Raw genomic sequence first — 115,343 nt, 5'->3', positions numbered from 1 at the left:
AGCGGTTTTGCTGTTATATATGCAGAAAAAATACAGTTCTTTACGTTAAGTTCAATGCCTACATGGCTAAAAGAGTATGGACTTTATGTTGTAGCCAGTATTTTTCTCATTAGAGCGATAGGAGATTTTAAGTATGTAGGCTTTTTTAAGAAAGTTAAAGCGACAGAGTTTGCCATAAACGATACCAAGTATTTTTCTCCACTATGTTTATTTTTAGGAGTAGTTGGGTTGCTGATAGTTTTTTTGAGGTAGGAGTGAACAAGTGGTTGGTTTATAGCTGTTGTTGGGTGCAGTTATGCGTTTTTCAATTTAGTTTTATTCATTCGATTTACAATATAGAAACCAATTATAGCTAAAGGGATTCCAATTCGGAAATGCTTTCCGCTATAAGTTCCGTTAAACCCCTCGTAAAAAAGGTTAAGCTCAATTCCAATTCCTATTAAAGTTAAAATAGAGTAAACCATAAGCAATGTCTTTCCGTTTTTATTTGTTTTGTTCCATACAACAAAAATGAAAATTAGATAACACAAATACCCGAGAATTGCTGAATTTAGATAGGTTTCCATTGAAGTGTTCAACGCGACATCAATTATGGAAAATTTTAATTGAACATTTAGAAATTCAATTCCGTTTTCAATTCGGAATGTGAGTAAAAAGACTGAAAATATCAATCCTAAAATCAAAAGTATGTTTTCAGCTTTCATTTTTCAAAGTTATAGGCAATGTTCTAGTATGACCGTAAGTTACGGGTTTATATATGTTAATTTTCAGTTTAGTCATAGAAGTTTGCAATTACTAAGGGTTGGGATGTAGTAGAATCCATTCGGAACTGCAATTATACATTGTTGTGCATAGTGTTTTTTATTCAGCTTTGATTTCATATGGTTTTTCAGGAAATCCGAATAAAATAGCTTTATTCTCATCTATTTCCTTTATTCCGATTAGTTTTTCTCGTTTATCGTTGTTAAAAATTGATGCAAAATATGTTCCTTGTAAATTCTCCAAAATTAATTTACGCCCGCTTCTTTTCATTCTTTTGTTCATTTCTTGGATAACTGGACTGTCCAAAATTTCGTTGAATTTTAAAGGTATTTTTTCATTTTTCCACTTTGCTTTGAACTTGAGTGTTTCAATTTTTTTAGATTCAAGTTCCGTTTTTGTCGGTTCGATTCTTTCGTAATCAGTCCAAAATTCAGTGTCCCCTGTTATGGATTCAGTTTCGCTCAACACAGTATGAATTTTACCCATTCTAAATATTCTTATTCGATTTTCGTTTATGAATTCATATTTAGATTCAGAGAGTTTCTCATTCCATTCAGTTTGGACTTTTGATAATTCATTTCCGCTTTTTAATTCAAGTTCAAAATGAATGACTTGGTTGTTATTAAATTCAATAAGTTCTGGTCGACAATAGTCGTCTCCTGTCTTAATCTTTAACCAACTTCCATTCAGATTTTCCATTTATTTTCTGCGGTTTTAGGACATTATACCCAACTTATTTATATACATTATAAAATCACTAATAAACTCCTCCTCAAATAATAAAATAAACAGAAGTCATAGCAATTTCACTCTCTCAAATATAAAAAAATAAACACAAGAAAGAATACAACTTTTATCAGGAAGACTTCCAAGCCTAATGGGAGTAACTTAAAACAAGTAAAAAGATAAAAATAGATGCGTGTGTAGAAAAATGTTTGTTAGCACAGTATACCGTATTCTTTTTAAGGTATTGTATAACAGTTAGTTGTATAGCCTTTTCTTTTATACATGTAATACGTGTATTCGTGATTGATTATCAGTCGTTTACTACCTTTTTTTTAAGCCATGTTTATTAATTTCTCAACTTTATAACAGCAAATAATATGAAATAATAAGAGCAGTAGGGGACTTTAAAAAGCTGCATTCGTACTCAGGTAAAGCCTAAAGGTTTGTTAGATATATAAGGTATTTAATTAGGTTTTTAATCTGCTGTCGAGAACAACTTAGTAAACATTAAATACAGTATATTATGAAAAATTCTCAATTTCCCTACGGCATTAACGCTTGGATCTTTTTAAATGAAGATGAACCACCAAAGACGAATTACAATAGTCCTGATAGCTGTTTTCAATCACTTATTAAATATAAAGTATATGACAGTGTAACATCTCTTGGAATTGCTTTTTTTGAGGTAGTTTCAGCTACTAAAGGTTCTACCATTAAAATTGGTGATTCATCGCACACAGGTGGGCTTACAAATCAAGATTATTTGAATTCTGTATTGAAGGATGCTCGCCAAGTGAATCCGAATATTAAGTTTTTAGCAACGATGGTATATTCGGGAGATAACACACTGGCGTCTATTTTTTCACCTGGCGGAAACGAACAAGAAGAGGCAACTAATTTTGCTAATAATTTGGTAGATTATTTAAAAGAGACTGGAATGAACGGACTGGATGTTGACTGGGAAGGTAATGTGTCTACACGTATGACTCAATCTCAATTTAAAACGTTGTTTTCTACGATTCGCTCAGTGTTTGATAAGCAGCCAGTAAAATATTACTTGTCGTTCACTCCTGCATGGCCAACAAATTCGATTGATTATCCAACTGTAAATAACGCATTTGATTTTGTATCACCTCAGTTTTATGATGGTACACCATTATCTAGCTTTATAAATGCAGGGATATCTCCAGAGAAAATTGGTTATGGAGCGCAATTTGAACCAGGAAATGCAGCACCAAACTCTAGTGCTCAACAAGTTTGGAATCGAGTTTCTGAAGGATTTATCAATAAAGGTGCTACTTATGATTATCAAGATGTTTTTATGTGGCGTTTTAACTCTGGAAACTTCCAGTTTGAGCAAGCCCAATTTATGATTCTTAATCAGTTAGCCAATCCATTACCAAGTAATACATTTGATGATACCCAGATAGTTGGAGCGGCGGGTAACCCAAACATAACTCAAATGACGATTCGTTCGGGTGATGTACTTGATGCCATTCAGACCGTAAATACTGGAACTGGACCTTATAATACGGGTACTCAGGGTAATAATACGGGTGTGTTTACTTTGCTACAGCATGGTGGAGATAGTGGAGTAGCTAAAACGATAGATATTCCGTTAAACGATCCAATTGTGGCTGTTTCTGGTTACACTGGTGTATGGTATGGTTGGAAATGTGTGTTACAAATAACTTTAACAGGTAAAAGCGGAGCTTCTTATGGGCCTTTCGGAACTATGAATGGTTCAGCTATGCAAACACCTTTTAAACAGTCTGCTGAGGCAGGACAAAGTTTAGTAGCATTTAAAGGTTCTACTGTAAGAGTTCCGTTGGCTAATGGTAGTCATACAGAAGTTATTGCTAGTTTAAATGCTGTTTTTGCGAAGCCTTTTGTAGCTCAGAAATTAAACGAAAAGACGCTTTCTCTTTAAGTTTTAGTATAGTAAAGAGTATATAAGATACTTTTGTAATAACATAGGCTATGTGTCATTAAAGCGGCACATAGCCTTACTATTATTTACTCTCTAAAAAATAAGTAAATATTGTTTTGGTTTATAGGCTTCCAGTTTTTTGCATGGAAACTGTTTTCTTTCCAGTAAATTATAAGATTTATATGGTCTATTTTTACAGAATCCTTTGTTTGTGTTAATAGGTTTAAAGTGTCTTTACTTTGAGTAATTCCATTCATTTTAAAATGTCCATTTATTTTAGAAATAAAATCACTTAATTCTTCTATCCTTTTAATTTCAACCTGTTCACTATCAGCTTTAGTAAGTTTATCCCACTTGTTTTCTAATTGCTTTTTTGAATTACAACTTAATAAACTTAAAGAGAAGAATGCGATTAGTAATATGTTTGTTATTCTCATTTTATATCTTCTTATTGCTTATGGATTTTATAAGTACAGTCAGTATATTTTATGTGAGGTATTAGAGAGCGAAGGGTTTTCAAGTATGCATTGAGCCAAATAAACAATTTGGCGATGTTTGTAAATAGTAGTAAATTTCGTAAACCACTAAACTCCCTATTTGCTATATACAGTATTGTAGTCAGTTATTTATTTAATTCAGTTTCTAATATTTGTTGAATTTTCGGTAAATCATTATCAATTAATTCTCTAAATTTCTTCTCGATTTTATCATTAAGGTTTTCATCTTCCGATTCCAAGAATTTATTGTATTCTGAACTTGTGATAATCTTTTTCTGAAATGCTTGATGCCAAGAGGGTCTTAATAGTCCATTCGCTTTAATGACTTTATTAAAAACTTTATTGTTTTTACTAAAAAGTTCGTAAACTTTTTGACGGCAATCAGAATTCAAATATTCTCCAATTTTTAAGTCAAAATAAATATAGTTCCTTGTAATATGGAACTCGAAAAGGAATAACCAATTATTTGTCAAATCATCTTCTTTGGTTATGAACCCTTTTTCTTTTAGTTTCTCAATGTTTTGGTATAGAAACTCAGGTTGAAATCGAACATATGTTTTAGAAGTACTAAATGGTCTTATTGTCGACTCCTTTTCTATTAACTCAACTAAATTATGAGGAACAATAGTTGATTGGCTTGGTTCAGCATATTTAAAAACTAAATCAAATGCAGATTTGTATCGTTTGTATAATTCTTTTGCTGTTTTCTCTATTTTTTCGTTCTCGTTCATTAGTGCTTTCAATGTTTGCAGATATTGTTCAAGAACAAATCTTGTGTTATTAGCAATTGAAATACTTTGATTATCCAAGATTTGAACTATTAATTTTTTTATATGCTGGTAAGTCAGTTGCACATAAAAATCAGTTTCAACTTCTGAAATGTCTTGTTCAAATAGTGATAAGTAAATGTAAATTTTATGTTTGAAATCTGTATACTCATTTTCAACATAATTCCTATATTTTGTTAGTTGTCCTTTACCTTCTTTTGCATAAACTTTGTTTTCAATCATTATGCAAAGTCCATTAGATTTAGAAAGAATTAATATATCGATATTTTTATGCTCTCGTTTAATTTCAAGGTCACTAAAGTCTAGGTTTACAAAATCGAATACAGATAATTTGGCTTCTGTATTTCCTAAATCTTGATATTCATTTTCCTTGTAATAAAGTTTAATAAACTCTTTTATAAAAAAGTCACCAAGTCTATGAGTTTCATTTGGGTCAAATAGCCAAGCAAGTAAATTTGAGTGTTGTAGTTCTTTATGAGCAACTCTTAGAATCGACATTAAATTAATTTCTTCATTAACTAAGCCCTGAATGCTTGTGAAGTCATCATCAAGAATTAATTTCTTTAATTGTGTTTCTATTTCTGTCGTCATTCTTTAATTTTTGGTAGCTTATTCATATCCGTAATAAAATCACTAACACAGTCTTAAAATAGTAGAATAATTAGAGGTCATAATAATTTTATTAACACTCTCAAATATAAAAAAAGTAAGATAAAAAAGTGTAACTTTTTTATCGGGACGACACCCCAAGCCTAATCGGGACGACACCCCAAGCCTAATCGGGACGACACCCCAAGCCTAATCGGGACGACACCCCAAGCCTAATCGGGACGACACCCCAAGCCTAATCGGGACGACACCCCAAGCCTAATCGGGACGACACCCCAAGCCTAATCGGGACGACACCCCAAGCCTAATCGGGACGACACCCCAAGCCTAATCGGGACGACACCCCAAGCCTAATCGGGACGACACCCCAAGCCTAATCGGGACGACACCCCAAGCCTAATCGGGACGACACCCCAAGCCTAATCGGGACGACACCCCAAGCCTAATCGGGACGACACCCCAAGCCTAATCGGGACGACACCCCAAGCCTAATCGGGCGAACCCCAAGCCTAATCGGGACGACACCCCAAGCCTAATCGGGACGACACCCCAAGCCTAATCGGGACGACACCCCAAGCCTAATCGGGACGACACCCCAAGCCTAATCGGGACGACACCCCAAGCCTAATCGGGACGACACCCCAAGCCTAATCGGGACGACACCCCAAGCCTAATCGGGACGACACCCCAAGCCTAATCGGGACGACACCCCAAGCCTAATCGGGTCGAGACCCCAAGCCTAATCGGGACGACACCCCAAGCCTAATCGGGACGACACCCCAAGCCTAATCGGGTCGACACACGAAGCCTAAGGGAAGTGATACCATACACCTAAGGGGAGTAACTTCAAACAAGTAAAAAGATAAAAATAGGCGCGTGTGTAGAAAAATGTTTGTTAGGTGCTGTGGGATATAAAGAGACTATAAAAAAATGCTGTTTAGATAAATGTAAACAGCATTTTGATGGTGGGTTAAATAGCTTCAATTTCTTGATATATCTTCTTTTTAGAGTTTTCAAAAATAGCCCCTCCAAACTCCTCATTATCTAAAGAAATAATGGTAATATCTTTAATACCCATAATTCCAAAAACAAACTTTAAATAGGTAGTTTGGAAGTTCATATGCTCGTTTTTTTCATTTTCACCATAGCCAGTATCACCTCGGCTTGATAGGATAAACATTTTTTTGTTTTTCAAAAGACCTACATAATCACCATCGGGTGTACCTGAGCGGAATTTCCATGTCTCATTAATTCTCATAAGTTGATCTATGTAAGCTTTTAATCCGCTAGGTATAGACCAATTGTACATAGGTGTTCCAAGAACATATACATCGTGCTCTTTAAACTCTTTAATTAGGTCATTGCTCAAAGCGACTCCTGATTGATTTTCTGCTGTTCTTTCTTCAGGCTTAATAAAGGCACTAGCAATCCATTTTTCGTTAATGTGAGGTATTTCTTTTAATCCAATCTCTCGGTACGAAAACGTATCGTTAGGATGCTTTTGTTGCCAGTTATCTACAAAAAGTTGTGTTAGTTTTCTGCTGTGCGATTTTTGGTTTCTTACACTAGCATTGATAATAAGTACTTTGTTCATATCTTGATATAGTTTACATGATATGGCAAAGTTCGTTGTAGAAAAAGTAAAAAAAATTGACCTAGTTTAAGATGACTTGTGTTTTTTACGAACTCTACTTAAAAACTCAGGAGTTACACCTAAGTACGAAGCAATTAAGTATTGAGGAACTTTGTCTGCTATTTTGGGGTAGTCTTTTATAAAATCAAGATACCGTTGTTCTGCATCATACACATTGTTGTGAATTATTCTTCTTTGCAAGCTACCAAGATACTTTTCGAGTATAATTCTAAAAAAACGCTCCAATTTAGGTACTTGTTTCAGCATTTCCTGAAAAGAATCATAACGTATTTGTAACAAGTTGGTTTTTTCTATTGCTTGAATATTGTAAATAGAAGGTTGTTGCTTTTGAAAGCTATCAATATCAGTTGCCCACCAGTTTTCTATAGCAAAGTATAAAACTTCTTCAGTTCCTGTAGCAGCGTTTATATAAAAGGCTTTAAGAGTTCCATTAATTACAAAATTATCGGTTCTACATACATCACCATTTCTTAGAAGATATGCTCCTTTTTCAAGAGTTTTTTCAGTCCAAAAGCTTTTAATGATGCTTTCTTCTTCTGAAGTTAACTTGATGTATTTTGAAATTGATGTGATTAAGGCTTCTTTCATTTAAATGGGTTCAAAAAAAGTGAATTATTCCTTTTTTAATTTGGCTAGGGTATAGGTTCGTTCTACAGAATCACCTGTTTTACTTGTAACTTGTTCAGTTTTATGGATAAGCTCGTCAATTTTTAAGAGAGAAGCACTAACAAGTGTTTCCATTTCTTTTGTGCCAAAAAGCTGAAACTTATCACCTACAAAAGGTAAGTTTTTCATAAACTCTTTATTGGCATAGGTTAAAATGCATACACCATTAGGTTTTAAAACACGTTCAATTTCAGTTATCAGTTTTTTGGGGTTAGACCAAAAGTAAATTGTATTTACACTCATAACACGATTAAAAGAATTGTTTTTAAACGGAATTGTTTCTCCGTCATATAAAGAAAACTCAGCTTGTGTAGCTGTATTAATAGCTTTAGCTTCCTCGTGCATTGTTTTAGAAATTTCTAACCCAAAGTAATCTATATTGTTAGCTGTGGCTAATAACTTTTGTAAATGTCCGCAATTACCATGACCAAGCTCTAATACAGAATCATTGTCTTTCAACTCTAAAGAATCAATAGTACTTAAAGTCATGTTAATATTAGTCTCGTTCATGTTCTTTCCAACTTCAACGCCTAATTTACCATCAGGACAGCTTAATTGTTTTTCTAATTCCTTAATTTCTTCTTGTGTTAATTGCATAGCTTTTTAATTAAGATTAATAGTGGGATATTAAAAAACTAAATTATTGAAAATTGAACTTGAAAACAAGATAAACCGAGAGTATAAAAAATAAGAGCCTAATTCTTTTAAAAAGGATAGAGGAATAAGACTTATATATCTTTTTATTTGTCGTTTAGCCAGTTCAGAAAATCTTTAAAAACAGTGTTCCAATGCTTTTCATATTTTCCATTTTCTAGTTCTTTTCCAAATCCATGGTCTAAACCTGAGTAGGCTTTGAATGTTAAATTGTTCTTTTGTTTTCTAATAAACTCTATTGGAATAAGGTAAGCGGATTCAGGAGCCACAGCCTGATCTTTTGTTCCAATAGCTACAAATAAAGGCTTTGAAATTTTTAATAAATTATCAATAGGAGGCTCTGAAAAAGAACTCCATCTTTTATAACTATTGTTTTTACCTGCCCAAAATTTGTTGGTAGCATTTGGGGTTGCCATTATTTTTTTGAAATCTTCTAATATTGAATTAATCTCTCTTTGTGCTTCTTTTTCACTAATTAAGCCTTTTGCTACTTTTTTTCTAGTAAATGTAATAAAGTCAATAAGCTGCGTGTTTCCTCCACCAGACAAATAACCGAAATGAGTTATACTAGTATTTACGGTTCCTAATTTGGCAACAACATCACTACCTTCAGAATGTCCAAGGGCAATAACTTTTTTGAATTGATTTGGATACTTTTTAGTTACACTGTTAATTACTTGGTTGGCTTGGTACGTTCGGTAGGCTAATGTTTGGTTTTCATAATACGATTTAGGAACAGGAAAATCCTCATCCATTTTTGTTAAGAAAGGAAATCCTTTTTTAGATATGACAACAAACAGATAATTATCGGGTAATAGGTTAAAATCAAGAGGCAATGTCGTACCAACATACGTCTTTCCATTTTCTTTCATTGTTTGATATAGTGACATTGCTTTGGAACCTTGAACGTATAAGAGAAGAACATTGGTAGATTTAATATCTTTCTTAGTGTATGTATGATAGTTAATAGTGTCTTTACTTGTTACTACGGAATGATGCTTAAAAAGTCTTTAAGTCTTTTGTTCTTTGACTGAAGGATGTGGAACAAATGCATAGCGATATAAGTATTATAAATAGTCTCATATTAATTTTTATTTTACACTAAAGACTGAAAAGGAAAAGACATGTTGCAAAATGTATAATTAAAATTGTATTTTACTGGTATTCAGTTGTATAATTCCGTAACTTAGTATTGCTTTAATATAAAAACTAAATAGTTATGCATTATCACGACGGTCATTTTTTGGGAATGCACTTTGTATGGTGGATTGTTTGGATAGTAATAGGAGTATTCTTTTTCTTGTTTTACAGTTCTTTATTCCAAGTAACAAAAAAAGAATCTCCGTTAGAAGTCCTTAAAAGACGTTTTGCAAAAGGAGAAATAACCAAGGAAGAATATAAAGAGGCTAAAAAAGTATTAGACTCTTAAGTGTAATAAAAAAGAAACCCTTTGTAAAAACTACAAAGGGTATATTATATTATTCCACAGGTTTACCCTGAGGTTATTTACTCTAATACTCAATCTTATCTTCTTTTTCAGACCATTTCTGAAAAGGTTCTAAGGCAATATCACGTCCTATTTGCTCAAACGGAATACTTCTCTTTTCGTATGGTAACGGAATTTCTTTGTATATAAATTCATCATCAAAACCAATATTAGCAGCATCTTGTTGGTTACTACCGTAAAAAACTTTATCAGGACGCGCCCAATAAATAGCACCTAAACACATAGGGCAAGGTTCGCAAGAGGTATAAACCACACATCCATCTAATTGAAAAGAACCTATATTTTTACAAGCATCACGAATAGCAGTTACTTCTGCGTGAGCTGTTGGGTCGTTGGTAGAGGTAACTTTGTTGTTTCCGCGTCCAATAACTTCTCCATCTTTTACTACAATACAACCAAAAGGACCTCCTTCGTTGTTCTGCATTCCTTTTAAAGCTGCTTTTACAGCTTCACTCATATATTCTTCGTGTGTATTCATTATTTAATTTTTTATCAAAAAAAGGGAAACAAAATTAAGCCTTTTCTTTGGTTCAATTTAGTAAATAAAACACTTTTTAAGGTTAGTATATAAAGGTAATATACACTTGGTATCAAAAAACAGCTTTTTATAACTGTAATTTATGGGTTTATGACATCTTTTTTAACAGGCTAGTAAAATATTCCCTAATTTGTAACTATTATAAAAAACTAATCAATCATGAAATTAACAACCAAACTTATTTTAAATGCAATGCTTGTAATGGGTGTTGTATTTTTTAATTCTTGTAAAAAGAAGAAAAAAGAAAATGATGCTGTAGAGCAAGTAGAAGAAGTAGCTTACAACAAAACAGCCACCAAAAGTTTATGTGAAAGTGATTGGTTCCCTCACACACAAACCCCAGCGCCTGCAGAAGGAAAAGGAAGTCCGTTTGATGTATCGAGCACAACCAATGCAATTTTTCACCAATGGTCTTGGCAAAAGTTTTTATGGCTTACAAAACCAGAACATGTAATAGAAAAACTAGTAGTAAAACAGGATGGGAAAGAAGTTCCTTTGTATGTGGGAGAAACACTACCATTGTTTTTAAACCCAAAGAAAATGCATCAAGTAACGGCTCATATGCAAGATGTAAAACAAAAAGAAGGAGCTGCTTTAGTTTTAATAGATACCGCTCAGGCAGGATCGGGCGGAACTTTAAAAACAAATCCTGCTTATAACGAAGATGGAGTTTCAGAAACAGTATTTTACTCAATTCACGTAAGCCCTACAATGAAAGAATCATCAAGAAAGTATAGAGATTCTATAGTTAGCGGAACTTTAAGTGGAAATAACCAAGCATCTTTTCCTGTAGGTTCTTTAGAGTTAAAAGTATCATGGACACCAGTAACTGCTATTGCTGAAGAAGAGATAGGTAATTATTATACTACAGTAGCGGCTTTAAGTAGAGATGGAGAAACATATACGAATACTGAGGTAGCTTTATTAGGAATGCATGTTGTAGGTATTGTAGAGAATCATCCAGAATTTATTTGGGCTACGTTTGAACATGACGATTTAGCACCAAACTACGATTGGAAAGATAATAACGCATCTTCATCTACTAATAAATTATTATTTGCTGAAGGTACTACTAAAGGAATTGATGGAATTGTATGGAGTAATGGTAGTGCAAAGTTACCTTACAAAGCGTATGATTTATTTAAGTATGGAGTTCCAAGAGACAGCGTAGGAAACTTTATGAAGACAAGCCAATCAGAACCTATAAATTTTGATAATATTGAAAATCTTAATATTTGTGTAAAAGAAAACTTAACTGATGTATGGAAAAACTATTTTTATAATGGTTCTCTATGGATTGATACTGACGGAATGACTCCTGAACAGCAAACTGCGAAAATAAATAGTTTAGGCGGAAACATAGGAAATGCAACACCAGATACTACTTCGGTAGCAAGAGGATCAGTAAACTGTGCTAATGTTACCATGGAAACATATACGCAAACTTTTAAAAGCAGTTTAAAAGATATTGAAGCAGACAATTTAGCAAACTGTTTTAGCTGCCATAACGCGGTAAACTTTTCAACTAATAATAAATCACCATTGTATATAAGTCACGTGTTCAATGCTTACTTATTAAGAGGAGAAGGAAAAACATTTAATGAAGTTGAAGCTATTAAAGCGAAGCAAGAAGTAGAAGACTTTATGAAAAACAGCTTAAAGTAAAGTTTTTAAGATTGACTTTACAAAAAAGCCTCTCCAGTCTATTGAGTTACTGGGGAGGTTTTATTTTTGTTAGTTGTTAGTTGTTAGTTGTTAGTTGTTAGTTGTTAGTTGTTGGCATGTTTTACCTGAAATCATAGTTACTAATAGGAAGAAGGTAACGATTGGAAACCAAAAGGTGTAGCGGAGCTAAAACCAAACAGCTAAATCTTTGCTCTAACAGCAAAGCGGTCTTTTTTCTTGGTTCTAAAAGCTAGGAAATAATCAGCTAATACCACGTCTTTTCCAAAAAGTAGCCTCTTTCCATCTAGTTTCAGTACTGTAGAAAAAGTTTTTATGCTTTATATAATGATTCCAAATTTGTTGTAGTTGATTTTCATATAATTTATTGAATTGCTCTTCCTTAACGGAATCTAAATCCCTAATGAAATCATAGTTAATAAGTAGCTTTTGAAGCTGCATAGCATTTGCCATAGCGTTAAACATTCCTTGAGAAGAAAGTGGATCAAAACTCATAGCTGCATCACCCAAAGCAACCCATTGTTTACCTGTTACATGTTCTAAACGAGTAGAGTTAGCACTTACCGTACCATGAAAGCTAATGTTAGTTTTGTTACCTTCAACCAAAGAAGCAATTAGTTCGTGTTGTTTGGTAAAAGCTAAAAAAGCATCTAAATGTTTAAACGTATTTTTATCTACTAAATCAGCATCCGTTTGAAAGGCGATGACCCTTTTATTATCGGGAACTACAGCACTATACCACCAACCTAATTCATCAGCAGCAATGGTACTCATGGTATTTTCTTGAGTATTAGGTAAGCTCATCCAGCAAGATATTAACTTATCATACGATGTACGTTGAATACCTAAGCTTTTGGTGAAATGTGACTGTCTACCAGTGGCGTCAATTACGAATTTTGCCTGAATAGTATGTGTGATTCTGTTTTTTAAATCATCAGACTTTGTGGTTACTTTCCAGTAATTACCTTCATAAGAGCTATTAGAAAGTCGTGTTCCCCAAATACAGTTAACACCTCTTTCAGAAGCAATCTTTCTTAGATATACTTCAAAGTTCTTTCTGTCCAAACTTCTAGAGAAGCCATCGGGGTTCCTCATATGGTCAACAAATTGAAGTTGATTACTTCCCCAGTAGGATTGCATTCCTAAATTATTACGAAATATGGTTTGCTTTACAGTATCCGATTCATTTTCTAATAAATCTAACTCTTTTAAAATTCGTTGTGCTGCAGGCGCTAGCGATTCTCCAATTCTATCAACAGGTTCAACTAGTTTATCCAGCAATGTAACATTATAATGATTAACTAAAGAAATGGCGGCAATGCAACCTGCAATGCCACCACCTATAATTAGTATGTCAGTAGTACTATTATATTCTTTCAATTCGTATATTATTTAGGAATATATCTTGAAAAACGAGTCATCTTCTCAGGAATACCAACTTCAACTCTTTTAGGAGTTGCTTCTTGATGTGAATCAGACTGTTTCATATGATGTAACTTAGAAGCAATTAAATGTATGGTTTTAATAACATTTGGTGTTGCTTTAAAGTCTTTTGCTAGTTCATCTTCTGTTAAAGTTAATAAACTACGTTGAGCATCTTCCAATACAAACTGCTCGTTTAATAAATTATCGTGTGATAGTTTATCTACGGCTGCATCTATTGTATTTTGAAGACCTTTCTTTAACGCATGTTTAGCGGTTAAAACACCTTGTAATTCTTGTATGGTAGCTTTTAATAATGTTGCCTCTTGTTCTGGAGTAGGAGTAATACCCACCTGCATTTCTTCAGGAAAATTTGGGTCATGCTGAACTCCTGGACGCTTTTGAACCACAGCTAACTTATCAAAATACTTAATCATACTATTAATTTGATTCGTATAGGTTGGCGCTTCACCATCTAAGGGAAGATTATCTAACCAATCTGAACGGAAATTAAAGGCTTGAATACGGGTTTCTTCAGATAAATTCGAATCCATTGTTTCTTTATAACGTTTTTCATTTAAAACGTTGTTTGGTACTCTAGCAGGCCAAAACGTAGGTAAATACGGATCGTATTCACTTGTATATCCATCTCTACAACTAGCTGTATCAGTTTGCCAAGGAATTGCCATCCAACGAGTAATACCCCCAGCGACTTGTCCGCCCAAAATAGGACCTTTTGCTAATGGTAATATATCGTTATTCATCATTGGACCATAATACGTGGTGTTTACAGGCGGTGTTTTAGGAGCATGTTTAATTCTAAAAGGAGCCATGTACATACCAGAAGAACGCATAGGCCATGTCATTTCACAACCAGGGTGAAAAGCATCAGCTAAACAGAACTCCATAGCTGCTTTAGTTAACATATCTGGTTGTTCTGAAACAGGAAGTTCGTCTATTGTGGGTAGTTTTGGAATGTGAGGACATCCAGTCATGTCTACATAATCAGCTTCAAAATCACCTTGTACCCATTGATCTAAAAATTCTAATTGTAAATCTGATAAGGTAGCATGTTGTCGAACAGAACCCGTAGAAGGAATGCTGATTGCATCACCATACAACCAAGGCCATAACTGTGGAGCTTCTGCTCCCGACACATCAAAACGACGGAAGTTGTTAGAAATCGTTCTTCGCATTTCCATATAGGCAGGCGATGGGTTTCCTAATCGTTTTATCCATTCGTTAGTAGTATAATTAAACTGACCTCCAAAACCAAAGGCTCCAGCAAAACCAGCATTAACCCATTGCAAATCGGTCATACGTTGAAAGATTGGTAAAATATCTTTGGTAAAAGATGGTCTGGTAGGACGCACTAACATTTTAGATTTTACAGCAACGTCGCGCATTAAATCCCACATCGTACGTACCGATTTTTGCATCGGTGCATAATCTGGTGGAGCACAAATAACCCAGGCTGGGTCTACTTTTAATTTTGTTCCTTCGTATTCTACTTCCGCAGTAACAGGACCGTCAGAAATGTCATCGTGCCAACCTTCGTTATTGGCAAATGTAATGGCTATATCACCATTGATATTTTCCGATTTTCCGTGTCCACCTAACATGATTAGACGCCCTTTTTCATCGGTACGCATTTCACCTAAGTATACTTTTTTCGAAAGAAATTCTCCTTCAAAGAAAGGGCCTTCGGTAACATTGGTTCCGGTAATAGACTTTGCGCCACCATCAATTAATAATGAGTTACGATCTTTTACATCAATATTTCGTAGCATAGAAGGAGGCATATCTGCTGCTTCGGGAATGTCTAAGGCAATGTTAAACTGATACCAAGATGATTTTTGATTGGCTAAATGACTATGCCACGTAATTGTTGCATTTTCAGCCGTTAATTCTTTTACCGCTTTTCCTGCGGCATTGAATCCGTAGATTCTAAATTGTGCTGCTTGTCTTTTTAAGGCTCCTGTTTTATCTCGATACGCATACGGGTCTGTTTGTGGTTCAGGATTGTCAACTAATGGACCAATAAAATATTCGTGTTCACTATTTCCTACACGCATGACACCAATAGGAGGGTAGATGCCTGCTTTTACAATACAGTCGCTATTTTCATCAGTATTCCCTTCAAAATGAGGGTTGATTTCTTTAGGTTCTTGTAATTGCTGTCCGTTGGCTTGATGTCGTGCTTCGGCACTTGCTGCATAAACCACTTTTCTTGCTTGTGCAATAGACCCTAAAGGCTCGTGTTGCGGTAGCGTTCTCCAAATATTGAAGGCTAAATTACTTCCAAACTCTGCTTGACCAATACTAGCTACATCTTGTTGAGGTAAGTGTAATTTAGCAATACATATATACGGACTTTCTTCTGTGCTCCAAACTACTTGTGCATCATCTAACGGCATGGTAGCATCGTTAGTACGCAATTGTATTTCGAAACGGAAGGTCGCTTCTTTGGTTAACAAACGTTGCTGTAAATCGATACCTAAGTAATTGTTATCGTTAAAAGGAGTTCCTTTATAAGTGTCTTCAGGAACTAAACGATATTTTACAATTTGTGAATCACCTAATTTAAAAGGAAGAATTGCCCAGTAACTAGCGCTTAATACACTAGCTTCTTCTTTGGTCATTGCTTTTAAAATACTAGCTAATTCAGGGTGTTTTGCTATGTATGAATCATAATCACGGTCAATAACACCAGCAGTGGTAAAGCTACACATCTGTTGTGCATCACGAGCAAAGAAACGGTCGATGTTTTGAAAAATAAAATCGGCATTGGTACCATCACCTAATAGTTTAGGACCTTCCACACCAAAGAGTTTTAAACCGATTCCTAAGGTAGAATGTAAATCGGGAGAAGTTGGCCCAGTATCACTTGAAAAACGAACAGCACATTCGTAAGTATCACCAGCAAAAATTCCGATTTTGAATTTTTCTTCGATGTCTTTGTTTACAATAAAACGACCGTAGGCAATACCGTGTTGTTTTCTAAATACCGCTCTTTCTGCAGGCTGTTGCCCGTTTTCAATGCGTGTTTTTTGACCCATTTCCACAAACATTTCTTTTAAACGTTGTGTAACTTGGGTAATGTCTCCATCGCAGTTCCAGCATGATGAAGATTGATTTTGTGAGGGGTTTGTCATTTTTTGGTTAGTTTAAGTTTGACATTATATACCTTTAAAAATAAGGAATATAAGTTAGACTTGGTTTTAAGAAATTCTTAAGCGTTTGTTTTTCGAGTATTAGTTGTTGGTATTTAGATTTAAGAGGATACTCATAAAAACTCGCTATCGTCAGAAATGATAGTAGTTAAAGGCTTTGTGTATAACCATAGAATAGAAGTTTTTCTATAGAATTAACGTATATCTTTTTGTATTGCTATTTGTTATTTGTACCTTCAAACTTTGAAAAAGCAAAAGTAATCCTTACTACATTCCTTTTATTTTTTTGATTGAATAGAGAATACACTGCGTATATACGTAATGGTGTATTACCTTAACTTATGTGTTTGTAACACGAATGCTAATTGTAAAAAAAGAAACTATTAAAAATTTAAATAAATAATTATGACAAAGACAGAAAAAAATAAGAAAGGAGTAATTGGTATTACCAAACAAGCAAGTTTAATAGATAAGAATATTGGTTCGTATAAAGAGCATTTTATAAATGAACATTTTGGATACACCGTAAAGTTATCTAACGGTGCAATTCATATACCAAGAAAAACTGCTGAAGATTATGAAGTTCAAAAAGGAATTGTTACTCCTGAAAGAATAAAAAAAATAGCTAAAACATATACATATCAAGAGATATAATTTATTTTAAAAGTTCGTTAAATAAAAAACCACAACATTTTGTTGTGGTTTTTTTATCTCTATAAGTAAGTTTATATTATTTTAAACTTCCTGTCATGTCTTCTGGTTTTACCCATTCGTCATATTGTTCTGGAGTAACATATCCTAAACGTACCGCTTCTTCTTTTAAAGTGGTTCCGTTTGCATGTGCTGTATTGGCAATTTCAGCAGCTTTGTAATATCCAATTTTAGTATTTAATGCTGTAACCAACATCAAAGAGTTATTTAATAACTCAGTAATTCTTGTTTGGTTTGGTTCTATACCAGCAGCACAATTTACATCAAACGATACACAAGCATCTCCAATTAATTGAGCTGATTGTAATACGTTAGCAGCCATCATAGGTTTGAAAACGTTTAATTCGTAGTGTCCTTGTGTACCACCTACAGTTACCGCAACATCGTTACCCATTACTTGTGCACAAACCATAGTCATAGCTTCTGCTTGTGTTGGGTTTACTTTTCCTGGCATGATAGAAGATCCTGGTTCGTTAGCAGGAATGATGATTTCTCCAATTCCAGAACGCGGTCCTGATGCCATTAAACGAATATCGTTTGCTATTTTATTTAATGAAACAGCTAATTGTTTTAAAGCTCCGTGTGTTTCCACTAAAGCGTCGTGTGCAGCTAATGCTTCAAATTTATTTTCAGCAGTTACAAATGGTAACCCAGTAAATTCAGCAATGTATTTAGCTACTAACACATCGTAACCAGCAGGAGTGTTTAATCCAGTACCTACGGCAGTTCCTCCTAAAGCTAATTGTGCTAAATGTGCTAAAGTATTCTTTAAGGCTTTTAATCCGAAGTTTAATTGAGCTACATATCCAGAAAACTCTTGACCTAAGGTTAGGGGAGTAGCATCCATTAAGTGTGTACGCCCAATTTTAACTACATCTTTAAAAGCTTCTGCTTTTGCTTGTAAGGTATCGCGTAATTGTTCTACTCCAGGAATAGTTACTTCTACAACTTTTTTGTAAGCTGCAATGTGCATACCAGTAGGGAAGGTATCGTTAGATGATTGCGATTTGTTTACATCGTCGTTTGGTTGGATAGTTTTTTCTCCTTCACCAATTACATTTCCTGCAATTTCGTGAGCACGGTTAGCTATAACCTCATTTACATTCATGTTCGACTGCGTACCAGAACCTGTTTGCCAGATTACTAACGGGAATTGGTCGTCGTGCTTTCCAGCTAAAATTTCATCACATACTTGTGCAATTAAGTCACGTTTTTCAGTTGCTAATACACCTAACTCAGCGTTAGTGAAAGCTGCTGCTTTTTTTAAGTACGCAAATCCGTATACTACTTCTAATGGCATAGAGGCAGCAGGACCAATTTTAAAGTTGTTACGAGAACGCTCGGTTTGTGCTCCCCAATATTTATCAGCAGGAACTTCTACTTGTCCCATCGTATCTTTTTCGATTCTGTATTTTGTCATTTTAAATGATTTAAAAGGCTATAAATTATTGATGTTCAAAATTACAAATTCTAATAGTTTTTAATAGTGATTTTTATCAGATTTTATTGGAGGAAAAGAAAAATAGTTATAATTTTGTGGCATAACAATTATTAATAAGAAACAAATGTTAGATTTTTCAGAATTCTCAGGATTGGTATTATTCATGTTTATTTTTACAGCTGGATTTTGGCTGTTAATTTTCTTATTAACATTTGTAGTTCCTTACTGGATTGGTGGAACTATCTGGGAAAACATGAAGTTAAAAAGAGAAGCTAAGAAAGCTGCTGAGGAAGGTAAGTAGGCTTTTTATATAATATATTTTAATAACCACGCTAATGGCGTGGTTTTTTCATGGCTTTGTCTTAGCATTTGGGAACACTTTAACCTGATTTAATTCTTAGTGCAAATAAAAAAGAGAACTATAATAGTTCTCTTTTTTATTATGTATTATGATGTTTAAGAATTAAAATCCTTCACCACCTCCGTCAAAGTCACCATTACGACCTGAGCGTTCACGCTTTTTCTTTTGATTAAATCTATAAGTAAAGCTTAATGTAATTTGGCGCTCTCTCCACTGAAATTCTTGATAAGACATTACTCTAGCTGTATTCGTATAGCTTTTTCTTTTACGCTCGTTAAATAGGTCACTAACGTTTAACACTAATGAAGCTTTGTCTTTAAATAAATCTTTACTAAATGCTAAATTGGTAACAAAAATACCTTCTCTACTACCTTGCGCATCATCTTGCGGTCCTCGGTACATAATACGTGTTTGCCATTCAATTTTTGCGGGTAAAGTAATTCTTGAGTTAAAGCGAGCAAACCAACTACTACTATTTACTTCAGGTAAAAATTCAGTTTCTGTTACAAGATTACCATTAATAGGGTTAGTATATGAATAAGTGTAGTCAAAAGCATCTGTTCTAAACTTAAAATAGTTAAAGGTTGCTGATAAACGAGCCCACTTTGCAGGGTTATAGTTTGTTGTTAATTCAAAACCGTAACGATCTTCATCATTTAAGTTTAAGAACTGACGTACAAAAACATTTCCTTTATCTCTTGTTTCAATTCTAGAAACAGGTCTTATTAAATCAGTTGAAAATTGGTAGTATAATGAAGAGTTTAAGGTTACTTTACTAACTCTTGTAGTATACCCTAAGTCGAAAGAACTAGTATATGTCGGATTTAAATCTGGATTTCCTTTAAATACGTAGGTGTCAGAACTACGAGTTTCGAATGGGTTTAAAAACCAGTGACGTGGTCTTCGTAATCTACGAGCGTACCCTAAAGTTAGATTGTCTGTTTCACTGAATTCATATCCTAAATTAACGGTAGGGAACCATTCAGTATAGTTTTTATCAGAAAATTCACCAGTATTTAATACTGTTAAATCAACATCAGTATATTCTGCACGTAATCCTAAAAGGTATGAGAATTTATCTATTTTACTACCATATTGGGCGTAATAAGCGTAGATATATTGTTTAAAATCTATAGCATTGGAAGGATCGAAATCAAAAGGTTGCCCATTTTCATCACGAACTCTAAAATCAGAAGTCAAATCTTGTAAATCTGCTTTATGACCTAATTCTAATTGACTTTTCTCTCCTAAAGGAAGTACATAGTCTATTTGTAATAATCTGTTTTTAGATTTAGTAACTTGACTATTTTGTTCAGCTAAAATATTGTTATTAGTAATATTAGCAAGTTCATCTTCTTCATTTTCGCTATACTGTAAGTCAATGATTAATTTTTGTCCCTTGTCATCAATATTGTTGGTGTAGTTTAATGAATATTGAGTGTCTATATCATCTTCATTTTCAGTTTCTACCCTCTTTAAACTTCTGATTGGGTCGTTAGCAGGAGAAAAAACATCTGTATTGTTTGTAGCAATATCTTTACCGTCATTATTTCTATAAAAAATTGTCCCAGTAAGAGAGCTTTTATCGTTTAAGTAATATTCTAAACCAAAAGAACCATTAAAACTTTTGTTTTTTCGGTCATATTCTCTTTTTTCAATACTTAAACTATCAATAACACCGTCGGTTAAGTATGTAAAGTCACTAAAAGCATTTCCTGGTCCTTTTCTGTAAGAGTACCCAAGATTAGAAAAAATATTGAGTTTTTTTGTGCGGTAGTTTAAATTACTGCCTACTCTATATAAATCAGGGTTACCAACTGAAAAATTAAGAGAACCATTAAAACCTCTTACTTTTCCTTTTCTAAGAATAATATTTAAAATACCAGCTGTCCCTTCAGCATCGTAACGAGCAGAAGGAGAAGTGATAACTTCTACTTTTTCTATAGCATCAGCAGGTAAGTTACGTAAAGCATCTGTACCACTTAAGCCTACTAGAGCAGAAGGTTTTCCATCAATTAAAATACGTACGTTATCATTACCGCGTAAGCTTACAGCTCCTTCAGCATCTACATTTACTGATGGTACGTTATCTAAAACATCAGAGGCGTTACCTCCTTTTACTGTCATGTCTTTCCCAACGTTATATATCTTTTTATCCAAGCGTATTTCAACAGTAGACTTCTCTGCAATAACTTCAACTTCTTCCAACGTTTCAGTATCTTCAGACAGCAAAATGGTTCCTAAACTTTTATTTTTAGTTAAATCATGATTTCCTAAACTTTTAGTTTTAAAACCTATAAATTCAATTTTTATGTCATATGTACCAGATGAAGCATCTATAGAGAAGCTTCCGTTAGCATCTGTAACTCCTCCAATAATTTGTTGTGTGCTAGTATTTGTAAGTACTAAAGTAGCATATTCTAAAGGTTGTTTAGAGCTTGTTTCTAAAACCTTACCAGTAAGGGTAACTTTAGATGCATTACGCTGGGCAACAGCTGTAAAACTAATTAGTAAAATAATAAGTAGTGTAATTTTCTTCATTATGTTGATTTATAAAGCCTATTTGACCGCAAATTTCCCCAAAGGTTTAATGGGGTTTAGTTAAAAGAATGTTAAATAAAAAAGGATGCTTTTTAGCATCCTTTTTATTAAAAATATATTGAAAAATTATTTCTTTTTAGTGCGTTGTTGTGCAGCTTGTTGTTCTTGAGCTTGTTTCATGGCAGCATCTAAACGCTCACGGAATTTACTCTTTTTAACAGGCTTCTTTTTGTTTTCTTCAATCTTAGCATGAATCTTCGCTTCATCAATAACATAGTTCTTAATAACAAACATAATTATGATGGTTAGTAAGTTTGAGATAAAGTAGTATAAACTTAATCCACTAGCATAGTTGTTAAAGAAGAATAACATCATAATAGGAGAGAAGTAAATCATCCATTTCATCATCTTACTCATGTCAGGCATTCCTTCTTGAGTAGGAGCTTGCATGTTAGCTTGCTGGCTTTGATTCATTTTCATATAGAAGAAAATGGCTACAGAAGCTAAAATTGGGAATAAACTTACGTGGTCTCCATAGAAAGGAATTTTAAATGGTAATTTAAAAATAGTATCATAAGATGATAAGTCATTTGCCCATAAGAAACTCTTTTGACGGAAATCAATGTTGGTAGGGAAAAACTTAAATAGCGCAAAGAATACAGGCATTTGCATTAATGCGGGTATACAACCAGACATCATACTTACTCCAGCTTTTCGCTGTACTGCCATAATTTCTTGCTGACGCTTCATAGCATTTTCTTTACCAGGATACTTTTTATTGATTTCTTCCATCTCTGGACGAATCACTTTCATTTTAGCACTTGATAAGTACGATTTGTATAATACTGGAGACATGATTATACGTACTACAATTGTCATTAAAATGATAATTAATCCGAAGTTACCAATAAAACCTTTTAACATGTTAAATACAGGGTAGAATATGGTACGGTTTAAGAAACCAAAAATTCCCCAACCTAAATCAGCGATTTCGTCTAAACTAGTTCCTTCGTAAGATTTTAATAAATTATAATCTGTAGGTCCGTAAAACCATTGCATGTTATAGTTTAACTCTCCATTTGTTAAAGCTAACGGAGTTTTTAATCCGTAAGTTTTAGTGTATACACTATCTTTATCTTCACCTGCAAAGTCAACAGATTTCAAAGTAGCATTACTAAATGGTGTATCAGATGTTAAAATAGAAGAAAAGAAGTGTTGTTTATAAGCAACCCAGTCAATATCACTAACAACTTCATCATCGTTCATTTGTAAGTAATCTACTTCATCATCGGCTTTATAATAATAGTAAGAGTACATGTTTTCGGTTTTCAAACTCTTTTCGTGTCTAAAACCTTTTAAACTCCAATCTAAATTTATTTCTTGAGAACTATTAATAGTATTACTCAATCCTTGTGAACGAACGGCAAAACCTACACGGTAATCACCTTTTTTCATTTCGTAGCGGTATTCTAAAAACTTAGCTTCAGAAACTTTTAACTTCAAAGAAAGTATTTGTGTACCTCCATTTTTGGTTAGGGTAGGAGTAAATAATAAATCTTTAGTATTTAAAATTCGATTATCAGTAGTTCCAAAATTAATATTGAAAGAAGCATTATTGTCTTTTACTAAGTATAGTGGTAATGAATCGTAAGTTTTGTAGTTTTTAACCAAGGCCTCGATAATCTGTCCACCTTTATTGTCGATAGTTAACTTTACAAGATCATTTTCAAGTGTAGTATTTCCTTCTTGGCTTTTTGAAGCTCCGTATGCAAAGGCACCAAATTTATTTTGTAAAGCAATTTGTTGTAATGAGTCGTTTACTACTAAATTATCGGTTAAATTGTTTTGAGTGTTGGTTGTAGCATCTGTAGTTTGCTCTGTTTGGGTAGTAGCTTCAGGAGTTTCTTCTGGCTTCTGTGTGTTCATCCACCAAAGCATAATTCCTCCTAATAAAAGCATTCCTATAAAGGAATTTAAATCAAATTTTTTTTGTTCCATTGATATATGTTAAAATGTCAACTTGTCATTTAAAGTTTTTCTTAAAAGCTGAAAAACCCGACAAAGGTAGTAAAACCCTATAGTTTTTTTGAGGTTTTACGGTGAATAATTTTGTTGGTGATTGTAGTTCAAACAGTGTTCCAATTTTTATAAACAATAAAAAATCCTGTAAATTCAATTACAGGATTTTTAATTTATTTCTTTGATTGTTTTAAAGCTGCTTTAATAAAGCTTACAAACAATGGGTGCGGATTTAATACTGTACTTTTATATTCAGGATGATATTGAACTCCAACAAACCATGGGTGAGAGTCGATCTCAACAATCTCGACTAATCCTGTTTTAGGGTTAACACCTGCTGTTTTCATACCAGCATTTTCTAACTGCTCTTTGTAGTCGTTATTGTATTCGTATCTGTGACGGTGACGTTCACTAATTAATTCTTCTTTATACGCTTGAAAAACTTTAGAATCGTGAGTTAATTGACAATCCCAAGCACCTAAACGCATCGTTCCACCTTTTTCAGTAACATCTTTTTGCTCTTCCATTAAGTTAATTACAGGATGCGCTACATCAGGATTCATTTCAGTAGAGTTAGCTTCTTTAAGACCTAACACATTTCTAGCAAATTCAATTACCGCCATTTGCATTCCTAAACAAATACCTAAGAAAGGTATATTGTTTTCGCGTACATATTGTACTGCCGCGATTTTTCCTTCAATACCTCTATCACCAAACCCAGGAGCAACTAATACACCGTTTAACCCTTCTAGTTGTTTAGCAGCATTCTCTGGAGTTAGTTCTTCAGAGTGAATCCAACGAACATTAACCTTTGTTTTATTGGTAGCCGCAGCTCCTGCATGGATAAAAGCTTCAGTAATTGATTTATATGAATCGTGTAACTCGACATATTTTCCTACTAAACCAATTTCAACAGAAGAAGTAGGGTTTTTATGACGTTCTAAAAACTTGTTCCATGTTTTTAGATTAGGTTGTTTACGTGTAGATAAATTTAATTTATCTAATACTACGTAATCTAGTCCCTCTTTAAACATTAAGTTAGGAACATCGTAAATAGTTTCAGCATCTAATGACTGAATTACATTTTGCTTTTTAACATTACAAAATAAGGCTAATTTACGTTTAATGTCATCAGAGATTTCATATTCTGAACGACATACTAAGATATCAGGACTTACACCACTTTGCATTAATGTTTTTACAGAGTGTTGTGTAGGTTTGGTTTTCAATTCACCAGCGGCTGCTAAGTAAGGGACTAAAGTTAGGTGTATAACAATTGCGTTATCTTCTCCTAAATCCCATTGTAATTGACGAACAGCTTCTATATATGGTAATGACTCAATATCACCAACGGTTCCTCCAATTTCAGTTATAACGATATCGTAATCGCCTGTATTCCCTAAAATTTGGATTCTGTTCTTAATTTCATCAGTAATATGAGGAATAACTTGAACTGTTTTTCCTAAAAACTCTCCTTTACGCTCTTTGTTAATTACCGATTGATATATTCTACCAGTGGTAACATTGTTAGCTTGTGAAGTAGGAATGTTTAAATAACGTTCGTAATGTCCTAAATCTAAGTCGGTTTCAGCCCCATCATCAGTTACATAACATTCTCCATGTTCGTATGGGTTTAATGTTCCTGGATCTATATTAATATATGGATCTAACTTTTGAATGGTTACTGAGTATCCTCTTTCTTGTAATAATTTGGCTAAAGAAGCGGCTATAATTCCCTTCCCTAGTGATGAAGTTACGCCTCCGGTTACAAAAACGTATTTTGTGTTGTTCATGGTACTGTTAGGTTTGCGCAAAAGTAAGAAGTCTGACAATTACAACAAATAAAAAAGAGAAAAAACGTACAGAAAAATTACGTATGTTTGCCAAACAGACTTTTTTTTAAAAAAAATAAAATAAGGGTTTGTCAGACTGAAAAACTGTTGTATATTTGCCCACGCTTTTAGCAGACGGAATTTCACAAAAGCAAAACATTTTTAAAGAAGATATTTAAGATATACTGTAATGAGTAAAAGAACGTACCAACCATCGAAGAGAAAAAGAAGAAACAAACACGGTTTCCGCGAAAGAATGGCTTCTGCTAATGGACGTAAAGTATTAGCTAGAAGAAGAGCAAAAGGAAGAAAAAAGTTGTCTGTTTCATCTGAATCTAGACCAAAGAAATAATGATTAACTATTGTTAATATTTTAAAGGCGTTACTATTAAGTATCGCCTTTTTTTATAACCAAACAATTTTTATTTTTACATCACAACACAACACAGACTAAAATGCCTAAAAGACAAGACCTTAAATCGATTTTAATTATTGGATCAGGACCAATTGTTATTGGTCAAGCATGTGAATTTGATTATTCAGGATCTCAAGCGTTAAGATCTTTGAGAGAAGATGGAATAGAAACCATCTTAATTAATTCGAATCCTGCAACAATTATGACAGACCCTTCGATGGCTGATCATGTATATTTGTTGCCGCTTAATACGAAGTCTATTGTTCAAATCTTAAAAGAGCACCCACAAATTGATGCTGTTTTACCTACTATGGGAGGGCAAACCGCATTAAACCTTTGTATTGAAGCTGACGAAAAAGGGATTTGGGAAGACTTTGATGTTGAAATTATAGGAGTAGATATTGATGCTATTAATATTACAGAAGATAGAGATAAGTTTCGTTTATTAATGGAAAAAATTGACGTGCCAATGGCACCTCAAGCTACTGCAACATCATTTTTAAAAGGAAAAGAGATAGCACAAGAATTCGGATTCCCATTATGTATTAGAGCTTCTTTTACTTTAGGAGGAGCAGGAGCATCTATTGTATATGATGAAAAAGAGTTTGAAGAATCATTATCTAGAGGATTAGAAATTTCTCCAATCCACGAAGTAATGATTGATAAAGCAATGATGGGATGGAAAGAATACGAGTTAGAATTATTACGTGATGATAATGATAACGTTGTAATTATCTGTTCTATTGAAAATATGGATCCAATGGGAATCCATACAGGAGACTCTATAACAGTAGCTCCAGCCATGACGTTATCGGACAAAACGTTCCAGAAAATGCGTGACATGGCAATCAAAATGATGCGTTCTATAGGAGAGTTTGCAGGAGGATGTAACGTACAGTTTGCCGTTTCTCCAGATGAAAAGGAAGATATTATTGCAATTGAGATTAATCCACGTGTATCTCGTTCATCAGCATTAGCATCGAAAGCAACTGGGTATCCAATTGCTAAAATCGCTGCTAAATTAGCTGTAGGATATACTTTAGATGAGTTAGATAACCAAATTACCAAGTCTACTTCAGCTTTATTTGAGCCAACTCTAGATTATGTAATCGTAAAAATACCTCGTTGGAACTTTGATAAGTTTGAGGGTTCTGATAGAACATTAGGTTTACAAATGAAAGCGGTTGGTGAAGTAATGGGAATTGGACGTTCTTTCCAAGAAGCTTTACACAAAGCAACACAATCGTTAGAAATTAAACGTAACGGAATTGGAGCTGACGGTAAAGGATATAAAGACTATAACCAGATTATTGATAAGTTAAAGTATGCTTCTTGGGATAGAGTTTTTGCTATTTATGATGCAATTCAAATGGGAATCCCGTTAAGTAAAATTCATGCAATCACCAAGATTGATATGTGGTACTTACGCCAATATGAAGAGTTACACGAGTTAGAGAAAGAAATTTCTACATATACTATTGATACACTTGATAGAGAATTATTGTTAGAAGCTAAGCAAAAAGGATATGGTGATCGTCAAATCGCTCACATGTTAGGTTGCTTAGAGAGTGAAGTGTATAAAAAACGAGAGGAATTAAAAATAAAACGTATTTATAAGTTAGTAGATACTTGTGCAGCCGAGTTTAAAGCACAAACTCCTTATTACTATTCTACCTTTGAAAGTGAGATAGAAACTGCTGATGGCGAAGTTTCTGTATCAAATGAAAGTGTAGTTTCTGATAAGAAAAAAGTAATAGTTTTAGGTTCTGGGCCAAACCGAATTGGACAAGGGATTGAGTTTGATTACTGTTGTGTTCACGGTGTATATGCGGCGAAGGAGTGTGGTTACGAAACTATTATGATTAACTGTAACCCTGAAACAGTTTCTACTGATTTTGATACGGCTGATAAATTATACTTTGAGCCTGTTTTTTGGGAGCATATCTACGATATCATTAAGCATGAAAAACCAGAAGGTGTTATTGTTCAGTTAGGAGGACAAACAGCTTTAAAATTAGCTGAAAAGTTAGAACGTTATGGAATTCCAATTTTAGGAACAAGTTATAAAGCGTTAGATTTAGCTGAAGATAGAGGAAGTTTTTCTAGCTTACTAAAAGAAAATAATATTCCTTATCCTGAATTTGGAGTTGCTGAAAATGCAGAAGAGGCTTTAGCTTTAGCTGATGAATTGGATTTTCCAATTTTAGTACGTCCATCTTACGTATTAGGAGGACAAGGAATGAAGATTGTAATCAATAAAGAGGAGTTATTAGAACATGTAGTAGATTTATTACGTAAAATACCTAATAACAAATTGTTACTAGATCATTATTTAGAAGGAGCTATTGAAGCAGAAGCTGATGCTATTTGTGATGGAGAGAACGTGTATATCATCGGAATTATGGAGCATATTGAGCCTTGCGGAATCCACTCAGGAGATTCAAATGCTACATTACCAGCGTTCAATTTAGGAGAATTAGTATTGGAGCAAATTAGAGAATACACTAAAACAATTGCTTTAGCACTTGATACAGTTGGATTAATTAACATTCAGTTTGCGATTAAAGATGATAAAGTGTATATCATTGAAGCGAATCCACGAGCGTCTCGTACAGTTCCATTTATAGCAAAAGCTTATAAAGAACCATATGTAAACTATGCTACAAAAGTGATGTTAGGAGACAAAAAAGTAACTGACTTTGATTTCAATCCACAGTTAGAAGGTTTTGCAATTAAGCAACCTGTATTTTCATTTAACAAGTTCCCTAATGTGAATAAGAACTTAGGACCTGAGATGAAATCAACAGGAGAAAGCATTTTGTTTATAGATTCACTTAGAGATGATGCTTTTTATGACTTATACGCAAGACGTAAAATGTACTTGAGTAAATAAATCTTTTTAAAGAATAGAAAATAGACTAAAAAATCCGAAGTAAATTTACTTCGGATTTTTTTATTCAAAAATAGCAACCGCTCTTACTGGCGATCCTGTTCCTCCTCTAATTTTTAAGGGCAGAGCTATAAAACGAAATCTGCCTTTACCTAATAATTTGTCAAGGTTTATCATGTTTTCATAATGTGTAAAACCCATTTCACCACAAATATGATGTACTTTCTTATTAGATACTTTAGGAATTCCTGGAGACATAGTTTCTACTCCAAAAGCAGCAATTTTTTGTTCACCTAACCAAGTAGCACACTCAGCAGTAATACCAGGACCTTTTCCCCAGTTTTCAGTATTAAAATGCTTTGCATAATGGTTAGTACAAAGAAGCACAGTATCACCTTCTTTAATGCTAAGTTTTTCTTTATCTAATTGCTCTCTAATTTCTTCTGAAGTAATTAACTCTTGTAAGTTTTTATGAGAAAAATTTAAGCAAATACCTTCGGTATAAAACATGCTCAGAGGCATAGTGTCTATAGATTTTCCTTCATGTTTAGCCGCCATATGATTTAAAGCATCAACATGAGTTCCTGTATGCTCACCCATTTCTAGTTTATATACAGCAGGAGTTTTTGTTGTCGGGTTTTCAATTCCATCCCATTCTTCATGGGTGTTATGTACAGACATTTTAACTTGGGGAAGGCTTTTATAAACAGGCATTCCGTCAAAAATATCTTGACTTAAATCTATAATTTCAGGCATGGTTATAACTCAATCTTCACGTTATAATTTTTAAGCTCTTCAATGTAGTTTTGAGCAGTAAAATTATCATTGTCAAACTTCTCTTGTCTATTTTTTTTCATTTTAATTCTATGGATAGCTTCTAAAAAACGGCGCATTTCATTATCATCATTAATAATAATTCCTGGAACTTTGGCATTGTCACCGTCATCTTTTTTTGCTACCATAGTAAAATAAGAAGAATTACAGTGTTTGGTTTTTCCTGTTTGTATATTTTGTGCTTCTACTCTTATACCAACTACCATTGAAGTTTTACCGACATAATTAATAGATGCTTTCATGGTAACTAATTCACCTACTTCAATAGGGTTTATGAAGTTAACAGTATCTACCGAGGCTGTTACGCAATAAGTACCTGAATGTTTAGAGGCACAAGCAAATGCAATTTGATCCATTAATTTTAAAATGTAACCTCCGTGAATTTTGCCACTAAAATTAGCATGAGAAGGGAGCATTAACTCAGAAATGGTAATGCGAGTATCTTCTATATTTCTATATATATTATTGTTCATTGTCTTTTCTTATTCCTCTAAAATGAGGTGATTGTTCTTCTTCAACGTGAGTTATAAAATACTTTGTGTCACCTAACCAAAAGAAAGTTCCAAAACGTTCTTTGTAAGTAACTTTTACATAACGACCTTGATATTCTTGAAGTTTTTTTATAACTTCCTTTTGATTGTCCTCTACAGAAAAGGCAAAAATTTGAGCTCCAGAAATACCTTGGCTAATTTCACCTTCCCAAGTTTTCACTACCACACCTTTATAGCTAATTTTTATAAGTTCACCCGAGCGAACACCTTCACTATAAGGAACAAAATAAATAAAAGCATAATATAGAGCCGCTATAAGAGCAATACCAATTAAAATTAATCCTAAAATTTTTTTCATAGTATAATATTGAAGAATGTATAATAACAAAAGTAAGGTTTATATTTTGACTTGTAAAATGAATTGAAAGTAGTAAGTTTGTGTTGCTTCAAAAAATGATTAACATGAACTATATTTTATTTGATGGTGATGTACGTACAGCCTTATTACCATTTACATATACACGACCAGTAGCTGATATTAGAGTAGGTATTTTAACTATTAGAGAAAAGTGGGAAAAATACTTAGGCTTAACAACAACTACCGTGACAGAGGAGTATTTAGAAGAGAAATATCCTATGGTTGAAATGGAAGAAAATGTATTGTTAAATGCTTCTTTCTTACCAACCAAACCTTTGGTTGAAATGGTTAAAAATCTGCAAACCAATCAAGCTATTTTTAAAGATGAAGATGTTATTGCTTTTTATACGACAGATACTCAGGAAGAAGTAGATTTTTCCTCTTATGAGCACATAGAGTTTGAAGATGATATTATTCAAATAAAAAATACATGGGATATTTTTTCATTAAATGATAAAGCAATTAGAGCTGATTTTGACTTAATAACTGAGGGTAGAAAATCGGAACCAATTCCAGAAACTGTTAATTGTGTTAATAGAAATGATATTTTTGTTGAAAAGGGAGCTAAACTAACTTTTGCTACATTAAATGCTTCAACAGGACCAATTTATATTGGTGAAAAAGCTGAAATAATGGAAGGTGTAGTTGTACGTGGTGCTTTAGCTATGTGTGAGAACTCAGTATTAAAATTAGGGGCTAAAATTTATGGAGCAACTACCTTAGGACCTTATTGTAAAGTAGGAGGAGAGGTGAACAACTCAGTATTATTTGGATATTCAAATAAAGGACACGACGGGTTTTTAGGAAATTCAGTGCTAGGTGAATGGTGTAATATTGGAGCTGATAGTAATAACTCTAATCTTAAAAATAATTATGCAGAAGTAAAGTTATGGAATTATGAAACTGGACGCTTCGCTAAAACAGGATTACAGTTTTGCGGATTGATGATGGGAGATCACTCAAAATGTGGAATTAATACTATGTTTAATACAGGTACAGTTGTAGGAGTTTCTGCTAACATTTTTGGAAGTGGATTCCCAAGAAATTTTGTTCCTTCATATAGTTGGGGAGGAGCTTCAGGATTTACTGAATATAAAACTAATAAAGTTTTTGAAGTTGCAGATGTGGTAATGAAAAGACGAGGTATTGAGTTTGATGAAAGAGAAAAACAAATTTTAGAGCATGTTTTTGAAGAAACAAAACAATACAGAAACTATTAAACTAAAAAAAGGGCTTTACATTTTGTAAAGTCTTTTTTAGTTAAAAATTAACTCTAAAAACAAAGTTAGGGGTAATTCCTAAAGATATTTTGTTTACTTCTTTTAATTTATACTCAATCTGATTATCAGAGTTCCTAATAGGAATAGCATTATAGGTTCTACTTAAAATATTTTTTTTGTTAAAAATGTTCAGTAAAGAGAAACCTAACTTACCTTTCCATCTTTCAGAAAAATTAAAAGAGTAGGTCATAGAGGCATCAAATCGACTGTAATTAGGAAGTCTAAGAGCATTAATGTTATCTGAATCTAAGTTTATATAAGGAGCTCCATTGTCATCAGTGTAAAATTCTTTAACTGCAGTATAAGGATTACCAGTTCTATATATCCAACCAAGAGAAAACTCGTAGTTATTTAACTTATAAGCATGAGACCAAGAAAAGTAGTTTGTTATATCATGATTTGCAGGAAAAAATTTGTTTTCTAAATCTAAAAACTTAAATCTGTTTTTAGTGTACGAATAATTAACCCAAGTCCTGTAGTTATTGAACTTTTTGTTAATCAGCATATCTATTCCAAATACTTTTCCTTTACCATTAGAAAAATCATCAGTTTGATCGTTGTAACCACTTGTTTGTGATGTCATTCCACTAACCTTTTTATAATAAGGTTCAATATCTATTTTCCAGTTATCTTTATTAAAAAGTATTCCAGTAGAAACTTGTAAACTTTTTTGAAGAGGAATATCGTCATTATTTACTTGAGCCCAAATTTGATTTTCTAAATCAAAACCTAAACTAGAGGTTTGAAACTCTATAATTTGACTTAATGTTTGGTGTTTTTGCTCAAAAGAAGCTTTGATACTTAAATTTGAAGCAAGCTTTTTTTCAAAATATAAACGAGGCTCTAAAACAAGTTTGTCAATTTTAGAAAAATAATTAAATCGTACTCCAGAGTTTATATTCCAGTTGTCATTATCGTATAAATATTCAGCAAAAATAGAATGTGAGTTGTTTGTTCCTTCGTCTTCTTGTACAGATAAATATCGATTTTCACCTTCTAAATCAGCAGAATATTTTAATTTATAAGCTGCTTTAGTTGATGTAAAGTCATAACCCCAAAATAAATCTGTTCTATCATTAAAAGAATAATTCATGTTATATGAAATACCGAAGTCAGTTAAAGAATTACTTTTGGTAGATAGCAAGATAAGATAATCATCTATATAGTTATAATTACCCATATAATCCAAGTGAAAATTTGAAAAATAACTTTTTATACTATGCGTCTTTTTTTCAGATGATTGTTTTTTCCAATTTATGCTTAAACCAGTATTATCAATATCTAACTTATCATTGTATTTGTCTTTATATATTGGAATAGTAAAGTCGTTAAACATTTGATTTTTGGTATGCAAGAAGCTTAGAGTTAAAGATTCATTTTCATTAGGTTTGTATATAAATTTTGTGGTATAGTCTGAAAACTTAAATTTATTATTTCTATCAAACTTAATATTCTTATCTATAATTTGATTCTCTTGATTATCATCAAATGTTTGAAAAACGCGCATAGATAATTTATCAAAAGTAAATGTCTTTAAAACATCAGAAAAAGATCTTCTAGCCGAAAAAGAAATAGCTGTTTTCTCTGAAAAAGGAATTGAAATAAGCGCATCAGCATGGGTCATATTCAAACCAAAATTCCCAGTGATTTTTTCAGGTATTTTTTCTGTTGTTTTAATATCAATTACACCAGAAACCCTGTTTCCATATCTAGCTCCCGTACCACTTTTAGATAGGGTAATTTCTTTGGTAGTATATGGATTAAAAGCTGAAATCATTCCGAAGAAATGTCCTGAATAATACATTTTGATCCCATCCCATAAAACTAAGTTTTGGTTAGGTGTTCCACCTCTTATATAGATACCAGCAGCTGTTTCATTAGGACTTTGAACACCTGGAATAATTTTTAAACTTTCTAATACATCTGGTTCTGTTAAACCTGGTAAAACACCTAATTGACTTGGAAGAATAGAAATAGTTCCGTTCCTTTTTTTATTTATACCAGAAGTTATATAGTTAGTAACAAGAACTTCTTTTAAAAGATTGTATTCGTTAGGTTTGAAGTTTGAGTTTTTGGTTATGTAATAATAACGTTCATTAATTTGGTTAAAAACCAGAGGAGTTTGACGTTCAATTTCTCCAATAAGGTATACTAGCTCACATTTTTTCTTTTTGAAAGAAAAGTTTTTTCCATTAATTATTTCTGTATTAAAAGAGAATTTTACCCCATAATGGGTTTCTGTTTCTTTTAATACATCCAATAAAGGCGCATCAATAAAAGAAATGTCTACCTTTTCCTGAGAAAAAATAGACATCGCTAAGCATATAAAAAGTATACTTAAGTTTATCTTCATTTACTATATGTCAATACAACTGAACTATTTTCTGCTAATTTATAAGAAATTTTCATAGGAGCAAAAACAGTTTGTAATGCTATATTAACATCTTCATGTGTAAAAGTACCTGTAAAACGTTGAGAGGTATCTATTCTTGAAGCATCAAATTTTAATTTGAATTGATTTTCTAAAGCTTTTATAACTTGATCTAAAGGAGTATTATTAAATGAACTTTCACCTTTAACCCAAGAAGGAACGCTATCTACAAACTCCCATTTTTCACTAGAGTTACTGTAGTTTCTGTAAGCTTTTCCTTTAGTTAAAATAATTTCTTCTTTACTTTTTGAAGTAACTTTTACTTTACCTTCATAACATTGAACTTCAAAATAATTTTCTGAAGTATTGACAGTAAACTTGGTACCTAACACAGTTACATTACCTTGGTTAGATTTTACAGTAAAAGATTTTCCTTTTTCTACTTCGAAATAAGCTTTCCCTTTTAAAGATAACTCTCTTTTATTTTCCCAGTTTTGTTTTTTGTATGTTATTTCAGATTTAGGAGATAAATGAGCTTTAGAATTGTCAGGTAAAGTAATCGTTATTTGCTCTCCATAACTTGTAGAGAAGTCAACGGTATTGTTGTTAAAATATAAAAAACTAATTAATAAAGCTATAGAGGCAACAGCACCGTACACCCAAGTAGGAACTAATTTTACTACTTTTTTGTTAGTTTTTATTGACCCTAAGTTTGTTTTTATTTTACTAAAAGCCTCTTCTTTATTATAAGAAGGTGTTTTTAGTAACTGCGAAGCTTCATCAATAGCTTTAAATTGATGATAAACTTCTGTTTGTTGAAACTCTTTCAACTCTTCTGCAGATAGCTCATTGGCTATCCATCTGGCTAAAAAGGTTTCATCTTTATAATTTATTTTCATTTTCTGTTGTTCGTGCTATTTGTATTAAAAACAGGTAAAAGACCAATTACCCTACTACAAATATTATTTTTTATTAGACTTTACCTATTTGCTCTTTTAGTGTAAGCAGAGCTTTACTCATTCTCTTTTCTACTGCTTTCACAGAAACTCCAACTATATCTGCGATTTCATTATACTTTTTCTTATCTATTCGACTAAGTAAAAAAACTTCTCGCTGTTTTTCTGGCAAATCAGCAATTGCTTTTTTAAGTTTTACATGAAATTCTTCTTCTTCTAAAAGGAACTGAGGCGTTTCATTAGTATTACCAGAGGAAACATTTTGTTTTTGGTGTTCCAAAACAACCTTTTTGTGTGCTACATCATTTAAAAAATGATTGTTTGCTACTGTATAGAGGTAAGATTTGGCTTTATCAAAAAAAACTTTAGCACAATTACTCCATAATTTTATATACGCTTCTTGTACGATATCCTCAGCTTGCTGAGTATCACCGCACTTATAGTATATGTAATTTCTTAATGTTTGTGAATGTTGATTAAAAATTTCTTCAAAATTTTTCTGATCACAAACAGACTTTAAGGGTTCTTTATTCATTTAGATTAAATTCTTAACCGGTAACAAATGTATGAAAATGTAATTAAGAGGTTAAAAAATTATTAATATAACTTATAAACAGGTAATTTTTTGTGTGCTTTTTCGTAATGAAGAGTTTTTTTGTAAATCCAGTATAATTGTGCTTGTGGATTTTTAGCAAAATCTTCTTCTACTTTTAATTTCTCCAAAAATTCTTGTTTTATTGGAAGGTTGTTGTCTAAGAAATCTTCGGCAATATCTTCAAAAACATAAGAAGAATATCCTTCTTTTTGTTGTAAAATAGTATCAAAGAAATTCCAGTTAAAAAAAGAATCAGGAGCTTCGGCTTCTAAAGTTTCTATAATATAACGTATTCCTGTTTGATTTGTCGGAATATAAATATCTCCTTTAGAAAATTTGACTTGTTGATTTTTTGTTCTGAATACTTCTGTATTAAAATGTAGATAATGACCTTCATAAGCCATTTTTTGAGTATCAAACTCTTTGATGTGTTGAACTTCAACAGTTAATATAGTGTCTTTCTTAAAATGAGTAAATTCAATTTTGTTATTTTGTAATCGTTCTACAACATTATGCCAACCTTGTTGTAAAATATAAGCTTTTGGGATTATAATTTCTTTGGTAGAAACAAAGTTATTGTAATAAGAAACTTTTTTGTCGTAAGGTTCTGATCTGTCATAAAATAAACGTTTCCCATTGGTAACTTTACTGTCTATAAATGTGCCATCATACCCCTTAAATTCTAATATTGAAGGATTGTCGGAGTCAACTTTAAAAGCGACAGAGTATGTTTTTTTATTAATAATTTCTTCTAAAGCATTTTTTCGTAAATCTTTAATTTTACTACTGTTTTCTTCGGAAAAGTCTAAAGTAGAAAACAATAACTCATACGTTTGTTCTACCCTAATTTTATAAGGTTTTAACATATGGGTTTCAACCATTAGCCCTAAGGTATTGAAGAGGGTAGTGTACCCTGTAGAATACCTGGGAGAATCAAAAAACTGCGACCATCCATCTTCAGGAGTAGTTCCCCAAACGTTAACATACGGGGTTATAATGATGTCTTTTTGAGCTAAAGATTGTTCTATTTCTGGGCGCATTTTTGTTTCAATAAACTCACCTAGATTACCTCCCAATTTATTGTGTTGTGTAAATAGATGTGTAATTGCGTACTGATAGTCTGCTCCATTACTTACGTGATTATCTATAAAGACATCTGGATTTACAGTGTGAAAAATCTTGGCAAATGCAGCAGCATTTTTAGTGTCTTGTTTAATGAAATCACGATTTAAATCATAGTTACGAGCATTTCCTCTAAAACCGTATTCTTTTGGACCATTTTGGTTGGCTCTCGTATGTGAATTTCTGTTTAGTGCACCACCAATATTATAGACAGGAATAATACAAATTAAAGAATTTTTGTATTTGTTTTTTAAAGAATCATTTTGAACTATACCCCTTAATAAAAGCATAGAAGCGTCTATTCCGTCAGATTCTCCTGGATGGATACCATTATTGATTAAAATTCTATTTTTTGAAGAATTCTTAAGCTCCTCGATATTAGTTTTTCCTTCTGTATTGAAAACAATTAAGTGTAATGGTTTTCCAATATCTGTACTACCTATTTCAAACAAAGAAATTTCAGAATAAACTTCAGCTAAATCTTTATAAAAAGAAATAACTTCATCATATTTAGGTGTTTCTGTACCATTTGAAGTTTCAAATAGTGTTGTAAAATCGACGGATTTTTTTGTAGGTTTTTGTTTACAAGCAACAGCTATTATAAGGAGTAGTAAAAATAGTTTTTTCAAAAGAATAGTGTTTTAAAAAAGTTTAAATTCTAACAGCATCTGGTACCAAACCTGTATAGTCTCCATCGTTTCTGATAACATCTCTTACAATAGATGAAGAAATATAACTTTTACCAGAAGAGGTTAGTAAAAACACAGTTTCAATTTCAGAAAGTTTTCTATTAGTATGTGCAATAGCTTTTTCAAACTCAAAATCGGCAGGATTACGTAAACCTCTTAAAATAAATTGAGCGTCTTGTTCTTTACAAAAGTTTACAGTAAGTCCACTATAAGTAAGTACTTTTATTTTTGACTCATGCTTAAAAGTTTCTTCGATAAAACGTTGACGTTCCTCTAGAGAAAACATATATTTTTTATCAGCATTTACACCAATTGCGATGATTAACTCATCAAAAAGTGTAACACCACGTTCAATAATATCTAAGTGTCCTAAAGTAATTGGATCAAAAGATCCTGGGAAAATTGCTCTCTTCATTATATTTTGTCATTTAAAGCCATTTCAATAGCATTTCCAAATAATTCAGTTAAAGAAATACCTGCATGATTAGCTTGCTGTGGTAAAATACTTGCTTCAGTTAATCCTGGAACAGTATTCATTTCTATAAAATGTGGCTCATCGTTAACCAAAATATACTCTGAACGAGAAAAACCACGCATGTTTAAAATTTCATATACACGTTTGGCTACTTCTTTAACTCTCTTTCTTTGAGAATCAGTTAAACGTGCAGGGGTGATTTCTTGTGACTCACCTTCATATTTAGCTTTGTAATCAAAGAAATCATTTTCAGAAACAATTTCGGTTATAGGTAATACTTTTGTTTCTCCTTTATATTGAATTACTCCAACAGAAACCTCAGTTCCGTCTAAAAAGCTTTCAATTAATATTTCAGTATCTTCTTCGTAAGCTTTTTCTATGGCAGGAATTAATTCCTCTTTAGTATATACTTTTGAAATACCAAAGCTAGAACCTGCACCGTTTGGTTTGACAAAGCAAGGAAGTCCTACTTTTTTAATAAAAGCGTCACAATCTATCTCATCACCTTTATTTAAATATATAGAAATAGCTGTTGCTATTCCGTATTGTTTTACTACACTTAAGGTATCACGTTTGTTAAAGGTTAAAGCCATTTGATAGAATGGGGCAGAAGTGTGTTTTAAGCCAATAAGATCGAAGTAAGCTAAGATAATACCGTTTTCGCCAGGTGTACCATGAATAGCATTAAAAACACAATCAAATGTAATTTTTTGACCTTTAATTTTAATTGAAAAATCTTCTTTACTTATTGGATATTCTTCTTCGTTGTCATCAACATGCACCCATTTATTTTCTAAAATATGAACTTTATACGCGTTATATTTTTCTGTATCAATATGTTTGTAAACTACATTACCACTTTTTAGAGAAATTCCTACTTCAGAGGAATAACCTCCCATAATAATAGCGATGTTTTTTTTCACTTCAAATGTATTTCAATTACTGTTTTTATCATTGTTTATCTAAAATCCAATCGTTGGATTATACAAACTTACCAAAAAAACTCGTTTAAGACTTGTTGAATTTAAAATAGTAATATTTTTACTGTAAATTTGTGCGATCTTACAAAAAAATGATATGAGTAATTTTACAGAAAGTTTTAAAGGTTTATTTCAGTTTATTAAAAGTAAATCTTTTTTAAAAAACGTAATTATAGCAGTTGTTTCAATACTTGTCTTTGTATTTGTTTTACAATGGTGGCTAGGGGTTACAACAAATCACAATCAAAAAATACAAGTGCCTAACTTACATAAAATGTCGTTGGCAGATGTTGAGCAAAAATTAAGTGAATTAAATTTAGATTTTGTGGTAATTGATAGTGCAAGTTATAATCCAGATTATCCTAAGAAGTCAATTATAGAACAAGATCCTGAAGCTGGTGATTTTGTAAAAGAAAAACGTAAAATATACTTAACTCTAAATCCGTCAAAGTATAGAGATGTAGAAGTACCTAATTTAGATGGACGTACAAGACGTCAAGCAACAACACACTTACGTTCTATAGGGTTTAAAGTAGGAACAAATGTTACTTGGGTTCATGATATAGGAAAAGATGTGGTTCGTGGATTGAAGCATAACGGACAAAAAATAGAACCAGGTACTAAGTTACCAAAACAAACAACCATCGATTTGATTTTAGGTGATGGTAATGGATACTAATTTTTATAAATTGATTGATGCAGGAAGATAATACTCCAGATCTAGAGAATGATGATTTATACGAACACCATAGGTTTGTAGCAACTGATGGTCAAGTACCTTTACGAGTAGATAAATTTTTAATGAACTTTATTGAAAATGCTACTCGAAATAAAATACAGCAGGCTGCTAAAGCAGGGAATGTTTTAGTAAATGATGTAGCAGTAAAGCCTAACTATAAGGTAAAACCAAAAGATGTAGTTAGAGTTGTATTAACATACCCTCCTCATGAAAACTTATTAGTAGCAGAAGATATTCCTATTGATATAGTGTATGAAGATGATGAAGTGATAGTGGTGAACAAACCAGCAGGTATGGTAGTACACCCAGGTCATGGGAATTATTCAGGCACGTTGGTAAACGGACTAATTCATCACATAGAAAATTTACCGAAAAACTCTAACGAGCGTCCAGGTTTAGTGCATCGTATAGATAAAGATACAAGTGGATTGTTGGTAGTTGCAAAAACAGAATATGCAATGGCACATTTGTCAAAGCAGTTTTTTGACCGTACTACAGAACGTTTGTATTACGCCTTAGTTTGGGGTAATATTGAAGAGGATGAAGGAACTATTGAAGGAAATATAGGTCGTAGCTTAAGAAACCGCTTACAAATGGATGTTTTCCCTGATGGAGAGCATGGTAAGCATGCTGTAACTCATTATAAAGTACTTGAAAGACTTACTTACGTAACTTTGGTACAATGTAAATTAGAAACGGGTAGAACACATCAAATTAGAGCTCACTTTAAACATATTGGTCATACCCTTTTTAACGATGAGCGTTATGGTGGAAATACTATTTTAAAGGGAACTACATTTACTAAGTACAAACAATTTGTAGATAATTGCTTTAAAGTGTTACCAAGACAAGCTTTACATGCAAAAACGTTAGGTTTTACACATCCAACTACAGGAGAATTTTTACAATTTGATTCTGAAGTACCAGAAGACATTACCGCTTGTATAGAAAAGTGGCGTACTTATTCTGAGCATTCAAAATTGGAAGAATAATAAGTTACCCAGAAGCTTTATAGAAAATAGTTTTATTCTATAAAGCCTCTGGAGATTTTATACAGATTAAAAACTTTTTTTGTTTTCATTCTTCTTATAAGACCACTCAATAATAAAACAGAGTGTGATAATACCTAAAGAAACAAATACACCTATAAGGTTAGATTCTATTTGTTGTTTTATAAGAATAACTAGGGCAATAGCACATAGAATACAACCTAACAAAGGAATTGTTTTATTAGAGTTTGTTTCTTTTGAAAGTTTAAACCCTACGTAATTTACAATTCCAAAAATAAGGATGAATCCAACACTACCAGCAGTAGATATACTTTCTAAATTTAATGTGTTAACTAATACTAGAGTTGCTATAGCTGTAATAAGTAACCCGATAGGTTGATTCCAAAACTTGGCTAGAAAATGGTGTGGTAATTCATCATCTTCAGCAATTTCATAATTTACTTTACTACCTCCGTATAATGAAGCATTAATAGCAGAAAATGTAGATATTAATGCAGCTATGGTTATGATGGTAAAACCTACCTGTCCTAACATAGGTTTAGCAGCTTCTGCTAGAACATAATCTTGTGCTTTTGCTATTTGATTAAAAGGAAGAGAGCCTACAGTTACCAGGGCAATTATGATATATAATACAATAACAAATACTACGGAATAATAATAAGCTTTTGAAATGTTTTTTTCAGGATTTAAAATATCAGGAGCAGCATTGGCAATTAATTCAAAACCTTCATAGGCAACAAAAATAACCATACCTCCAGCAAATAGTTGTATAGGATTTTCCCAGTTACTAATAGACAGTTGTGCTATATTAGGATTTCCTATTAGTCCATAGGCTCCAATAGCAATAAAACCAATAAGAATTATAAGTTTTATAACTACTGCATACGACTCAATTTTTCCTACTACAGCAATACTGTAATAGTTAATAGCTGTAGCTATAATAATAATTGTACTGGCATATATATGAAAGTTAATTGTTTTATTTTGTGTAATTTCCCATAAGTTAGGAGCATAAGAGCCAAAAGCAGAAGCATATAAAGAAAGCATTACAATATAACTTACCCATAAAAGATTGTTAATTGCTCCACTAAAAATAGTTCTACCAAAACCTTGATTAATAAATTTTACGGTTCCACCTCTATCTGGGTATTTCTTAGAAAGATGTACATAACTGTATGAGGTTAGTAAAGCTAGTATACCAGCAAGTAAAAAAGCAATTGGAGTTCCTCCTTTGGCAAGTAAAACAGCGAGACCCAAAACGGCAAAAATACCACCACCTACCATACCTCCAATTCCTATTGAAATGGCTTCTTTTAATCCTATTTTTTTAGACATATTTAGTGATTGTTAGTTAGTGTAACAGTGACTAAAGTAGTTATTTATTTTGAAAGCACTTTTTAAAAGTAAGAGCTATAGTGCAATGAGCTACTTAAACCCAGATTTCATTAGATTTTGTTAGAACAATAGGGGTTTTACCCGTTACTAATATTGTTTGTTCGTGTTGTGTTATATATCCTCCTTTATTTCCAACCAAAGTCCAGCCATCTTGTAATTCAACAGCTATAGTTGAGTTTGTAGAGATAAAAGTTTCAATAGCCACAGTGGTATTTTTTCTAAATCGTTCTCGGTTGGTTTTTACTCTGTAGTTTAAAATATTTTCTGGTTCTTCGTGCAAACTTCTTCCAACTCCATGTCCAGCTAAGTTTTTAATTACTTTAAATCCAGCTTTTTTAGCTTCAGTTTCTATTAAATATCCAATATCAGCTATTTTAACACCTCCTTTTATATTATTTATAGCTTTTTTTAAGATGTTTTTAGAAGCATCTACAAGAGGTTGATGATTGTAAATGTCTTTACCTAGTACAAATGAACCTCCATTATCTGACCAAAACCCATTTAACTCAGCAGAAACATCAATGTTAATTAAGTCTCCCTCTTTTAGAATTTTTTTATCAGAAGGAATTCCATGGGCAGCTTCTTCATTTACACTAATACAGGTATAACCAGGAAACCCATAAGTTACATAAGGAGCAGATTTAGCGCCGAAACTTTTTAAAATCTCACCACCATATTCGTCTAACTCTTTAGTAGACATTCCAACTTTAGCATATTCTCTCATTAGTTTTAGCGTTAATCCAACTACTTCACTAATTTTTTTCATTCCAATAAGCTCTGATTCTTTTGTTATTGACATTTTAATTTTTTTTAATTAAGACTTCTTTCCCTCTTAAGAAGTATAAGCAAGTTTTTATAGAGTAACAAAAGTACTAAAAAAGCAAAAAATTATGATGAAATTGATTTATAGTAAACGGCCTATTTTAAAAACGGATAATCTGTATAACCTCTTGCATCACCACCACCAAATAGTGTATGTGTATCGCTTATTTTGTTTAACGTAGCGCTTAGTTTTACCCGCTTCGGATAATCAGGGTTGGTTAAAAAATTACGACCAAAACCAATTAAATCAACGAGTCCTTTTTCTAATAAGTCTTCTCCTTGTTCAGGTGTTTTGTTTCCTGTAGCAATAATAGTTTTGCTAAATGTTTTACGTAAGTTTTCTCTAAAATTAATAGGAATTTCAGAAGCATCATCCCAATCTGCTTCACATAAATGCAAATAGGTAACTCCAATTTTTTCAAGTTCTTGGGTAGCAATCATTATAGTATCTAATATTTCAGGATCATTCATGTCTTTAAAACTAATAAAAGGGGAGAGGCGAACTCCGGTTTTTTCACTACCTATTTCCTGAGTAACTGCTTGAGTGATTTCGGTTAGTAATCGGATTCTATTTTCTTTAGTTCCTCCATATTCGTCGATTCGTTGGTTGGAGTTACTTCTTAAAAACTGGTCTATTAAGTAGCCATTAGCTCCGTGAATTTCAACACCATCAAAACCTGCTTCAATAGCATTTTTAGCTCCTGTTTTGAATTCTTCAATTACTTGATTGATGTCTGCTTTTGTCATTGCCCTAGGTTCTTCTACAGTAACAAAAGTAGCATCACCATTAGGAGCTCCATTAAAAATATAAACATTGGTGTCTTTGGCTGCTTTTTTAGAAGGAGCGATAGGTTGTAATCCGTTTACTTTAGAACTAGATACGCGACCAACATGCCATAGTTGTAAAAATATTTTACTTCCTTTTTTATGGACTTCGTCAGTAATTAATTTCCAACCTTCAATTTGTTCTTGTGTATAAATTCCAGGTGTTTTAGCGTAGCCTTTCCCTTGTAGTGAAACTTGAGTAGCTTCAGATATAATTATTCCTGCTGAAGCTCTTTGTCCATAATATTCAGCCATTAGTTCATTAGGAATATCACCAGGCTGTGAACTTCTAGAACGCGTCATGGGAGCCATTAGAAATCTGTTTTTTAATGTCAAACCATTTTTATTATAGGTTTGATATAATTTTTTAAAAGCCATGATTTACAAAGTTTTAATTGTTTAATAGTACAAACTTACTATGGTTTGAAGATATTATTGTTGTATAAATTCATGTTTTACTTGTAAAAATATATTGTGCTACTTTGTAAACTCTACAGTTGTGAAATGTAGCGTAGTGGTACCAATATTTTCTAAGTTATGTATGAAGAAGTTTTTAGTGTTTAAGTTATTTAAATACTTAACCTCATTAGGTTCATAGTATGTTTCAATTATAGAGCCATTAGAAAAATAAGAACGAGAGCTGCCTCTTGTATGGCAAACATAAAAATAGGGTTTATCGTGTTTATGGAAAGGAAGAGTTTTTCCAGGTTTCAGTTCAATATGCCATATTTTAACACGTTTATTTTCTAATAATAATTGTTGTCCAATTTTATGACTATTAACTCCTAATTGAATAGCTTTTTTTAAGGATTCTGTCCAATGTATAGACCAATTACCAGGTGTGTTTATTGTTTCTACTTTCATAATATAATTACAAAGTATAAATAGATTACATGCTTCATGTTGGTACTCTTATTTGTTAAATTTTAATTCTGCATTATCAATTGGTGTGTTAGGGTCATTTATTACCATTTTGGCAATATCATCTTTACGCATGAATACTACACCTTCATGTTGTTTTGCATATTCAATAAATTGATTTACAACATTAACTATTGCTGGAGCACCTCCAATTCTGTCATGTAAACTCACACTCATCATTCTTCTTTTAGAGGCACCTTCTTTATAAAGCTGATTGAATTCTGTTTTAAGTTGAAATAAGAATTGATCTGGTGACCAGTTTTTACCAGCAATATTTACAATGTCGTTATTACGCAGCGTATAAGGCATTACAACAAAGTTTTTACCTCTTACTTTAGTAATGAAAGGTTCATCGCGGCTTACATCATCAATATGATATAAAAAGCCAAGTTCTTGTAAAACTTTAAGAGTGTTGGGACTTCTACGTAACCAGTTAGTATTGTATCCACGTCCTCTTTTTCCTGTAATTGCTTCTACTGTGTCAATTCCTTTTTTAACAAAGGCAAGTTCATCTTCGTAACTTAAATTCCATTGATCGTCCCATGCAATTCCGTGAGCAGCTATTTCATGTCCTTTACTAGCCATAGCCTTAGCTATTTCAGGATATTTTATTGCAGCTTCACCTACAACATGAGAGGTTACTTTTATATTATGTTTATCCCATAAATCCATCATTCGCCACATTCCTTCTCTAGCTCCATAACGAAACCAGCTTTCAGCAGGCAAATCAGGATTTCCTTTAGGTAATGGATTTCCTGAAAAAGGACTTTCAGCTCCTTCAGGTTGTCCTCCTGTTTCAAACTGCATTGAAAAAGAAATGACTAATTGAGCTCCGTTAGGCCAATGGCTTTTTTTTGCTACAGCTTTTGTTGGAGTAGAACTTGTTTTACTTGTATTCTTTAGCTCTTTTTTACAAGCATTTAATGTTAAGCTTACCGCTATGATAGCCAGTGCTATAATGCTATTATTTTTCATTTTATATTGTTTAATTGACTATTGTATCTGCAAAATTAGTAGCTATTTTTAGCTGTATTGTTGTATGAATACATTGTATATTTGTATAAAAACATTCTGATGACACAACGTTTTTATATTACCAAGAATTTAGATGTATTTGAGTTTGATGCAGAGAAGGAGTGGGGCTATCCAAGGCATAAGCACCATTTTTTTGAGCTAACTTTTGTTTTAAAAGGAAGCGGAAAACATGTTTTAAACGAAAGTGTTATTGATTATAAAGAAGGAGATTTGTTTTTTTTAACTCCAAAAGATGAACATGAGTTTATTATTGGTGAGCCAACAAAATTTGGTGTGGTGAAATTTACAGAGCAGATGTTTTTAGAAAAGGCTACATTTTCTACAAGTACTTATTGGAGAAAGAATTTAGAGGCAGTAATTTTTCATAGGAATATTGTTGCTAAAAGTGTTATTAGTTGTGCTACGGATAAAGAGCAACTTTTTAGACTTTATCATTTAATAAAAAGTGAATTGCATAGTCCGTTAACCTATAGTCGTAATGTATTATCTGAATTGTTTGGAGCTTTGTTAATTATACTGTCGAGAAATTTGAAGTCTACATTAAAAAATAGCGGACATGTTTACGATAAGAATAAGGTAGATTTAATATTGACTTACATACGACAAAATGTACAAAATAAAGAGCTTATAAAGGTTGATGTTATAGCAGAAACCTTTCATTTGTCTCCAAACTATGTTGGTATTTTTGTAAAGAAACATACAGGTATATCGTTACAGCGTTATATAATGGAAACCAAAATAAAAATAGCTGAAAATTTGTTAAAACAAAGTAGTTTAAGTGTCGGTGAAGTTGCAGAAAAAACAGGTTTCACAGACTCTAGTCATTTTAATAAAACATTTAAAAAGTACACAGGCAAAAATCCTAGTGAATATCAGGGGGATAAGTGATGTTTAGTTATTTGTGATTGATGTTTTTTACCTTTAACAGTATATTTAAGAGTAGGTGAGTATTGGTAAATACTGATAAATCACGTTTAATAATCGTAAAATTCTTTTAAGACAATATCTTTTCCTTTGGTTAGATTTTTTAATTCACTCAAAAGATAATATCTGTGCATAAATCCACACAATACAACAATTCTTTTCCCTTTGTTTTGTTCGGAAATTCGCATTATATTTTTAGCCATTGTCTGATTTCTTAAATCCCAAAAATCACAAGCCAACTGAAATCCGTTACGGTAACTTATTTTTTCTCCATTTGGTTTGGTATGAAAATGAGTAGCAAATTCATTTCTTACACTGGTTATTTTTGGTAACATTTTATATTGATAATATTGTCTTTCGGCACAGATACTATCTGTTGTAGGGTTGTTAAAGTTTTCAGGTGATTTAGAAGCTAATACGATTAAAGGTTCTAAAAGAGCTTTATATTTATTATGAATTGTAGCTTCTGAAGGAGATAATAAATTGGCTTTGTTTAAACTATCTAATAACTTTGTGGTTAAGCCATCAGTGGGACGAGAACCGATATTTATTCTGTATTCATTTCGTCCTTCAAATTCATAAGGTCTTAATTGAGTATAAGGATATTTGTTGATGTATTTTGAAGAAGCCATCCCTTCATTTTCGGTGGGAGTTTCTACAAATCTAAAGTTGGTATTGAAAGCTGATGAATCTCTTTCATGCAAAATAAAATCAGGTTTTACGTCTTCTAATATTTTAAAGAGCGTTTCTGAATTAAAATTAGGTTCGGGCTTGTGTAAACTTCCTATGACAATTATTTCAGTTGGATTTTCTGTTTTACAAGAAAGTGTTATTGTTAATAGTAGTAATACTAGCGAAATTTTTTTCATTGTGTTTAATTATCTATGTAGAAGTCTTTTGTGGTTTTGTTGTTTTAATCAATGGTAGCCAAGATAAAATAAAAAAACTACAAAAGGTATAATTAGAAGGTGAGTAGTAACTACAAGTAGTCCTTTTTATAATTACAACTACTTTAAAAATATATATTACTCATTTTTGATAGGGCTACAAATTTCTATTAAAAAACCATTAATGTCTCTTACATAGCCTACTTTTTGTCCCCAAGGCTTTTCTTTGATTGGTTCAAACTCAATAGCTCCCATATCAATAGCTTTTTTAAAATCGACTTCTATATTTTCAGACACAAAAACCATTTCTATTCCAAAAGGTTTACTATATATGTTTGCTTTTATAAACTCTTTTTTAAAGTTAGACTTTCCTAATTCATAAGAAGCGAAAGCAATGGTGGTTTCTCCTGAAGTTAACTCACCATAATCATTTTCAGGTGTGATAAATTTAGGGGTAAAACCGAAAGTTTTTTCGTAAAAGTTAATCGTTTCTTTTACGTTTTCAACATAAAGTATAGTGTATCCGTATTTCATGGCTATTTTTAGTTTTGTTACTATTCAATAGTAGTGTTAATTGTTTTCTACAATTTGATCTCCACGGTAGGTGTGGTTTTTATCTTTATATAATAAAGAATGTTTTTTATTCACTGGTCCAAAAGTAGCAACATCAGCATCTTTTAATAGTTTTCCATAAACGAATACATGATTTTTATCTTTTGAATAGTAAGATGTTTCGAAAATACTGAAGGTTTTTGGATCTGCTTTTTCAATTATACCTCCGTGATAGAATACATGATTCTTGTCTTTTGAATAAGGGAATTGAATTATTTGAAAAGATGAAGCATCAGCATTTTCAATTATGGCTGCATCGTAAATAACTTTATTGTCAAATAGCAGAAATTTATCCTCTAAAATAATTAAATCATTGATGTTTTGGTAAGGTATTGAGATTAGAGAATCTACTATTTTACCATTTTGATATTCTTGAAAATCATAAATATTGTTTTTATCTGCAATATATCTACTATTGATTTTTTTTGTTGTAGTAGGATCTATTGAAGAAGCTAGCAATTCATAATTCTTTAATGAGTATACTTTATTTTTATCTTTAACAAAGTTGTTATTTATAATTGTAAATGAGTTGTAGTCTACATCTACGGGTTTATAATTATAAAAGTAATGTTTATCGTCTTTAGACCAGTCGCTATCAATTTTTTGAAATGTTTTTGGATTTGCTTTAGCTATTTTCCATAAGTGCTTTTTTTCTTGATGAACCTCTTTAATATCTTGTGGTAAGTAGTTTACAGCTAAATATACATGGTCTTTATCAAAACAGATGTAATTGTCATCATCAACGTAAAAGGTAGCAACGTCAACTTCATTATCTATAATATGAGTTTTGAAGTATAAGTGGTTTTTATCTTTCCCAAAGTCTCTTCCTAAAACTTTAAAACTCTCAACATCTGCATTTATCTTAGTATTACCCAATTCAAACCAATTTCCCATAGGAGAATAACAGATGTTATTTTTTGATTTTGAATAGTAGTAGGAATCTGAAATGGATTTATCAACGGGTCCTGCAAAAGGACTGCAGGCTTGGGAAATTATAGCTATGATAAATAAGAATACTTTTGCAAGTGGTGAGTGTTTAGCTTTTGTAATTTTTTTTATTATAGAATTCAAAATAAGTATAATTATGATTGTTGATATATAAGGATGGTCTGTAATTAAGTTCATTAAGTAACTTATAATCTTTTTATTAGTTTATGCTTTTTATTCAGTTTTAAACAAGTTAATGGTGTAATCTAATAACTTTATATCACCATGTTTTCCGTGTCCAGGAACAACAATTTTTATGTTAGGATATTCTAACTTAATCTTTTTAATGGTATTTGACCATTCAGAAACATTAGCATCACCTAAATAACCTTTGTTAGCATTAAGAGTTTTTGTTAAACATCCTCCGAACATAATATTTTCGTGCGGAAAATAACCAACAACATTATCTTTTGTATGTCCTTCTCCAAAATGTTTTGTAATAATATCTTTATCACCAACTTTAAGTAGAAGAGGTTCTTTAAAACTGTTTTGTGGAATTTCAGAATTATTTTTTTTAGCAAACTCTATAGTTTTATAATATGAATAAGAAGGAATTTGATGTTGATGAAATGCTTTTAACCCGCCTAAACAGTCATCGTGAAAATGAGTGGGGATGATTGCATTAATTTTTGAATGAAGAGTTTCATTTATCCACTTTATTAATTCTTCTGAGCTTGAGTCAGTAGTAGGAGTATCAAAAATTACGATTTCATTTTTGTTGTTAATTATCAATCCATTACAAGGGACATTTCCAAAACTTTCAGTTTGTAAAAAGGAAGTATGTTGAAATGAGTTTTCAGAAATTTGAGTGATAATTAGGTTTTTAGTTTTATAAACTTCTTTCGGTTTAAACGAATTGTTTTTTTGATAATTACAACTTAAAATCGTTAAAGAAATTAAAGTTATGAATAAAGCTTTTGTTATGGTTTTCATTTAGATATGTATATTAATATTTTCTTGATTTAGTTTTTTATAGTCTACTTCATCCAATTATCATTCATGAATGTCACTCCTTTTGTTTCTATTCTAAATGCGTTAGTAGATTAATAGTTACTCCGTTGGGATCTTTTACAAAAAAACGTCTTACTCCCCAATTTTCATTTGTAATCGGATATACAATTTCAATTTTTTGTTCTTCAGCGTGTTTATACCAATTATCAATATTTGAAACTTCAATTGATAAAAATATAGCTGAATTATCCAATGGTTTGTTTTTTTCGTTTTGGAAGATTGAAATTTGTGCTGTTTCGTTTTCTTTTGATACGAAAGTTAAAATCCAACCCATATCCATCGCCAAGTCCATTCCTAAAAAATCTATGTAGAAATTCTTGCTTTTTTCTAAATCATTAGAGTATATGTTGAGTACAATTCTTCGCATAGTTAACTTGTAACTAATGGTAAATATTTTTCTTTAATTATTTTAAAATGATGTATTTGATGCGCAGTGATTGTGAGACCGATTGCAAAAAGAGGCATTTCATATTCAAAAAAAGCACAATTTATTTTTAGTATCTCTTTGTTAAAAGATTTAAACATCATTATAGTTGATTGGCGTACAATTTTAAGTTCATCAATCAATTGTTCTATTGATAATTCATTTGCGTTTGAATTTTCTCCCATTGTTTCTTGATCAAGTGCTTCTGGTATAATACCTTCTTTACGAGCAAAAACTAAAGCTCTAAAACACCAAATTCTTTCCCAATCTATAAGATGCTGTAATATTTTATGAATAGTCCACTTGTCTTTTTCATAAGTTTTAAAACCAATTCTATTAAGTTGGGAAATATCAATGTTATTGATTTCTTTTAAACTTAACTCTAAAGCTTCTATGAGTTCGATATCACCATTTAATTCTAAAACATATTCTAAAAAATTTGATTTTTTTTGGGGTTCTGATTTTTCCATTACGTATGTTTTTAGTTATTATTAATTAAAAGGTATTTGAGTAGGATTATGAGCTCTCTGTGATTTCATTGATAGACAATACTGAATAGTACTTATTCATGATTTTCTTTTTCAATTTTTTCAACCATTAAGAGTATTTCTTTATTAATTATATCAGCGTTTTCCTTTTTGGTAATTATAGTACCATGACTTGATTCAATAACGAATTGTTTACTGTTAGTAGATAGTTCTGCCAATTCCTTTTGTATATCTAACCATAATTGAATTTGTTTGTCAGGATCAATACCATTCTTTCTATATTTTTCTTTTTGAGACTCTCTATATTGTTCAGTAGCGGTAAAAACCAAAATAGGTAACGAATCTAAACTTTTTGCTTGACCTGCTCGCTTAAGTATATCATCATTGATGCGGTTTTCTTTTAGGTACCTATGATAAACCTTACCTGAATAACAAGCAAGATTAAGGTTACGGATATGACAATCTTTAGGTAAGCCATTATTTTTAGCCTTAGGGCTAGTTATTTTATTATAGACTCCTCTTATACCCATATCTGAAATAACTGCAATAAATTTTAATAAGTTAATTTGTTCTTTGGGAATTAATTCATTTTGAGCTAGTCGTTCCCATTGTTTAGGGTGGCTCGAATCTAAGAAGACCATTCCTTTTACTTCATTGGGATACAGATCTCTGAATATTTGATTGTAGGGTCCACCCATAGAATGACCAACTAAGATATAAGGAGGCTTTTCTCCATTTTTCTCAAGTAATTTGTGTAATTGGTGGGCATAAAATTCTGATGTAATACTATCTTTACTTGATTCGCTAAACCATTTTCCTTCTCTATCATAGCGTATTACTCTCATATTTTTCTTCAACCCTTCCGCAATCCAATGAAGCATATCTGTATGACTGTTTGCACCTGCTTCAAGAATAACAGTTGGTAAATCGTTTTTTTCACCTTCAGCTCTTATGTGAAGCTTCGTTCCATTGACATCAACTAATTTTCCTGGAGGAATAGGTTTTGAACTAAACAAACGGTAACATGCTCCTGATACTATTAAGAGTAGTATAATTCCAACTAAAAATCTACCTATCCATTTGAGAGTTTTTAGAATTAATTTCATAGTAATTTTTATATATAATAAACTTATTGTGTGTTCGTACTTTATCCTTCCATTAAAAACTTCAATTCGTCACAAGTTTTACTCGGTACAAACTCAGTCAGTTCATAATCTGCTAATTCGTTTTTCTTGAAAGGATCTTTTTCTATAATCTTTTCCAATTCAGATTTAGATTTGACATTTGATAATATAATTCCGCCTGTTCTTGGTGTTTTTCGTCCAGAAGCTAGAAAATGTCCTAATTCATATTGCTCATTCAGAAATTCAATATGCTCGTTAAGAAAGTGGTCAATTTTTTTTAGTTCTGTTTTATAAGTCAGATTAATTATAAACATTTAAAGTTTTTTATTCGGTTATAGTTTTTTACGTTTGTTTGGGTATGAATCATAGAGGTTTTGGCGATGAGTAGATACGTAGCCTAGCTATTAGGCTAGTGAGGTAATTATTTATGATTAATGTTGTAAAGCATTATTTATTTGATTTCTAAATTCATTTTTCTTATCAACATGCAATGCTAAATTCTTGTACTTACGTTTAATTCCATATAGTCCAGTCAATTCGTTTTCTTCTTTTAATCTGATAATTACATTATGATTTTCTAATTCACCTAAAAATGATAATTTTCGTGTTTCTTTGTTTAATTCTATATCCTTTGACGAAATCTCGACGCTCTCGATATCTTTTAAATCAATAGTCGTTTCGTTCATAATACCATATCGAAGAAATAGTTTTTCATTTTTGATTGATATAGGTCTTTTGTATATAGATTTTAGAAATCCAAGAAGCTGAATTCCAGAATAAATGCTTAAAAAAGTTAAACCCCAGGCAACTGTAACATTCCATTTCTGAAGAAGAACATGTAAAACAATAGTTTCTATAGCAATAATAAAAATTATGACAATTAAAAGAGCAACTGTCCCACTATCTTTATGATAAGTGAACTCATTTTTATTGAACTTTCTTCTTTTCCAATTAATAAAACCATAGTAAAAAACAGCTATTTCGGTTACGACAGGAATAACTAATCTTTTTGGAAGTATTTCATAGCAGGTATTTTTTAAAGCTGTGAAAAAGTCAATTTCTTCATGTTTATTTAGCCTATACCGCTTTATAGCTTTGCTTACATTGTAAATTACATAAGATACTATTGAAAGTTCAACTATAGGAAATACCCAAGTCTTAAAAAGATTAAGATAATGTTGATTTTGTGCAGGAAGTATTATAGAACAAATGACGATTCCAATAATCAAAAAAGGGACTACTGTAGTCTTTGGAATACTCGTTTTCCTGATAAGCAAAAAGTAGATTAAAGGAACTGTCAATAATAAATCAAATGTAATTCCAGTTGATAGACTCATCGGGTGTTTGTCAAAAACTGTTGATTTTGAAATCATAATCATCAATCCTATAATCAACATAGGGAAACCAAAGATTATTAGTCTTTTCTGAAGACTTAATGTTTTGTTCATTAGTTCTTTTTTATGCCTTACGGCTTGTTTATATAGACAATTTTGTAGGTGTTGGGGTACTTTACTGTTCTTTTTGTTTAAGCTTAGCCAAGATAAAACAAAATAAAAAACCGCACAAAAATGTACGGTTTAAAGTAGTTTGTTTTTTAGCCCTTATAGGTAAGTTATGAATCCGCCGTAATTACGGTTATACAATGTTAGGCTTAGTTTTTATAATTTTTCCTTAGTTCAATTCCTAAATTTTCCATGATTCGGTCATAATCATTTTTAATCAAATCAGACATAATCAAGTCGCTTTCTGACCAACTAGATGTCATCAAAACTTTTCCTGCTTTAGTTTTAATTTTTTTTAGTTCTTCTCTTAAATCGGTGTTATCAACACGCTCTGTGTAAATGGATAATTTTCTTAATTCATTCATTAGATTATTATCGTTTTCCGAATTAACACTAGCTTTTTGCCATTCTCTAGTTTTCCGATAATTTTCTTTATCTTCTAAGAGTAGCAGATTTGTCAATCTTATAATTTTTGGAATTATTTCTTGAAGCTTTAAATAATTATCTCTTTGAAATTCTCTGAATAACTCTTCTCGTTTAAAAGCCTCACTTTTGTTTTGAATTGATGCTGTATTTTTTCCATTCAAATACGTTGTATATATACTTGCTGAAGCTCCGACAATCGTTCCAACTATTGTTCCTATAAATCCCCAAGTTGCAGGTTCCATATCATTATTTTAATTATTTGTTTATAAGTGATTTATTTTATGGGGGTGTTGTTACTTATAACCATTGTTATAGCCTGTTTTTATCTTTTTTAACAAAAATATTTTCTGCAATTTCTTTAATATAATCATACCCCCAATATCCGCTCATCTCATATAATTCATCATCTTTAAAATCTGATTTTCTAATCTTCTTATAACCTTGCATTAAATAATAATCATTACTGTTTGCTCCATAAGTATCTATCATGATTTTAGGCGAAATATTTAATTTTTTAAAATTTATATTTCCTAAAATTTCTTTTCCAGAATAATTAATCGCTTTAATGTGAGCGTGTCCTTGACTTAAAATTTTACAATTTTTTAATTCAGATTCTTTAGGGTGTTTAGCTTTGTTCCAATCTAACAATCCGATTATTACTTCTCGTGTCAATTTTAAATCATCGGGAGGAATATCAATAATCACTCCAATGGAATTAGATTTATCAGAAAGTTTCATAACCCAATAATCTCCAACTTTTATCTTTTTATTTGATTTTGGTATGAAAGGATAATTTTCCATGGCAATAATTGGCTATAATTAGTTTATATGCAGAATAGACTTACCGTTATACTCCTTGTTTAGGAAATAAAAAAAGGAAGTCTATAGCAATTTTATTCTTTTTTTATTGGCGCTAGCCAAGATAAAACAAAATAAAAAACCGTACAAAAATGTACGGTTAAAATGATGTTTTTTAATATTGAAAGATAAGTTATGAACCTCTCAGTAATTGTGTATATCTTATTTATATATAGTTATTTTTTAACTGTTGTTTTTTAATTCTTTAACCCTCAATGCTCTATTTGTTATAATTCCAACGTAAGAGGTTAAAATTATAATGAGAGATAAAATTATTTCCCAAGACTCTGATTTAGGAGAATCAAATAATAATTTAAATTGTGGGATTTGAATTATAGTCAGAATTATTATGAGAGTTGAGAATATTAGTAATGATTTCAGATTCCGAGCTGTTGATGTTGGTTTATATCCAATTAATATTTCTTTTGCGTAGAATATAAGCAGCCCAATTGTCAAAATATTCGGTATAAGTAAATTCCAATAGCTGTATTGATCGGTTTCAATATTTCCGAAAGTCAAATAAATAAAGGTTAACCAACCAAAAATATAGATTGTAAACAAAGTCAACCCAATCCATAATAGTTTAAATAATATTTCTGACTTTCTATTTTTCATTTTTAAAACAAATCAAAAAAATTTGGCGGACTTTATAAAAATACATTAAACACCAAAATTCGTATTAATTATCGTTGATTTTAGCATTAGTTTTTATATAACAAATGAAATTTAATATCTCAGAAATTTTGTCAAAAAAATTATATAAAAATTTAAAGTCATTAATTTCAAAAAGTAAAATACCAGAATTCATTTCAGTACTTAAGTGTTCTATACTTTGTATTTTTTTATAATCACTAATATCAGTTTTTTGTTCTTGTATGTGGCTATGAGTTAGGGTATTTCGTAGTAGTGTATGTAAACAGATTTCTTCCCACTCTGCATTTAATGAGGAAAAGTCAAGAAAATATTTTTCTTCTAATTTTCTTTTGTAAAACATAATATTGCTTTCTCCTTTATTCTTATTAATCCTTATATTTTTTTGATTTTCTAATAATTCATATAGAAATTTTAATCTGGTTTCTAAAAATGAATATAAAGAGACTAAAGTTGAGTTGTATATTATATTAAGAGCACTTGAAGTACTTTTATAGTCTAAAAAATCTACATTGCTAAAAATGATTTCATTATCAATAATTACGTCATTTTTCATCTCTACTTCCATTTTTTGTACGTCAGACTTTATCATTTCTAATGTTCCTTTCTCGATGGATTTTAAAAATGTTTTCATTGAATCTAAATCATTGTCAAGGCCAGTAGGGTATAATCTGTCTATTATAAGAAATTGTTGAAATCTATATGACGTAAACATAATTTAATTAGAGTTTATTTATTTAGATTTTTATAATTAATGCAAACTAATTATAAAAAACTAAAACTACTTTTATCCGGAGTATTACAGGTGATAAACGGAAGTCTACAGCAATTTTATTCTTTTTTTGTTAAGCGTTAGCCAAGATAAAACAAAATAAAAAACCGCACAAAAATGTACGGTTAAAAGTAGCTTGTTTTTTAGCCCTTATAGGTAAGTTATGAATATACCGCAATTGTAATTATATATAGTTGAGTGCGGTTTTAAATTTTATTAGAATTCAGTTTCTTTTTTGCTTTTCTAGTCAATCAGTTCAATTAAATTATTCAACGACGCTTTAATTTTGTCCGATTCAGCTTTTTTTAACATCAATTCCGCTTTGTTTTTCATTCCGCTGTAATTTGCATTTGGGTAAAGTTCAATCAAGGCTGGAAAGTATTTGTCAATTCCATCTGCAAGTTTGTCTTTTCCACTTTCTGTAAATGCCTTTTCGTTATTTATCTCGTCTAAATAAATTAGATAGTTGTTTATTAGTGTTTTAATGTTTGAGTTAATATTGTTCTTAACTCTTGATGAATTTGGGTCGTCTGCATTTTCCTTAATTTGGTCATTTCCTAATTTGAAATATTTTAGTTGAAGTTCTAAACCAAAGTGCCAAACAGCAAGCATTTCTTTGTCATATAGATACTGGTCTTTTCTGTCAAGTGCATCGTAGATGTTATTCATATCTTTCCATTCATTGAAGAACTTTTCTGCAACGTTATTTCTATGTTTTAACCCTAATTCATTGTCATCAAGTACAATATTGAAATTCTGTTGGTCAGTTAGTTTTTCTACGATTATTCTTGTTTGTGGGTCGTCAAAAGTTGGAAGTTTTTCATCTGCTTCATATCCATAATTAAGCTCTAAAACTGCATCATCGTAGTCATTTAAGTCCCAATAGCGTTTGTCAAGTGGAAATTTGTGTTTTTCAGTATTGCAATTAGTAAGTGTTATGCTGATTATAGCAAAAAGGATAATTCTAATTTTAATCATTAAATTCTATTTTGGGTTCTTTATATTCAGTGAGCAAATTTAATAAACTGTCAACTTCTTTTTCATACCTCTTTTGTTCGCTCAAAACGTAACTATGGAAAGTGTCATAGTCATATTGTTTTTGGAAATTTCTTTCGTCTTGTTCAGCTTGTCTAATTATTACCTCGATTTTTTTTTCATCAAACTTATTTAGTTTAGATATTTTTTCTTTCGCTTTTCTAGCGAACAGTTCGGTTATTTTAATATGGTATTTTTCGTGTGTTAACAATTCTTTACTATTCGTATTCTTCTTATAAACAAATGAACGTGAAGGGTGAAAAAATGATTGGATAGTTACAGTCTTATCATCAATTTCGTTTTCTATTGAGGTAACAACGTATGCAAATCTTTCATTGCCGTAAAGTGATTTTTTGAAAAACTCAAGACCTCTGAAATTTTCAAAGGTAATTTGTTCGTATTTGTCAAAAGTCAATGGTTTTTCATAATTCAGATAGTTCGTATGGCTTAAAATTCCAAAACCGATTATTACTGGAATGATTACCATAACACTATACTTCAAGAATTTTTTAAACTTTTTTAGCGGAATTGTATTTCCTCCTTTATTTTCCTTTATAGCAAGATATAATTGATAGAAAACAGGTGAGAAATAAACCAGAAATATTAAAGTAATTACTAAATATTCATTCATTGGGTTTGGTTGGTCATAACTGCCTACAATTGTTTTATATGGCCGTCAGTTACAGATTTGATTTTCGTTAAAATTACTGTTTTACACAGGCTTTAGCAATTTCGAGTGGATTTGGACGTAGTCGAAACCACCATAATTGTGGTTATATGTTGTTGTACAGAGTATTTTTATTCTTTGCATATTATTCCGTTTTGCGAAATTTTTTGCCCTTCGTTTGTCGTCATTGTTGCTTTGTAATACAAACAGTTATTTTCAATTTTCGTTTTAGTTATAACAATTCCCTTATTTTCATTCACCCACTTTTTATTCTCGCTCAATTCCATTTTTGAAGAGTCATAAGTCAATCGATAAGTACAATCGTCAATCCACTCAATTACTTCATGCTCAGGAATACCATTTCCGATTCCGTTTTTCCATTCGGTTTGAGTGTTTTTTTCTCGAACTACAATCCATTTCTTGATAGATAAATCTCGTTTATCAGTCATTTCTATTATACTGTCACTTACTTCAATTGTATATTTACTTATTTCTTGAGTTTGTGGAATATAAAATTTTCCAATTTTAAAATCCTCACAAGTCAATTCTTGCGCATTGGTTTTTATTACAGTAATAAGAAATATTGTAATTAAGATTGTATGTTTTTTCATTCGATATTTTGTTTGTCAACATCTCCGGCTATGAGTAGTTGCGTGGTTTAGAACTTAACTTTGCATGTACACACCGAACTGAAAATCCGTGAGGATTTTCAGAAGTAGGCGAGAACAAGCAATTATTAGTTACTGTACTCTTTCCCATTCTCATCAACTAAGAATTCATTAGGATTTAATCTCATATATTTAGCCAAGTTTTCAATAGGTTCAGAAAGAGGGATATGAAACCATCCACCATCTTTTGTCTCTTCTAAATCATGATATTTTTTTTCAAGTTGTTCATGTCTTAAATCATAATCAGTTGGCTCAACATCATTAGTTAAGTAATCAAATTCTTTTTTGTTGTTGTCATAGAATAATAAAGTTTTATCAATGGCATTAACAGTGTCATGTTCGTTAAATTCAGATAATAACTTTTTAAGTTCTATTAAATCAGGTATTTCATGCGAATAATCTATAAAGAAATTTATTTGTCCATAACTTTCAATAGTAAATTCAATCTGAATAATTAAGTTACATAGTTGAATTCTTTTATAGTATAAGTCTTTTTTTTGATTTGTTATATTTGGATTTATTTCTACATCCGTGGTTTGTCCAATTAATTGAACTAACCATTTATCATCAGCATTTAAAAAATCTTCTTTTTTTATTTTAGGTCTCATTTTATGGTATTGTAGCTAACGGTTATATAAATACTTTTGTTGCTAAGCTTTCTTGTTTAGGAAATGAAAAAAGGAAGTTTTTAGCAATTTTATTCTTTTTTGTTAAGCGCTAGCTAATGTAAAACAAAATAAAAAACCGTACAAAAATGTACGGTTTAAAGATATGTTTAAGCTTTGATGAGTGAATTTAAAACCGCCATAATTGAGGCTGTCTACTATTCGCTACAGATTGTTTTATATATTATTTAATAAGCTCAGAATATTTGTTTTTGAAATGATTCTTTATTTCTTTTCGAGTTGAAGTATCAGTATAATCAACTAAGTTTATTTTTAAAGCTAATCCATCTGCATAGCTTACAATTATATCATCAAGATTTATTTTTATAGATTTTATATCATCAAATTCATTGGTTTCTTTTTCAACTCCTCTAGATTTAATATGTAACGTATTTTCTTTAAAATGTATGAAGTCTCCATTTATCAATTTTATTTTTTTGAAACTACTCATTAGTAAAGTAATCCCAAGAATAGGGAATAAAATCACTTGCCCTAATCCTAGAATAGAAGAAGTAGTAAATTGGTAAGGCCAATTAAAATTTAAAAGTTTGATCAATCCATAAATAATTAATCCAATTGAAATATATTTATTGGTTTCTGATCTTTTTACTGCTTTTGTTGTATTAAATTCCATTTTTATGTTTGTAACTATTGGTTTTGGTTAAGAGTAGTTGAGAGGTAAACTTTGCATGTACACAACAAACTGAAAATCCGCGAGGATTTTCAGAAGTAGGTGAGAACAAGCAATTGCTTATAGCCATTTTTAGCTATAGCTTTATTTCGATTGTTTTAGAAGCTAAAACGATTGGATTAGATTTTAAATAAATATACAAGCTATCAATAATGCCATTAGTTTCATAAATCAACATTTGATAATTTTCATAAACGTCCTGTTTAGATAAGTTTTTTATGAATGAATTTATAGATTCATCTGTTAAATTATCTTTTGTTGCAAAATCATAAACTTTTTTTGGAATTTTTGATATAGATTGACTTGAATGCGTTTCATTTTTAACGTTTGTAGAAGTTATTTCAATATTATCTACTACTTTTGGAAGTATAAAATACGCTTTATTTTTGTCTATTCTTAGAAGCTTTATATTTTTAATATCTCCTAAATTAAATTCAATATCTGTATCATTTTTTTGAAAAACTTTATATCTAATCTTTGAATATTCTTTAAGTGTAACTTTAATACTTCCATTCAAGTTGGAGTATTCTTTTATAATTGGAAAAGTTGTATGTATTTGCCCACTATTAAAGTTTAATTTTTTTGATTCATTACTTTTAATACTCTTATTTTTATTGATGAAATAAGCTGAACTATTTGCTTCATCAAGGATTTTAATTTCTGATACTTGTACAAACGTATTGGATAAAGCCCCATTGCTTTTGTATATTTCTTCGATAGATTCAAAATTTTTAAGCTTTGAGAAAAAATCTAATTTCCATTCACCAGTGTAATCTTTTTTTACTTTGAACCTTTTATTATCAATTATTTTTTTTATGATGTTTTGTATTTCTGAATCTTGTAATTTTTTAACTTCCCAAGGTTTTTGAAAGACCCCAGAAGTATTCTCATCTAATTGTTTTTCAGGCTTAGGTTGTTGTAAACCTTTAATAATATATGGAAGAAACTTCTTAAAATTATCTAAGTCGTTGTTTTGTCCTATTATAACATTTGAAAAACTCACTAATAACAATAGTGATACTAATTTAATTTTCATCATTTTTATTAAATCTAACTTATTTATATAACATTTTTACTACACTTATACAGACAAAAAAGGAAGGTATAAATGCATCTTTACTGTTCTTTTATTTTTATCGTTAAGCTCCTTGTTTAGGAAATAAAAAAAGGAATTCTATAGCAATTTTATTCTTTTTTGTTAAAGTGTTAGCCAAGATAAAACAAAATAAAAAAACGTACAAAAATGTACGGTTTAAAGTAGTTTGCTTTTTAGCTTTCATAAGTAAGTTATAAATCCGCCGTAATTACGGTTATACAATGTTAGGCTTAGTTTTTATAATTTTTCCTTAGTTCAATTCCTAAATTTTCCATGATTCGGTCATAATCATTTTTAATCAAATCAGACATAATCAAGTCGCTTTCTGACCAACTAGATGTCATCAAAACTTTTCCTGCTTTGGTTTTAATTTTTTTTAGTTCTTCTCTTAAATCGGTGTTATCAACACGCTCTGTGTAAATGGACAATTCTCTTAATTGATTCATTAGATTATTATCGTTTTCCGAATTAACACTAGCTTTTTGCCATTCTCTAGTTTTCTGATAATTTTCTTTATCTTCTAAGAGTAGCAGATTTATCAATCTTATAATTTTTGGAATTATTTCTTGAAGCTTTAAATAATTATCTCTTTGAAATTCTCTGAATAACTCTTCTCGTTTAAAAGTCTCACTTTTGTTTTGAATTGATGCTGTATTTTTTCCATTCAAATACGTTGTATATATACTTGCTAAAGCTCCGACAATCGTTCCAACTATTGTTCCTATAAATCCCCAAGTTGCAGGTTCCATATTATTTTTTAAATTATTTGTTTATAAGTGATTTATTTTGTGGGGTGTTGTTACTTATAACCATTGTTATAGCCTGTTTTTATCTTTTTTAACAAAAATATTTTCTGCAATTTCTTTAATATAATCATAACCCCAATATTCGCTCATTTCATATAATTCATCATCTTTAAAATTTGATTTTCTAATTTTCTTATAACCTTGCATTAAATAATAATCATTACTGTTTGCTCCATAAGTATCTATCATGATTTTAGGCGAAATATTTATATTTCCTAAAATTTCTTTTCCAGAATAATTAATCGCTTTAATGTGAGCGTGTCCTTGACTTAAAATCTTACAATTTTTTAATTCAGATTCTTTAGGGTGTTTAGCTTTGTTCCAATCTAATAATCCGATTATTACTTCTCGTGTCAATTTTAAATCATCGGGAGGAATATCAATAATCACTCCAATAGAATAAGAGTTATCAGAAAGTTTCATAACCCAGTAATCTCCGACTTTTATCTTTTTATTTGATTTTGGTGTGAAAGGGTAATTTTTCATGGTGATAATTAGTTGTAATGATTTTGTTTATAGCTGATTGCGTAGTTTAGTACTTAACTTTGCAAGTACACACCAAGCTGAAAATCCGCGAGGATTTTCGTAAGTAGGCTTGCACTAGTAATTAATTTTATACGGTGTTGGAAATAGTAATTTGTTTCTTAAATTTCTGAATTTCATCATAATCCTCAATATTTAAAATGTTCAATAACTCCAACCAGTTAATGATTCCATTTTTATAATAATTCGTTAAAACATCTTTATAATATTTTAGCTGTTCAGATTTTGTCTGTAAAAAATTATATTCAATTTGTTTTCCATTTTTTAAAGTCAAAATAAAACGATTATTCAAACCATTAGATAAATGAGGTGCAAACTCAAAAAGGTGATTTGTAAAATTCCCTTTAACATCAAAAGTTGAGAAAAATTCCAACTTCCTTATTTCATCAAGTTTGTAGTCTATATTTTCAATATTTATATGATTTTCATAGAAATATATTCTCCCACGATATTCTCCTATTTCTCTTTCGTACCTAAAAAAAGTGCTAATCAATAAACCAATTATATATAAAGTTCCAAGTATTAGAATTCCAGTTTCAATTCCTTTGAAATTAAATCCGAAAGAATTTTTAAGATAATAAAGTAGAAAAATTATTCCCCACCAAGCAATCGCAATTATGTTTTCTGGTGAAATATAAAATCCTTTTTTTTCTTTAAATAAAGACAGTCTACGTGGATTCATCTTTTATTATTGGCAGCGGTTTATGTATGGTTTCGTTGCGTGAAAATCTGCAAGGATTTTCCGATTAAGAAACCAAGATAGTAAAAGTGCGAGGAATTTTCGATAGGAAATTCAAAAGCAATGAACTATACACGTTGTTGAGTACTGTTATTTATAGTAGATTTCTCTGATTGCTATCGTTCTCAAAACTTCGTTTTCTATAATCCTTTTTTCAATCCAATTATCAAATTCATCCATCTTATACTCAAATTTTGTTGATGAAACTAAAGAGTTATTATTAAATTCTTTAGCTAAAATCATTTCACTACCATTGTATTGGTAAATTGTTTTTGTTTTTAATCCCTGTCTTTTAAGGTTGATTATTACAATGCTATCATTTATTTCATCTTTATTATAATAAGCATTCACTAATGAATTGGTTATTGTGTCTTTTGAAATTTTGTTTACATAGATTTGAGACATAGAAGACATTTTTTTAGTCTTGTCTTTTCTATAATATTGGGTTTCTATTTGTTCAAATTTTTCGTTATTCTTATCAAGAATACTTGAAGATTGAAAAAGTAAAGAGTTCTTATATGAATAATTAACTTCTAAAGGTAAGCTGTCTGTCGACATTTTTACAATTTCTTTTTTTAGTTGATTATCTGAATTATAGATATAATCAATCTTCATATTTTGATTATCAAATGAGGTCTCTCTTTTTTGATAAATAATTTGATCGTTTTTTCCGAATTTTTTAGTTGTGATTAATAGAGTATCTTGAATTCCGTTATTGACTTGGATAGTGTATTCAATAGTTTTATTCACACTTTTTATCAATTTGTTTTTTTGTTTTGAAGCTTGTTTATTACAACCAAATAAAACGATTGATAGTATTATTGTAATTAGTTTGTTCATTTGAATTAATTGTGCCCAACGGTCTTGTATATGAAAAGTAGCGGATTTTATGTGTTAATTTTTCGGATTATAACTGACTTTTAATTTGTTCATTTTATGTCTTTTAAGCGATTAAACCGCTATTTTTTATATAGGTTGTTGCCAGTAGTACTTTATTTTATTCCATTTTTATTTTTAATAGTCCAGCGAAAGTTGCACACCATAAATTACCTTTATTATCCAAAGTCATTCTTTGAACATAAGTACTTGGTACTTTAGAATTTTCAGGTGTGAAAGTTTGCCAATTCTCTCCATCATACATTGAAATTCCCACTCGATTTAAACTTAACCAAATTCTGTTATTTTTTTCGTCTACTGCAAAGTCCAGTACGTCATTTCGTGGTATATCTGAATTATCTGTGCTTATTATTTCCCAAGTTCCATCTGTTTTGAATTTAGCAAAACCTTTAGTTTGAGGAAATTTCTCGTATAAAGAGAACCAAATTGTTCCAGTTGAATCTTCAAACCCTTTAGTTAAGGTCGAAGTGGCTAATGGTGAATTATCGTTAAATTCAGTCACTGTTTGTCCATCAATTCTTATATTTCCTTTGTTGGTTCCAATCCATAAACGGTTTTTACTATCAAGAAAAACTCCCATAATCCGATTTGATGGAAGCTTTGTATTTGTGGTGTCCATAACAGACCAATTTTGTCCATCGTATTTTATCAAACCTTTTGAAGAGGGAAACCATACATTTCCAACTTTGTCGGCATAAACTCTTGTTGTCCAGTTTAATGGTGAGTTTATAGTATCAAAAACTTGCCAATTTTCATTGTCATATTTATAGGCTGATTTTCCTCCAACAAACCATTTGTTTCCTTTACTGTCAATCGCAGAGTGCATAATTGATTGTAATTTTTTCTTGTTGTATGGTGTTGCTTTAATTGGTGTGTTTTTTGAGCCGAACAAAATCATATTTCCATTTTCAACTCTTACAATTCCATTATCTGTTCCGTGCCAAATCACTCCATTTTGCTCACTTATAATTGCTCTTGACATATCCCAAGGGATAATAGAGTTTTGAGTTGTAAAGACTTCAAATGAATTGGGGTCAAGTTTATTTTTATATTTTCCTTTTCTATCAATCTCAACTGGTCCGACAGATTTCATATTTGACTGATTTTTTGTATCAAATCGTTTATATCTTGTCTCAACTTGACCGTTATTAAATACGAACTCTAAAACTACTGTTGCACTTCTTTCTTTTCCTTTACTGATAGCAGGTTTCCAATCAGACATAGAATTAATCTTGTCTTTTAGTTTAAGTTTTTTAATGCTTCTATTAGTTTTTGATTGAAGGCTTTTTACACATTGATTTCCCGTCGAATCTACTATGACTTGCACAAGTACTTGACCTTTCAGTTTTGGCGAAAAATCAGTCAGATGTTCTTTAAAGTATTCATTAATATCTGACTCCGATTGGGCTTTAGTCTCTCCGCAATCAAGGCAAAAACTAAATCGTGCTTGATGACAATCGTCAAATTGTTCAGAGAATAGATTTTGGGCGTTACTATTGAAAAATGTCAATAGAATTAGGATTGTAAAAATTTGTTTTATCATTTGTTCGTATTACTGGCAACGGTTTTGGCTATGGTTTCTTTGCGTGAAAATCTGCGAGGATTTTCCGCCGAAACCGAAAGATAGCAAATTGCAATGAATTCCGATTAAGGAATTCAGCCGCAATTAGCTATACACGTGTTGGCAAATCGTTTTTTATTTATTTATTTATTTATTTATTTCCGCTCGTCTTTTATCACGCTTTTCTTTTCGTGCTTTTTTCTTTTCTTGTTTTTCTATTTCTTTTTCTGTTTTTCTGACAAATAATGGTGTGTATTCTTTATGTTCATCACTTTTTAACCAATCAACATATTTTTTTTGAAAATTCTCAACACCATCTCTCTTAATTGCCCAAAAATAGTACTCGACTAAATTTGGATTATTCTCGCAGAAAGTCAAAAGACAATTCTGAATTCCCATTAATGTTCCATAAGGCATAAACTCAATTTGGTCAGCCATAATAATCGCAATTTCTCCTTTTGTTAAATTTCGCTCTTGACATTCCGATTTAACTTTTATCCGGAGTATTACAGGTGATAAACGGAAGTTATTAGCAATTTTATTCTTTTTTTATTAGCGGTAGCCAAGATAAAACAAAATAAAAAACCGTACAAAAATGTACGGTTAAAAAGATGTTTTTCAATATTGATAAGTAAGCTTATTATACAAAATTACGTTGACGTTTGGCTTCAAAAGTTAAGATGGCTGCGGCAACTGATACATTCATAGAATCTATTTCTCCTTGCATTGGGATGTTGATATTCTGAGTAGCTTGATCTCGCCAAATTTGCGTTAATCCTGTAGCTTCAGTACCCACTACCAAAGCAGTAGCCTTAGTATAGTCGTTTTTATGGTATTCGTTTGAGTTTTGTAGGGTAGCACTGTAAATATGAATGTTGTGCTCTTGTAAGTACGCTATAATGTCTTCAGAAGTACCTGTAGCTATCTGATTGGTAAATACACAACCCACACTAGAACGTATGATATTAGGATTGAATAAATCCGTTTTAGGGTTGGCAATAAAAACAGCATCCACATTAGCAGCATCAGCAGTACGTAACATAGCACCAATATTTCCTGGTTTTTCAATACCTTCCATAACCAATACGAGTGGGGTAGAGGTATTGAATTCAATAGCATCTAAATCGAAGTTTTTAGCTTTCACTACAGCAATAATACCCTCGGTAGTATCACGATAGGCAAGCTTTTGGTATACTTCTTTTGTTATTTCTATAGAATTAGCAGCCTTATTTAGAATTTTGTTTACACTTTCTTCGGTAAACATATCAGCAACAAACAGCAGAGTGTCTATTTCATAACCTCCTTTAACAACTAACGAAATTTCGCGTTGTCCTTCTACTAAAAACAATCCTTTTTTCTTACGTTCTCTAGATTTCTCTTGAAGCTTTAAAAGCTCTTTTATATAGGCGTTTTGTGTACTACTAATCTGTTTCATCTGCTATTATATCAGAATACAAAAGTACTATTCTGTTTTATAATAAAATACCATCTTACTAAAAGAATAATTACTAGCTATAGCTGTTGTTAGGCAAACAACAGTACTGTTGCCCAACACCAAACATCACTGTTGTTTAACACTAGATACTACTGTTTGAACCTTCAAACAAAACTAAAATATGGGGTGCACTAGTTTGTATTAAGCTTCATACAGTAGTGTATGAAGTCACCCGACACTACTGTATGGTGTTATAATACAGTAGCGCATGTTTATTATTCGTGCATAAAAAAACATCATTCTTTTTACGGAATGATGTTTTTAAGTTCTAGTAATGAGATTTTCTATCTCATTCGTTAAGGATGGTGTTTATTGATTTTTATACTTATTAGCATAACGCTTCCATAATTTTGTTTGATGCGATTCTAGGCTAATTTTTCTTCCTTGTATAAAAGCAGCTGTTAAAATGTTAGTACGCATATCTAACGCATCACCTTCAGAAATAAATAGGGTAGCGTCTTTACCAACTTCTAAGGTTCCTACGTTGTCAACACCTAAAATTTTAGCATTGTTTTGAGTAATTAATTGTAAGGCTTTTTCTTTACCTAATCCGTAAGCAGCATAAGTTCCTGCATAAAAAGGTAAGTTACGTGTGCTCATACGTTCCATATCTCCTTCCATACCTAAACCAACTAAAATACCTGCATCGGTTAATATCTTAGCCGCTCTAAAAGGTCTATCATAATCAGCATCTTCACCATTAGGCAAACGGTGAGCACGCTCTAAAATAACAGGTACATTGTTTGCTTTTAATAAATCAGCAACTTTTTCAGCCTCTTGTCCGCGAACAATAACAATGTTTTTAACGCCTAATTCTTTAAAAATGTTTACAGCATCAGTAATTCCTTTTTCACCTGATACGTGCACAAACATTCTTTGCGAACCGTTTAAAACTCCTTGTAAAGCTTCGTACGGCAGGTTTTTAGGTGTTTTGTTACCTGCTAGGTAGCTTTTTGCATTGGCGAAAAATTCTTTAAGCTTATCAATGCTTTTTTGATAGTTTTTGTTAGGTTTTAATCCTGGATCTTCACCCATCCACCAACGACCTCTCGAGAATACCTGAGGCCAGTTCATGTGAACACCATCATCGGTTTTAATAGTAGCATCTTCCCAGTTCCAAGCATCTAATTGTACTACAGAAGAGGTACCAGAAATAACACCACCACGTGGGGTAATTTGTGCCATTAATACTCCGTTAGGACGCATGGTTTCTACCACTTTACTTTCTGCATTATAAGCAATAATACTACGAATGTGTGGTAGCATTGAACCTACCTCATCAAAGTCTCTTGTTGCACGTACAGCATCAATTTCAGCTAAACCTAAAGAGGTGTTTGCTGCAATGAATCCTGGGTATATGTGTTTTCCTTTGGCATTAATAACAGTTCCCATACGGGCAATTCTCATGTTAGCACTTCCTACGAACTTAATTTTACCGTCAGAAAACATGATTAAGGAGTTTTCAATTACTTCTCCGTTTCCTAAATGTGCTGTAGCACCTTCAATACTGTAAGCTTCAGTTTGCTTGGGTGCTGGTGTTTGTTGCGCTATTATGTTTCCTATAAATAAGAAGCATAATATGTTATATATATGTTTAATTTTCACGTTTTAAATTTTTGTTACTATTAGTTTATACTTGTAGTTTGTTAAAACAAACAGTAGTTAATCTTACTAAATTCTTATGTGAGGATTATTCTGTATCACAGTGAAATAATTTCTGAGTTTTCTTTTTAGGAGCTTGTGTTTTACCTCCTTTAATCTTCTCTTGTAGCATCATGTTAATTAACTTAGCACGTTCTGCTTTAATAGCTTTACGCTTTTCTAAGTCTTTTTCAATATCAAAATAAATAGCTCCGTCAATAATTGTTTTTTCTGCTTTAGAATATACTGAAAGCGGATTTCCGCTCCATACTACAACATCTGCATCTTTACCTTCTTTAATACTACCTGTACGGTCGTTTAAGTGTAATAATTTAGCAGGATTGATAGTAACTGTAGCCCAAGCTTCTTGTTCGCTTAAACCTCCGTATTTAATTAGTTTAGCGGCTTCTTGATTCAGTCTACGAGACATTTCAGCATCATCAGAATTAATAGCAACCGTAACACCTTGGTTGTGCATAATAGCTGCGTTGTATGGTATAGCGTCGTTAACCTCGTATTTATAAGCCCACCAGTCAGCAAAAGTAGAACCACCAACTCCGTGTTCTTTCATTTTATCAGCTACTTTATATCCTTCTAAAATGTGGGTAAAGGTGTTGATATTAAAGTTGAATTGTTCTGCAACCTTCATCAACATATTAATTTCTGATTGTACGTAAGAGTGACAAGAAATAAAACGTTCTTTATTAATGATTTCTGCTAAGGTTTCTAACTCAATATCTTTACGATATGGTTGTCCGCTTTTCTTTTTAGCATCGTATTCTTTCGCTCTTTGGAAGTAGTCGATATATACCTGTTCAACTCCCATACGTGTTTGAGGGAAACGAATGGTATTTAAATCTCCCCAGTTAGATTGTTTTACGTTTTCACCTAAAGCGAACTTGATAAACTTAGGTGTGTTGTTGTATAACATTCCGTCAGCATTCTCTCCCCATTTTAGTTTGATAATTGCCGAACGTCCACCAATTGGATTCGCAGAACCGTGTAATACTTGAATAGAAGTAACACCACCCGCAATGTTTCTGTAAATATTAACATCGTTAGGGTTGATAACATCTTCAATAGTAACCTCAGCTGTTGAGTTATGTCCTGATTCGTTTACTGCTGAAGTAGCAATATGTGAATGCTCATCAATAATACCAGCGGTCACATACTTACCAGTTCCGTCAATAACTTTTGCACCTCTTGAAGATAAGTTGGTACCTATTTTAGCTATTTTTCCATTTTTAATTAATACATCGGTATTCTTTAGTACTTCCTTGTTTTCAGAAGTCCAAACCGTAGCATTTTTAATTAAAATAGTTTCTTTTTGAGGAGCTGTAGGGTTTCCTAATCCGATGTTAGGGTATGAAACAGCTACTACTTCAGGAGTAGTCTCTTTTTTCTTGTCGCCTTTCTTTTTAGCATCAGCTTTTCCAGTATAAGTAGCATTCCAAGAACTTTCATTTCCGTTATTGTCAGTAGCTGTGCCTGTAATTTGTTGTTTGTTTTTAACAAATGCTGTTAAGCGAGTATAGTTGTCACCATCTTTAAAAGCTATATGCAACCAGTCGTTGCTAAAAGATGATTTACTGTTTATCTTTTTATCTCCACTTTTTAAAGCAGCTGTTTGTTTAGCTCCTTTACCAGTAATGGTCACATCATATGACTTCCCGTTAACTGTTAATGTGTACTTACCTGTAATATCTTTAATATCCATTGAGTTAATGGTGTTTTTACCACCCTGTACCCAGTTTTCATATAAAGTTGTTTGTTTGTCAAAAATATCACCAGAGGTAATTAAAAAGTTTGCATAACTACCAGCTTTCAAATTTCCTATTTTATCATTCTTTAAAATCTTGGCAGGTACTGTAGTTAATGCTTCTAAAGCTGTAGTTTTATCTAATCCGTAAGCAATAGCCTTTTGAAGGTTACTACTAAATTCTTTAGCCTTTTTTAACTTGTAAGTAGTTAACGCAAAAGAAACATTGTTTTTTGCTAAAATTGAAGGGTTTGCTGGTTCTTGATTCCAAGAGCGCATATCGCTTAACGCAATTTTGTCTGCTAAGAAAGGGTTTGATACATCGTAAGCTTTTCTAAAATTAATAGGAAGAATATAGGTAGCATTGGTTGCTTTAATATCATTGATTCTTTCATATTCATTTCCTCCACCTACAATGGTATATTGAATTCCAAATTCGTCACCAATTTTATCAGCACGCATATTGTCTAAATATCCACCTGCATTAAATATTTGAGGTAACTCTTTTTTATTGTTTAGAGCTTCTAAAGCTAAATCGGTGTTTTTTGCATTTCCTTTAGCATACCAATCGGCATCTAAATAAGTTTGACGTAATAATGCCATAGCTCCCATGCGTGAAGTAGGGTAGCTTTGACGTGTTTTAGCACTTTTAGAAAACGATAAGTAGTTTCCTGATTCTTTGTCTAATATTCTGTAAGCATCAGAACTATTAGGGTTTAAAGCAACTAAAATTCCGTTACCTTGCATGATACCGTCTTCTAGATGTGTATTTACAGCACCAAAACCTAAAGACAGTAATTCTTTGGCTTTTTTAGCATCAAAGTTAAACTCAGCAGCAGCGTCTACATCAGGACGAATATGATCGTTCCAGTAATATCCTTTTCTACCAGCATCGTATTGTGGTCTTTTACCACGAGCACTTTCACGTTTAGGTTTTGCGATACCAAAGGTTGAATAGGCATCTACAAAAGAAGGATAAATAGATTTTCCGTCTAAGTTAATTACTTGTGCTTCGTTAGGTATGGTAACCGATTTGCCTACAGAAACAACTTTTCCGTCTTTAATAAGTAGTGTTCCTTTTTTTACTAATTGTGTAGGAGTAACATAAATGGTAGCATTGGTGAATGCATACACGTTGTTTTTGGATGACTTTACTCCTGTATTGGTAGGAAAGTATTCTTGTGCAAAAGAAGTACTAATACACAAGGATAAGAGTAAGAATAGTATTTTTTTCATTTAAAATTGAGTTGATTAGCTCATAAAAATATAGAGTTAAAAAGGAAAACAATTCCTTTTAACAAAACATTAAGAATTAATTAAGAACTAGCTTTCCAATCTTTTCATGACCAGATAACCAAGCAGTATTACTATCAATAAACTGAATAGCATAGTAGCTTTCCTTGCTTATTTGTTTCCAAGTATGCCCACCATCGTTAGAAAATGATATTCCGGTTTTTCCGACTGTAAAAACTTCATTTCCGTTGGTATTAGGTACATACTGTACGCAGCTTTTGTAATTAGGATTGGTGTTATTAGCTACGAGTGTCCATGTTTTACCACCATCTGTAGTAACGGCTTTATTAGCGCAATTATCTTCAGGCTTTGAGTAGTTTCCTCCAATAGCAATTCCATGGTTTTCATCATAAAAATCAATAGAGTAAATTCCTTGTGGTCCATCACCTTGTACAATTGGAGTATCAAAAATCTCCCAAGTGTTTCCAAAGTCGGTAGATTTTAAAATACGTGCTTTGGTTCCTCCAGAACCTATCCATACGGTATTGTTAACAATAGCAATATTGGTATTACTAGCAGCAAAGAAAGCTTCTCCTTCTTCAAAAGTAGGTAGTTGAGAGCAAGGTAGTTTTGTCCATGTATTTCCTCCGTCTGAGGTAAGAATAATAGACGGACAATCTTCTGTAGGATCACCAACGGCAATACCATGCTTTCCATCGGCAAAGAATTGCATACAGTCATAGAAAACCTTTTCGTGTTCTTCTGTATATACCAATTCATACTTGTTTTGATTTCCTTTATATAGTAAGGCTGGATTAGCTACCGATAAGGCAAATATGTTTTCACCGTTTTTGGCAATGCTTCTAAAGTGTGGAATAATAGTGTCGTTATACTTTAAACTTTGTGTTTGCCATGTTCTACCACCATCTTTTGTTGTTGTAATATCTCCTTTAGAGCCTGCAAAAATCAATTCATCGTTACTAATAGCCAGTATGGCTCTAATACTTGTGCTATCTTGTTTAAACTCGGTAATTTTTATAGTTTCAAAAGTTCTTGGGGCTTTCTTTTCTTGCTTACAGGATAGTATTGTTAAAGAAAATAAGAAAAGGAGTGATAATCGTTTCATGTGTTTGTTTTAGTTGTTTTAAATGGAATAAGCAACCTTGGGAATTTAAAATAATTAGTAAACATGTAGAGAAAGTTTACTTTACCTATGTTGGTTCCATATTTTTGATATTTTTACAGAACTAAAAATAGGAAAACCAAACTTAAATCAATGAAAAAAGCCTTAGTAATTTCAGGAGGGGGAAGTAAAGGAGCCTTTGCAGGCGGTGTTGCGCAGTACTTAATGAAGAATAAAGAAAAAGATTACGATATGCTTTTAGGAACATCAACAGGTAGTTTAATGGTCTCGCATTTGGCTTTGGGTATGGTTGATGAGCTTAAAGAAATATATACTTCGGTAAATCAAAAAGCTATTTTTAGTAACAGTCCGTTTAGAGTAAGATCGGTACATGGAGAAAAAGTGGTTTCTATACGACATAGAAATACTTTTTGGAATTTTTTAAATGGTCGTAAAACTTTTGGTGAGAGTAAGAATTTACGAAAGCTTATAAGTAAAAGTGTTACTAGAGAAATGTACGATGAAATTAGAAGGCTGAATAAAGAGGTTGTAGTAACAGTATCTAATTTAACAGCGAATCAAATTGAGTACAAATCTATTTTAGAGTGTGAGTATGAAGATTTTTGCGATTGGATTTGGGGCTCGTGTAATTATGTGCCTTTTATGAGTTTGTTAGAAAAAGATCATTGTCAGTATGCTGATGGAGGTTTTGGAAGCTTAATACCTATACGTGAAGCCATAGCAAGAGGAGCTACAGAGGTAGATGCTATTATTTTAGCAACGGAAGTAACTCAAATGAATAGACTGCCTGCTAAAAACCCTTTTTCACTGATGATGGATACGTTTGATTTTATGTTAGAGAATGTTGAGCGACATAATATTACTATAGGAAAGCTTTCTGCAAAACAACATAATGTAAAGCTGAATTTATACTATACGCCAACGGTATTAACAACCAACTCGTTAGTTTTTGATAAAGAGAAAATGAAGAAATGGTGGAAGTCAGGTTATAAGTACGCCCAAAAACTGAATGATGATAGAATGACAGAGTTTAGACCAGAGATGGTAGATAATCAGGAAATAGAGGAAGGAATAGAAAATAGTGAAGTATGAAGTTTGGAAAAGTAGAACATCCAGAATTAATAGATTTTACATTACCAGAAACACACCCCAAAACAATAGAACTGTTAAGCTCTTTTGAAAATAGTGGTACGCCTAATGTGTATGTGGGTTGTGCAAAATGGAATAAAGCTGATTTAAAGGGGTTTTATCCGAGAGGAACCAAGGATGAATTGGGATATTATTCGAAACAGTTTAACTCGATAGAACTCAATGCTACTTTTTATAGACAGTTTCCAGCAGAACAGTTTGAAAAGTGGAAAGCTAAAACTCCTGAAAACTTTAAATTCTTTCCAAAACTAGGACAGGAGATAAGCCACTGGAAGCGTTTACAGGGGGTACAAGATGCAGTGAATGTGTATTTAGACAATGCTTCACATTTACAGGAAAAGTTGGGTACCATCTTTTTACAGTTACACGCTAATTTTGGCAATAAAAACTTTGAGAGACTGCAAAACTTTGTAGTAAGTTGGCCTAAAGGTATACCATTAGCTATTGAGGTTCGTCACCCAGATTGGTTCGAAGATAAAACGGTGTTTGAAGAGTTTACACAGTTGTTTGAAGAACATAACATAGCCAATGTATTAGTTGATACAGCAGGTAGAAGAGATATGATGCATATGCGTTTAACGAATAACGAAGCTTTTGTTCGTTATGTTGGAGCAAATCACCCGTCAGATTATACACGTTTAGATGATTGGGTAGTTCGTTTAAAAGAGTGGAATGATTTAGGTTTAAAGAACATTCACTTTTTTATCCATCAAAATTTAGAAGTAGAATCACCTTTATTAGCAGGGTATTTTATAAAAAAGCTAAACAAAGAGTTAGGAGTAGACTTAAAGATTCCTAATGAAGAGAATAATCAACAAATGAGTTTGTTGTAATAAAAAAATCCAGCTGAATAAGCTGGATTTTATTTTATATTGTTTAGTTCTCTATTTCAACTCCACATACATATTGTTATAATCAGGACGCGTCATGTTTGAGTTCCATGATGGAGAGAATTGAACTCCTTTTTTCATGGTAGGTACTCCTTTTGCTCCTGTAGTAATGTATTGAATGGTTCTTTGTAATAAAGGTTCGTTAGGATCTCCTAAAATACCTAAGTTACCTGGATCTTCATCAATGATAACCTCAGGAATAAATCCTTCAGGAGCATTTTCACCATCTACATTTTGAATTTCTAATACAATGGGTTGCATTGCCCAAGTGTGGCTCTTTAAGTTGTCACCATTACGAGTATAATCGTCAGAATCGTATAAGGTAATAGAACCTACATGCTTTCCGTAAGTTTGAGTTCCTACTAACTTTACATCAATATAAGGTTTAAGTGAGTTGATAACCAATTCTGAAGCAGAGGCAGAATCATCAGATACTATAAAATATACAGTAGTTAGGTTTAGGCTATTAATTGCTTCATCTAACACTACATTTCCTTGTTGGTTTTTATTTAAGATCTGATCTGTAAAGTTATTGATTAATAAATCAGGGTTTGTTACCTCCATTACTTTATGATTCCATACTTGTTTAGCAAACAAATCGCCAGGAAACTGTCCTGTAATCATACTTCCTAAATAGGTAGCTGTTTGTACAGACCCACCACCATTATAACGTAAATCGATGATTAAGTCGGTAAGACCTGCTGATTGAAACTTAGCAAATTCAGCATTTAACTCTCCATCAAAGTTTCTAGAGAATTGATTGTACATTAAATATCCAATGGTATGGCTACCGTCTGTAATTACATTGGTTACTTTTATCGGATTTTCTGTTACTTGAGATTTCGTAACTGTAATAGTTGTTCCATTACTAACTGGATTCCCTCCATTATAATTAGCTAAATGAATAGTGAATGTATCATTATCTAATAAATCATTTACATTACCTCTGGTTATGGTTGTTCCGTTAATCTCAGTAATAATCATTCCACGAGTTACTCCTTGTGCATCGGCGTTAGAACCAGTAACAACATCGTATACATATATATAATAGCCTCCAGAACCATCAGCATAGTCAGCTCCCTCTAGTTTCATCCCACTTGTTAAGCGTATACCAGCAAAAGCTTCTTCTAAAGCGATATAATCATCTACAATCCATGAATATGTTCTATTAGGATCTTTTGGATATTCATTAGGCATGTACAATAAATTGTAAAATAAATTAGCAGGATCGTCATACGCTGATAAATAACTATACAACTCATTATCGGTACTAAAACGTCTATCTGCTAAATCAGGAACTAAGTCTTGCCATAAGTAGTAGGCATTTAAACCTTTCCAAACAAAATTTTGAACTTCAATATTTTTGGGTGCATCGTCTTTTTCACTACATGAAACAAGTAGTATTGAAAATAAGACGATAAGGGATGCTTTAAGTAATTTCATAAGAGTATATTAGTTCTAACAACAACGCAATTTACTGAATAATATTATTTTTTTTATTATTGATGTAACAAACTTGAAACTGCATCGTCGTAGATATGTAAACCTGTTAAATAAGACGCGATTGTTTTAATAGGCTTACAGAACTAATTAACCAAACCATGAACCAATCGGACTTTTTAAAAGTTGTATTACCATTTAAAGACAAAGTCTTTCGTTTAGCGAAAAGATTGTTGGTTTCTACCGAAGAAGCTGAGGACGCTACACAAGAGTTGTACTTTAAATTGTGGAGAAATAGAGAGAAGCTCTCTAATTATAAAAATGTAGAGGCGTTTGCAATGACCATGACGAAGAATTATTGTTATGACAGATTAAAGTCTAAACAAGCAAGTAATTTAACATTGGTTCATAGTAACTATAAAGAGAAAGATACTCCTTTAGAAAAGAGAGTAGAACATAACGATAGTGTAAACCGAGTACATCAGCTAATTGAGAAGTTACCAGAGCAGCAAAAAATAATCATACAGTTAAGAGATATTGAACAATATGATTTTGATGAAATATGTAAAATGGTCGATATGAAACCGACAGCTGTAAGAGTAGCATTATCAAGAGCTAGAAAAGCAATAAGACAAGAATTAATAAAACAACACAACTATGGAGTTAGCTAACATAGAGAAGTTATTAGATAAATACCTAGACGCAGAAACAACATTGCAAGAAGAGCAAACGTTACAAGAGTATTTTACCTCAAACAACGTGGCACCGCATTTGCAAGAATATAGTATGATGTTTGGCTATTTTAAACAAAGTAAAGACGAAACCTTTACGAAAACCATTCAGTTAAAACCTGAGAAAACTAAGAAGAACTGGAAATGGTTATCAGTAGCAGCGTCAGTAGTCTTACTATTTAGTGTATTCATGGGTAATGAAGAGTACAAAAAGTATCAACAACGTAAACAGTTTGCACAAATTAAAGAAGCGTTGCAACTAGTTTCAGTCAATTTAAACAAAGGAAACGATGCATTATATGCAGTTTCAAACAACCTAAAAAAAGGGAATGATGCTATTGAACAATTAGGAACCTATGAAGAAACAGTAAACAAAGTAATAAACACAGTAAATTAATTAAGAAAGTAAAACCAAGTACTTATAAACCAGGAAAATCATGAAAAAAGTAATATTATTATTCGCATTCGTATTTATAGCTAATGTTAGTTTCGGGCAATCAATGTTCGATAAATTAGAAGACCTAGATGAGGTATCATCAGTGGTAGTAAATAAAGATGCTTTTGAGATTTTATCTAAATTCAAAGTAGAATCAGAAGACAATGAAGCGATGGAGGTTTTTAAAATGATTCAAGACTTACAAGAATTAAAGGTATTTTCAACTGAAAGTGCAAAAGTATCTGCTCAAATGGAAAGCATGGTAAAGTCTGCCATTAAAAAGAATAATTTAATAGAGTTAATGCGTGTAAAAGACAAAGATTCTCGTGTTAAAATCTATGTAAAGTCTACAAAAAACAAAGACTTTGTAAGTGAAGTATTAATGTTTGTAAAAGACAAAAATTCTAATGGTGGATCACCAGAATCTGTAATAGTTTCGTTAACTGGTAATATCGACATCAATAAAATGTCAAAATTAGCAGAGACGTTTTCTAAAGACGAAAAGAAAAACAAATAAAACAAACAAGGCAGCGTTAATTCGTTAACGCTGCTTTTAATCAAAAACTAACAACAATGAAAAAACTATTTATATATTCAATGTTACTAGTAGCGTTTGTAACAGTTTCTTGTAAAACAGAATCTTTACAAAGCTATTTGGTAGAAAGCCAAGAAAAAGAAGGCTTCATTACGTTTGATGTACCAGCTAGTGTATTACAGTTAAGTATGGACAAGGCATCTGAACAAGATAAAGAAGCGTATGAAAGTATTAAAAAAATAAACATTACTGGAGTTCCTTATAAGAACTTAGATGAAGCTAGTTATGAAGCAGAGAAGGAGAAGTTAAAATCTATCTTAGAAAAATCTAACTATAAACAGTTAATGAAGTTTAAAAAAGATGGAGCCAATGCAGCAATCTACTATTCTGGAGATGCTGATGCTATTGACGAAATCGTAGCTTTTGGTTATGGAAAAGAAATGGGAGTGGGAGTTGCTCGTGTTCTGGGAGAAAATATGAATCCAGGGAAAATTCTTCAAATGATGCAAAAAGCTAAAATGGATGCTGGAAATTTAGACTTAAAGCAATTCAAAATGATTTTTGATGAAAAGCATCGCTCTTCAGAAGAAACAGAATAAAAATTAGTATTGAAAATATAGAAAAGCCATCAGATTATCTGATGGCTTTTTCTTTTTAACGGCTCATTAACAAGCCTCCCAATAGAATTTCATATTTTTGAACTCTAAACAAAAACATATGAAATTTAACAAACTCCTTGTTTTTATCGCTGTTTTCTTTACAGTAAGCTTATTTTCCCAATCAAATAAAGTATATAGAGCTGAAAGAGATAAAGTTCATAATCTAGTTCATACGAAGTTAAAAGTAGATTTTAACTTTCAAGAAAAAGAAATGAATGGGGAAGAATGGGTAACCTTAACACCTCACTTTTATGAAACTGATAAGGTTACGTTAGATGCAAAAGCAATGATTATTCATAAAGTAACAATGAATAATCAACCATTAGAGTATAATTATGACGACTATGAGTTAATTATCAACTTACCTCGTACCTATAAGCGAAATGAAGAGTTTACACTATATATTAAATATACGGCGCGACCAGAAAGGGTAAAGCAAAAAGGAAGTGCTGCTATTACATCAGCAAAAGGACTGTACTTTATCAATCCAACAGGTTTTGATAAAACCAAACCAACCCAAATTTGGACGCAGGGTGAAACCGAAGCTAGTAGTTGTTGGTTTCCAACAATTGATGCTCCCAACCAAAAGACATCACAAGAAATTTATATGACTGTTCCGCAAAAGTATGTAACGCTTTCTAACGGGAAATTAGAAAAGCAAACTACAAATGCCAATGGAACTCGTACCGATTATTGGAATTTTACTCAAAAACACGCTCCGTATTTATTTTTTATGGGAGTAGGAGAGTATGAGGTTATTAAAGACAAATACAAGGATATTCCTGTAGATTATTATGTAGAAAAGGAGTACGCTCCGTATGCAAAAGAAATTTTTGGGAATACTCCTGAAATGTTAGCGTTCTTTTCAAAAATTACAGGAATTGAATATCCATGGAATAAATATGCGCAAATTGTAGGGCGTGATTATGTAAGTGGTGCAATGGAGAATACCACAGCTGTAATTCATGGAGAAAGAGCTTATCAAACACCTGGACAATTAATTGATGAAAATGTACAAGAAAACACAATTGCACACGAAGCTTTTCATCATTGGTTTGGTGATTTAGTAACTACCGAAAGTTGGAGTAACTTAACTGTGAACGAGAGTTTTGCTAATTATAGTGAGTATTTATGGTTAGAGCATAAATATGGAAAAGATGAAGCAGACGCACACTTGTTTGAAGATATTGAAGGTTATAAAAACGGACAAAACTTTGATAAACATTTAGTTCGTTTTTATTACGATGATAAAGAAGATATGTTTGATGCGGTTAGTTACAACAAAGGGGGCGCTATATTACATATGTTACGTAACTATTTAGGAGACGAAGCTTTTTACGAAGGATTGAATACTTATTTAACAGATAATAAGTACGGAACAGGAGAAGCGCATCAATTACGTTTAGCTTTTGAAAAAGTAAGTGGTAAAGACTTAAACTGGTTTTTCAACCAGTGGTATTTTAACAGCGGACATCCAAAACTATCTATTTCTTATGATTTTAATAAACTAAGAAAAACAGTAACCGTAAATATTATTCAAACTCAAATGAATGAGTTTAGGTTTCCTTTTGCTATTGATGTATTTGAAGGAAGTAAAAGAACAAGGCATAATGTATTTGTTGAAGGAAGAGATGCGTCGTTTACATTTCCTTTTACCAACCATCCAGATTTAATTCAAGTAAATGCAGACGGAGTATTGTTGTGTGATATTAACGAGAATAAAGTATTGAGCGATTACATTCATCAATTAAAATATGCTCAAAACTACGTGCATAAAAGAGAAGCTTTGTTAGAAGTAGCAAAACATCAAGATGATAAAAAAGCGTTTAATGCTGTTGCAGAAGCTTTAGATAATGATTTTTACAAAATCAGAATTTTAGCGTTGGAGAACATTAATTTAATCAATAAATATTCAAAAAAGAATGTGATTGATCAAATTATGAAAATAGCTCAGAACGATTCAAAAACTTTAGTGCAGGCAGCTGCAATTGAAACTTTAGGGAAGTTAACAGATCCAGCATTAAAACCAGTATTTGAAAAAGGTTTACAAAGTAAATCGTACTCAGTATTAGGAAAGTCGTTGGTAGGAATGTATTATATCGATAAGCAGTTAGCAATTCAAAAATCAAAAACATTGCCTTTAGCAGTAAAAAAGATTATTGCAACACCATTAACACGTATTTATTTAGAAGAAAACGATGATGAAGAGTTAAGTTTTATTGCAAGTAACGTAATGTCTGGAATGTTTTTAAGTCCAAACAAGAAAATTCAATCATTGTATAAAAAAGCATTTGATAAGATTGGAAAAAGTAATAATACAGAGGCTATTCAAAACCTATCAGACGATATTGTAGCTAAAGGACTTCAATACAAACAATATAATTTTGATCAGGTAGGAGTTAACCTATTACGTCAAATGGCTCAAATGCAAAAAACTAATAAGCCATCAAACAAAGAAAAGCACCTTAAAGTTATTCAGATAGCTATGGCGAAGCTACTTGAATAAATAGTATAAAATCATAAAGTTTAAGTTAAAAAGAATACTTAGTTTTGGCACAATAATTGAATTTTCTTGCGAAACTTAAACTTTATGAGAAAAACTACTTTACTACTTATTTTATCGGTACTAGTATTAGCATCTTGTAGTAGTGTAAAAACTACTGAGAAAGCCCTTAATTCTGGTAATTATGATAAGGCAATTTCATTATCTATTGAGAAGTTAGCCAAAAACAAAACCAAAGAAAAAAACCAACCGCATGTTCTAATGCTTCAGGAAGCTTTTAGAAAAGCAACGGATAGAGATTTAGATCGAATTTCTTTTTTAGAGAAAGAGCAAAATCCTGAAAACTTTGAAACAATTTACACGTTGTATCAACGTCTTAATAACAGACAAGAGAGAATAAAGCCATTATTGCCATTACGAATTTTATCTTCAGGAAGAAATGCCAAGTTTAAACTTGTTAATTATTCTGATAGAATTCTTGCAGCAAAAGAAAACTATGCTGGTTACTTGTACGAAAATGGTGTAGCCTTACTAAATGAAGGAGATAGAAACAAGATTAATTACAGAAGAGCTTTTGACGAATTAAGACACTTAGACAAGATTAGTCCTAATTATAGAGATACAAGAAGCTTAATAGAAGAAGCACATGCTAAAGGAATTGATTATGTACATGTTTCTGTTAGAAATAGAACAGATCAAATAATTCCTAGAAGATTAGAAAGAGATTTATTAGCAATTGATACCTATGGGTTGAATGATTTATGGACACAATATCACGCTAAAAAAGATAGAAGTATTCGTTATGATTTTGATTTAGAGCTAGATTTTAGAGATATTATAATCTCTCCTGAACAAGTACACGAAAAGGAAGTTATTAAAGAGCGACGCATAAAAGATGGGTTTAAGTATTTACGAGATAATAACGGAAACTATGTAAAAGACAGTTTAGGAAACAAAATTAAAGTAGATAAGTTTAAAAGAATACGTTGTACATTTTATCAGTTTACGCAATTTAAGAGTAGTAAGGTTACGGGAGTTGTAAAGTATATTGATAATAGAACAAATCAGTTACTACAACGTTTCCCTATACAAAGTGAGTTTGTTTTTGAACATATTTATGCTGATTATGATGGAGATAGAAGGGCGTTGGATAAATCATTTATAGAGTTACTTGATGAAACTTCAGTTGATTTTCCTTCTAACGAACAAATGGTGTATGATACAGGGACTGACTTAAAACAGAAGCTCAAGCATATTATTACACGAAATAAGTTTAGAAATTAGTTTTGTTGCTGATTAGTTACTTTTTTCTATATTTGAGCGATTAATCCCTAAATTATATTAAATATGAAAATTACAACGTTAATTATTAGCTTTAGCTTTTTTTTAGCTCCTTTGTTAACGAATCAATCTACTTTAAAGAGTAAAGATTCAAAAGGTAAAGATTCAAAAGTTACTATTTGCCACGTACCGCCAGGAAATCCTAGCAATGTTCATTCAATAACTATTAGCAAAAATGCTTTAAAAGCGCATTTAGCTCATGGTGATTTTTTTGGTAATTGTGGAGGTGAAGAACAGCAATACTAAAATAGTATAGTAATTCATATTAAATCAAAAGCTCCTGTTAATAGCAGGAGCTTTTTAATTTTTATAGCGATGGATTTATTCTCACAATTTGACGATGCTCCTAAAAACTTACTTCCGAAAGATGGAACAGTAAACTACTACGGAATAGTTTTGTCTAAGGAACTAGCAGACCATTATTACGAGGCTTTATTGAATTCTATTGAATGGCGCAATGACGAAGCTATTATTTTTGGAAAACGCATGGTAACCAAACGAAAAGTAGCTTGGTATGCCGAACAACCCTTTGAATATTCCTATTCCAACATTACTAAAACAGCCTTACCATTTACAGAAGAATTAATAGCGTTAAAAGAATTAGTTGAAAAGGAAACTGGTGAAACGTATAATTCTTGTTTATTGAATTTATATCACGATGGTTCAGAAGGAATGGCGTGGCATAGTGATGGGGAAAAAGATTTAAAAAAGAACGGAGCGATTGCCTCGTTTAGCTTTGGAGCAGAAAGACGCTTTGGTTTTAAACACAAACAAACCAAAGAAACGGTGTATAAGGTATTAGAACATGGTTCGCTCTTGGTGATGAAAGACGAAACCCAAACTCATTGGTTACACCGATTACCACCTACAAAAAAAGTCCACCGACCACGAGTGAACTTAACTTTTAGAACAATTGTGAGGTAGTTTTTTGTATGGTTTGTGAGGAATAGAAAACCAGAGATTTTCGATTAAGTATTTTGAGTTTTTAATCAATTATTGTTCTTTGAATTCCAATATTTAAAAAGCTAATTTATTAGTGAATACTTGAAAGTGTAAAATATTCAATAGGTTTTAACATTACGGAAGAAGTAGAATAATTAAATTTTTATTAATTTGCGGTCACAAAAAAACGTCAATATTTAAATATTGACGTTTTGAGATTCTAAATAAAGTACTATTATTCAATTATTTAGTTGCTGTTTATCGATTTAACGACGATAAGTAGTAGTTGTAGTTTTAACTTTCATTGGAACATATTTTATTCCTTGAGAAGTTTTTACTTTAACTCTAACAGTTTTAGTTGTAGTTCTTGATGTTTTAGACATAACTAAAATTTGTATTTGGTAGAGAGGTAATACTTAACACGCCTCTCTATCGTGTCAGTATAGAGGACACTTTGCAGAGTGTCCTCTATTAATTGTTTTCATTAAACTTTTTAGCTTTTCAATAATATTTTATTTTACGTAAGAAGTCTTATTTAGATGTTTTCTTAAGAAAATAGGTAGGGGAGTAACTTATTGATTTTAAGTTAAGTCAAATATATGAAGCTTATTTTGTATTCACAATCTATACTTATTCACAAAACCTTTGTAGTTTTTAACAAAGTCTTTTTTTTGGGGTTTAGCCCTTTATATTATTAACGTTATTAAAGGTATGAGTTTGTTTATATAATTCTTATCAGTTGAAAACGGGGTTGATGGATTTAAAATTAATTTAATAGTTACTCCACCTCCTTATAAAAAGTCAATTCGTATTCTGGTAACAAATTAGGGTGCGTAATTTTTATCAAATCTTTTAGCACTAAGTCAGGTCGTACAGGAGAGAGTTCAAAGTAAATCAAACCACCAGTTTCACCTTTGTTGTGTCCGATAGAAAATATCTTATTATTGTTAAATGCATCAAACTCTTTGTAGTGAATATTTGCAGTAGTTAACTGTTCTTTGGTAGCATACAAGCCACAGTTAAACCAAAAATCAGCGTGTTGCCCTTTTTCCAATACGCTTTCAAAACTTAGTGGTAAACTACCGGTTCCTTTCGTGCCTTTCCATAAGTAATTTAAGTTCGCATCGTTATAAAACGAAGCAATAAAACTTTCACCAGCAGGAACATTCCAAACATCTTTAAACATGCTTCCAGATAAAATGGTAGGCTGTTTATCGCTGTTTTTAGCAATTTCTTTCGCTTTTAGGTATTCCTTTTCTATGTTGTTGAAAATACTGTCTGCTTCCTTTTCTTTCCCGTATAAAGCACCAAAAAGTTTAATCCATTCCGCTCTTCCTAAAGGGGTTTCTTCCAACCAATCTCCATTAAAAATGACAGGAATACCTGTTTTTTTTATGTTTTGGTATAGTTTCGTATTTGGATGCAAAGCAAAACCAATAACTAACTCAGGTTCAATATCAATCAACTTTTCGGTATTCATGTCTTGTTCCAAGCCTAATTCAACAATCTTACCTTCTTTAATTCTATTTCTTGTTCTTTTAGAAGAAATATATTTGGTATGCGGAAAACCAACAACGGTGTTTTCAGCATCCAAAAGTTCTAGCATCGGAATATGAGTAGTGCTGGTAACTACTATTTTTTCAACAGGAACTTTAATTTCTTTTTTAGAAAGATTGGTTTTATTAGTAAGTGTGTAAGAAAAATATTCGTGCGAGCTCTGAAAAGCTTTTTTGATCACTAATTTTTTTTCTCCGTTTTCAGAGATGATATCAAATCCCTTGGCATACTTTACAGTACTTTGGGCAGGTTTCTTTTCGGTAGTTTTTTTAGTTTCTTGCTTACATTGTGTGAACAGAAGTAATAAAGAAAAAATAAGTAAATAACGTTTCATAGTACTCTATTTTTATAAGTGGAAGGTTAGTGTATCTCCGTAGTTTAGTTTTAATTCAAATGATTTTTCCAACGGAATATTGTTCGTATAAGCCCAAAGACTTCTCATTACTCCCGCATGGGTAACTAGCACGACTTTTTGATGGTTTTTGGCTTTTAATTCGGTTAGGAAATCGGTGGTTCTATTGTGTAAATCGATATAGGATTCTCCGTTTTTAGCAGGTGTTTTTACAAAATCGTTCATCCAAACATCGAGTTCTTTCTTATCAATATCGTTCCATTTTTGTAGCTCCCAATCACCAAAATCAAGTTCTTTTAATCGGTTGTCAAAAATTACTGTAGATGAAAGTTTTTCAGCCAAAAGCTTACAACGTTTTAAGGGACTGCTGTAATACGTTACATCAGCATCGTTAACAGGAACTTTTTTTAGAATACCGCTCACTTCTTCTTCAAAAGTAGTCGTAACTTCTATATCTGCTTGACCATAGCATATACCTTTGGCAATTTCAGGTGTTGTGTGTCGTACTAAAATAACTTCCATAAGGCGAGTAGGCTTAGATAAAAAACAATTTCAGATACTTGTTGCAAAGCACCCGCGCAATCTCCTGTTTGACCACCAATCCATTTTTTAAAAAAGTGCCCCATGTACAAATAGGTGAGTAATAATGGAAGTAATACTAAAAATACCATTGGTTTTTGAAAGAAAAATAAGGGTACTATTCCAAAAACAGCTGATATGAGTAGCGATTTACTACTCATTTGTTTGGTGGTTGGTTTTATTTTAGAACTGTCAATATCTCTTACATATTCATGTGTGTATAATAGAACAGTTGCGATAAATCGGCTAATACTGTGTCCTGAAATAATAACTAAAATTAGATCAACGGATAGGCTTTGTAAATGATACAAAGCTAAAAACTTTATAGCTAGGATAAAGACCAAACCACTCACTCCGAAAGTTCCTAGTCTGGAATCTTTCATAATGGTTAAAATCTTTTCTTTGGTCCATCCGCCACCAAAACCATCACATACATCGGCAAATCCATCTTCATGAAAAGCTCCTGTAATCCAAATAGAACTAATCATACTAATTACAATCGCAATATCCGTAGGAAAAATATAAGAAGAAGCGAAATAGGTTAGTGCCGCAATGCTTCCGACTACAATTCCTACTAAAGAAAAATAACGACTGCTTTTGTTGAGTATTTCGGGTGAGTGATTTACCCATTTAGGACATGGAATGCGTGTGAAAAATAATACAGCAGTTAAAAAATAATGGATTTGTTTTTTTATCATAACTAAGCTTCGCTAACATTGGCACTTTTAAACGTAGCCATTTCGTTTAAAAAGTTTACACTCGATTGGATAATAGGAAAGGCAACAGCACAACCTGTTCCTTCACCTAAGCGTAAACCTAAGTTTAAAAGAGGTTCAGCGTTTAAGAATTCTAACATTTTTTGATGTCCCTGTTCTCCTGAATTATGACAGAAAATACAATAATCTAAAATATCAGATTCCATAGCATGAGCTGCCAACAGGGCAGCAGTAACAATAAAACCATCAATAAGCAAGGTCATTTTTAAAGAAGCAGCTTGTAACATAGCTCCACACATCATTACAATTTCAAACCCACCAAAAGCAGTCAATGCTTCCATAGGTGTTGAAATAGCTTCAATATGTAAGTTGTATACTTCACGTAATGTGTCAATTTTTGTTTGTAGCCCTTTATCATCTACCCCAGTTCCTCTACCTACACAGTTTTCAATAGGTGTATTGGTAAAATAACTCATCAACAAAGCCGCAGATGACGTATTGCTAATACCCATTTCACCAAAACCAATAACATTACAACCTTCACTATACACCTTTCTTACCAATTGTCTTCCTTTTTCTAAAGCTTCTTGGCATTGTTCTGAAGTCATAGCTTTGGTAATACTATAATCTTGTGTTCCTTTCGCTATTTTAGTATTGGTAAGTTGTGGATGTGCTTCAAAATCAGCATTCACACCAGCATCTACAATATTTAAAAGAATGTTATTTTGTTTACAAAATACATTAATAGCAGCACCTCCTTGCAAAAAGTTAAACACCATTTGTTGCGTAACTTCTTGTGGGTACGGACTCACTTTTCCTGAGGTAGCAATTCCATGATCTCCTGCAAAAACCATAATAGTAGGTTTTGATAACACAGGGGTAGTGGTATTTTGAATTAATCCCACTTGCATGGCGATTTTTTCTAAATTACCTAAAGCACCAATAGGCTTGGTCTTGAAGTTAATTTCTTCTTGAAGTTCGCTCTGTAAATCTTTTGATAGAGGAGTTATTGTTGTTGTCATGTTTTATTTTAAAGTTAAAGGAAGTCCAGATACCATAAAAATGGCTTTATCAGCTAGTTTAGCTATATGTTGGTTAGTCCAGCCTTGTAGTTGTGTGAATTTTCTACCAGATTCGGAATTGGCATGTAATCCCATACCAATTTCATTAGAAATGATGATAATATTGGCGTCTATTTCAACCAATTTATTGATTTCTTCTTTGGCAATTTCTAATGCTTTTTCAATATCATATTTTGTGTCTACAAAGAAGTTCGTTAACCATAGTGTAACACAATCAACAACGACAGTTTGTTTTTCAGAAATCACTTTACTCAACCATTTTTCCTCTTCAACAGTGGTCCAGCGTTCATCTCTATCAGAAATATGTCTGTCAACTCGTTGCTTGAAATCTTCATCCCAAATACGAGAAGTGGCTAGGTAAATAGGGGTGTCAGATAAAGATTCGGCTAGCTTTTGAGCATAGCTACTTTTACCTGAGCGTTCACCTCCTGAGATATAATATATCATGAAATAGCATTTTATGTTGACACAAAGATTGGAAAGATTTTTAATAAAAAACAAATTAAAATAGAGAACTGTTTATTTTTGCTGAACTAAAACCACGAATTATGACAGTATCTTCTTTTATGCCAGCAGTAACTCAGATGATTTATGACATGGGCTTACAGAACTATTTAAACGGAATTACTTTTGAGTGTCCAGAAGTAGCTTTAAAAGAAAAAGAAGTAGCTGTTCGATATAAGTTAGAAGGAAAAGTGTTAACGAGTAAAGAAATAACGGCTATTTTTTCTAAAACCAAGGCAGAAGGGAAGACCTTGTATTATGTTGATGAACCTGTTTTAGAAAGTATAGCTCCAGATATTGTTTTTACACAAGATGTATGTGATGTTTGCCAGATAGATACAGAATCTGTGGCAAAATCAGCTTACAAACTACCAAAGGTTCCTGAATTAATTTCTATTACTCCGAACTCTTTAGAAGATGTTTTTGATAATGCGTTAACCATTGCAAAAGCTATGAAGCAGGAAGAAGTAGGAAAGGCATATGTGAGTGGATTGAAAAAGCGTATTTATGATATTGTAGATGTGCAACGTGAACATAGAATACAATCGAAAAGTGTGATGTTGTTAGAGTGGATTGATCCGTTGTTTAATTGCGGACACTGGATTCCACATCAAATAGGGTATGCAGGCGGAATCGATTTATTATCACATCCATCAGGAGATAGCATTGTAATTTCTTGGGATAAAATCGTAAAATACAATCCAGAGGTATTGATTATTGCCCCTTGCGGATACGGAATTGAGAGAACACTTGAAGATATGAAGTTTTTAGAAGAAAGAGAAGAATGGACGTCTTTAAGAGCGGTAAAAAACAAACAAGTGTACATTGCCGATTTTGCCATGTTTACACAATCTTCTGCTGGTACTTTAGTAGAAGGAGTTGAATGTTTAGCAAAAATGATTCATCCAACGTATTATACACTTCCAGAAAACTTACAAACAAAATTCGCAAATTATCATGATTTGATGGTTGCTAATTTATAAGAATACTATACATTTGCCGTGATTTTTGGTTTTTCTTTAATCATCGATTAAAGAGAATTAAAAGGGAATTCGGTGCAAAACCGAAGCTGTTCCCGCAACTGTAAGCTACTAAGCTTGTAACAATCACTTAAACCACTGTTTTTTAATGGGAAGGTATGTTACAAGACGCAAGCCAGGAGACCTGCCAAGATTCAACATGTAATTCGAACTTTCGGGATAAAAGTTTGGGTGTGGTTTTTCTACGCTTATATTTTTCCTGATTTTAAACTTTAATGATTAAGTAGTAATGAAAAAAAAAGTACTTTACTTAAGTGTTTTAACATCATTTTTTGCGTTTAATATCAATGCGCAAGAACAAGACAAAACAATACAACTAGATGAAGTTGTAATTTCAGATTCTAAATTCAAATTAAAAAAAGAAAATTCTGGAAAAGTTATTCATAAAATAACAGCAGAAACTATTGAAAGAAATAGTGGTAAAAACGTTGTTGATTTAATCAATAGTATTTCAGGAATTGAAATAAACGGAAACACAAGTTCTCCAGGGCAAACTTTAGGAGTTTTTGTTAGAGGAGGAAGCACTAAAGAAGTAGTCGTTTTAATTGATGGAATTCAAGTATCTAATCCATCAAGTAGTTCAGGAAGTTTTGATTTAAGATTGTTAGATTTAAACGATGTTGAATCTATAGAGGTTATTAAAGGAGCTGCAAGTACTTTATATGGAACAGGAGCAGCAACAGCTGTAATAAACATTAAGTTAAAAGAAGCAAAATCAAATAAAACAAATGTAGCATTATCGTTGTTTGGAGGAACGAATAATGACCAAAACACTAAGAGTGGTACAAGCATTCAAAGTTCAGCAAATGTTAATGGGAAAATCAATGATTTCAACTATTTAGTAAGCTTTTCTTCTTTAGATACAAAAGGAACATCTGCAGCAAGAGCAGAAGGTGGAGAGACTTTCAAAGCAGATCCTTTTCAACGTATTTCTACAAATGTGAAGTTAGGTTACAAGTTTAATGACAAATTTTCTATCAATACTCTAGGAAGTTATAGTGAATTTACGAATAGTTATGATGGAGGCTCTTTCGCAGATGCTGATAACGTTTCATTAGACAAAAGTTATAGAGTAAGTTTATCTCCTAAATATGAATACGGAAATGGAAGTGTACAAATAAACATGGCCTATAGTAAGTATGATTCAGATAGAGTTAATACTCAATATCCAGGAATAAGCAAAGGTGAAAACTATATAGCTGATGCGTTTTTAAAGCATGAATTTGATAAAATATACTTTTTAGCTGGGGTTAACTTTCAACATAATACAATTGAAACGTATTCAATTCCTTATGGACAAACTGAGTTAACGAAGACAGAGTATTCAGAGGAACCAACAACAAAATTAATAGATCCATACGTGAACGCTGTTTATGTATCAGATTTTGGATTGAACGTAAATGCAGGAGTTAGATTGAATAACCATAATAAATATGGTAACCATTTTGTATATAACGTGAATCCATCTTATAGAATAAAACAAGAAAATGGATATGTTAAGTTCTTAGCATCGTACAGTACAGCTTTTATAGCTCCTTCTGTTCAAGATTTATATGCTTCTTGGGGGAATATTGATTTAGAACCACAAGAGAGTGTAACTTATGAAGGAGGAGTAGAGTATAAGCTAAACTCATTAGTACTTAATGCTGTTTATTTTAATAGAGATATAGAAAATATAATTGCATACAATTCTACAACTTATACAATGGATAATATTGGTGATGCTGTTGTAAATGGGGTTGAGTTTAATGTAAATTATAAATTATTAGAAAGTTTAGGTTTGAATACTAATTATACCTACACAAATAATGAAGAAACAGCAATTAGAATTCCAAAGCATAAAATTAACGCAGGAGTAAATTATGAAATCAAAGCTACTAACTTGTCGTTAAATTACCAATATGTTAGTGATAGAGATGATACAGACTTTAGAGGGTTCCCTTATGAGAATGTTTCATTAGAGTCATATTCGTTGTTGGATTTTTCAGCTAATCATAAGTTAAACGATAATGTAAAGTTATTTTTAGGAGTAACTAACATTTTAAATGAAGATTATCAAGAAACTTTAGGATATACAACCCTAGGAAGAAATTATAAGTTAGGAGTTCGTTTATCCTTTTAATTTATAGGTAGTCCCCCAATAAATAGGGAAATATTGCTATGAATAAGCTCACCAATTTGGTGAGCTTATTTTTTATAAAAACTTTTCTTGTATTTCTTTAGAAGCAATCATACAAGCATCTTTTTTACCAAACCATTTGTAACGATTTTTAGCAATGTAATCGTATACAATATTTCTGAGACTCTCTGGAAAGACCCAAAAAACTTGCGTTAATTTCCATATTCCTCCAAAATCATTCATAATTTTTAACGCAGCCGTAGATTTAATATCATAAGCAACATTTGGTTCATATAAAATAATAGAATCAACCTTGGAAGTATCTACCCCTAAATACTGTGTAATTTCTTTCCCTATATTAGATTGAAGAGAAGTAAATACAAACTGATTTTTAACGTCATACTTTATAACTTTTAGAACACTATCGTTGCAAAAATTACAGACACCATCAAATAAAATCACTTTTTTATCACTAGGTAAATTGTTCATATTTAATTTTTTGTAAAAAATTAAGTGCTAACTTGTAACATAAATCAAAATTAAGCGTCTTGTAAGAAAGTAAATAATGATTTAACAATAATTTATCAGTAGATTAGAAAAATCAGCATTTATTTTTATTTAAAAATTAACTAAACTATGATTCGAATAGAAAATCTTCACAAATCTTACCCTATAGGAAAAGATTCACTTCATGTTTTAAAAGGGCTAGATTTACATATAAAAGAAGGCGAATTTGTATCTATTATGGGATCTTCAGGATCAGGAAAGTCTACCTTATTAAATATTGTAGGTTTGTTAGATACACACGATGAAGGAAAATATTACTTAAACGGACAGTTAATAGAAAACTTAAATGAAAAGAAAGCTGCGGTATTGCGTAACAAGTTTTTAGGGTTCGTTTTTCAGTCATTTAACTTAATTTCTTACAAAACAGCCTTAGAAAATGTAGCATTACCACTATACTATAAAGGAATTTCTAGAAAAGAACGATTAGAAATAGCTTTAGAGTACCTTGAAAAAGTGGGACTAAAAGAATGGGCAAACCATTTACCAAATGAGCTTTCTGGAGGTCAAAAGCAACGTGTGGCAATAGCAAGAGCCTTAGCAACAAAACCTAAAGTGGTGTTAGCAGATGAGCCAACAGGAGCATTAGATTCAACTACAACCGATTCGGTAATGGATTTACTAAAAGAAATTAACGATGAAGGAATGACTGTTTTTGTAATTACACACGAAGAAGAAGTAGCTGCTCAAACCAATAGAGTTGTTCGTTTAAAAGATGGAGTTATCATTAGTGATGAGTTAACAGAAGTAGCAACAAACAAAGCAAAAGCAATTTAATTATGTTTGATTTAGATCGCTGGAGAGAAATATTTCAAAGTATTGGTAAAAATAAGTTGCGTTCGGTTTTATCAGGATTCACAGTAGCCTTTGCTATTTTACTATTTACGTTATTATTCGGAATTGTATCAGGATTACAAAATCAGTTTAAATCAGCTTTTGTAGACGATGCAACCAATGCTATGTTTGTGAGAGTATGGAAAACATCTAAACCTTATAAAGGATTACAAACAGGAAGAAGAATTCAGTTAAAAAATAAAGATTTTGATTACGTTAAAGATGAATATGAAAACAAAATTCAACATTTAACGGCAAGAATATACAAGAACGTTAATATTACTTATAAGAAGAATCAAAATAACTATCAATTAAGAGCAGTTCATCCAGATCATCAGTTTTTAGAAAAGACAATTATTGATGAAGGAAGATATATTAATGATTTAGACTTAAAAAATAAATCTAAAGTAATTGTAATTGGTAGACTTGTAAAGCAAGATTTATTTGGAGAAAAGCCAGCTTTAGGAAAAAGAGTAAACGTTGATGGAATTTCGTATAAAGTAGTTGGGATATTTTCTGATAAAGGAGGAGATAATGAGGAACGATTGACCTACATGCCTGTAACAACAGCACAGAAATTATATGGAAACAACGATTATATAAGCCAAATTAATATAGGTTATGACCCAAAATTAAATCTTGATCAAGCCATTACATTTGGTAATCGACTAGAAAGAGATTTACGTAAGAAGCTAGACATTCATCCTGATGACCAAAGTGCTTTATCAGTAAGAAATATGGCAGAAGCAAATAAAGGGATTAACCAATTTATGTTTGCACTATATTTCATTGTCATATTTGTAGGTTCAGGAACTTTAATTGCAGGAATTATTGGTATTAGTAACATTATGATTTTTGTTATTAAAGAACGTACTAAAGAGTTCGGAATCCGTAAAGCGCTAGGAGCAAAGCCATCTTCAATTATTGGTATGGTTATCCAAGAATCTATTTTAATTACAACCATAGCAGGTTATTTAGGGTTGAGTTTAGGAACCTATATTTTAAGTGCTATTGGAGGTAGTTTAGAAAAATACTTTATAAAAGATCCAAGTGTAAGTCCAGGAATTGTAATAGGAGCTACCATTATTTTAATCTTATCAGGATTAATTGCAGGGTATTTACCAGCAAAAAAGGCAGCACAAATTAAACCGATTGTAGCACTAAGAGCAGACTAATTATGAAGTTTTTATTTGATTCAGACACTTGGCAAGAAATTTACGGAAGTATTCGTAAAAATAAATTAAGAACAGGTATCACCATTGTAGGTGTACTATGGGGAATTTTCATATTAGTAGTTTTATTAGGAGCTGCTCGTGGTATGGAAAATAACTTTAAAAGAATTTTTGGAGACTTCGCTACCAATAGTGTTTTTTTATGGACACAGAGAACGGACATGCCTTTTAAAGGATTTCAAAAGGGAAGAAGGTTTGACTTAACGTTTAAAGACATTGAAGTTCTTCAAAAAGAATATAATAAAGAAATAAAGCTATTAGCACCTAGAAACCAAACCAATGGTAGTGTTGTTAAGGATTTTAAATCAGGTGATTTTCAAGTAAGTGGAGATTATCCAGTTTTAGATCGTGTACAAAAGAAAGATTTAATCTACGGAAGATTTCTCAATCAAAATGACATAAAGAACAACTCAAAAGTTTGTGTTATTTCTGAAGATATGTACAAACAACTGTTTGATAAAAAAGAAATGCCTATTGGACAGTATGTGAAGATTAGCAACGTAAACTACAAGGTCGTAGGAGTTTATAAACCATCAAATACTATAGATATTGACGGAGATACAGCCTATATTCCATTTACTACCTTTCAAAAAGTATATAACACTTCAAATAAGGTAGACTGGATGATGATTACAGCTAATGAAGGAGTAGATATCAAGCAGATGGAAAAAGACATCCTATTAACCTTAAAAAACTTACATAAAGTACATCCGGAGGATAAAAGAGCTTTTGGTAGTGTAAATTTAGGAGACCAAATAGATAAGTTAATGGGCTTTTTAACAGGAATGCAGTTTTTAACATGGTTTGTAGGAATTGCAACCTTAATAGCAGGAGTTTTTGCTATTGGTAACATCTTATTGATTACCGTAAAAGAGCGTACTAAAGAAATTGGAATTAGAAGGGCTTTAGGAGCAACACCAAGAAGTATAAGAAGACAAATAGTATTAGAATCTGTTTTCTTAACCACAGTAGCAGGAATGTTAGGAATTATTTTTGGAGGATTTGTTTTATTTCTACTAGACCGTTTAGTAGGTAGTGGAGACGATCCAACATTAGTAAATCCAACCGTAAATATACCCATAGTAATGCTGGCCTTTTCAATCCTAGTAATTCTAGGAACCTTAATAGGGTTAATACCAGCATATATGGCAACAGTAGTAAAACCAATCGAAGCATTAAGAGAAGAATAAAAAAAGAAATAATCAATTAATCATGAGCAAAAGAGCAAAAATTATCTTAGGAATAGTAGCACTATTATTTGTAGTCATCCTAATTTGGTTAGGGAAGAAAAATCAAAAAAGTGTGGTAACCTATGAAACAGAAAAACCATTTAGAACAACAATCGTAAAAAAAGCAGTAGCTACAGGGAAAGTTGTTCCCTTAGAAGAAGTTGAAATAAAACCTCAAATTGCAGGAATTATAGACAGAATTGTTGTAGAAGAGGGAGCAATTGTAAAGGCAGGAGACTTATTAGCTACAGTAAGAGTTGTACCAAACGAACAATCATTACAAAGTGCTAGAGGAAGAATAAATTCAGTACAAATTCAATTAAACAATGCAAAAACTCAATACGACAGAAATAAAAGTTTATTTGATAAAGGAGTAATTTCTAGTCAAGAGTTTGAAGCCTCTCAATTATCATACAATCAAGCAAAAAATGATTTGACAAATGCTCAAAATGATTATCAAATCATTAAAAAAGGATCTGTAGGTTCTGCTGGAGCTAATACAAATATTAGAGCAACAACATCGGGTATGGTTGTAGAAATTCCTGTAAAAAAAGGATACCAAGTTATTCAATCAAACAACTTTAATGAAGGAACAACCATTGCAACGATTGCCGATATGGAAAAAATGATTTTTGAAGGACAAGTTGATGAATCAGAAGTAGGTAAGTTAGTAAAAGGTTCAAGTATAGAAGTTTCATTAGGAGCCATTGAAAACAAAAAATTCCCAGCAATATTAAATTTTATAGCACCAAAAGGAACAGAAGAAAATGGAGCTGTACAATTTAAAATTAAGGCAGATGTAAAACTTGACGATAACTATTTTGTAAGAGCTGGTTATAGTGCCAATGCAGACATAGTTTTAGAAAAGAAAGACAGTGTTTTATCTATTAAAGAATCGTTATTACGTTTTGACAAGAAAACAGAAGAACCATATGTAGAGGTTAAAAAAGGTGAAGATGAGTTTGAAAAGCGTGAGTTAAAACTAGGAGTTTCTGACGGAGTAAATATTGAAGTATTAGAAGGTGTAACTATAAATGATGAAATTAAAATCTGGAACAAAGCATCAAAAGATGACGAAAAGAAAGATTAAAAACATCTAAATAGTTGATTAATAGTTGTAAAGCAGTTCTTTTAGGAGCTGCTTTTTACTTTTAAGGTATAATATAACACACTTATATCCAAAAAGGTATCATTCGAGGAAGTAAAGGTGGAAAAAGCTTTTTTGTTGTAGATATTTGGAGTGCTCAAACAAACGAGTACTTAATTTAATTTATTGGGGAAAATTAAATTATTTAAATAAGGGGTAAAAAGCAGCTTTTAAAAAAGCTGCTTTTTTTAGATATATTATTAACCTTTATAAAAAGGTAACTTTACTACTTTAGCAGGAATTTGTTTCTTACGAACTTGGATAAAAATATCACTATCAACTTTAGAGTTTTCTTTTGTAACATACCCTAATCCAATTCCTTTTCCTAATGATGGGCTCATCGTACCTGAAGTAACACGACCAATGTTGTTTCCGTCAGCATCAACAATTTCGTAATCATGACGAGGAACACCACGCTCTGTTAATTCAAAAGCAACTAATTTACGAGTAACACCAGCTTCTTTTTGAGCTTTTAAAGCTTCAGCATTTACAAAGTCTTTCGTAAACTTAGTAATCCAACCTAAGCCAGCTTCTAAAGGAGAAGTAGTATCGTCAATATCGTTACCATATAAACAATATCCCATTTCTAAACGTAAGGTGTCACGAGCAGCTAATCCGATAGGTTTAATTCCCCAGTCTTTACCAGCTTCAAAAACGTTGTTCCAAAGTTGTTCAACATCTTCATTTTTTACATATACCTCAAATCCACCAGAACCAGTATATCCAGTAGCAGAAACTACAACGTTAGGTATTCCTGCGAAATCAGTAATTTCAAACGTATAGAATTTAATATTTGATAAATCAACAGAAGTTAACGATTGCATTGCTTCCGCAGCTTTTGGCCCTTGAATAGCTAATAAAGACCAATCTTCAGAACGGTTTTCCATCTCAACGTTTAAATCGTTGTGTTGAGAAATCCAGTTCCAATCTTTTTCAATATTAGAAGCATTTACTACTAACATATACTCATTTTCAGCAATCATGTAAATAATTAAATCATCTACAATTCCTCCATCAGCATTAGGCATACAGCTATATTGTGCTTTACCAGGAACTAATTTAGAAGCGTCGTTAGAAGATATTTTTTGAATTAAAGCCAATGCATTTTCTCCTTTTAAAAAGAACTCTCCCATATGACTTACATCAAAAACACCAACTCCTTTTCTAACAGTTTCGTGTTCAGCAGTTACTCCTTCGTATTGTACAGGCATATTATAACCTGCAAAAGGAACCATTTTTGCTCCTAAAGCTTCATGTACATGTGATAAAGCTGTATTTTTCATGTGTTTGTTTTTTATTGTTTTTATTAACGCATGTAACCTTTGATGAATAAAACAATCATTAGTTTGATATGTTTTATTTATGTAGGTTTCATTATTGTGTATTGTTTGTTTTAAAAAAGTGATGCTAAAGTATTGAAAAATTAGCAAACAAAACAGGCGAATCTGTGTAATATTATAAGAGTATATTACCTAAATGTTTGTTAATATTTTCCTTTTTCTACAATAGAATGCTAAATTTGAGAGTAACAAATTTTATTACTATGTTAAAAAGACTACTACTTGCTTGTTTCTTACTAAATATCTGTGTTGTTGTATCAGCACAAACCCCTACAGATTATTTATCAGCCGATTTTCATAAAGAACGAAGAGCAATTTTACGATCAAAAATGTCTAAAAATGCCGTAGCAGTTGTTTTTGCGAATCCAACCCGAAACAGAGCGAATGATGTAGATTATGTATTTCATCAAGATCCTAATTTTTACTATTTAACTGGGTTTAGAGAACCCAATGCGGTTTTGGTACTATTTTTTGAAAATCAAAAAGACGCTGAAGGGAATAGTTATAATGAAATATTATATGTGCCTAAAAAAGATCCTCGATTTGAAATGTGGAATGGAAAACGTTTAGGAGTAGAAGGAGTAAAAAAAGAATTAGGATTTAAGATGGCAAAAACATCAGAAGAATTTGTTACAGATCCTATTAATTTTAAAAGTTTCAATAAAGTAAACATATTAAAGTTTAATGATGATTATAGAAACTCAGAAAGGGATAAAGGAGAAATTTACGATTTAGTAAAAGTGTTTAAAAAGCAATCTGGATATAATGATAGTGTGTTAAAAGACCCGAATATAGCGTATATTCATAAGGCTATAGCAAATGTACCTGATGCGAAATTAGAAGAGGTGGCTAAAGAGCTATCTAAAAGCTTAGAGAGTTATCCAGAGTATAAAAAAGACCCGATAATAAAAGAGTATATAAGTGCTACAGATGATGGATTAAGAAGAGAACTCAAACAAAAAATAAAAATAAAACTTCAAAAAAATAGTGAATCTAATATAGATGTTAAATTTTTATCTACTGCACTTGCTGAAATGCGTGAAGTGAAAACACCAGAAGAATTAAAACTGTTAACTAAGGCGATACGAATTTCAGCAATAGGACAAGTAGAAGTGATGAAAGCTATGAAACCACATATGTCTGAAACAGAGATTCAAGGAGTTCATGAGTTTGTGTATAAAAAATACGGAGCAGAGTATGAAGGCTATCCATCTATAGTGGGGGCGGGTAACAATGGTTGTGTTTTACATTACATAGAGAATAACAAAACCAAACTAGGAAATGAGCTAGTTTTAATGGATTTGGGAGCGGAGTATAGAGGGTATACAGCAGATGTTACTAGAACCATACCAGCAAATGGGAAGTTTTCTCCAGAACAAAAAGCTATTTACGAATTGGTTTTAAAAGCACAAGACGCAGGAATCAAGGTATGTAAACCTGGAAATAAATTTTGGAAGCCAGGAGAAGCTACAAAACAGATTATTAATGAAGGATTAGCAGCTTTGGGTATTATTAGCACTCCTTCAGCAAAACATACTTATTTTCCACATGGTACTTCTCATCACATTGGATTAGATGTTCATGATCCGGGAACTTATAGAGAGTTTAAAGAGAATATGGTTATTACAGTTGAACCTGGTATTTATATTCCAGAAGGAAGCCCTTGTGATAAGAAATGGTGGGGAATTGCAGTTAGAATTGAAGATGATATTTTAATCACAAAAAACGGACCTGTAAACCTATCAGCAGAAGCTCCAAGAACCGTTGAAAATATTGAGAAAATGATGGCAAAAAAAAGCGTTTTAAACGATTTTTTACTGCCTGAATTAGATTGATAAAGAACACACACATTTTGTAATACAATAAAATTCATAACGACAGATAACAACCTTTAATCTAAAAGAAACTAAATGAAATTCAACAGAAAAACAATATCAAACATTGTATTTGTCGTTATTATAGGCCTGTTACTATATCCGCCAACAAAAGTCTATTTTATTAGATTGGTTTCGTTTTCACCTTCAACCATTACTGAAGAACAAAGAGAAGAGCTAGTAGACTATGACTGGAAATTAAAAGGATTAAATACTACGAATATAGATTTTAATGAAACAAAAGATAAAGTCGTTTTTGTAAACTTTTGGGCAACTTGGTGTCCGCCATGTATAGCAGAAATGCCAAGTATTCAAAAGCTGTATAACGACTATAAAGATAAAGTTGAGTTTGTATTTGTAAGTAATGAAGACTGGACGACTATTGAAGCCTTTTATAAAGACAAAGGCTACGATTTACCAACGTATAACATTCTATCAAAAGTACCAGACCAATTAGTAAGCAACTCAATTCCTGCGACGTTTATTATGGATAAAAACGGAACTATTGTCGTAGATAAAAAAGGACCTGCCGATTGGAATAGTGATAAAATTAGAATTTTGTTAGACGAATTACTGCAATAGAATATTTACCTTTGTAGCATGAGTCAAGAACAACCAAATAATCCGCTTCACGGAATAAAACTAGCCACAATTTTAGAAGAATTATACTTGGAGTATGGTTGGGAAGAAATGGGAGAAATTTTAAATATAAATGCATTTAAAAAGAATCCAACCTATAAATCGAGTTTAAAGTTTTTAAGAACAACACCTTGGGCAAGAGCTAAAGTAGAAAAACTGTACCTACAAATGTTAGGCTATTAAGGTTAGCTTAGTACTAAATTACTCCATTCTTCAGGGTTTTCAAGCATAGGGAAATGCCCTGTGTTTTCAAGCCATCGTAATTCATTATTAGGAATTTCTTTGTGTAATTGCTCTCCAATAGCTTTTACAGCAATAGGGTCGTGGGTAGCCCAAACTATTTTTGTAGGAATTTGTGTTTGTGTTAATCCGCCAATCCAACGATGCCAAAAAAAGTAACGTTCATTAATATAATTACTCAATAAATGAATAACATTCCTACCATTATTATAATTTAATTGAAACCACATTTCGTTTAATTCTTCCTGAGAAACCTTAGAAGCATCAACATAAATTTTGCGAATATTCCTATTAAAAACAGCTTGATTCGCCAATTTAGCAACCCATTTTCCTGTAATTTTATTCTTTAATAGCTTTTGAATAGTTCGTAGTTTGGCTAATTCAATATGCATACTACCATTGCACAAAATCAATTCTTTAATAGAAAAAGGAAGCTGATTCATATTATTTCTAGCAATAATTTCGGTGGCAATACTCGTACCATAATCATGCGCTAGTATTGTAACCTCATGTAAACCTAGTTTTTTCCATAAAAGTAAGGCCATATCAGCTTGCTCAACTAAAGAATAGGAGTAGTGCAAAGGCTTATCAGAAAAACCAAAACCTAAATGATCGTGAATAATCACTCTGTATTTTTTTGATAAAAAAGAAAGCGCTTTATAATAATCAAAAGAAGACGTAGGATATCCGTGGAGTATCATAAGAGTTTCATCAGCATTTCCTTCATCAATAACGAAAACTTGCTGATTATTAATGGTGTAAAATTCACCCTTATTTTTCCATTCTAGTGAAGTCATAAATATAGAAGCTTTGGTGTTTACAATGTACTCATTTTTGTGTAGTTTTGATTTAATTTAAAAAGAAAGCTTTATCCATTTCATCGACGTCATATTACCCATTCCGTTGCAAAAAACGTTTACCTATACGGTAACCGAAGCAGAAGCTTCTTTCTTAAAAAAAGGAATGCGTGTAGCGGTTTCCTTCGGAAAAAGTAAAATATATACCGCATTGGTGTTTAACATTCACCAAAATGCACCCGAATTATATGAGGCCAAAGACATTCATCAAATTTTAGATGATACGCCTATTATAACAGAACAGCAACTAAAACACTGGCAATGGATTTCGAGCTATTATATGTGTTCGTTAGGCGATGTATATAGAGCAGCCTTACCTTCAGCATTTTTGCTAGAAAGTGAAACCATTATCTATAAAAATGAAAACTTTGAAGAAGAAGCCATATTAACAGATGAAGAGTTTTTAATTTTTGAAGCTTTACAGCATCATTCACAGTTAACCATTCATCAAGTTGCTGATATTTTAGGAAAGAAAACTGTACTTCCTATCATTAACGGATTGATTGAGAAGAGTGCGATTTACATTAAAGAAGAAATTTACGAAACATACAAGCCTAAACTGGTTAAGTATGTGCGGTTACATAACAATTATGTCTCAAATGAAGGCTTACAAACACTTTTAGAAGAACTTTCAAGAGCGAAAAAGCAACGAGAAGCTGTACTGACGTATTTTCAGTTAGCAGCGACTAAAAAGCCGATAAAAGCAAAAGATTTAGAAGAACAATCGGGAGCTTCTTCCGCAGTTTTAAAAGCCTTGGTAGAGAAAGATATTTTTGAATTTTATCATATTCAAACCGATCGAATTAACTATCAAGGAGAAACGAATCAGATAAAAGAGTTGAATAAATTTCAGCAGGAAGCCTTCAATCAAATTAAAACTTCTTTTGAAACACAACAGGTAAGTTTATTACATGGGGTTACAGGTTCTGGTAAAACAGAAATTTATGTAAAACTAATTAAAGAAGTGATTGCTGAAGGAAAACAGGTATTGTTTTTACTACCAGAAATAGCCTTAACAACTCAAATTATTACCCGTTTACAAAACTATTTTGGAAACTTTATTTCAGTATTCCACTCTAAATATTCGATGAACGAAAGGGTAGAGGTGTGGAATAATGTGTTAGAAAATAAACCGAAAGCGCAGGTTATTTTAGGAGCGCGTTCTTCCTTGTTTTTACCGTTTTCAAACTTAGGATTGATTGTAGTGGATGAAGAACACGAAACGTCGTACAAGCAATTTGAACCGTCACCACGTTACAATGCACGTGATGCTTCAGTAGTATTAGGTCATTTACACCAAGCAAAAGTATTGTTAGGTTCTGCAACACCATCAATAGAGAGTTATTTCAACGCTGAGCAAAACAAATACGGATTTGTGGAGTTAACCCGTCGTTTTGGAAACATTCAATTGCCTAAAATCGAGCTGATAGACATTAAAGAAAAGCATCGAAAAAAGGAAATGAATGGTCATTTTTCGGATCGTTTATTAAAAATGATTACGGAAGCGTTGGAGGAAAAAGAACAGGTTATTTTATTTCAAAACCGACGTGGATTTTCGCCTGTGGTAGAGTGTACAACTTGTGGAGTTTCTCCTCAGTGTCCGAATTGTGATGTGAGTTTAACCTATCATAAATTCCGTAAGGAGTTGAAATGTCATTATTGTCATTACCAGCGTGCAATGCCAAACAGTTGTGGTGCTTGTGGAAGTGCTACTTTAGACACCAAAGGTTTCGGAACGGAGCAAATAGAACTAGAACTCAAAGAGTTATTTCCGAATCATACTATTGGCCGAATGGATTTGGATACCACGCGCGGTAAATATGGTTACCAAAAGATTATTGGTGCTTTTGAAGCCCAAGAAATAGATATTTTGGTAGGAACACAAATGCTTTCTAAAGGATTGGATTTTGAAAACGTATCGTTGGTAGGAATCTTAAATGCAGATTCTATGCTCAACTTTCCTGATTTTAGAGCACATGAACGTGCTTTTCAGTTAATGGTACAAGTATCAGGTAGGGCAGGACGTACAAAAAAACAAGGAAATGTAGCCATACAAACCTACAATCCGTATCATCAGATTTTGCAGCAGGTATCTACTAACAATTATACAGAAATGTATAAAGAACAGTTACAAGATCGTTGGCAGTTTCATTACCCGCCATACTATCGTTTGATAAAAATTACGCTAAAACATAGAGATTACACGCGTGTAGATAACGGTATCAATTGGTTAGCCAAAGCTTTACAGAATGTGTTTCATGAAAATGTATTAGGACCTACAGCACCTGCGGTTTCTCGTATCCGAAACCAGTATATTAAAAATTTAGTGATTAAAATTCCACCCAAGCAATCCTTAGGAAAAACCAAAGAACAGCTACAAAAAATTAAAAACACTTTTGAAGCGGTAAAAGATTTTAGACCTATCCGTTTTATTATTGATGTGGATGCTTATTAATTAACCTTTTATTACTTTCATTCCAAAACTAAACGATTGATTGTTAGTATATCTTAAGTGCATTTTTTTTAAAATATATTTATCACCTTTTTTTGTAACTGGCATACTCATTTCAATAAAGTTTTCACCTTTTTGATATAGAGCTTTTATTACCCAGGCTAAAACTCCAAACTCATCCTGTTCATAGGACATTAAAGAAGTAGGAATGCTTTCACTTGATAGAAAATAACTAAAATTAATCTCACAATTAATTTTAATAAATGAGTTTGAGAAGAATAAATATAACTGTCGGTTTTCATCATGATAAGATGAAAATACTGAGTTTATTTTTTTATTAAAAATACTTTTACCTTCTATTGAAATACTGGTTAATTCATTGATATTAAAAAAAGTTTTTTTATCATAAGAGAAGACTTTATCATTTGCACTAATTTTGCGGTTAAAGAAAAGACTTCTTAGGTTAAATGTATTAGAATTTGAAAGATTATCTATTTTTATCAAACTCCACTGTTTTAACTCAAAGGTGTTATATGTAAAATTATAATCAAAAAAACTTAAAGGAATTTTATCAACATCTAAATTTTTTAAGTTTATTAAACTGATTTTATTTCCAGAGTTACTGGCTTTTTCCTTAATACTTTCAGGAAATTCTTGTTTAGATACACAAATTAAATGTTGTGCACCAACTTCATCTAATTTCTGAGTCCAGCCTCTAAAGTCATTAGGTTTAACTTTACTATTTCTATCTTGAACCTCAATAATAGTTTTTGTTAGTCTGGGTGCTTTTCCTTTCGTAATGACAATATCACATTGAGTTTTATAGCCACCTTTTGAATTCAGGATAGGCATTTGTACATCTCTTTCAATAGTAGCATCAGAATCTATTGATCTTTCAATTATTTCAACAAGTTGTTCAAGGTATTTACCGTCATTCTTTTTCATTTAATACATTAATTTCTATAAATTCCTAATATCTACAATATCCCCATTTTTAAGTTTGCTTTGGGTGTCTATGGTAAAAATGGTTTCTGCAACGTACTCAGGAGTGTACAACTGGTTGTTTTCTTTTAAATCGATAAAGCGTTGTACGTTTTTAAAATCTTTTTCATTGGTACTTCTAATATCAGTTTGCATGTTAGTATCTACCACACCAGGGTAAATAGCATTACATTTTACCCCATGTTCAAGCTCGTTTTGTTCCGCAGCAATAGTTTTGGTCATCATGTCAATTGCAGCTTTAGACGTACAGTAAATACTCCAACCTTCATATGGTTTTACAGCTGCTCCAGATGAGATACTAATAATCTGTTTTTTACAGGTCAGCGGTTGTGTGGCTTTGATAAACAAACTCGATAAAATCAGTGGAGTAGTGGCGTTGAGTTGAATACTTTGAGCAATATCTTCCGAAGGAATATTTTCTAAGTTCGCTATGGTACCGAGTCTACCGGCATTATTCATCAAGGTAATCGATGAAACCTCCAATTTCTGAATTTCATCTAATAACATTTTAAACGTGTTGTGTGTGGCTTTGGTATCAGATAAATCTACAGAAAGCTGTACCACATTTTCCAAATCTACAATGCTTCTGGATAGTGAGTACACTCTGTAATTTTCTTGTGCGTATTTTTCGGCTAAGGCTCTACCAATTCCTTTACTTCCTCCGGTGATGATGATTATATCCATAAAGTAAAAATAGGGAAATATAAGTAAACGTCATAGCGAGAAGGTCATTGAGCGAAGTCGAAATGAACGACGTGGCTATCTTTTAGTCGATAAAAAAGATTGCTTCGTTCTCACTCGCAATGACGGTTGGGTTGTTAGTTATCATTCCGAAGGAGGTAGGACTGATAAATCTTATAATAGAGTATTTGCAATTCTAAAAGATATTTGGAACGTTCAGCGAGTTTCGCTGACGGTTTCGTTGCGTTGAGGAACGTTCAGCGCGTCACGCTGATGGTTTCGTTATATTGAGGAAACTTAAACAGAGCTAAATTTTATGACTTATATTATGACCTACAAGAAAATCTTTAAAAATCAAGATAGCAGTAGTGGGCGTAAGATAAAAAGCCGTTTGAGCGATAGCGAGTTCTTTTTATTAGTGGAAGGAGTCGTAGTATTTTCTCAAGATTTTATGGTAAGTCTTGATTTTTGTTTCTTTTTATCAAGAAAAAGAATATCAACAATACTTTTTATGTTATGTAAATTTTGTCTTAACCTTCAGACAGTAGTGTCTAAAGTCATAGGATAGTACTGTCTGGTGTCAACGGACAGTAGTGTCGTGTGTTGCGATACTTATAATGTGGTTTTATTGAATGAGATTCCTCCCTTTGGTCGGAATGACAGGAAATATCATAGCGGAGAGAGGTAATAATTAAAGACGTCATTGCGAGTGATAACGAAGCAATCTTTGTATTTATAGTTCGAGATAAACAGATTACTTCAGTCGTACCTACTTCGTAATGACAGTAGTTATTTGAAAAAAAAACTTTTGAATTTTCCGAATTAGGGTTATTTGAAGAATTCTTTCGAATTCTCCCAATTATGATTATTTGAAAAATTCTTTCGAATTCTCCCAATGCACATCCATTTCAGCGAGGGTCATGTCAGAAAGTTGTTTACCCTCTTTTTTGGCAGCTTCTTCTAAAAACTGAAAGCGATTGATGAATTTTTTATTGGTTTTTTCCAGTGCATTTTCAGGGTTTACACCAATAAAACGAGCGTAGTTAATCATAGAGAATAAGACATCTCCAAACTCTTTTTCTATTTTCTCTTGATTGCTGTTTTTGATTTCGTCGTTCAATTCAGAAAGCTCTTCTTGAACCTTTTCCCACACTTGATGTGGTTCTTCCCAATCAAAACCAACGCCAGCAACTTTATCTTGAATACGATTGGCTTTTACTACCGCAGGTAAACTTTTAGGAACTCCTTCTAAAACTGATTTATTCCCTTCTTTTAGTTTGAGTTTTTCCCAGTTTTTCTTAACGTCTTCTTCGTTTTCAACAACTACATCACCATAAATATGCGGATGACGATCGATGAGTTTATCTGAGATTGCATTGGCAACATCAGCAATGTCGAAAGCTTGTTTTTCGCTTCCTATTTTAGCATAAAAGACGATGTGCAAAAGCACATCGCCTAATTCTTTTTTTATTTCTTGTAAATCGTTGTCTAAAATAGCATCTGCTAACTCGTAGGTTTCTTCAATAGTTAAATGACGCAGACTTTGTAAGGTTTGTTTTTTATCCCACGGGCACTTCTCACGAAGGTCGTCCATGATGTCTAACAAACGATTAAAGGCGGCTAACTGTTGCTTACGAGTATTCACGATTTAAGCTTCTTCTGTAGTTGTTTCTTCAGCTTCAGTTAATGTACTAAAGTCAAACTCAGCTTTCGCTAAGATGTTGTACCACTGAATTACTTTTTTAATGTTTGAAGCGTATACACGCTCTTCATCAAACCCAGGTAATACTTCACCAAAATAAGTAGTTAATTTATTAGCACTTTCTTTGTGAGAAATAGCCTCTTTACCATCTTCTTTATCAGCAATATTTTTAAGTACTTGTGCTAAAGGCACTTCTTCTTCGTACGTGTAAATAGCGATGTTTTCTAATAAACTTACGTTATGAGTTGCGGTAATAGGAAAACGTTTACCGTCAACAATAGATTTTACGATAACTCCTGTTTTAGTTTGTGATAAAATTTCATACAAACCTGGCTTACCTGTTACAGCTATAATTTTGTTAAATTCCATGTCTTAATGTTTTTTTAGTGTATAACTATTATCTTTTAGCATTAGGAAAACGCATGCGATATCCAGCGTTTACTTTCCCTTTAGAAATATTGTCTAATTTCTTTTTAATTAATCGTTTCTTTAATGAAGAAAGTTTGTCTGTGAATAAAATTCCTTCAATATGATCGTATTCATGTTGAAAAACACGTGCTGGCAATCCGCTTAACGTTTCTGTGTGTTTTTCAAAGTTTTCGTCCTGATACTCAATAGTAACTGTTTCTTGACGAAAAACATCTTCATTAATGGTAGGAATGCTTAAACATCCTTCATTAAAAGCCCATTCATCGCCTTCTTCTTTAACGATTTTTGCATTGATAAAAACACGATTAAAGTCTTTAAAGAAATTCTTCTCTTCTTCACTTAAATCTTCGTCTTCAGCAAAAGGAGAAGCATCAATAATAAACAAACGAATGTCTTTTCCTATTTGAGGAGCCGCTAAACCAAGTCCGTTAGCATTGTACATTGTTTCTCTCATATCGGCAATTAGTTTTTCTAACTGCGGATAATCTTTATCGATTTCTTTTCCTACTTTACGTAAAACGGGATCTCCGTATGCTACAATGGGTAAAATCATTTACTTTTTAATTTTAAGGAATGCAAAAATACAAAGAATGCTTTTGGTAGAAAATTATTTATTGTATAAATACGACTGTAGGATGATTGTAGCACTGATTTCGTCTACCAAAGCTTTGTTTTGACGTTGTTTTTTCTTTAAACCGCTATCAATCATTGTTTGAAAAGCCATTTTAGAGGTAAAACGCTCATCTACACGTTTTATAGGTATAGAAGGAATAGCTTTTTCAAGTTTTTCAAGAAAAGGAAGAATAAGAACTTCACTTTCACTATCAGAATTATCCATTTGCTTCGGTTTCCCTACTAAAAAGAGTTCAACATTTTCTTTTTGCGTGTAGTCTTTTAAAAATGGAATAAGTTCAGAGGTATCAACAGTTGTTAATCCTGAAGCAATAATTTGAAGTTCATCAGTTACAGCAATTCCTGTTCTTTTTTTTCCAAAATCTATGGCTAATATTCTGCCCATTAAAAAAGTTTTTTGCAAAGGTAGCTAAATTAAACAAGGGAGAAATATCTGTTTAAAAAATGTATCTTCGCGGTATATTCTTGAAAGCAACTTTATTTTTGCTGAAAAATATTATTAAAAATGACAGAATTACAATCAATTATAGAAAAAGCGTGGAATAACCGCGATTTGTTAAAAGAAGAAACTACAATTAATGCTATTAGAAAAGTAGTAGATTTATTAGATGCAGGAGATTTACGTGTTGCTGAGCCAACTGACACTGGATGGCAGGTAAATGAGTGGGTAAAGAAAGCAGTAGTGTTGTATTTTCCAATTCAAAAAATGGAAACTTTAGAGGCTGGTATTTTTGAATATCACGATAAAATTCCATTAAAAAGAGGTTATGAAGCGAAAGGAATTCGTGTGGTTCCTAATGCAGTAGCACGCCACGGAGCTTATATTTCAGCAGGAACTATTTTAATGCCTAGTTATGTAAATATTGGAGCGTATGTTGATGAAGGAACGATGGTTGATACTTGGGCAACTGTAGGCTCTTGTGCTCAAATTGGTAAAAATGTTCACTTGTCTGGAGGAGTAGGGATCGGTGGAGTGTTAGAGCCTTTACAAGCAGCACCGGTAATTATTGAAGATGGCGCTTTTATAGGTTCTCGTTGTATTGTTGTTGAAGGAGTTAGAGTAGAGAAAGAAGCGGTTTTAGGAGCGAATGTAGTATTAACAATGAGTACTAAAATCATTGATGTAACAGGTGATGAACCAGTTGAAATGAAAGGAGTTGTTCCTGCACGTTCGGTAGTAATTCCAGGAAGTTATACTAAAAAGTTTGCTGCAGGTGAATATCAAGTTCCTTGTGCTTTAATCATTGGTAAACGTAAAGAAAGTACGAATAAGAAAACTTCGTTGAATGATGCTCTTAGAGAGTATGATGTGGCGGTATAAAGAATTAAGAAATTTTGATTTTGATATGCAGATAGATGCAGTAATTACTTGGGTTGATAGCTCAGACGAAGTATGGAGAAATAAAATTAATCAATATTTAGATAAAAAGATAGATTGGAGTAATAAGAAAGAATCTACTCGTTATAACTCTATTAATGAGATCGAAATAAGTATTTTATCGATACTTAAGTTTGCTGTATTTATAAAAAATATTTATGTGGTTACTGATAATCAGCAACCACATAATTTTTTAAAATTGAAACAAAAAGCTAAAGATCAAGGAGTTAATTTGGAGTTGGTAGATCATACGGTTATTTTTAAAGGATACGAAGAGTATTTACCAACGTTTAATTCTCAAACTATTGAAACAATGTTGTATAGGATTCCAAAACTTTCTGAACATTTTGTGTATTTTAATGATGATATGTTTTTAATAAATGAGACAAAACCTTCAGATTTTTTTATTGATGGTTTCCCAGTCTTAAGAGGTGGATGGATAAAGTTTAATGAAAATATATTTTATAAAAGAATTTTTACCACAAAAGAAAAGGCTAATAGAGTAACTCATAAGAAAGCAAAAGAAAAAGGGGCAAAGTTAGCAGGTTTTAATAAAAACTATAATTTTCACCATACACCATACCCATTAAGAAAATCTACTTTTGAAAAAATATTTTCAGAAAATAAGGATATATTATTATTAAATATTAAACATAAATTTAGGCATATAGATCAATACGTTCCCCAAGGTTTCATAAATCATATAGAGATAAAGAATAATACTAGTTTCTTAAAAAAAGATCTAGCATTGATATATATACAATCTTATAGATGGTTTAAGGTAAAAAAGAAATTATGGAGCGCAAAAAGAAATAAAAAAAAGTTATTTATGTGCTTACAAAGCTTGGAAACAGCTCCTAAATCAATGTTTGACTTAATAATAAATTGGCTTAATCAAAAGTTTAATTCTAGCTTCAGTGAATATTAACAAAGAATCAATTAAAGCTTTATTGAAAGGGCAAACAATTCTATATCCAACTGATACAGTTTGGGGATTAGGTTGTGATGCTACAAATGAAGAAGCTGTAAAAAAAATCTATAAAATAAAGAATAGAGAAGAGTCTAAAAGCTTAATTATTTTAGTAGACTCTATTGAAATGTTGCAAAACCATGTAGGAGATATCCCAGAAAAAGCTTTAGAAATTTTAGAGACATCAATAAAACCTACTACTATTATTTATAATAATCCAAAAGGGTTAGCATCTAATACAATTGCACCCGACAATACAATTGCTATTCGTATTCCAAAGAATGAGTTTTGTACTCAGCTAATTAAAGAATTTGGAAAACCTATTGTTTCTACTTCTGCAAACGTAAGTGGAGAGCCTACACCAAAATCATTTTCAGAAATAAGCAAAGCAATTTTAAAGAATGTAGATTATGTGGTAGATTTGCATCAAGAAAAAATATCAGAAAAGTCTTCAACGATTTTAAAAATTGAAGGTGATGATGTTATTGTGATTAGAGAATAATTTGTATGCAAAAACAATATTTTAAGGAAGCAATTTCTGCAGAAATATTTCGATATATATCCCAAGCCGCTAAAGAATTACAACTAGAGAGTTATGTAATTGGTGGCTTTGTGCGTGACTTTATCTTACAACGTGGTACAGCCAAAGATGTTGATGTGGTTGCGGTAGGAAGTGGAATAGATTTAGCACAAAAAGTAGCTGAATTACTACCCAATAAGCCAAAGGTTCAAGTATTTAAGACTTATGGAACAGCCATGTTGCGTTTTCAAGATGTTGAAATAGAGTTTGTTGGGGCTAGAAAAGAATCATATTCACAAGAAAGTAGAAATCCTAAAGTTTCTGAAGGAACCTTAGAAGACGATCAAAATAGGAGAGATTTTACGATTAATGCTTTAGCATTAAGTTTGAATGAAGATGATTTCGGACTATTGCTAGATCCTTTTGGAGGAATGGTTGATTTGGAAGCTAAAATAATTAGAACACCATTAGATCCAGATATTACTTATTCTGACGATCCGTTACGTATGATGCGTGCTATTCGATTTGCTACTCAATTAAATTTCGAAATAGAAGAACACTCGCTAAATGCAATTACAAAAAATGCTTCTAGAATAGATATTATTACTCGCGAGCGTATTGTAGTTGAGCTGAATAAGATTTTAGAATCTGAAGTACCTTCTATAGGTTTTTTATTATTAGAAAAAACAGGATTGCTAGAAAGAATTCTACCAGAATTAATCGCTTTAAAAGGAGTAGAAGAAGTAGAAGGACAAAAGCATAAAGACAATTTTTACCATACGTTAGAAGTAGTAGATAATATTGCTGTAAATACTGATGATGTTTGGCTTCGTTGGGCAGCACTATTACACGATATAGGTAAGGCGCCAACAAAACGTTACCACAAAAAAATAGGATGGACGTTCCATTCTCATGAGTTTGTGGGATCGAAGATGGTGCATAAACTGTTTAAGCGCTTAAAAATGCCATTAAATAACAAAATGAAGTTTGTTCAAAAGATGGTGATGTTAAGCTCTCGTCCGATAGTTTTAGCAAGTGAAGTGACTGATTCTGCTGTTCGTCGATTAATTTTTGATGCAGGAGATGATGTAGAGTCCTTAATGACATTATGTGAAGCAGATATAACGACCAAGAACCCTAAGAAATTTAAACGTTATCATAAAAACTTTGAAATAGTACGTGAAAAAATTAAAGAGGTAGAAGAGCGTGACAGAGTTCGTAATTTCCAACCACCAATTACAGGAGAGGAAATCATGAAAACTTTTAATTTGCAACCATGTAGGGAGATTGGTCAGATAAAAGAAGCTATAAAAGAAGCAATCTTAGATGGTAAAATCCCAAATGAGCACGATGCTTCATATCAGTTTATGTTAGAAAAGGGAGCACAATTAGGATTAAAATTGAATCAATAATAAAGAAAGATAAGTATAAAAAAAGAGAAGCTAATGCTTCTCTTTTTTATTTATTATCCTAAAGATTGCATTTCTACAAGCTTTTTATAAGTTCCACTTTTAGATATGAGTTCTTCATGAGTTCCTTGCTCAACAATTTTTCCTTTTTGCATAACAATAATCATATCCGCTTTTTGAATAGTAGACAAACGGTGCGCAATAACTACAGAGGTTCTATGCTGCATCATTTTTTCCAATGCATCTTGTACTAACTTTTCTGATTCTGTATCTAAAGCTGATGTAGCTTCGTCTAAAATCATAATTGGTGGGTTTTTAAGTACTGCACGGGCAATACTTAAACGTTGTTTTTGACCGCCTGAAAGTTTATTTCCGCTATCACCAATATTCGTGTCATAACCATTAGGTAAATCTTTTATGAACTCGTGTGCGTTGGCAATTTTTGCGGCTTCAATAATTTCATCATCACTCTTACCTTCAATACCTAATGTGATATTGTTCTTTACAGTGTCATTAAACAAAATAGAATCTTGAGTAACTAAGCCTTCCAGTTGACGTAGTGAACGTTTTTTAATATTTGTTATATCTGTTCCATCTATTTTGATTGTTCCTTTATTAACATCATAAAAGCGAGTTAATAAATTAGCAATAGTAGATTTTCCACTTCCAGATTGTCCAACCAAAGCAACCATTTTTCCTTTAGGAATAGTTAAAGAAAAATCTTTTAAAACATAATTATCTTCGTATTTAAAAGAGATATTCTCCACTGAAATTTCAGTATCAAAAGTTTTCTTATCAATAGCATTTGGAGCATCTTTTAAAGGGTTTTCAGTTTCTAGAATCTCTAAAACACGTTCAGCAGCAGCATTTCCTTTTTTAACACTGTAACTAGCTTTTGATATGGCTTTTGCGGGAGTTAAAATATTATATGCTAATCCCATATAAGCGATAAAATCCTCACCGTCTAAAGAACCATCTGTTATAACTAATTGACCACCATACCAAAGTAACACAGCTATAACTCCTATACCTAAAAATTCACTAGCAGGACTCGATAAGTTAGTGCGATTAACTAACGTATTTGAAAAATGATAAAATCGATCGGTAGAAGCTTCAAATTTTCTTTGAAATTCATTTTCGGCAGTAAAACCTTTAATTACTTTCAAACCTCCTAAAGTTTCTTCTAACAGTGATAAAAAATACCCTTGTTCTTTTTGAACACTATCAGATTTTCTTTTTAAACTTTTACCTATTAAAGAGATTATATAACCAGATATAGGAATAAAAATAAAAACAAAGATGGTTAGTTTAACACTAATTAAAACCATAGCAACTATGGTAAATATAATTGTTAAAGGTTCTCTAACAATCATTAGTAGTATTGATAAAAAAGAATGTTGAATTTCTAAAACATCAGTACCAATACGAGCCATAGTATCACCTTTTCTTTTTTCTGAAAAATAAGAAATAGGTAACTCTATAGTCTTTTTGTACAAATCATTTCTAATATCTTTTAAAACACCATTCCTTAAAAATGTAATAAAGTACATAGCTAAGTAATTAAAGATATTCTTAAAGAAGAAAGTTATAATAACCAAGCCAACAACGACCATTAAAGCTTTTGATTTATCATCTCCAGCTATATTTGTAATATGATAAGAAATAAACTCTTTAAAATAATTTATAGTATCAGCAATTCCTTTAAATGTAGGTTCAGTTGTTACTTTAGGAGCTGTTGGTTTAAATATAACTTCTAACATTGGCATTAAAACCAAAAAAGAAAGTGTAGAAAAAAAGGCATATAAGACATTAAATAAGATATTCAAGTATCCATACTTTTTGTATGGGATAGCATATCTAATAATCTTTTTAAAATAGTCCATTATAGGTTTAATTCTTTAATAATACGTTGAATTTTAGTGTCAAGCTCTTTTTCTACTTCTTTAGCATTTGATATGTCATATAATTTACTCTTAACACTAAAGTAAAATTTAATTTTGGGTTCAGTACCACTAGGTCTAGCGGCAATTTTAGTTCCATCTTCAGTTTTGTATATTAATACGTTTGATTTAGGGATATCAAGGGTAGTCTCTTCACCAGTTAGTACATTTTTTCTAATTGAAGATTGATAATCGTATAAATATTCAACTTTGGTTCCATCAATTTCTGTTAGTGGGTTACTGCGTAAATCAATCATCATTTGTTTGATTTGTTGCGCGCCATCCATTCCTTTTTTTACCAAAGAAATTAGATGTTCTTTGTATAAATGATGACGTGTATATAAGTTCAATAATTCTTTATAAAAAGAACTATTATTGGCTTTTGCATCAGCTGCGATTTCACAAGCAAGTAGGGCAGAGGTAACCGCATCTTTATCACGCACAAAATCACCTACCATATAGCCAAAACTCTCTTCACCACCCCCAATAAAATCAAGTTCTGGGTGGTCTTTAATCATTTTTGCTATCCATTTGAAACCTGTTAAACCAACTTTGGTTTCAACTCCATAAGAATTGGCGATTTCATTGACCAAATTAGTAGAAACTATCGTAG

112 protein-coding genes and 1 riboswitch (2 of these 113 cut by a window edge) are annotated in these 115,343 nt (G+C 31.9%); of the genes, 37 read left to right on the top strand and 75 right to left on the bottom strand.

Annotation, left to right across the window (positions count from 1 at the left end; all coding sequences use genetic code 11):
• Positions 1–252, top strand: partial view of a DUF3995 domain-containing protein gene (locus tag ACKTTR_RS09030; protein ID WP_408027531.1) — the 3' portion only. 177 nt of this gene lie to the left of the window's left edge; 252 of the gene's 429 nt are visible here — the last part of the coding sequence; the start codon falls outside the window, past its left edge; the stop codon is at positions 250–252.
• A gap of 41 nt (positions 253–293) precedes the next feature.
• Here the strand turns inward: ACKTTR_RS09030 and ACKTTR_RS09025 are convergent, their stop codons facing one another.
• On the bottom strand, positions 294–704 hold the full coding sequence (locus ACKTTR_RS09025; protein WP_408027530.1) for a hypothetical protein: 411 nt from the start codon (positions 702–704) through the stop codon (positions 294–296).
• 157 nt (positions 705–861) lie between these two features.
• Positions 862–1,461: a hypothetical protein gene (locus tag ACKTTR_RS09020; protein WP_408027529.1), complete on the bottom strand. Its 600-nt coding sequence runs from the start codon at positions 1,459–1,461 to the stop codon at positions 862–864.
• 550 nt (positions 1,462–2,011) lie between these two features.
• Here ACKTTR_RS09020 and ACKTTR_RS09015 point away from each other — a divergent pair.
• Positions 2,012–3,418 (top strand): glycosyl hydrolase family 18 protein, encoded by a 1,407-nt coding sequence (locus tag ACKTTR_RS09015; RefSeq protein ID WP_408027528.1) that lies wholly within the window; start codon positions 2,012–2,014, stop codon positions 3,416–3,418.
• A gap of 86 nt (positions 3,419–3,504) precedes the next feature.
• Here the strand turns inward: ACKTTR_RS09015 and ACKTTR_RS09010 are convergent, their stop codons facing one another.
• The 6 genes from ACKTTR_RS09010 to ACKTTR_RS08985 form a co-directional block, all read right to left on the bottom strand.
• On the bottom strand, positions 3,505–3,855 hold the full coding sequence (locus ACKTTR_RS09010) for a hypothetical protein (protein ID WP_408027527.1): 351 nt from the start codon (positions 3,853–3,855) through the stop codon (positions 3,505–3,507).
• Positions 3,856–4,040: 185 nt separating this feature from the next.
• Positions 4,041–5,294, bottom strand: a complete 1,254-nt coding sequence (locus tag ACKTTR_RS09005) for a PDDEXK-like family protein (RefSeq protein ID WP_408027526.1) — start codon at positions 5,292–5,294, stop codon at positions 4,041–4,043.
• Between the two features lie 988 nt (positions 5,295–6,282).
• A complete protein-coding gene (locus tag ACKTTR_RS09000) occupies positions 6,283–6,906 on the bottom strand; it encodes an FMN-dependent NADH-azoreductase (protein WP_408027525.1) in 624 nt (207 codons plus the stop codon).
• A 66-nt stretch (positions 6,907–6,972) separates the two neighbouring features.
• Positions 6,973–7,554 carry a Crp/Fnr family transcriptional regulator gene (locus ACKTTR_RS08995; protein WP_408027524.1) on the bottom strand — a complete coding sequence of 194 codons (582 nt, stop codon included), beginning with the start codon at positions 7,552–7,554 and terminating at the stop codon, positions 6,973–6,975.
• A 24-nt stretch (positions 7,555–7,578) separates the two neighbouring features.
• A complete protein-coding gene (locus tag ACKTTR_RS08990; RefSeq protein WP_408027523.1) occupies positions 7,579–8,229 on the bottom strand; it encodes a class I SAM-dependent methyltransferase in 651 nt (216 codons plus the stop codon).
• A 143-nt stretch (positions 8,230–8,372) separates the two neighbouring features.
• Entirely contained in the window at positions 8,373–9,158 is a 786-nt protein-coding gene (locus ACKTTR_RS08985; protein ID WP_408027522.1) for a dienelactone hydrolase family protein, read from the bottom strand.
• 347 nt (positions 9,159–9,505) lie between these two features.
• Between ACKTTR_RS08985 and ACKTTR_RS08980 the strand changes: the two genes are divergently transcribed.
• The gene (locus tag ACKTTR_RS08980; protein ID WP_408027521.1) at positions 9,506–9,715 is read left to right on the top strand and encodes an SHOCT domain-containing protein; all 210 of its coding nucleotides are present in this window, start codon (positions 9,506–9,508) and stop codon (positions 9,713–9,715) included.
• 82 nt (positions 9,716–9,797) lie between these two features.
• Here the strand turns inward: ACKTTR_RS08980 and ACKTTR_RS08975 are convergent, their stop codons facing one another.
• Positions 9,798–10,271, bottom strand: a complete 474-nt coding sequence (locus tag ACKTTR_RS08975; protein ID WP_408027520.1) for a nucleoside deaminase — start codon at positions 10,269–10,271, stop codon at positions 9,798–9,800.
• Between the two features lie 219 nt (positions 10,272–10,490).
• On the opposite strand from ACKTTR_RS08975, the gene ACKTTR_RS08970 reads away from it, so the two are divergent.
• Positions 10,491–11,996, top strand: coding sequence for a hypothetical protein (locus tag ACKTTR_RS08970; RefSeq protein WP_408027519.1), 1,506 nt, complete (start codon positions 10,491–10,493; stop codon positions 11,994–11,996).
• 261 nt (positions 11,997–12,257) lie between these two features.
• Here ACKTTR_RS08970 and ACKTTR_RS08965 read toward each other — a convergent pair whose 3' ends face one another.
• The gene (locus tag ACKTTR_RS08965) at positions 12,258–13,394 is read right to left on the bottom strand and encodes an NAD(P)/FAD-dependent oxidoreductase (RefSeq protein WP_408027518.1); all 1,137 of its coding nucleotides are present in this window, start codon (positions 13,392–13,394) and stop codon (positions 12,258–12,260) included.
• An 8-nt stretch (positions 13,395–13,402) separates the two neighbouring features.
• Positions 13,403–16,591 (bottom strand): LodA/GoxA family CTQ-dependent oxidase, encoded by a 3,189-nt coding sequence (locus tag ACKTTR_RS08960; RefSeq protein WP_408027517.1) that lies wholly within the window; start codon positions 16,589–16,591, stop codon positions 13,403–13,405.
• Between the two features lie 423 nt (positions 16,592–17,014).
• Between ACKTTR_RS08960 and ACKTTR_RS08955 the strand changes: the two genes are divergently transcribed.
• Positions 17,015–17,263 carry a hypothetical protein gene (locus tag ACKTTR_RS08955; RefSeq protein ID WP_408027516.1) on the top strand — a complete coding sequence of 83 codons (249 nt, stop codon included), beginning with the start codon at positions 17,015–17,017 and terminating at the stop codon, positions 17,261–17,263.
• Positions 17,264–17,339: 76 nt separating this feature from the next.
• Here the strand turns inward: ACKTTR_RS08955 and fumC are convergent, their stop codons facing one another.
• Entirely contained in the window at positions 17,340–18,740 is a 1,401-nt protein-coding gene (fumC, locus tag ACKTTR_RS08950; RefSeq protein ID WP_408027515.1) for a class II fumarate hydratase, read from the bottom strand.
• Between the two features lie 145 nt (positions 18,741–18,885).
• Between fumC and ACKTTR_RS08945 the strand changes: the two genes are divergently transcribed.
• Complete coding sequence (locus tag ACKTTR_RS08945; protein ID WP_164505156.1) at positions 18,886–19,062, top strand: hypothetical protein; 177 nt, start codon at positions 18,886–18,888, stop codon at positions 19,060–19,062.
• Positions 19,063–19,224: 162 nt separating this feature from the next.
• Here ACKTTR_RS08945 and ACKTTR_RS08940 read toward each other — a convergent pair whose 3' ends face one another.
• From ACKTTR_RS08940 to ACKTTR_RS08930, 3 genes are all read right to left on the bottom strand, one after another.
• Positions 19,225–21,663 (bottom strand): TonB-dependent receptor domain-containing protein, encoded by a 2,439-nt coding sequence (locus tag ACKTTR_RS08940; protein WP_408027514.1) that lies wholly within the window; start codon positions 21,661–21,663, stop codon positions 19,225–19,227.
• Between the two features lie 126 nt (positions 21,664–21,789).
• Positions 21,790–23,661 (bottom strand): membrane protein insertase YidC, encoded by a 1,872-nt coding sequence (gene yidC, locus ACKTTR_RS08935; protein WP_408027513.1) that lies wholly within the window; start codon positions 23,659–23,661, stop codon positions 21,790–21,792.
• Between the two features lie 194 nt (positions 23,662–23,855).
• Positions 23,856–25,475: a CTP synthase gene (locus ACKTTR_RS08930; protein ID WP_408027512.1), complete on the bottom strand. Its 1,620-nt coding sequence runs from the start codon at positions 25,473–25,475 to the stop codon at positions 23,856–23,858.
• Positions 25,476–25,704: 229 nt separating this feature from the next.
• Here ACKTTR_RS08930 and rpmH point away from each other — a divergent pair, with 229 nt between their 5' ends.
• Together rpmH and carB are read left to right on the top strand one after the other, a co-directional pair.
• Positions 25,705–25,866: a 50S ribosomal protein L34 gene (gene rpmH, locus ACKTTR_RS08925; protein WP_028891113.1), complete on the top strand. Its 162-nt coding sequence runs from the start codon at positions 25,705–25,707 to the stop codon at positions 25,864–25,866.
• A gap of 103 nt (positions 25,867–25,969) precedes the next feature.
• Positions 25,970–28,822, top strand: a complete 2,853-nt coding sequence (gene carB, locus ACKTTR_RS08920; RefSeq protein WP_408027511.1) for a carbamoyl-phosphate synthase large subunit — start codon at positions 25,970–25,972, stop codon at positions 28,820–28,822.
• 60 nt (positions 28,823–28,882) lie between these two features.
• Here the strand turns inward: carB and ACKTTR_RS08915 are convergent, their stop codons facing one another.
• Genes ACKTTR_RS08915 through ACKTTR_RS08905 form a run of 3 tightly spaced genes read right to left on the bottom strand, consistent with a single transcriptional unit; the run spans position 28,883 to position 30,502 of the window.
• Positions 28,883–29,575 carry a cyclase family protein gene (locus tag ACKTTR_RS08915; RefSeq protein WP_408027510.1) on the bottom strand — a complete coding sequence of 231 codons (693 nt, stop codon included), beginning with the start codon at positions 29,573–29,575 and terminating at the stop codon, positions 28,883–28,885.
• Positions 29,576–29,577: 2 nt separating this feature from the next.
• Entirely contained in the window at positions 29,578–30,126 is a 549-nt protein-coding gene (locus tag ACKTTR_RS08910) for an acyl-CoA thioesterase (protein ID WP_408027509.1), read from the bottom strand.
• The gene (locus ACKTTR_RS08905; RefSeq protein WP_047789000.1) at positions 30,116–30,502 is read right to left on the bottom strand and encodes a hypothetical protein; all 387 of its coding nucleotides are present in this window, start codon (positions 30,500–30,502) and stop codon (positions 30,116–30,118) included. Before ACKTTR_RS08905 ends, ACKTTR_RS08910 begins: the two co-directional genes overlap by 11 nt.
• Before the next feature lie 104 nt (positions 30,503–30,606).
• Between ACKTTR_RS08905 and ACKTTR_RS08900 the strand changes: the two genes are divergently transcribed.
• The gene (locus ACKTTR_RS08900) at positions 30,607–31,782 is read left to right on the top strand and encodes a GlmU family protein (RefSeq protein ID WP_408027508.1); all 1,176 of its coding nucleotides are present in this window, start codon (positions 30,607–30,609) and stop codon (positions 31,780–31,782) included.
• Positions 31,783–31,822: 40 nt separating this feature from the next.
• Here the strand turns inward: ACKTTR_RS08900 and ACKTTR_RS08895 are convergent, their stop codons facing one another.
• The 6 genes from ACKTTR_RS08895 to ACKTTR_RS08870 form a co-directional block, all read right to left on the bottom strand.
• Positions 31,823–34,156 carry a TonB-dependent receptor plug domain-containing protein gene (locus ACKTTR_RS08895; protein ID WP_408027507.1) on the bottom strand — a complete coding sequence of 778 codons (2,334 nt, stop codon included), beginning with the start codon at positions 34,154–34,156 and terminating at the stop codon, positions 31,823–31,825.
• 35 nt (positions 34,157–34,191) lie between these two features.
• Positions 34,192–35,112, bottom strand: a complete 921-nt coding sequence (locus ACKTTR_RS08890) for a FecR family protein (protein WP_408027506.1) — start codon at positions 35,110–35,112, stop codon at positions 34,192–34,194.
• A 73-nt stretch (positions 35,113–35,185) separates the two neighbouring features.
• The gene (locus ACKTTR_RS08885) at positions 35,186–35,704 is read right to left on the bottom strand and encodes an RNA polymerase sigma factor (RefSeq protein ID WP_408027505.1); all 519 of its coding nucleotides are present in this window, start codon (positions 35,702–35,704) and stop codon (positions 35,186–35,188) included.
• A 62-nt stretch (positions 35,705–35,766) separates the two neighbouring features.
• Positions 35,767–37,515 carry a M14 family metallopeptidase gene (locus ACKTTR_RS08880; RefSeq protein WP_408027504.1) on the bottom strand — a complete coding sequence of 583 codons (1,749 nt, stop codon included), beginning with the start codon at positions 37,513–37,515 and terminating at the stop codon, positions 35,767–35,769.
• Between the two features lie 22 nt (positions 37,516–37,537).
• Positions 37,538–37,990 carry a pantetheine-phosphate adenylyltransferase gene (gene coaD, locus ACKTTR_RS08875; RefSeq protein ID WP_408027503.1) on the bottom strand — a complete coding sequence of 151 codons (453 nt, stop codon included), beginning with the start codon at positions 37,988–37,990 and terminating at the stop codon, positions 37,538–37,540.
• Positions 37,990–38,973 (bottom strand): D-alanine--D-alanine ligase, encoded by a 984-nt coding sequence (locus tag ACKTTR_RS08870; RefSeq protein ID WP_408027502.1) that lies wholly within the window; start codon positions 38,971–38,973, stop codon positions 37,990–37,992. The genes coaD and ACKTTR_RS08870 overlap by 1 nt, the downstream gene beginning before the upstream one ends.
• Positions 38,974–39,127: 154 nt before the next feature.
• Between ACKTTR_RS08870 and ACKTTR_RS08865 the strand changes: the two genes are divergently transcribed.
• The gene (locus tag ACKTTR_RS08865; RefSeq protein ID WP_408027501.1) at positions 39,128–39,709 is read left to right on the top strand and encodes a PASTA domain-containing protein; all 582 of its coding nucleotides are present in this window, start codon (positions 39,128–39,130) and stop codon (positions 39,707–39,709) included.
• A gap of 17 nt (positions 39,710–39,726) precedes the next feature.
• Positions 39,727–40,761, top strand: coding sequence for an RluA family pseudouridine synthase (locus ACKTTR_RS08860; protein ID WP_408027500.1), 1,035 nt, complete (start codon positions 39,727–39,729; stop codon positions 40,759–40,761).
• 66 nt (positions 40,762–40,827) lie between these two features.
• Here the strand turns inward: ACKTTR_RS08860 and ACKTTR_RS08855 are convergent, their stop codons facing one another.
• The 5 genes from ACKTTR_RS08855 to ACKTTR_RS08835 all read right to left on the bottom strand — a co-directional run bounded on the left by ACKTTR_RS08855 (position 40,828) and on the right by ACKTTR_RS08835 (position 45,717).
• Positions 40,828–42,114 carry an APC family permease gene (locus ACKTTR_RS08855; RefSeq protein WP_408027499.1) on the bottom strand — a complete coding sequence of 429 codons (1,287 nt, stop codon included), beginning with the start codon at positions 42,112–42,114 and terminating at the stop codon, positions 40,828–40,830.
• A gap of 94 nt (positions 42,115–42,208) precedes the next feature.
• A complete protein-coding gene (gene map, locus ACKTTR_RS08850) occupies positions 42,209–42,973 on the bottom strand; it encodes a type I methionyl aminopeptidase (RefSeq protein ID WP_408027498.1) in 765 nt (254 codons plus the stop codon).
• 119 nt (positions 42,974–43,092) lie between these two features.
• A complete protein-coding gene (locus tag ACKTTR_RS08845) occupies positions 43,093–44,199 on the bottom strand; it encodes an alkene reductase (RefSeq protein ID WP_408027497.1) in 1,107 nt (368 codons plus the stop codon).
• A gap of 99 nt (positions 44,200–44,298) precedes the next feature.
• The gene (locus ACKTTR_RS08840; RefSeq protein WP_408027496.1) at positions 44,299–44,685 is read right to left on the bottom strand and encodes a hypothetical protein; all 387 of its coding nucleotides are present in this window, start codon (positions 44,683–44,685) and stop codon (positions 44,299–44,301) included.
• A gap of 48 nt (positions 44,686–44,733) precedes the next feature.
• Positions 44,734–45,717 (bottom strand): polysaccharide deacetylase family protein, encoded by a 984-nt coding sequence (locus tag ACKTTR_RS08835; protein WP_408027495.1) that lies wholly within the window; start codon positions 45,715–45,717, stop codon positions 44,734–44,736.
• Positions 45,718–45,816: 99 nt separating this feature from the next.
• Here ACKTTR_RS08835 and ACKTTR_RS08830 point away from each other — a divergent pair, with 99 nt between their 5' ends.
• Positions 45,817–46,665, top strand: coding sequence for an AraC family transcriptional regulator (locus ACKTTR_RS08830; RefSeq protein ID WP_408027494.1), 849 nt, complete (start codon positions 45,817–45,819; stop codon positions 46,663–46,665).
• Positions 46,666–46,751: 86 nt separating this feature from the next.
• Here the strand turns inward: ACKTTR_RS08830 and ACKTTR_RS08825 are convergent, their stop codons facing one another.
• The 3 genes from ACKTTR_RS08825 to ACKTTR_RS08815 form a co-directional block, all read right to left on the bottom strand.
• Entirely contained in the window at positions 46,752–47,570 is an 819-nt protein-coding gene (locus ACKTTR_RS08825; RefSeq protein WP_408027493.1) for a hypothetical protein, read from the bottom strand.
• Between the two features lie 156 nt (positions 47,571–47,726).
• The gene (locus ACKTTR_RS08820; RefSeq protein ID WP_408027492.1) at positions 47,727–48,122 is read right to left on the bottom strand and encodes a VOC family protein; all 396 of its coding nucleotides are present in this window, start codon (positions 48,120–48,122) and stop codon (positions 47,727–47,729) included.
• 36 nt (positions 48,123–48,158) lie between these two features.
• Positions 48,159–49,193: a DKNYY domain-containing protein gene (locus ACKTTR_RS08815; protein WP_408027999.1), complete on the bottom strand. Its 1,035-nt coding sequence runs from the start codon at positions 49,191–49,193 to the stop codon at positions 48,159–48,161.
• Here ACKTTR_RS08815 and ACKTTR_RS08810 point away from each other — a divergent pair.
• Positions 49,147–49,302: a hypothetical protein gene (locus tag ACKTTR_RS08810; RefSeq protein WP_408028011.1), complete on the top strand. Its 156-nt coding sequence runs from the start codon at positions 49,147–49,149 to the stop codon at positions 49,300–49,302. The two genes, ACKTTR_RS08815 and ACKTTR_RS08810, sit on opposite strands and share 47 nt — an antisense overlap.
• Before the next feature lie 59 nt (positions 49,303–49,361).
• On the opposite strand, the gene bla is transcribed toward ACKTTR_RS08810, so the two are convergent.
• The 26 genes from bla to ACKTTR_RS08680 form a co-directional block, all read right to left on the bottom strand.
• On the bottom strand, positions 49,362–50,120 hold the full coding sequence (bla, locus tag ACKTTR_RS08805) for a subclass B1 metallo-beta-lactamase (RefSeq protein WP_408027491.1): 759 nt from the start codon (positions 50,118–50,120) through the stop codon (positions 49,362–49,364).
• A gap of 88 nt (positions 50,121–50,208) precedes the next feature.
• Entirely contained in the window at positions 50,209–50,565 is a 357-nt protein-coding gene (locus ACKTTR_RS08800) for a VOC family protein (RefSeq protein WP_408027490.1), read from the bottom strand.
• 2 nt (positions 50,566–50,567) lie between these two features.
• Positions 50,568–51,092, bottom strand: a complete 525-nt coding sequence (locus tag ACKTTR_RS08795) for a DinB family protein (RefSeq protein WP_408027489.1) — start codon at positions 51,090–51,092, stop codon at positions 50,568–50,570.
• Between the two features lie 92 nt (positions 51,093–51,184).
• Positions 51,185–52,216, bottom strand: a complete 1,032-nt coding sequence (locus ACKTTR_RS08790; RefSeq protein WP_408027488.1) for an alpha/beta fold hydrolase — start codon at positions 52,214–52,216, stop codon at positions 51,185–51,187.
• A 41-nt stretch (positions 52,217–52,257) separates the two neighbouring features.
• A complete protein-coding gene (locus ACKTTR_RS08785) occupies positions 52,258–52,548 on the bottom strand; it encodes a YciI family protein (RefSeq protein ID WP_408027487.1) in 291 nt (96 codons plus the stop codon).
• Between the two features lie 117 nt (positions 52,549–52,665).
• The gene (locus tag ACKTTR_RS08780; protein ID WP_408027486.1) at positions 52,666–53,682 is read right to left on the bottom strand and encodes a hypothetical protein; all 1,017 of its coding nucleotides are present in this window, start codon (positions 53,680–53,682) and stop codon (positions 52,666–52,668) included.
• 203 nt (positions 53,683–53,885) lie between these two features.
• Positions 53,886–54,404, bottom strand: coding sequence for a hypothetical protein (locus ACKTTR_RS08775; RefSeq protein WP_408027485.1), 519 nt, complete (start codon positions 54,402–54,404; stop codon positions 53,886–53,888).
• A 67-nt stretch (positions 54,405–54,471) separates the two neighbouring features.
• Positions 54,472–54,900, bottom strand: a complete 429-nt coding sequence (locus tag ACKTTR_RS08770; protein WP_408027484.1) for a hypothetical protein — start codon at positions 54,898–54,900, stop codon at positions 54,472–54,474.
• Between the two features lie 303 nt (positions 54,901–55,203).
• Positions 55,204–55,635: a hypothetical protein gene (locus ACKTTR_RS08765; RefSeq protein ID WP_408027483.1), complete on the bottom strand. Its 432-nt coding sequence runs from the start codon at positions 55,633–55,635 to the stop codon at positions 55,204–55,206.
• A gap of 64 nt (positions 55,636–55,699) precedes the next feature.
• A complete protein-coding gene (locus ACKTTR_RS08760; RefSeq protein WP_408027482.1) occupies positions 55,700–56,386 on the bottom strand; it encodes a hypothetical protein in 687 nt (228 codons plus the stop codon).
• A gap of 300 nt (positions 56,387–56,686) precedes the next feature.
• A complete protein-coding gene (locus tag ACKTTR_RS08755; RefSeq protein ID WP_408027481.1) occupies positions 56,687–57,421 on the bottom strand; it encodes a hypothetical protein in 735 nt (244 codons plus the stop codon).
• Entirely contained in the window at positions 57,414–58,109 is a 696-nt protein-coding gene (locus ACKTTR_RS08750) for a hypothetical protein (protein ID WP_408027480.1), read from the bottom strand. The genes ACKTTR_RS08755 and ACKTTR_RS08750 overlap by 8 nt, the downstream gene beginning before the upstream one ends.
• A gap of 167 nt (positions 58,110–58,276) precedes the next feature.
• Positions 58,277–58,756, bottom strand: a complete 480-nt coding sequence (locus ACKTTR_RS08745; protein WP_408027479.1) for a hypothetical protein — start codon at positions 58,754–58,756, stop codon at positions 58,277–58,279.
• Positions 58,757–58,881: 125 nt separating this feature from the next.
• Entirely contained in the window at positions 58,882–59,421 is a 540-nt protein-coding gene (locus tag ACKTTR_RS08740) for a hypothetical protein (RefSeq protein WP_408027478.1), read from the bottom strand.
• A 241-nt stretch (positions 59,422–59,662) separates the two neighbouring features.
• Entirely contained in the window at positions 59,663–60,112 is a 450-nt protein-coding gene (locus ACKTTR_RS08735; protein WP_408027477.1) for a hypothetical protein, read from the bottom strand.
• 133 nt (positions 60,113–60,245) lie between these two features.
• Entirely contained in the window at positions 60,246–61,205 is a 960-nt protein-coding gene (locus ACKTTR_RS08730; protein WP_408027476.1) for a hypothetical protein, read from the bottom strand.
• A 290-nt stretch (positions 61,206–61,495) separates the two neighbouring features.
• Entirely contained in the window at positions 61,496–62,014 is a 519-nt protein-coding gene (locus tag ACKTTR_RS08725) for a hypothetical protein (protein ID WP_408027475.1), read from the bottom strand.
• Positions 62,015–62,080: 66 nt separating this feature from the next.
• A complete protein-coding gene (locus ACKTTR_RS08720; RefSeq protein ID WP_408027474.1) occupies positions 62,081–62,494 on the bottom strand; it encodes a hypothetical protein in 414 nt (137 codons plus the stop codon).
• 190 nt (positions 62,495–62,684) lie between these two features.
• Complete coding sequence (locus tag ACKTTR_RS08715; protein ID WP_408027473.1) at positions 62,685–63,296, bottom strand: hypothetical protein; 612 nt, start codon at positions 63,294–63,296, stop codon at positions 62,685–62,687.
• Positions 63,297–63,443: 147 nt separating this feature from the next.
• On the bottom strand, positions 63,444–64,193 hold the full coding sequence (locus ACKTTR_RS08710; RefSeq protein WP_408027472.1) for a hypothetical protein: 750 nt from the start codon (positions 64,191–64,193) through the stop codon (positions 63,444–63,446).
• A gap of 157 nt (positions 64,194–64,350) precedes the next feature.
• Positions 64,351–65,760 carry a ligand-binding sensor domain-containing protein gene (locus ACKTTR_RS08705; protein WP_408027471.1) on the bottom strand — a complete coding sequence of 470 codons (1,410 nt, stop codon included), beginning with the start codon at positions 65,758–65,760 and terminating at the stop codon, positions 64,351–64,353.
• Between the two features lie 198 nt (positions 65,761–65,958).
• Positions 65,959–66,249, bottom strand: a complete 291-nt coding sequence (locus tag ACKTTR_RS08700; protein ID WP_408027470.1) for a hypothetical protein — start codon at positions 66,247–66,249, stop codon at positions 65,959–65,961.
• 202 nt (positions 66,250–66,451) lie between these two features.
• Positions 66,452–67,246: a TrmH family RNA methyltransferase gene (locus ACKTTR_RS08695; RefSeq protein ID WP_408027469.1), complete on the bottom strand. Its 795-nt coding sequence runs from the start codon at positions 67,244–67,246 to the stop codon at positions 66,452–66,454.
• Between the two features lie 369 nt (positions 67,247–67,615).
• Positions 67,616–68,905, bottom strand: coding sequence for an amidohydrolase family protein (locus ACKTTR_RS08690; protein WP_408027998.1), 1,290 nt, complete (start codon positions 68,903–68,905; stop codon positions 67,616–67,618).
• 91 nt (positions 68,906–68,996) lie between these two features.
• The gene (locus ACKTTR_RS08685; RefSeq protein WP_408027468.1) at positions 68,997–71,942 is read right to left on the bottom strand and encodes an amidohydrolase family protein; all 2,946 of its coding nucleotides are present in this window, start codon (positions 71,940–71,942) and stop codon (positions 68,997–68,999) included.
• 76 nt (positions 71,943–72,018) lie between these two features.
• The gene (locus ACKTTR_RS08680; RefSeq protein ID WP_408027467.1) at positions 72,019–73,065 is read right to left on the bottom strand and encodes a WD40/YVTN/BNR-like repeat-containing protein; all 1,047 of its coding nucleotides are present in this window, start codon (positions 73,063–73,065) and stop codon (positions 72,019–72,021) included.
• Between the two features lie 150 nt (positions 73,066–73,215).
• On the opposite strand from ACKTTR_RS08680, the gene ACKTTR_RS08675 reads away from it, so the two are divergent.
• Positions 73,216–74,175: a patatin-like phospholipase family protein gene (locus tag ACKTTR_RS08675; RefSeq protein WP_408027466.1), complete on the top strand. Its 960-nt coding sequence runs from the start codon at positions 73,216–73,218 to the stop codon at positions 74,173–74,175.
• On the top strand, positions 74,172–75,065 hold the full coding sequence (locus ACKTTR_RS08670; protein WP_408027465.1) for a DUF72 domain-containing protein: 894 nt from the start codon (positions 74,172–74,174) through the stop codon (positions 75,063–75,065). The genes ACKTTR_RS08675 and ACKTTR_RS08670 overlap by 4 nt, the downstream gene beginning before the upstream one ends.
• 51 nt (positions 75,066–75,116) lie before the next feature.
• Here ACKTTR_RS08670 and ACKTTR_RS08665 read toward each other — a convergent pair whose 3' ends face one another.
• A complete protein-coding gene (locus ACKTTR_RS08665) occupies positions 75,117–76,565 on the bottom strand; it encodes a S41 family peptidase (RefSeq protein WP_408027464.1) in 1,449 nt (482 codons plus the stop codon).
• A 158-nt stretch (positions 76,566–76,723) separates the two neighbouring features.
• Between ACKTTR_RS08665 and ACKTTR_RS08660 the strand changes: the two genes are divergently transcribed.
• The 8 genes from ACKTTR_RS08660 (at position 76,724) to ACKTTR_RS08625 (ending at position 83,691) form a co-directional block, all read left to right on the top strand.
• Positions 76,724–77,233 (top strand): RNA polymerase sigma factor, encoded by a 510-nt coding sequence (locus tag ACKTTR_RS08660; RefSeq protein ID WP_099214276.1) that lies wholly within the window; start codon positions 76,724–76,726, stop codon positions 77,231–77,233.
• A complete protein-coding gene (locus ACKTTR_RS08655; RefSeq protein ID WP_408027463.1) occupies positions 77,220–77,690 on the top strand; it encodes a hypothetical protein in 471 nt (156 codons plus the stop codon). Before ACKTTR_RS08660 ends, ACKTTR_RS08655 begins: the two co-directional genes overlap by 14 nt.
• 40 nt (positions 77,691–77,730) lie before the next feature.
• Positions 77,731–78,246, top strand: coding sequence for a DUF4252 domain-containing protein (locus tag ACKTTR_RS08650; RefSeq protein ID WP_408027462.1), 516 nt, complete (start codon positions 77,731–77,733; stop codon positions 78,244–78,246).
• Between the two features lie 56 nt (positions 78,247–78,302).
• On the top strand, positions 78,303–78,863 hold the full coding sequence (locus tag ACKTTR_RS08645) for a DUF4252 domain-containing protein (protein WP_408027461.1): 561 nt from the start codon (positions 78,303–78,305) through the stop codon (positions 78,861–78,863).
• Positions 78,864–78,981: 118 nt separating this feature from the next.
• Positions 78,982–81,429, top strand: a complete 2,448-nt coding sequence (locus ACKTTR_RS08640; RefSeq protein ID WP_408027460.1) for a M1 family aminopeptidase — start codon at positions 78,982–78,984, stop codon at positions 81,427–81,429.
• A gap of 84 nt (positions 81,430–81,513) precedes the next feature.
• A complete protein-coding gene (locus tag ACKTTR_RS08635; protein ID WP_408027459.1) occupies positions 81,514–82,710 on the top strand; it encodes a hypothetical protein in 1,197 nt (398 codons plus the stop codon).
• Between the two features lie 63 nt (positions 82,711–82,773).
• Complete coding sequence (locus ACKTTR_RS08630) at positions 82,774–83,013, top strand: hypothetical protein (protein WP_408027458.1); 240 nt, start codon at positions 82,774–82,776, stop codon at positions 83,011–83,013.
• 69 nt (positions 83,014–83,082) lie between these two features.
• The gene (locus ACKTTR_RS08625) at positions 83,083–83,691 is read left to right on the top strand and encodes an alpha-ketoglutarate-dependent dioxygenase AlkB family protein (RefSeq protein ID WP_408027457.1); all 609 of its coding nucleotides are present in this window, start codon (positions 83,083–83,085) and stop codon (positions 83,689–83,691) included.
• Positions 83,692–84,487: 796 nt separating this feature from the next.
• Here the strand turns inward: ACKTTR_RS08625 and ACKTTR_RS08620 are convergent.
• From ACKTTR_RS08620 to ACKTTR_RS08600, 5 genes are read right to left on the bottom strand one after another with little or no spacing between them, the layout of a single operon-like run.
• A complete protein-coding gene (locus ACKTTR_RS08620; RefSeq protein WP_408027456.1) occupies positions 84,488–85,600 on the bottom strand; it encodes an ABC transporter substrate-binding protein in 1,113 nt (370 codons plus the stop codon).
• Positions 85,601–85,612: 12 nt separating this feature from the next.
• Positions 85,613–86,140: an alpha-ribazole phosphatase gene (gene cobC / locus ACKTTR_RS08615; RefSeq protein ID WP_408027455.1), complete on the bottom strand. Its 528-nt coding sequence runs from the start codon at positions 86,138–86,140 to the stop codon at positions 85,613–85,615.
• Positions 86,125–86,895: an adenosylcobinamide-GDP ribazoletransferase gene (locus ACKTTR_RS08610; protein WP_408027454.1), complete on the bottom strand. Its 771-nt coding sequence runs from the start codon at positions 86,893–86,895 to the stop codon at positions 86,125–86,127. Before ACKTTR_RS08610 ends, cobC begins: the two co-directional genes overlap by 16 nt.
• 2 nt (positions 86,896–86,897) lie before the next feature.
• On the bottom strand, positions 86,898–87,935 hold the full coding sequence (gene cobT, locus ACKTTR_RS08605) for a nicotinate-nucleotide--dimethylbenzimidazole phosphoribosyltransferase (protein WP_408027453.1): 1,038 nt from the start codon (positions 87,933–87,935) through the stop codon (positions 86,898–86,900).
• Positions 87,936–87,938: 3 nt separating this feature from the next.
• Complete coding sequence (locus ACKTTR_RS08600) at positions 87,939–88,442, bottom strand: bifunctional adenosylcobinamide kinase/adenosylcobinamide-phosphate guanylyltransferase (RefSeq protein ID WP_408027452.1); 504 nt, start codon at positions 88,440–88,442, stop codon at positions 87,939–87,941.
• 101 nt (positions 88,443–88,543) lie between these two features.
• Here ACKTTR_RS08600 and ACKTTR_RS08595 point away from each other — a divergent pair, with 101 nt between their 5' ends.
• Together ACKTTR_RS08595 and ACKTTR_RS08590 are read left to right on the top strand one after the other, a co-directional pair.
• Entirely contained in the window at positions 88,544–89,482 is a 939-nt protein-coding gene (locus ACKTTR_RS08595) for an ABC transporter substrate-binding protein (RefSeq protein WP_408027451.1), read from the top strand.
• A gap of 9 nt (positions 89,483–89,491) precedes the next feature.
• A riboswitch (cobalamin riboswitch) is annotated at positions 89,492–89,685 on the top strand.
• 83 nt (positions 89,686–89,768) lie between these two features.
• Complete coding sequence (locus ACKTTR_RS08590) at positions 89,769–91,661, top strand: TonB-dependent receptor plug domain-containing protein (RefSeq protein WP_408027450.1); 1,893 nt, start codon at positions 89,769–89,771, stop codon at positions 91,659–91,661.
• A 72-nt stretch (positions 91,662–91,733) separates the two neighbouring features.
• Here the strand turns inward: ACKTTR_RS08590 and ACKTTR_RS08585 are convergent, their stop codons facing one another.
• On the bottom strand, positions 91,734–92,147 hold the full coding sequence (locus ACKTTR_RS08585) for a thiol-disulfide oxidoreductase DCC family protein (protein WP_408027449.1): 414 nt from the start codon (positions 92,145–92,147) through the stop codon (positions 91,734–91,736).
• A 147-nt stretch (positions 92,148–92,294) separates the two neighbouring features.
• Here ACKTTR_RS08585 and ACKTTR_RS08580 point away from each other — a divergent pair, with 147 nt between their 5' ends.
• From ACKTTR_RS08580 to ACKTTR_RS08565, 4 genes are read left to right on the top strand one after another with little or no spacing between them, the layout of a single operon-like run.
• On the top strand, positions 92,295–92,999 hold the full coding sequence (locus tag ACKTTR_RS08580) for an ABC transporter ATP-binding protein (RefSeq protein ID WP_408027448.1): 705 nt from the start codon (positions 92,295–92,297) through the stop codon (positions 92,997–92,999).
• A gap of 2 nt (positions 93,000–93,001) precedes the next feature.
• A complete protein-coding gene (locus ACKTTR_RS08575) occupies positions 93,002–94,231 on the top strand; it encodes an ABC transporter permease (RefSeq protein WP_408027447.1) in 1,230 nt (409 codons plus the stop codon).
• Positions 94,232–94,233: 2 nt separating this feature from the next.
• Positions 94,234–95,478: an ABC transporter permease gene (locus ACKTTR_RS08570; protein ID WP_408027446.1), complete on the top strand. Its 1,245-nt coding sequence runs from the start codon at positions 94,234–94,236 to the stop codon at positions 95,476–95,478.
• 22 nt (positions 95,479–95,500) lie between these two features.
• Positions 95,501–96,607 (top strand): efflux RND transporter periplasmic adaptor subunit, encoded by a 1,107-nt coding sequence (locus tag ACKTTR_RS08565; RefSeq protein WP_408027445.1) that lies wholly within the window; start codon positions 95,501–95,503, stop codon positions 96,605–96,607.
• Between the two features lie 257 nt (positions 96,608–96,864).
• Here the strand turns inward: ACKTTR_RS08565 and gcvT are convergent, their stop codons facing one another.
• Positions 96,865–97,947 carry a glycine cleavage system aminomethyltransferase GcvT gene (gene gcvT, locus ACKTTR_RS08560; RefSeq protein WP_408027444.1) on the bottom strand — a complete coding sequence of 361 codons (1,083 nt, stop codon included), beginning with the start codon at positions 97,945–97,947 and terminating at the stop codon, positions 96,865–96,867.
• Between the two features lie 260 nt (positions 97,948–98,207).
• On the opposite strand from gcvT, the gene ACKTTR_RS08555 reads away from it, so the two are divergent.
• The 3 genes from ACKTTR_RS08555 (at position 98,208) to ACKTTR_RS08545 (ending at position 100,700) form a co-directional block, all read left to right on the top strand.
• Positions 98,208–99,839, top strand: a complete 1,632-nt coding sequence (locus tag ACKTTR_RS08555; RefSeq protein WP_408027443.1) for an aminopeptidase P family protein — start codon at positions 98,208–98,210, stop codon at positions 99,837–99,839.
• Positions 99,840–99,914: 75 nt separating this feature from the next.
• Complete coding sequence (locus ACKTTR_RS08550; protein WP_408027442.1) at positions 99,915–100,460, top strand: TlpA family protein disulfide reductase; 546 nt, start codon at positions 99,915–99,917, stop codon at positions 100,458–100,460.
• A gap of 18 nt (positions 100,461–100,478) precedes the next feature.
• On the top strand, positions 100,479–100,700 hold the full coding sequence (locus ACKTTR_RS08545) for a VF530 family protein (protein ID WP_408027441.1): 222 nt from the start codon (positions 100,479–100,481) through the stop codon (positions 100,698–100,700).
• Between the two features lie 2 nt (positions 100,701–100,702).
• Here ACKTTR_RS08545 and ACKTTR_RS08540 read toward each other — a convergent pair whose 3' ends face one another.
• Entirely contained in the window at positions 100,703–101,554 is an 852-nt protein-coding gene (locus ACKTTR_RS08540; RefSeq protein WP_408027440.1) for an alpha/beta fold hydrolase, read from the bottom strand.
• A 73-nt stretch (positions 101,555–101,627) separates the two neighbouring features.
• Here ACKTTR_RS08540 and priA point away from each other — a divergent pair, with 73 nt between their 5' ends.
• Positions 101,628–104,069, top strand: a complete 2,442-nt coding sequence (priA, locus tag ACKTTR_RS08535; protein ID WP_456243489.1) for a replication restart helicase PriA — start codon at positions 101,628–101,630, stop codon at positions 104,067–104,069.
• On the opposite strand, the gene ACKTTR_RS08530 is transcribed toward priA, so the two are convergent.
• The 6 genes from ACKTTR_RS08530 to ruvX form a co-directional block, all read right to left on the bottom strand.
• Positions 104,070–105,011 carry a hypothetical protein gene (locus ACKTTR_RS08530; RefSeq protein ID WP_408027439.1) on the bottom strand — a complete coding sequence of 314 codons (942 nt, stop codon included), beginning with the start codon at positions 105,009–105,011 and terminating at the stop codon, positions 104,070–104,072. It abuts the gene before it with no gap.
• A 15-nt stretch (positions 105,012–105,026) separates the two neighbouring features.
• A complete protein-coding gene (locus ACKTTR_RS08525) occupies positions 105,027–105,752 on the bottom strand; it encodes a (S)-benzoin forming benzil reductase (protein WP_408027438.1) in 726 nt (241 codons plus the stop codon).
• An 862-nt stretch (positions 105,753–106,614) separates the two neighbouring features.
• The gene (gene mazG, locus ACKTTR_RS08520; RefSeq protein ID WP_408027437.1) at positions 106,615–107,394 is read right to left on the bottom strand and encodes a nucleoside triphosphate pyrophosphohydrolase; all 780 of its coding nucleotides are present in this window, start codon (positions 107,392–107,394) and stop codon (positions 106,615–106,617) included.
• A gap of 3 nt (positions 107,395–107,397) precedes the next feature.
• Positions 107,398–107,820: a DUF5606 family protein gene (locus ACKTTR_RS08515; protein ID WP_408027436.1), complete on the bottom strand. Its 423-nt coding sequence runs from the start codon at positions 107,818–107,820 to the stop codon at positions 107,398–107,400.
• A gap of 28 nt (positions 107,821–107,848) precedes the next feature.
• A complete protein-coding gene (gene def / locus ACKTTR_RS08510) occupies positions 107,849–108,433 on the bottom strand; it encodes a peptide deformylase (RefSeq protein WP_408027435.1) in 585 nt (194 codons plus the stop codon).
• A gap of 54 nt (positions 108,434–108,487) precedes the next feature.
• Entirely contained in the window at positions 108,488–108,898 is a 411-nt protein-coding gene (ruvX, locus tag ACKTTR_RS08505; protein WP_408027434.1) for a Holliday junction resolvase RuvX, read from the bottom strand.
• 120 nt (positions 108,899–109,018) lie between these two features.
• Between ruvX and ACKTTR_RS08500 the strand changes: the two genes are divergently transcribed.
• Genes ACKTTR_RS08500 through ACKTTR_RS08485 form a run of 4 tightly spaced genes read left to right on the top strand, consistent with a single transcriptional unit; the run spans position 109,019 to position 112,793 of the window.
• Entirely contained in the window at positions 109,019–109,834 is an 816-nt protein-coding gene (locus tag ACKTTR_RS08500; protein ID WP_408027433.1) for a 2,3,4,5-tetrahydropyridine-2,6-dicarboxylate N-succinyltransferase, read from the top strand.
• Positions 109,800–110,819: a Stealth CR1 domain-containing protein gene (locus tag ACKTTR_RS08495; RefSeq protein WP_408027432.1), complete on the top strand. Its 1,020-nt coding sequence runs from the start codon at positions 109,800–109,802 to the stop codon at positions 110,817–110,819. The genes ACKTTR_RS08500 and ACKTTR_RS08495 overlap by 35 nt, the downstream gene beginning before the upstream one ends.
• Positions 110,809–111,363, top strand: coding sequence for an L-threonylcarbamoyladenylate synthase (locus ACKTTR_RS08490; protein ID WP_408027431.1), 555 nt, complete (start codon positions 110,809–110,811; stop codon positions 111,361–111,363). Before ACKTTR_RS08495 ends, ACKTTR_RS08490 begins: the two co-directional genes overlap by 11 nt.
• Positions 111,364–111,368: 5 nt before the next feature.
• Positions 111,369–112,793 carry a CCA tRNA nucleotidyltransferase gene (locus ACKTTR_RS08485; RefSeq protein WP_408027430.1) on the top strand — a complete coding sequence of 475 codons (1,425 nt, stop codon included), beginning with the start codon at positions 111,369–111,371 and terminating at the stop codon, positions 112,791–112,793.
• Positions 112,794–112,846: 53 nt separating this feature from the next.
• On the opposite strand, the gene ACKTTR_RS08480 is transcribed toward ACKTTR_RS08485, so the two are convergent.
• Together ACKTTR_RS08480 and ACKTTR_RS08475 are read right to left on the bottom strand one after the other, a co-directional pair.
• Positions 112,847–114,673, bottom strand: a complete 1,827-nt coding sequence (locus ACKTTR_RS08480) for an ABC transporter ATP-binding protein (protein ID WP_408027429.1) — start codon at positions 114,671–114,673, stop codon at positions 112,847–112,849.
• Positions 114,673–115,343: the end of a phospho-sugar mutase gene (locus ACKTTR_RS08475; RefSeq protein ID WP_408027428.1), read on the bottom strand. 1,039 nt of this gene lie beyond the right edge of the window; only the last 671 of its 1,710 coding nucleotides appear in the window; its start codon lies off the right edge, out of view; the stop codon is at positions 114,673–114,675. The genes ACKTTR_RS08480 and ACKTTR_RS08475 overlap by 1 nt, the downstream gene beginning before the upstream one ends.

Source organism: Tenacibaculum litoreum, assembly GCF_964513915.1.
Classification (GTDB): domain Bacteria; phylum Bacteroidota; class Bacteroidia; order Flavobacteriales; family Flavobacteriaceae; genus Polaribacter; species Polaribacter litoreum.
Note: the sequence above shows the minus strand (reverse complement) of the source record. Positions and strands in the feature narration are given on the sequence as shown.

Coding starts and splice junctions, on each gene's coding strand:
- ACKTTR_RS09025 (WP_408027530.1), bottom strand. CDS start 704: ATGAAAGCTGAAAACATACTTTTGATTTTAGGATTGATATTTTCAGTC.
- ACKTTR_RS09020 (WP_408027529.1), bottom strand. CDS start 1,461: ATGGAAAATCTGAATGGAAGTTGGTTAAAGATTAAGACAGGAGACGAC.
- ACKTTR_RS09015 (WP_408027528.1), top strand. CDS start 2,012: ATGAAAAATTCTCAATTTCCCTACGGCATTAACGCTTGGATCTTTTTA.
- ACKTTR_RS09010 (WP_408027527.1), bottom strand. CDS start 3,855: ATGAGAATAACAAACATATTACTAATCGCATTCTTCTCTTTAAGTTTA.
- ACKTTR_RS09005 (WP_408027526.1), bottom strand. CDS start 5,294: ATGACGACAGAAATAGAAACACAATTAAAGAAATTAATTCTTGATGAT.
- ACKTTR_RS09000 (WP_408027525.1), bottom strand. CDS start 6,906: ATGAACAAAGTACTTATTATCAATGCTAGTGTAAGAAACCAAAAATCG.
- ACKTTR_RS08995 (WP_408027524.1), bottom strand. CDS start 7,554: ATGAAAGAAGCCTTAATCACATCAATTTCAAAATACATCAAGTTAACT.
- ACKTTR_RS08990 (WP_408027523.1), bottom strand. CDS start 8,229: ATGCAATTAACACAAGAAGAAATTAAGGAATTAGAAAAACAATTAAGC.
- ACKTTR_RS08985 (WP_408027522.1), bottom strand. CDS start 9,158: ATGAAAGAAAATGGAAAGACGTATGTTGGTACGACATTGCCTCTTGAT.
- ACKTTR_RS08980 (WP_408027521.1), top strand. CDS start 9,506: ATGCATTATCACGACGGTCATTTTTTGGGAATGCACTTTGTATGGTGG.
- ACKTTR_RS08975 (WP_408027520.1), bottom strand. CDS start 10,271: ATGAATACACACGAAGAATATATGAGTGAAGCTGTAAAAGCAGCTTTA.
- ACKTTR_RS08970 (WP_408027519.1), top strand. CDS start 10,491: ATGAAATTAACAACCAAACTTATTTTAAATGCAATGCTTGTAATGGGT.
- ACKTTR_RS08960 (WP_408027517.1), bottom strand. CDS start 16,591: ATGACAAACCCCTCACAAAATCAATCTTCATCATGCTGGAACTGCGAT.
- ACKTTR_RS08955 (WP_408027516.1), top strand. CDS start 17,015: ATGACAAAGACAGAAAAAAATAAGAAAGGAGTAATTGGTATTACCAAA.
- fumC (WP_408027515.1), bottom strand. CDS start 18,740: ATGACAAAATACAGAATCGAAAAAGATACGATGGGACAAGTAGAAGTT.
- ACKTTR_RS08945 (WP_164505156.1), top strand. CDS start 18,886: ATGTTAGATTTTTCAGAATTCTCAGGATTGGTATTATTCATGTTTATT.
- ACKTTR_RS08940 (WP_408027514.1), bottom strand. CDS start 21,663: ATGAAGAAAATTACACTACTTATTATTTTACTAATTAGTTTTACAGCT.
- yidC (WP_408027513.1), bottom strand. CDS start 23,661: ATGGAACAAAAAAAATTTGATTTAAATTCCTTTATAGGAATGCTTTTA.
- ACKTTR_RS08930 (WP_408027512.1), bottom strand. CDS start 25,475: ATGAACAACACAAAATACGTTTTTGTAACCGGAGGCGTAACTTCATCA.
- rpmH (WP_028891113.1), top strand. CDS start 25,705: ATGAGTAAAAGAACGTACCAACCATCGAAGAGAAAAAGAAGAAACAAA.
- carB (WP_408027511.1), top strand. CDS start 25,970: ATGCCTAAAAGACAAGACCTTAAATCGATTTTAATTATTGGATCAGGA.
- ACKTTR_RS08915 (WP_408027510.1), bottom strand. CDS start 29,575: ATGCCTGAAATTATAGATTTAAGTCAAGATATTTTTGACGGAATGCCT.
- ACKTTR_RS08910 (WP_408027509.1), bottom strand. CDS start 30,126: ATGAACAATAATATATATAGAAATATAGAAGATACTCGCATTACCATT.
- ACKTTR_RS08905 (WP_047789000.1), bottom strand. CDS start 30,502: ATGAAAAAAATTTTAGGATTAATTTTAATTGGTATTGCTCTTATAGCG.
- ACKTTR_RS08900 (WP_408027508.1), top strand. CDS start 30,607: ATGAACTATATTTTATTTGATGGTGATGTACGTACAGCCTTATTACCA.
- ACKTTR_RS08895 (WP_408027507.1), bottom strand. CDS start 34,156: ATGTCTATTTTTTCTCAGGAAAAGGTAGACATTTCTTTTATTGATGCG.
- ACKTTR_RS08890 (WP_408027506.1), bottom strand. CDS start 35,112: ATGAAAATAAATTATAAAGATGAAACCTTTTTAGCCAGATGGATAGCC.
- ACKTTR_RS08885 (WP_408027505.1), bottom strand. CDS start 35,704: ATGAATAAAGAACCCTTAAAGTCTGTTTGTGATCAGAAAAATTTTGAA.
- coaD (WP_408027503.1), bottom strand. CDS start 37,990: ATGAAGAGAGCAATTTTCCCAGGATCTTTTGATCCAATTACTTTAGGA.
- ACKTTR_RS08865 (WP_408027501.1), top strand. CDS start 39,128: ATGAGTAATTTTACAGAAAGTTTTAAAGGTTTATTTCAGTTTATTAAA.
- ACKTTR_RS08860 (WP_408027500.1), top strand. CDS start 39,727: ATGCAGGAAGATAATACTCCAGATCTAGAGAATGATGATTTATACGAA.
- ACKTTR_RS08855 (WP_408027499.1), bottom strand. CDS start 42,114: ATGTCTAAAAAAATAGGATTAAAAGAAGCCATTTCAATAGGAATTGGA.
- map (WP_408027498.1), bottom strand. CDS start 42,973: ATGTCAATAACAAAAGAATCAGAGCTTATTGGAATGAAAAAAATTAGT.
- ACKTTR_RS08845 (WP_408027497.1), bottom strand. CDS start 44,199: ATGGCTTTTAAAAAATTATATCAAACCTATAATAAAAATGGTTTGACA.
- ACKTTR_RS08840 (WP_408027496.1), bottom strand. CDS start 44,685: ATGAAAGTAGAAACAATAAACACACCTGGTAATTGGTCTATACATTGG.
- ACKTTR_RS08835 (WP_408027495.1), bottom strand. CDS start 45,717: ATGAAAAATAATAGCATTATAGCACTGGCTATCATAGCGGTAAGCTTA.
- ACKTTR_RS08830 (WP_408027494.1), top strand. CDS start 45,817: ATGACACAACGTTTTTATATTACCAAGAATTTAGATGTATTTGAGTTT.
- ACKTTR_RS08825 (WP_408027493.1), bottom strand. CDS start 47,570: ATGAAAAAAATTTCGCTAGTATTACTACTATTAACAATAACACTTTCT.
- ACKTTR_RS08820 (WP_408027492.1), bottom strand. CDS start 48,122: ATGAAATACGGATACACTATACTTTATGTTGAAAACGTAAAAGAAACG.
- ACKTTR_RS08810 (WP_408028011.1), top strand. CDS start 49,147: ATGGATTTATCAACGGGTCCTGCAAAAGGACTGCAGGCTTGGGAAATT.
- bla (WP_408027491.1), bottom strand. CDS start 50,120: ATGAAAACCATAACAAAAGCTTTATTCATAACTTTAATTTCTTTAACG.
- ACKTTR_RS08800 (WP_408027490.1), bottom strand. CDS start 50,565: ATGCGAAGAATTGTACTCAACATATACTCTAATGATTTAGAAAAAAGC.
- ACKTTR_RS08795 (WP_408027489.1), bottom strand. CDS start 51,092: ATGGAAAAATCAGAACCCCAAAAAAAATCAAATTTTTTAGAATATGTT.
- ACKTTR_RS08790 (WP_408027488.1), bottom strand. CDS start 52,216: ATGAAATTAATTCTAAAAACTCTCAAATGGATAGGTAGATTTTTAGTT.
- ACKTTR_RS08785 (WP_408027487.1), bottom strand. CDS start 52,548: ATGTTTATAATTAATCTGACTTATAAAACAGAACTAAAAAAAATTGAC.
- ACKTTR_RS08780 (WP_408027486.1), bottom strand. CDS start 53,682: ATGAACAAAACATTAAGTCTTCAGAAAAGACTAATAATCTTTGGTTTC.
- ACKTTR_RS08775 (WP_408027485.1), bottom strand. CDS start 54,404: ATGGAACCTGCAACTTGGGGATTTATAGGAACAATAGTTGGAACGATT.
- ACKTTR_RS08770 (WP_408027484.1), bottom strand. CDS start 54,900: ATGAAACTTTCTGATAAATCTAATTCCATTGGAGTGATTATTGATATT.
- ACKTTR_RS08765 (WP_408027483.1), bottom strand. CDS start 55,635: ATGAAAAATAGAAAGTCAGAAATATTATTTAAACTATTATGGATTGGG.
- ACKTTR_RS08760 (WP_408027482.1), bottom strand. CDS start 56,386: ATGTTTACGTCATATAGATTTCAACAATTTCTTATAATAGACAGATTA.
- ACKTTR_RS08755 (WP_408027481.1), bottom strand. CDS start 57,421: ATGATTAAAATTAGAATTATCCTTTTTGCTATAATCAGCATAACACTT.
- ACKTTR_RS08750 (WP_408027480.1), bottom strand. CDS start 58,109: ATGAATGAATATTTAGTAATTACTTTAATATTTCTGGTTTATTTCTCA.
- ACKTTR_RS08745 (WP_408027479.1), bottom strand. CDS start 58,756: ATGAAAAAACATACAATCTTAATTACAATATTTCTTATTACTGTAATA.
- ACKTTR_RS08740 (WP_408027478.1), bottom strand. CDS start 59,421: ATGAGACCTAAAATAAAAAAAGAAGATTTTTTAAATGCTGATGATAAA.
- ACKTTR_RS08735 (WP_408027477.1), bottom strand. CDS start 60,112: ATGGAATTTAATACAACAAAAGCAGTAAAAAGATCAGAAACCAATAAA.
- ACKTTR_RS08730 (WP_408027476.1), bottom strand. CDS start 61,205: ATGAAAATTAAATTAGTATCACTATTGTTATTAGTGAGTTTTTCAAAT.
- ACKTTR_RS08725 (WP_408027475.1), bottom strand. CDS start 62,014: ATGGAACCTGCAACTTGGGGATTTATAGGAACAATAGTTGGAACGATT.
- ACKTTR_RS08720 (WP_408027474.1), bottom strand. CDS start 62,494: ATGAAACTTTCTGATAACTCTTATTCTATTGGAGTGATTATTGATATT.
- ACKTTR_RS08715 (WP_408027473.1), bottom strand. CDS start 63,296: ATGAATCCACGTAGACTGTCTTTATTTAAAGAAAAAAAAGGATTTTAT.
- ACKTTR_RS08710 (WP_408027472.1), bottom strand. CDS start 64,193: ATGAACAAACTAATTACAATAATACTATCAATCGTTTTATTTGGTTGT.
- ACKTTR_RS08700 (WP_408027470.1), bottom strand. CDS start 66,249: ATGGCTGACCAAATTGAGTTTATGCCTTATGGAACATTAATGGGAATT.
- ACKTTR_RS08695 (WP_408027469.1), bottom strand. CDS start 67,246: ATGAAACAGATTAGTAGTACACAAAACGCCTATATAAAAGAGCTTTTA.
- ACKTTR_RS08685 (WP_408027468.1), bottom strand. CDS start 71,942: ATGAAAAAAATACTATTCTTACTCTTATCCTTGTGTATTAGTACTTCT.
- ACKTTR_RS08680 (WP_408027467.1), bottom strand. CDS start 73,065: ATGAAACGATTATCACTCCTTTTCTTATTTTCTTTAACAATACTATCC.
- ACKTTR_RS08675 (WP_408027466.1), top strand. CDS start 73,216: ATGAAAAAAGCCTTAGTAATTTCAGGAGGGGGAAGTAAAGGAGCCTTT.
- ACKTTR_RS08670 (WP_408027465.1), top strand. CDS start 74,172: ATGAAGTTTGGAAAAGTAGAACATCCAGAATTAATAGATTTTACATTA.
- ACKTTR_RS08665 (WP_408027464.1), bottom strand. CDS start 76,565: ATGAAATTACTTAAAGCATCCCTTATCGTCTTATTTTCAATACTACTT.
- ACKTTR_RS08660 (WP_099214276.1), top strand. CDS start 76,724: ATGAACCAATCGGACTTTTTAAAAGTTGTATTACCATTTAAAGACAAA.
- ACKTTR_RS08655 (WP_408027463.1), top strand. CDS start 77,220: ATGGAGTTAGCTAACATAGAGAAGTTATTAGATAAATACCTAGACGCA.
- ACKTTR_RS08650 (WP_408027462.1), top strand. CDS start 77,731: ATGAAAAAAGTAATATTATTATTCGCATTCGTATTTATAGCTAATGTT.
- ACKTTR_RS08645 (WP_408027461.1), top strand. CDS start 78,303: ATGAAAAAACTATTTATATATTCAATGTTACTAGTAGCGTTTGTAACA.
- ACKTTR_RS08640 (WP_408027460.1), top strand. CDS start 78,982: ATGAAATTTAACAAACTCCTTGTTTTTATCGCTGTTTTCTTTACAGTA.
- ACKTTR_RS08635 (WP_408027459.1), top strand. CDS start 81,514: ATGAGAAAAACTACTTTACTACTTATTTTATCGGTACTAGTATTAGCA.
- ACKTTR_RS08630 (WP_408027458.1), top strand. CDS start 82,774: ATGAAAATTACAACGTTAATTATTAGCTTTAGCTTTTTTTTAGCTCCT.
- ACKTTR_RS08625 (WP_408027457.1), top strand. CDS start 83,083: ATGGATTTATTCTCACAATTTGACGATGCTCCTAAAAACTTACTTCCG.
- ACKTTR_RS08620 (WP_408027456.1), bottom strand. CDS start 85,600: ATGAAACGTTATTTACTTATTTTTTCTTTATTACTTCTGTTCACACAA.
- cobC (WP_408027455.1), bottom strand. CDS start 86,140: ATGGAAGTTATTTTAGTACGACACACAACACCTGAAATTGCCAAAGGT.
- ACKTTR_RS08610 (WP_408027454.1), bottom strand. CDS start 86,895: ATGATAAAAAAACAAATCCATTATTTTTTAACTGCTGTATTATTTTTC.
- cobT (WP_408027453.1), bottom strand. CDS start 87,935: ATGACAACAACAATAACTCCTCTATCAAAAGATTTACAGAGCGAACTT.
- ACKTTR_RS08600 (WP_408027452.1), bottom strand. CDS start 88,442: ATGATATATTATATCTCAGGAGGTGAACGCTCAGGTAAAAGTAGCTAT.
- ACKTTR_RS08595 (WP_408027451.1), top strand. CDS start 88,544: ATGACAGTATCTTCTTTTATGCCAGCAGTAACTCAGATGATTTATGAC.
- ACKTTR_RS08590 (WP_408027450.1), top strand. CDS start 89,769: ATGAAAAAAAAAGTACTTTACTTAAGTGTTTTAACATCATTTTTTGCG.
- ACKTTR_RS08585 (WP_408027449.1), bottom strand. CDS start 92,147: ATGAACAATTTACCTAGTGATAAAAAAGTGATTTTATTTGATGGTGTC.
- ACKTTR_RS08580 (WP_408027448.1), top strand. CDS start 92,295: ATGATTCGAATAGAAAATCTTCACAAATCTTACCCTATAGGAAAAGAT.
- ACKTTR_RS08575 (WP_408027447.1), top strand. CDS start 93,002: ATGTTTGATTTAGATCGCTGGAGAGAAATATTTCAAAGTATTGGTAAA.
- ACKTTR_RS08570 (WP_408027446.1), top strand. CDS start 94,234: ATGAAGTTTTTATTTGATTCAGACACTTGGCAAGAAATTTACGGAAGT.
- ACKTTR_RS08565 (WP_408027445.1), top strand. CDS start 95,501: ATGAGCAAAAGAGCAAAAATTATCTTAGGAATAGTAGCACTATTATTT.
- gcvT (WP_408027444.1), bottom strand. CDS start 97,947: ATGAAAAATACAGCTTTATCACATGTACATGAAGCTTTAGGAGCAAAA.
- ACKTTR_RS08555 (WP_408027443.1), top strand. CDS start 98,208: ATGTTAAAAAGACTACTACTTGCTTGTTTCTTACTAAATATCTGTGTT.
- ACKTTR_RS08550 (WP_408027442.1), top strand. CDS start 99,915: ATGAAATTCAACAGAAAAACAATATCAAACATTGTATTTGTCGTTATT.
- ACKTTR_RS08545 (WP_408027441.1), top strand. CDS start 100,479: ATGAGTCAAGAACAACCAAATAATCCGCTTCACGGAATAAAACTAGCC.
- ACKTTR_RS08540 (WP_408027440.1), bottom strand. CDS start 101,554: ATGACTTCACTAGAATGGAAAAATAAGGGTGAATTTTACACCATTAAT.
- ACKTTR_RS08530 (WP_408027439.1), bottom strand. CDS start 105,011: ATGAAAAAGAATGACGGTAAATACCTTGAACAACTTGTTGAAATAATT.
- ACKTTR_RS08525 (WP_408027438.1), bottom strand. CDS start 105,752: ATGGATATAATCATCATCACCGGAGGAAGTAAAGGAATTGGTAGAGCC.
- ACKTTR_RS08515 (WP_408027436.1), bottom strand. CDS start 107,820: ATGGAATTTAACAAAATTATAGCTGTAACAGGTAAGCCAGGTTTGTAT.
- def (WP_408027435.1), bottom strand. CDS start 108,433: ATGATTTTACCCATTGTAGCATACGGAGATCCCGTTTTACGTAAAGTA.
- ruvX (WP_408027434.1), bottom strand. CDS start 108,898: ATGGGCAGAATATTAGCCATAGATTTTGGAAAAAAAAGAACAGGAATT.
- ACKTTR_RS08500 (WP_408027433.1), top strand. CDS start 109,019: ATGACAGAATTACAATCAATTATAGAAAAAGCGTGGAATAACCGCGAT.
- ACKTTR_RS08495 (WP_408027432.1), top strand. CDS start 109,800: ATGATGCTCTTAGAGAGTATGATGTGGCGGTATAAAGAATTAAGAAAT.
- ACKTTR_RS08485 (WP_408027430.1), top strand. CDS start 111,369: ATGCAAAAACAATATTTTAAGGAAGCAATTTCTGCAGAAATATTTCGA.
- ACKTTR_RS08480 (WP_408027429.1), bottom strand. CDS start 114,673: ATGGACTATTTTAAAAAGATTATTAGATATGCTATCCCATACAAAAAG.